Annotated in this window: 82 protein-coding genes, 1 pseudogene and 1 other annotated feature; of the genes and pseudogenes, 70 read left to right on the top strand and 13 right to left on the bottom strand. The window is 40.8% G+C overall.

The window, feature by feature from the left end; translation table 11 throughout:
* Positions 1-312: pseudogene (locus BMX34_RS07760) on the bottom strand (IS3 family transposase); the annotation flags it as partial.
* Positions 313-501: 189 nt separating this feature from the next.
* On the opposite strand from BMX34_RS07760, the gene fba reads away from it, so the two are divergent.
* Together fba and BMX34_RS07750 are read left to right on the top strand one after the other, a co-directional pair.
* Positions 502-1,359, top strand: coding sequence for a class II fructose-1,6-bisphosphate aldolase (gene fba, locus BMX34_RS07755; RefSeq protein ID WP_092572464.1), 858 nt, complete (start codon positions 502-504; stop codon positions 1,357-1,359).
* Positions 1,360-1,701: 342 nt separating this feature from the next.
* Positions 1,702-2,154, top strand: a complete 453-nt coding sequence (locus BMX34_RS07750) for a GAF domain-containing protein (RefSeq protein ID WP_092572463.1) — start codon at positions 1,702-1,704, stop codon at positions 2,152-2,154.
* Here the strand turns inward: BMX34_RS07750 and BMX34_RS07745 are convergent, their stop codons facing one another.
* Positions 2,155-2,712 (bottom strand): hypothetical protein, encoded by a 558-nt coding sequence (locus tag BMX34_RS07745; RefSeq protein ID WP_092572461.1) that lies wholly within the window; start codon positions 2,710-2,712, stop codon positions 2,155-2,157.
* A 123-nt stretch (positions 2,713-2,835) separates the two neighbouring features.
* On the opposite strand from BMX34_RS07745, the gene BMX34_RS07740 reads away from it, so the two are divergent.
* The 12 genes from BMX34_RS07740 to BMX34_RS07690 all read left to right on the top strand — a co-directional run bounded on the left by BMX34_RS07740 (position 2,836) and on the right by BMX34_RS07690 (position 12,431).
* The gene (locus tag BMX34_RS07740) at positions 2,836-3,663 is read left to right on the top strand and encodes a hypothetical protein (protein ID WP_159428897.1); all 828 of its coding nucleotides are present in this window, start codon (positions 2,836-2,838) and stop codon (positions 3,661-3,663) included.
* The gene (locus BMX34_RS07735) at positions 3,660-4,937 is read left to right on the top strand and encodes a UDP-N-acetylglucosamine 1-carboxyvinyltransferase (RefSeq protein WP_092572457.1); all 1,278 of its coding nucleotides are present in this window, start codon (positions 3,660-3,662) and stop codon (positions 4,935-4,937) included. Before BMX34_RS07740 ends, BMX34_RS07735 begins: the two co-directional genes overlap by 4 nt.
* On the top strand, positions 4,930-6,198 hold the full coding sequence (gene rho, locus BMX34_RS07730) for a transcription termination factor Rho (RefSeq protein ID WP_092572455.1): 1,269 nt from the start codon (positions 4,930-4,932) through the stop codon (positions 6,196-6,198). Before BMX34_RS07735 ends, rho begins: the two co-directional genes overlap by 8 nt.
* A 40-nt stretch (positions 6,199-6,238) precedes the next feature.
* Positions 6,239-6,685 carry an aminoacyl-tRNA deacylase gene (locus tag BMX34_RS07725; RefSeq protein WP_092572453.1) on the top strand — a complete coding sequence of 149 codons (447 nt, stop codon included), beginning with the start codon at positions 6,239-6,241 and terminating at the stop codon, positions 6,683-6,685.
* Between the two features lie 73 nt (positions 6,686-6,758).
* Positions 6,759-7,019 (top strand): nitroreductase family protein, encoded by a 261-nt coding sequence (locus BMX34_RS10005; RefSeq protein ID WP_412457638.1) that lies wholly within the window; start codon positions 6,759-6,761, stop codon positions 7,017-7,019.
* A gap of 42 nt (positions 7,020-7,061) precedes the next feature.
* Positions 7,062-7,532, top strand: a complete 471-nt coding sequence (locus BMX34_RS10000) for a nitroreductase family protein (RefSeq protein WP_412457637.1) — start codon at positions 7,062-7,064, stop codon at positions 7,530-7,532.
* 114 nt (positions 7,533-7,646) lie between these two features.
* Positions 7,647-7,907 (top strand): type B 50S ribosomal protein L31, encoded by a 261-nt coding sequence (locus BMX34_RS07715; RefSeq protein ID WP_092572451.1) that lies wholly within the window; start codon positions 7,647-7,649, stop codon positions 7,905-7,907.
* 150 nt (positions 7,908-8,057) lie between these two features.
* Entirely contained in the window at positions 8,058-8,510 is a 453-nt protein-coding gene (locus BMX34_RS07710; RefSeq protein ID WP_092572449.1) for a YSIRK-type signal peptide-containing protein, read from the top strand.
* A 156-nt stretch (positions 8,511-8,666) separates the two neighbouring features.
* Positions 8,667-10,163, top strand: coding sequence for a hypothetical protein (locus tag BMX34_RS07705; protein ID WP_143440746.1), 1,497 nt, complete (start codon positions 8,667-8,669; stop codon positions 10,161-10,163).
* Between the two features lie 37 nt (positions 10,164-10,200).
* On the top strand, positions 10,201-10,779 hold the full coding sequence (locus BMX34_RS09755) for an LPXTG cell wall anchor domain-containing protein (protein ID WP_092572445.1): 579 nt from the start codon (positions 10,201-10,203) through the stop codon (positions 10,777-10,779).
* A 307-nt stretch (positions 10,780-11,086) separates the two neighbouring features.
* Positions 11,087-11,743, top strand: coding sequence for a phosphate signaling complex protein PhoU (gene phoU / locus BMX34_RS07695; RefSeq protein WP_092572443.1), 657 nt, complete (start codon positions 11,087-11,089; stop codon positions 11,741-11,743).
* 46 nt (positions 11,744-11,789) lie between these two features.
* Positions 11,790-12,431 (top strand): endonuclease III domain-containing protein, encoded by a 642-nt coding sequence (locus BMX34_RS07690; RefSeq protein ID WP_234971700.1) that lies wholly within the window; start codon positions 11,790-11,792, stop codon positions 12,429-12,431.
* Between the two features lie 348 nt (positions 12,432-12,779).
* Here BMX34_RS07690 and BMX34_RS07685 read toward each other — a convergent pair whose 3' ends face one another.
* On the bottom strand, positions 12,780-13,718 hold the full coding sequence (locus tag BMX34_RS07685) for a magnesium transporter CorA family protein (protein WP_092572441.1): 939 nt from the start codon (positions 13,716-13,718) through the stop codon (positions 12,780-12,782).
* Between the two features lie 109 nt (positions 13,719-13,827).
* Positions 13,828-14,226, bottom strand: a complete 399-nt coding sequence (locus tag BMX34_RS07680) for a PaaI family thioesterase (protein WP_159428896.1) — start codon at positions 14,224-14,226, stop codon at positions 13,828-13,830.
* 402 nt (positions 14,227-14,628) lie between these two features.
* Positions 14,629-14,887 (top strand) — a binding site (T-box leader).
* Positions 14,888-14,999: 112 nt separating this feature from the next.
* Here BMX34_RS07680 and BMX34_RS07675 point away from each other — a divergent pair.
* A complete protein-coding gene (locus BMX34_RS07675; protein WP_092572437.1) occupies positions 15,000-15,827 on the top strand; it encodes a MetQ/NlpA family ABC transporter substrate-binding protein in 828 nt (275 codons plus the stop codon).
* A 292-nt stretch (positions 15,828-16,119) separates the two neighbouring features.
* Complete coding sequence (locus tag BMX34_RS07670) at positions 16,120-16,893, top strand: alpha/beta hydrolase (RefSeq protein WP_092572435.1); 774 nt, start codon at positions 16,120-16,122, stop codon at positions 16,891-16,893.
* Here the strand turns inward: BMX34_RS07670 and BMX34_RS07665 are convergent.
* Entirely contained in the window at positions 16,870-17,514 is a 645-nt protein-coding gene (locus tag BMX34_RS07665; protein ID WP_092572433.1) for an NUDIX hydrolase, read from the bottom strand. The genes BMX34_RS07670 and BMX34_RS07665 overlap by 24 nt on opposite strands.
* A 76-nt stretch (positions 17,515-17,590) precedes the next feature.
* Here BMX34_RS07665 and pgeF point away from each other — a divergent pair, with 76 nt between their 5' ends.
* Positions 17,591-18,319, top strand: coding sequence for a peptidoglycan editing factor PgeF (pgeF, locus tag BMX34_RS07660; protein WP_092572431.1), 729 nt, complete (start codon positions 17,591-17,593; stop codon positions 18,317-18,319).
* On the opposite strand, the gene BMX34_RS07655 is transcribed toward pgeF, so the two are convergent.
* Entirely contained in the window at positions 18,300-18,983 is a 684-nt protein-coding gene (locus BMX34_RS07655; protein ID WP_092572429.1) for a YdeI/OmpD-associated family protein, read from the bottom strand. The genes pgeF and BMX34_RS07655 overlap by 20 nt on opposite strands.
* A gap of 162 nt (positions 18,984-19,145) precedes the next feature.
* Between BMX34_RS07655 and efp the strand changes: the two genes are divergently transcribed.
* From efp to BMX34_RS07640, 3 genes are all read left to right on the top strand, one after another.
* Positions 19,146-19,709, top strand: coding sequence for an elongation factor P (gene efp / locus BMX34_RS07650; protein ID WP_092572427.1), 564 nt, complete (start codon positions 19,146-19,148; stop codon positions 19,707-19,709).
* 306 nt (positions 19,710-20,015) lie between these two features.
* Positions 20,016-21,248, top strand: a complete 1,233-nt coding sequence (locus BMX34_RS07645) for a sodium/glutamate symporter (protein ID WP_092572425.1) — start codon at positions 20,016-20,018, stop codon at positions 21,246-21,248.
* Positions 21,249-21,385: 137 nt separating this feature from the next.
* On the top strand, positions 21,386-21,625 hold the full coding sequence (locus BMX34_RS07640) for a hypothetical protein (RefSeq protein ID WP_092572423.1): 240 nt from the start codon (positions 21,386-21,388) through the stop codon (positions 21,623-21,625).
* 250 nt (positions 21,626-21,875) lie between these two features.
* Here BMX34_RS07640 and BMX34_RS07635 read toward each other — a convergent pair whose 3' ends face one another.
* Both BMX34_RS07635 and BMX34_RS07630 read right to left on the bottom strand, forming a co-directional pair.
* Positions 21,876-22,403 (bottom strand): LOG family protein, encoded by a 528-nt coding sequence (locus BMX34_RS07635; RefSeq protein ID WP_092572421.1) that lies wholly within the window; start codon positions 22,401-22,403, stop codon positions 21,876-21,878.
* Positions 22,404-22,424: 21 nt separating this feature from the next.
* Positions 22,425-23,966, bottom strand: a complete 1,542-nt coding sequence (locus BMX34_RS07630) for a glycosyltransferase family protein (RefSeq protein WP_092572419.1) — start codon at positions 23,964-23,966, stop codon at positions 22,425-22,427.
* 152 nt (positions 23,967-24,118) lie between these two features.
* Between BMX34_RS07630 and BMX34_RS07625 the strand changes: the two genes are divergently transcribed.
* The 20 genes from BMX34_RS07625 (at position 24,119) to BMX34_RS07530 (ending at position 48,487) form a co-directional block, all read left to right on the top strand.
* On the top strand, positions 24,119-24,679 hold the full coding sequence (locus tag BMX34_RS07625; RefSeq protein ID WP_092572417.1) for a LemA family protein: 561 nt from the start codon (positions 24,119-24,121) through the stop codon (positions 24,677-24,679).
* Positions 24,680-25,185: 506 nt separating this feature from the next.
* Positions 25,186-25,947, top strand: a complete 762-nt coding sequence (locus BMX34_RS07620) for a hypothetical protein (protein WP_092572415.1) — start codon at positions 25,186-25,188, stop codon at positions 25,945-25,947.
* 18 nt (positions 25,948-25,965) lie between these two features.
* Positions 25,966-27,048, top strand: coding sequence for a D-alanine--D-alanine ligase (locus tag BMX34_RS07615; protein ID WP_092572413.1), 1,083 nt, complete (start codon positions 25,966-25,968; stop codon positions 27,046-27,048).
* 14 nt (positions 27,049-27,062) lie between these two features.
* On the top strand, positions 27,063-28,466 hold the full coding sequence (locus BMX34_RS07610; protein WP_092572411.1) for a UDP-N-acetylmuramoyl-tripeptide--D-alanyl-D-alanine ligase: 1,404 nt from the start codon (positions 27,063-27,065) through the stop codon (positions 28,464-28,466).
* Between the two features lie 188 nt (positions 28,467-28,654).
* Entirely contained in the window at positions 28,655-30,160 is a 1,506-nt protein-coding gene (locus BMX34_RS07605) for a degradosome RNA helicase CshA (protein WP_092572409.1), read from the top strand.
* Positions 30,161-30,180: 20 nt separating this feature from the next.
* Complete coding sequence (acpS, locus tag BMX34_RS07600) at positions 30,181-30,579, top strand: holo-ACP synthase (protein WP_092572407.1); 399 nt, start codon at positions 30,181-30,183, stop codon at positions 30,577-30,579.
* Positions 30,576-31,733, top strand: a complete 1,158-nt coding sequence (gene alr, locus BMX34_RS07595) for an alanine racemase (RefSeq protein WP_092572405.1) — start codon at positions 30,576-30,578, stop codon at positions 31,731-31,733. Before acpS ends, alr begins: the two co-directional genes overlap by 4 nt.
* Positions 31,730-32,362, top strand: coding sequence for an MBL fold metallo-hydrolase (locus tag BMX34_RS07590; protein WP_092572403.1), 633 nt, complete (start codon positions 31,730-31,732; stop codon positions 32,360-32,362). The genes alr and BMX34_RS07590 overlap by 4 nt, the downstream gene beginning before the upstream one ends.
* Before the next feature lie 81 nt (positions 32,363-32,443).
* Complete coding sequence (gene cbpA, locus BMX34_RS07585) at positions 32,444-33,076, top strand: cyclic di-AMP binding protein CbpA (RefSeq protein ID WP_092572401.1); 633 nt, start codon at positions 32,444-32,446, stop codon at positions 33,074-33,076.
* A 124-nt stretch (positions 33,077-33,200) separates the two neighbouring features.
* A complete protein-coding gene (locus BMX34_RS07580; RefSeq protein ID WP_092572399.1) occupies positions 33,201-34,622 on the top strand; it encodes a hemolysin family protein in 1,422 nt (473 codons plus the stop codon).
* 71 nt (positions 34,623-34,693) lie between these two features.
* The gene (locus BMX34_RS07575) at positions 34,694-35,365 is read left to right on the top strand and encodes an O-methyltransferase (protein WP_092572398.1); all 672 of its coding nucleotides are present in this window, start codon (positions 34,694-34,696) and stop codon (positions 35,363-35,365) included.
* A 75-nt stretch (positions 35,366-35,440) separates the two neighbouring features.
* Positions 35,441-36,820 carry a L,D-transpeptidase family protein gene (locus tag BMX34_RS07570; protein WP_092572396.1) on the top strand — a complete coding sequence of 460 codons (1,380 nt, stop codon included), beginning with the start codon at positions 35,441-35,443 and terminating at the stop codon, positions 36,818-36,820.
* Positions 36,821-37,077: 257 nt separating this feature from the next.
* Entirely contained in the window at positions 37,078-37,782 is a 705-nt protein-coding gene (gene yycF / locus BMX34_RS07565; protein WP_092572394.1) for a response regulator YycF, read from the top strand.
* 6 nt (positions 37,783-37,788) lie between these two features.
* Positions 37,789-39,642, top strand: a complete 1,854-nt coding sequence (gene walK, locus BMX34_RS07560; RefSeq protein ID WP_092572392.1) for a cell wall metabolism sensor histidine kinase WalK — start codon at positions 37,789-37,791, stop codon at positions 39,640-39,642.
* Positions 39,642-41,030: a YycH family regulatory protein gene (locus tag BMX34_RS07555; RefSeq protein WP_092572390.1), complete on the top strand. Its 1,389-nt coding sequence runs from the start codon at positions 39,642-39,644 to the stop codon at positions 41,028-41,030. The genes walK and BMX34_RS07555 overlap by 1 nt, the downstream gene beginning before the upstream one ends.
* A 3-nt stretch (positions 41,031-41,033) precedes the next feature.
* On the top strand, positions 41,034-41,864 hold the full coding sequence (gene yycI / locus BMX34_RS07550; RefSeq protein WP_092572388.1) for a two-component system regulatory protein YycI: 831 nt from the start codon (positions 41,034-41,036) through the stop codon (positions 41,862-41,864).
* Between the two features lie 428 nt (positions 41,865-42,292).
* Positions 42,293-44,215, top strand: a complete 1,923-nt coding sequence (locus BMX34_RS07545; RefSeq protein WP_159428895.1) for a DUF2207 domain-containing protein — start codon at positions 42,293-42,295, stop codon at positions 44,213-44,215.
* Positions 44,216-44,240: 25 nt separating this feature from the next.
* Complete coding sequence (locus BMX34_RS07540) at positions 44,241-46,106, top strand: DUF2207 domain-containing protein (RefSeq protein ID WP_092572384.1); 1,866 nt, start codon at positions 44,241-44,243, stop codon at positions 46,104-46,106.
* A gap of 90 nt (positions 46,107-46,196) precedes the next feature.
* A complete protein-coding gene (locus tag BMX34_RS07535) occupies positions 46,197-47,039 on the top strand; it encodes an MBL fold metallo-hydrolase (RefSeq protein WP_234971699.1) in 843 nt (280 codons plus the stop codon).
* Between the two features lie 224 nt (positions 47,040-47,263).
* Positions 47,264-48,487, top strand: a complete 1,224-nt coding sequence (locus BMX34_RS07530) for a S1C family serine protease (RefSeq protein WP_092572380.1) — start codon at positions 47,264-47,266, stop codon at positions 48,485-48,487.
* Between the two features lie 249 nt (positions 48,488-48,736).
* On the opposite strand, the gene BMX34_RS07525 is transcribed toward BMX34_RS07530, so the two are convergent.
* A complete protein-coding gene (locus tag BMX34_RS07525) occupies positions 48,737-49,405 on the bottom strand; it encodes a potassium channel family protein (protein ID WP_092572378.1) in 669 nt (222 codons plus the stop codon).
* Positions 49,406-49,556: 151 nt separating this feature from the next.
* Between BMX34_RS07525 and rlmH the strand changes: the two genes are divergently transcribed.
* The 7 genes from rlmH to tsaD all read left to right on the top strand — a co-directional run bounded on the left by rlmH (position 49,557) and on the right by tsaD (position 55,249).
* A complete protein-coding gene (rlmH, locus tag BMX34_RS07520) occupies positions 49,557-50,036 on the top strand; it encodes a 23S rRNA (pseudouridine(1915)-N(3))-methyltransferase RlmH (RefSeq protein WP_092572377.1) in 480 nt (159 codons plus the stop codon).
* Between the two features lie 94 nt (positions 50,037-50,130).
* Complete coding sequence (gene lepB / locus BMX34_RS07515) at positions 50,131-50,724, top strand: signal peptidase I (RefSeq protein ID WP_200793430.1); 594 nt, start codon at positions 50,131-50,133, stop codon at positions 50,722-50,724.
* A gap of 290 nt (positions 50,725-51,014) precedes the next feature.
* Positions 51,015-52,454 (top strand): proline--tRNA ligase, encoded by a 1,440-nt coding sequence (gene proS, locus BMX34_RS07510; RefSeq protein WP_092572375.1) that lies wholly within the window; start codon positions 51,015-51,017, stop codon positions 52,452-52,454.
* A gap of 22 nt (positions 52,455-52,476) precedes the next feature.
* On the top strand, positions 52,477-53,250 hold the full coding sequence (gene tsaB / locus BMX34_RS07505) for a tRNA (adenosine(37)-N6)-threonylcarbamoyltransferase complex dimerization subunit type 1 TsaB (RefSeq protein ID WP_092572373.1): 774 nt from the start codon (positions 52,477-52,479) through the stop codon (positions 53,248-53,250).
* The gene (gene rimI, locus BMX34_RS07500) at positions 53,222-53,803 is read left to right on the top strand and encodes a ribosomal protein S18-alanine N-acetyltransferase (RefSeq protein WP_159428893.1); all 582 of its coding nucleotides are present in this window, start codon (positions 53,222-53,224) and stop codon (positions 53,801-53,803) included. Before tsaB ends, rimI (BMX34_RS07500) begins: the two co-directional genes overlap by 29 nt.
* The gene (gene rimI / locus BMX34_RS07495) at positions 53,791-54,237 is read left to right on the top strand and encodes a ribosomal protein S18-alanine N-acetyltransferase (protein ID WP_092572369.1); all 447 of its coding nucleotides are present in this window, start codon (positions 53,791-53,793) and stop codon (positions 54,235-54,237) included. Before rimI (BMX34_RS07500) ends, rimI (BMX34_RS07495) begins: the two co-directional genes overlap by 13 nt.
* Positions 54,238-54,241: 4 nt before the next feature.
* On the top strand, positions 54,242-55,249 hold the full coding sequence (gene tsaD, locus BMX34_RS07490) for a tRNA (adenosine(37)-N6)-threonylcarbamoyltransferase complex transferase subunit TsaD (RefSeq protein ID WP_092572367.1): 1,008 nt from the start codon (positions 54,242-54,244) through the stop codon (positions 55,247-55,249).
* Positions 55,250-55,566: 317 nt separating this feature from the next.
* Here the strand turns inward: tsaD and BMX34_RS07485 are convergent, their stop codons facing one another.
* On the bottom strand, positions 55,567-57,540 hold the full coding sequence (locus tag BMX34_RS07485) for an ABC-F family ATP-binding cassette domain-containing protein (RefSeq protein ID WP_092572365.1): 1,974 nt from the start codon (positions 57,538-57,540) through the stop codon (positions 55,567-55,569).
* A gap of 232 nt (positions 57,541-57,772) precedes the next feature.
* Here BMX34_RS07485 and BMX34_RS07480 point away from each other — a divergent pair, with 232 nt between their 5' ends.
* The 16 genes from BMX34_RS07480 (at position 57,773) to BMX34_RS07405 (ending at position 75,629) form a co-directional block, all read left to right on the top strand.
* Entirely contained in the window at positions 57,773-58,405 is a 633-nt protein-coding gene (locus tag BMX34_RS07480; RefSeq protein ID WP_092572363.1) for a redox-sensing transcriptional repressor Rex, read from the top strand.
* Positions 58,406-58,557: 152 nt separating this feature from the next.
* Entirely contained in the window at positions 58,558-58,824 is a 267-nt protein-coding gene (locus BMX34_RS07475; RefSeq protein ID WP_092572361.1) for a co-chaperone GroES, read from the top strand.
* A gap of 47 nt (positions 58,825-58,871) precedes the next feature.
* Entirely contained in the window at positions 58,872-60,485 is a 1,614-nt protein-coding gene (gene groL, locus BMX34_RS07470) for a chaperonin GroEL (protein WP_092572359.1), read from the top strand.
* Between the two features lie 374 nt (positions 60,486-60,859).
* Entirely contained in the window at positions 60,860-62,014 is a 1,155-nt protein-coding gene (locus BMX34_RS07465) for an ABC transporter ATP-binding protein (protein ID WP_092572357.1), read from the top strand.
* The gene (locus tag BMX34_RS07460; protein WP_092572355.1) at positions 62,004-63,014 is read left to right on the top strand and encodes an ABC transporter permease; all 1,011 of its coding nucleotides are present in this window, start codon (positions 62,004-62,006) and stop codon (positions 63,012-63,014) included. The genes BMX34_RS07465 and BMX34_RS07460 overlap by 11 nt, the downstream gene beginning before the upstream one ends.
* A 29-nt stretch (positions 63,015-63,043) precedes the next feature.
* Positions 63,044-64,732, top strand: coding sequence for an extracellular solute-binding protein (locus BMX34_RS07455; RefSeq protein ID WP_092572353.1), 1,689 nt, complete (start codon positions 63,044-63,046; stop codon positions 64,730-64,732).
* 66 nt (positions 64,733-64,798) lie between these two features.
* Positions 64,799-65,701, top strand: coding sequence for a carbohydrate ABC transporter permease (locus BMX34_RS07450; protein ID WP_092572351.1), 903 nt, complete (start codon positions 64,799-64,801; stop codon positions 65,699-65,701).
* Between the two features lie 38 nt (positions 65,702-65,739).
* A complete protein-coding gene (locus BMX34_RS07445; protein WP_092572349.1) occupies positions 65,740-66,636 on the top strand; it encodes a metallophosphoesterase family protein in 897 nt (298 codons plus the stop codon).
* Positions 66,620-67,951 carry an MATE family efflux transporter gene (locus BMX34_RS07440; protein ID WP_092572347.1) on the top strand — a complete coding sequence of 444 codons (1,332 nt, stop codon included), beginning with the start codon at positions 66,620-66,622 and terminating at the stop codon, positions 67,949-67,951. Before BMX34_RS07445 ends, BMX34_RS07440 begins: the two co-directional genes overlap by 17 nt.
* 20 nt (positions 67,952-67,971) lie before the next feature.
* Positions 67,972-68,622, top strand: a complete 651-nt coding sequence (locus tag BMX34_RS07435; protein ID WP_092572345.1) for a hypothetical protein — start codon at positions 67,972-67,974, stop codon at positions 68,620-68,622.
* 26 nt (positions 68,623-68,648) lie between these two features.
* Positions 68,649-69,410 carry a DeoR/GlpR family DNA-binding transcription regulator gene (locus BMX34_RS07430; protein ID WP_092572343.1) on the top strand — a complete coding sequence of 254 codons (762 nt, stop codon included), beginning with the start codon at positions 68,649-68,651 and terminating at the stop codon, positions 69,408-69,410.
* Positions 69,411-69,420: 10 nt separating this feature from the next.
* Positions 69,421-70,908: a CehA/McbA family metallohydrolase gene (locus tag BMX34_RS07425; RefSeq protein ID WP_092572341.1), complete on the top strand. Its 1,488-nt coding sequence runs from the start codon at positions 69,421-69,423 to the stop codon at positions 70,906-70,908.
* Between the two features lie 124 nt (positions 70,909-71,032).
* A complete protein-coding gene (locus BMX34_RS07420) occupies positions 71,033-72,025 on the top strand; it encodes an acyltransferase family protein (protein ID WP_159428892.1) in 993 nt (330 codons plus the stop codon).
* A 55-nt stretch (positions 72,026-72,080) separates the two neighbouring features.
* Complete coding sequence (gene galU, locus BMX34_RS07415; RefSeq protein WP_092572337.1) at positions 72,081-72,962, top strand: UTP--glucose-1-phosphate uridylyltransferase GalU; 882 nt, start codon at positions 72,081-72,083, stop codon at positions 72,960-72,962.
* Positions 72,963-73,440: 478 nt separating this feature from the next.
* Positions 73,441-73,995, top strand: a complete 555-nt coding sequence (locus BMX34_RS07410; RefSeq protein WP_159428891.1) for a peptidoglycan amidohydrolase family protein — start codon at positions 73,441-73,443, stop codon at positions 73,993-73,995.
* Between the two features lie 80 nt (positions 73,996-74,075).
* Positions 74,076-75,629 (top strand): LysM peptidoglycan-binding domain-containing protein, encoded by a 1,554-nt coding sequence (locus tag BMX34_RS07405; RefSeq protein WP_092572333.1) that lies wholly within the window; start codon positions 74,076-74,078, stop codon positions 75,627-75,629.
* A 71-nt stretch (positions 75,630-75,700) separates the two neighbouring features.
* On the opposite strand, the gene BMX34_RS07400 is transcribed toward BMX34_RS07405, so the two are convergent.
* The gene (locus BMX34_RS07400) at positions 75,701-76,978 is read right to left on the bottom strand and encodes a BaiN/RdsA family NAD(P)/FAD-dependent oxidoreductase (RefSeq protein WP_092572331.1); all 1,278 of its coding nucleotides are present in this window, start codon (positions 76,976-76,978) and stop codon (positions 75,701-75,703) included.
* A 127-nt stretch (positions 76,979-77,105) separates the two neighbouring features.
* Here BMX34_RS07400 and BMX34_RS07395 point away from each other — a divergent pair, with 127 nt between their 5' ends.
* Positions 77,106-77,873 carry a helix-turn-helix domain-containing protein gene (locus tag BMX34_RS07395; RefSeq protein WP_092572329.1) on the top strand — a complete coding sequence of 256 codons (768 nt, stop codon included), beginning with the start codon at positions 77,106-77,108 and terminating at the stop codon, positions 77,871-77,873.
* Positions 77,874-77,984: 111 nt separating this feature from the next.
* On the opposite strand, the gene BMX34_RS07390 is transcribed toward BMX34_RS07395, so the two are convergent.
* Both BMX34_RS07390 and BMX34_RS07385 read right to left on the bottom strand, forming a co-directional pair.
* Positions 77,985-78,542, bottom strand: a complete 558-nt coding sequence (locus BMX34_RS07390; RefSeq protein WP_092572327.1) for a hypothetical protein — start codon at positions 78,540-78,542, stop codon at positions 77,985-77,987.
* Between the two features lie 60 nt (positions 78,543-78,602).
* A complete protein-coding gene (locus BMX34_RS07385; protein WP_092572325.1) occupies positions 78,603-79,130 on the bottom strand; it encodes a transcription repressor NadR in 528 nt (175 codons plus the stop codon).
* A 335-nt stretch (positions 79,131-79,465) separates the two neighbouring features.
* Between BMX34_RS07385 and rplM the strand changes: the two genes are divergently transcribed.
* The 6 genes from rplM to BMX34_RS07355 all read left to right on the top strand — a co-directional run.
* Positions 79,466-79,909 carry a 50S ribosomal protein L13 gene (gene rplM / locus BMX34_RS07380; RefSeq protein ID WP_310795409.1) on the top strand — a complete coding sequence of 148 codons (444 nt, stop codon included), beginning with the start codon at positions 79,466-79,468 and terminating at the stop codon, positions 79,907-79,909.
* Positions 79,910-79,925: 16 nt separating this feature from the next.
* Positions 79,926-80,318: a 30S ribosomal protein S9 gene (rpsI, locus tag BMX34_RS07375; RefSeq protein ID WP_092572323.1), complete on the top strand. Its 393-nt coding sequence runs from the start codon at positions 79,926-79,928 to the stop codon at positions 80,316-80,318.
* 365 nt (positions 80,319-80,683) lie between these two features.
* Entirely contained in the window at positions 80,684-81,667 is a 984-nt protein-coding gene (locus BMX34_RS07370; RefSeq protein WP_092572321.1) for a DNA cytosine methyltransferase, read from the top strand.
* Entirely contained in the window at positions 81,667-82,668 is a 1,002-nt protein-coding gene (locus BMX34_RS07365; protein ID WP_200793429.1) for a DNA adenine methylase, read from the top strand. Before BMX34_RS07370 ends, BMX34_RS07365 begins: the two co-directional genes overlap by 1 nt.
* A gap of 16 nt (positions 82,669-82,684) precedes the next feature.
* Positions 82,685-83,866 (top strand): hypothetical protein, encoded by a 1,182-nt coding sequence (locus BMX34_RS07360; protein WP_092572317.1) that lies wholly within the window; start codon positions 82,685-82,687, stop codon positions 83,864-83,866.
* 132 nt (positions 83,867-83,998) lie between these two features.
* The coding region (locus BMX34_RS07355; protein ID WP_143440744.1) for a helix-turn-helix domain-containing protein at positions 83,999-84,257 on the top strand (259 nt) is incomplete at its 3' end.

Genomic DNA, 84,257 nt, shown 5'->3' with positions numbered 1-84,257 from the left:
ATGATACTCTTGACGCCATCTAGGAATCAGTGAAGGATTATTCAATCCCAATTCATTCGCCACATCTTGATAGGATTTCTCACTGGCTTCATACAAAGTGATTGCTTTTAACTTAAAGTTTACACTGTATGTCTTATTTTTTCGAGAGCGCATTAACCCTTTTATTCCTAAAGTTTTATAAGCGTTCACCCAGGTTCTTAATTCTTGGGAGGATTTAATCTTATATTTCTTCGTCAACGTCTTCATCCCGATGGTTCCAGAAAGATATTCGGATACAATTTTCATTTTAAATTCTAAACTATATTTAGCCATACAAATACCCCCTAAAGTTGGATCATTCGGTCCAACTTTAGGGGGTCAGTACACTATGGGGGCTTTTTATTTAATCAATTTTCATTCATAAACATAAGTCTAGATTGCTTAATGAATCTATTGGCCTTTAAGGGTGGGGTAGAGTATAATTAAACCATACTAGATGAATTCAATATAGGAGGACAAAGAATGACTCGTTTAATTAATAGCGTCGAAATGTTACGTAAAGCTAAAGAAGGCCAATATGCGGTCGGTCAATTTAATATTAATAACTTAGAATGGACCCAAGCCGTACTTCAAGCAGCTCAAGAAAATAATTCTCCAATCATCTTAGGTGTGTCTGAAGGAGCCGGAAAATATATGGGTGGCCCTAAAGTGGTTGCAGCCATGGTAAATGCTTTAATGGAAACAATGGATATTACCGTTCCCGTCGCTTTGCATCTAGACCATGGATCCTCATTTGAAAGTTGTAAAGCAGCGATTGATGCGGGCTATACTTCAGTGATGATTGATGGCTCACATCATCCCATTGATGAAAATATTGAAATGACCAAACAAGTGGTCGATTATGCTCACCAACGCAATGTCTCTGTAGAAGGAGAAGTAGGTACGGTCGGTGGCCAAGAAGACGGAGTCATCGGTGGCATTAAATATGCTGACTTAGATGAATGTGTGCGGATGGTCAAAGAGGCCGGTATCGATTCATTAGCAGCGGCTCTTGGATCTGTTCATGGAACTTATGATGGCGAACCTGTCTTAGGTTTCAAAGAAATGGAAGAAATTTCTCAAGCAACCGATACGCCATTGGTTCTTCATGGGGGTTCTGGTATTCCTGAACATCAAGTCAAGAAAGCCATTGAATTAGGTCATGCCAAGATTAATGTCAATACAGAATTACAACAGCAATGGACCAAAGCGGTTCGTGAGAAATTAAACTCAGATGCAAAAGTTTATGATCCACGTAAAATAATTGCACCAGGGAAAGAAGCCATTGTTAAAACAACCAAAGAAACCATGGATATGTTTGGTTCAAGTCAAAAAGCTTAATCCAGCTTTACACCCTATAGCAACTACACTTCCATAAAATATTATCATCCAAAGGGGCAAGAAAAGGGCAACTTAAACAAGTTGTTCCTTTCTTACCCCTGTTTTAATGGATACAAAAAACTCGTGATCTCTTCTATGATGTAAGTACCACCAAACACATAGAAAGAGTAATCACGAGCTATATTACTATTATAAGGGTAAGAGGCTTAAATTAAAAGGGTTATCCTAATATAAAACGGGTCTTGACGATTTCTCATGTCTTGAGTCCTGACAATCATCGATTATTGACAAGTCAAAGTGGCTTAGTTAAGCTTAAGTAATCAAAAACAAAGAGGTGGAAGTATGGATTCAAGTTTAATTCAACAGGTCGAAGCAATGATTGCCGGTGAGGGAAACTATATTGCCAACCTGGCCAACGTCTCGGCCTTAATCAATCAACTCGCTAGTAATATTAACTGGGTTGGTTTTTATTTCTATGAAGCGGAATCGGATCAATTGGTGCTCGGCCCCTTTCAAGGGAAACCGGCTTGTATTCGAATCAATGCGAATCAAGGAGTCTGTGGCATCGCCTTTGCTCACAATGAAAGCCAGCGGGTTGCCGATGTCCATCAATTTCCCGGACATATTGCCTGTGATGCCGCTTCGCAATCTGAGTTGGTGATCCCTTTCCGCTTAAACAATGGGGTTCGTGGGGTCTTTGACTTAGATGCACCGATTCCGAATCGCTTTAGCCAACAAGATCAAGCGGTTCTCCAAGAATGTGTTCGTGTTCTTGAACACCATAACCATTATTAATTAGAGCTTCTTTTTTGGATGACGATCGACCACGTCTTGATTGTTAGCTAGCGCACTGGCCCCTTTGTCAGTCAATTCATAGGATCGAAGAGGGATTGCTTGATCGAGTTCTTCTTCGCTATAGTGTTCGAGTATGGCCTCTTTTAAAGAGGCTTTATTCATTTTACTTAAACCTTTGACTCCTTTTGATTTAAGTAAGGCCTTGAGGATGGGGGCGGCGATATGATCTAGGGATTGGGCGGCGGATAGTTCACGAGCGTAAGCTTCAGCTAAGAGCATCTTTAAACTGGCTGAGCAATCAATCCCATAATCATATTCGAAATATTTGGGTGTCCAGGAATCGCTGGTATAAGTTCCTAAACTAATCCGCCAGAGTAGGATAATGTCGCCCGGTAAGAGGCCTTCGGCAGTTCGAGTCATATTGCGTTTGCTTACCAGAGAGGCTGTGCCAATCTTCACTTGGCTTAGCCAATCTTCTAGGGGTCTATCTGGGGAAATATAAGGAATTTCTGGATAATCTTGGTACAATATTTGTATTTCTTGAGGATATTTAGACATGATTTAAGGCTCCTTTCTTTTATTGTATTATAAACTTCTCTGCTTTTAACTACTAGGGGAGTATGTTAGAATTAGAGATATTAAATTAGTTTATTAATGGGTAAAAAGTATGAGGTGAATTCATTGACACAAGCTATTGACCCTAAATACCAGCTCCTAGTGGATCATCTCTTGGAGCAGAAAGACTATCCCTCGCTCCAACGAATATTACCTTCTTTGACAGAAAATCCTGAAAAACTTACTCCCTTCATTGAATTAGCTTGGGCTATATTGACCATTGACTTGGATCAAGTAGAACTTCTAGCTGCCAAGCTCAATTATCCTTTCCTCAACAAACCAAAACGTATCCAACGTAAGGTCTATTTTTATAGTCATTACTTGGAACTTCAATATCAACGCCAAGAATTTGCTGATTATTTTCGCGCCTTAACGCCAGTAATGGTTGATATTCTGCGTTTAATCATCGAACAAGATTTCATGCCTGATTTAAATCATTATTTAATTCCAGTCATCAAGAATACAAGTCAAGGTGTTCCGCTTTATCGCGGTTTACAATGGTTTGAACAGAAGGTTGAAGCGGATAATAATTACATCCATCAAACCTTTAAGAAACATTATGGCGATCACTTTAATTATGATTATTATGTCTCATCCAGTCATTTACTTAAATTAATTGAAGATCATTCTTCCAATGCACTGATTAAAGAGAAGGTCGGTCAGATGCGTCTTATTGAGAAATACTTGCGTAACATTATTGCTCATGAGGTCGTCTGTGTGGATCAGGCCTGGGTCAAGCAACGGATGAATTTAGAGATTAGCCAAGTGCATGAATTATATCAAGAACTCATTGCTTTAGCTGGTTTAGCCAATCAACAAATCTGGCAAGTCTTTGATCAAATTAACCAAGACATTCAACAAACATTTATTGTAAATCAAGGAGTTAAGAAATGAAAAAATTAATTATTCATGGTGGTAGAAAATTAAGTGGTGAGATTGCGATTAATGGGGCTAAGAATTCAACCGTAGCCTTAATTCCTGCAGCAATTTTAGCCGATGCGCCCGTCATTCTTGAAGGGGTTCCTGAAATTCAAGATGTTTATTCTTTAATTGAAATTCTTGAAGATTTTAATGTCAAAACCTCTTTTGAGAACAATACATTGATGATTGATCCGTCAAATATGCAGTCAGTGCCGATGCCTCACGGTAAGATCCAAAGTCTAAGAGCCTCTTATTATTTCATGGGTGCCCTTCTGTCCAAGTTCGGCGAAGGCGTCATCGGACTACCAGGTGGTTGTTTCTTAGGTCCTCGGCCCATTGACCTGCATATTAAAGCTTTTCGCTCTTTAGGGGCCGAAGTGACCGATGACTTCGGTGTCATTACCTTAAAAACACCCAAAGGATTAACCGGCAATCGAATTTATATGGACGTGGTGTCAGTCGGCGCCACTATTAATGCGATTCTAGCTTCTGTCCGCGCTAGTGGGAAGACGGTAATTGAGAACGCAGCCCGAGAACCAGAAATCATTGATGTCGTGACCCTTTTAAATAAGATGGGAGCGAATATTCGTGGAGCGGGAACTTCGGTCATTCGAATTGTTGGCGTAGATCAATTACATGGGGTTAATCATACCATCATTCCTGACCGGATTGAGGCCGGGACTTACATCTCAGCGGCAGTGGCACTCGCGGGTCCACAAGGTGTAAGAATCAACAATGTAATCTATGAACATATCGAATCTTACGTCGCCAAACTGGATGAGATGGGTGCCAAGATGGAGATTGGTGAAGATTACGTTCATGTGTATCCAGCCGAGGATCTAAAGATGGTCTCGATTAAGACTCAACCCTATCCAGGCTTTGCAACTGACTTACAACAACCGATGACTCCACTTCTCTTGACCGCCCAAGGCGAAGGAACCATTATGGATACCATCTACCCGCAACGGGTCAACCATATTCCCGAACTCAATCGGATGGGTGCCAATATTAAAGTCGATGGCAGTATCATTCGGATTGAAGGACCTTGCAAACTATCAGGTGCCCCGGTCCGGGCGAGTGACCTGCGGGCTGGCGCTTGTTTAGTAATTGCCGGCTTGATTGCCCAAGGCAAGACTGTGGTAACCGGAGTAGAGAATATTCTACGTGGCTATACCAATATTGTCGGTAAGTTTAGCCAATTAAGTGCGGTTATCGAATTGGTTGAGGATGATACAGCCGATGAATGATTTTTCATTAGAGGTCTTAATCAATAAAGAAGTCAAAGAACTCTACGCTTATGCGCGTGAATTGGAGATACCCAACTTTTCGTCGTTAAGTAAGAAAGAATTAGCCTTAGCTGTGATGCGCACCCAAGAAGAAAAGCAAGGCTTCTTTAAAGTTGAAGGTGTGTTGGATATTCCCGAGGCCGGGGGTTATGGCTTTCTACGACCCATTAATTATTCACCCAGTCAAGAAGATATCTATATCTCTCAATCTCAGATCAGCCGTTTCGACCTTAGAGATGGAGATAAGATTGCTGGACCAGCTCGGCCACCAAAGGCTTCAGAACGCTACTATAGTTTGATGCAGATTACTACCGTCAATGGGATGAAGCCCGAGTTAGCCAAAGAACGTGACCATTTCCCGTCTCTAACTCCCTTATATCCTAATCAACAGATTAGCTTAGAAACAGATCGACATCATATCGCCTCACGAATGATTGATATCGTTGCCCCGATCGGCTTTGGCCAAAGAGGTTTGATTGTCTCTCCTCCGAAAGCGGGAAAGACGACCATCTTAAAAGAGTTAGCCAAGGGCATCGCTCAGAATCATCCACAAACCGAATTGATTATTCTATTGATTGATGAACGGCCAGAAGAAGTGACTGATATCGAACGGAGTGTCAAAGGCGATGTGGTTTACTCAACCTTCGATCAACGACCAGAAAATCATGTCCGTATTGCCGAATTAGTGATGCAAAGAGCCATGCGTCTGGTTGAAGCTAAGAAAGATGTGGTCGTACTACTTGATTCGATTACCCGGTTAGCGCGTGCCTATAATTTAGTGGTCAAACCTTCGGGGCGTACCTTAAGTGGTGGACTTGATCCGGCTTCCTTTTATTTTCCTAAACGTTTCTTTGGCGCCGCGCGAAATATTGAAGAAGGGGGCTCACTGACCATTCTAGCCACAGCCTTGGTGGATACTGGTAGTCGGATGGATGAATTAATTTATGAAGAGTTCAAGGGCACTGGCAATATGGAACTGCATCTTTCTCGTCAATTAGCTGAACGGCGAATCTTCCCAGCCATTGATATTAAGCGCTCAGGAACCCGGAAAGAAGAGCTACTAATTCCAGCCGATCAATTAGATCAAATTTGGCGCTTGCGTAAGATGATGGGGTCTGCCAGTCTTCAATATACCGATCAATTTATTCAGCTCATGGAGCACAGCGAAGATAACTCAGCTTTCTTTGATCAGTTAGCCAAGATGAATATTAAAGAAGTCTAACCGATTCTTTGGGATCGGTTTTTGCGATTGGAGGGATAAGGTGGCTAAACATAAGAAGACCAACGTACTGCGAATATTAGATCAACAAAAGATTCCCTATAAAGCTCGGCCCTGGGATGAGTTACCCGACCAACATGCCCCCATGTATAAAACCCTAGTAACGGTGGGCAAGAGTCAAGAACACTATGTGTTTATTGTACCCACCGAGGCGGAACTGGACCTGAAGAAAGCAGCCGAAGCCGTAGATGAGAAAAATATACACATGATTAAAGAAAAAGAATTATTACCACTGACCGGCTATGTTCATGGGGGTTGTTCACCCTTAGCCATGAAGAAGACTTTCCGGACGATTATCGATCAATCGGCGAGGGGTTTTGCCCATATTTTAGTCAGTGCAGGTCAAGTGGGGCTTTCTGTCGAAGTTAATCCAGAGCAGATTATGGCGGTCATTGACGGCGAATTCGCAGATATTAAAACAGAAGCCTAAATGTATAACAAAAAAATCGTTTAATTAGAATAGAACTTAGCATGCTGTGTGAATGAACGAAGGAGAATTGCCTATGAATCCAACCCTTGAACATCAACTCAACCATCGGACCATTCGATTCTTTGAAGATAGGCCTGTGCCAGCAAATATTCGCCAAGAAATATTTCAAGTCATTAATCGAACGGCAACAAGTGTGGGCTTGCAAGCTTTCTCAGTAATCCGCATAACTGATTCAGACATTAAAGCTCAGATTGCTCAACTGGCTGGCCAAGATTATATCCGTAAAATGCCAGAATTAATGATATTTATTGTCGATTGCTATCGCAATGATTAAGTAGCTCGTGCTCTAGGCCACCCAGATCCTAAGGCCGTCAATATGGACCGCTTCTTTCAAGGCGTGGCCGATAGTTATTTAGCAGCGCAAAATGCGATGAATGCGATTGAATCAATGGGTCTAGGGGGAGCCTTCCTCGGGTCCATCCTTGACAATCCACAAGCGTTAGTCGATCTGCTACAACTACCTCCACTGACTTTCCCATTACTGGGGCTAGGTTTTGGTTATCCTGATGATCAACCTGACTTGAAACCTCGGATGCCTTTCTCGCTAAAACTTGGTGAGAATACTTACCCTTATCAGAAAAATTACCTCTTAGCCCTAGCAGATTATGATCAAGAGATGACCCATTATTATGATACGCGCTTTAAGAATCGACGCTCTGATAGTTTCACGAATCAGGTGGTCAAGCAAATTGAGCGTAACAAACCCTTGCGGGCACGCTTATTGCAAGTAGTGGAAAGCCAAGGATTTGATTTAGGGCTAGACAAAGCAAATAATCCAGAGAATTAATTCAGAAAGTCTTTGCATTTGCTAGGTAAACATGCTATTATTTTCTTGTTGCACTCGCTGCATTGAATTAACTGTAGATTAGTAAATAATTTACGGCAGAAAGGAAGTTATAATATGAAACAAGGAATTCATCCAGAATACCGGACTGTTGTATTCCGTGATACGACAACAGGTTACCAATTCTTGTCTGGCTCAACTAAAACTTCTAGCGAAACAGTAGAATGGGAAGATGGTAATACTTATCCATTGATTCGTGTTGAAATCTCAGCCGACTCTCATCCATTCTATACTGGACGTCAAAAGTTTACCCAAGCCGACGGTCGTGTGGATCGTTTCAACAAGAAATACGGTTTTACCGACAAGAACGCCAAATAATCGAATCCATAAGATTTTTTACACTTTCTACCAATCAAGGTGGGAAGTGTTTTTTTGTAAACTTTATCTTGTAAATATAGAATCATTCCGATAAAATATTTTTAGGGAAGTTATGAAAGCGCATTTATAGAAAAGAAAGGGGATTATTCTATGTTTAATTTTGACAAAAAGAGGGTCTATTCTCTGAGGAAGACAAGCTTAGGTTTGATCAGTTTGGCGGTAGGTTTACTTTTGTTCTCACCTAAGCAAGTGGCGGCCTTTAGTGATATTGTTGATGTCAGTAATGAGGCTGAGTTCATTGAAGCCTTTCAAATGAAAGAAGATACGACGTTAAACCGTGAAGTCGTCGCTGAACCAGACACTCACGTTGAAATAGGCGTAACCGATGAAATGGCCGAAGAAGCTGATGAATCGGTAGAAACGGTGAGCGAGGACGCTCAAGTCAGTGAAAGTTCGATGGTTGGAGATGAGGCCCAGAACAATAGTGAAAAGTCAAACCCACAGGGTATTGACTTTACAACAAAAGAATACAGTGAACAAAAGTCCGAAGAGATTCAAGCACCAGAGCAAAAGAAACAGTTTGAGAATTATCGAACGATATGATTACTCAAAGATATTGTATTAAATTCGCCGATTGCTTTAGAAGCTCATAATTTTGTGAAGTTAATTCCTTACCTGAATGACAATCAGACCTCTGTCCGGGTTACTTCAAACCTATTTAATGATGACGCTTATAGCTTAGGAGAATCTTTAATCACGGTGAATAAGGACAGTAAGCTTGTGATTGAAGGGAAAGACAATCAAAATTTAGTCTTTGATGGGGGCTATCAAACAGATAAGGAAACAACTGAGACTAATGTGACTCGTAAAGGACAGTTGTTAACAATTTATGGTGATGCGGAAATTAACGGGGCCACTTTTACTAATACTTACAACAAAGGGATGTCAACTGCACCGATTTATGTTGAAGGTGGCAATTTAATCGTTCATAATGTCTTAATTCAGAATAATATTAATTCTCATCAGCCAACCATAGCCAATAATCAAGAAACTTACCGGAAAAATTGGGATAAATCTGGTGCAAAAAGTGCTGGGATTGCCGTTACCGGACAAGGTTATGTTACTATGAATGACGGAATGATTACTAATAACCAACATCAAACGGGGGCTTATGGCTCAGGGGCCGTTGCTATAAATCAAGGAACATTTATTTTGAATGGTGGAAGCATCAGCCAGAATGAAGCAGAACAAGCTGGCGGTGTGGCAGTAAACTACCGAGGACAATTTGTGATGAACGGCGGTTCGATTGAAGGGAACCGATCCCGGAGTGCTGGGGGCGGAATTTTCGCTTATATGGGTTCCAAGATGCAGATGAACGGTGGGAAAATTCATAACAATCGCGCCGGTAATTTGGGTGGTGGTATTGCAATCTATGATGAATTTTCTGAAGGAACGAGTGGTACCCGTCAACTTTCAGAGCTTGCTAGAAAGAATGGCTTCAGTTGGGAGGATCACGCTCGTTGGCGCCAATTATTTGATGCAAAGTTTGAAATGAACAATGGTGAAATTACCGAAAATTTTGCTCAAAATGGTGGTGGTGGTGGTATTTATGTAGCTTCCTCTGGCGTGCAAATAAATGCTGGAAACATTAGTCATAATAGCAGTAAGACATACGGTGGTGGCATTTATGTTTCTTCAGTTCCTTATGTACTTCACTTGAAGAATGTGTATTTTGAGAATAATCGAGCGATTCCTCAAGGTGGAACATTTATTCTTACGAATGAAATGCTAGAAGGTCATGGTGGGGCAATTTGGTTCTGCCCAACCGGTAAATCTCAGATTTTTGAATCCAACGGCGCTTCATTTAATGAAAATATGGGCGAATTTAGTGGTGACGACTTTACCTTGACTCGCGGAGGAGAATATCGATTAGTTTCCTATTTTGGTCAGCGTTTATTAGGTGGTGGTAAAGTCACTTGGTACGTAGATGGCCATCCAACTGACAAATCGATTGCCCGCTACTTAGCTGATAATGGTCAGGTCTATGATGATAAAGTGCCTGAGAAGATCAGTGATCCGATTAGTTTGAAAGCAGTAGCTAATCAAGCAGCGGCCTTAGATTTAGCTAAGAAATTATCTAAAGTTACCATGATTGGCAACCTGTCTTCCCGTGGTGGTGCTATAGGTTCCAATGGTAGTGTCATTATTGGTGATAAAGATAAAACCTTTAACCTAAAAGAACCTAAAAGTCGATAAAAAATGGGCGGAAGCTTTACAAGATAAAGTCAAGGATGTGGAATTAATCATCGATCTATATAATATGACGGATCCTGACCATCCAGTTCTGATAGATACCATAATATTAAATCAGGCAAATGATTTTTCAGCTTATTTTGAAGACTTACTGCTAGAAGCAGGGAATCAAAAGATAAATTACCAATTGCGCGAACGCAATCATCAAGACTATCAGACTAGTTATGACTTTAGGAATATTGAGACCAATACTTCAGGAGTTTATGAAATTGATCAACAGCAGGATGCCCATTTAGAAATTTATAATGAGCCAAAACCTGATGAGCCAATTCCCGAGGATCCGACACCAGAAGATCCAACGCCAGAGAATCCGATGCCAGAAGATCCAACACCGGAAAATCCAACGCCGGAAGATCCAATGCCTGAGAAACCATTTGAACCCAATCTACCAGAAATTCCTGAAACCGAAGAGCCGATTAAAGTGGAACAAATGCAGGTGATTGGTCAACTTCCTGAAACGGGTGAGCAAGACTCAACAATTTGGCTAGGAGTAGCGGGCTTATCTATCCTTGCCGGGACTGCCATCTTAATTATAAATAAAGAGGATGAATCCATTTAATCAAATAGATTGTTCTATTATCTCAGTAGTCTAATGTTGTCACCCATGTTTTAATAAATTATAGAACGATTTTTAGCCAGTTTGGGTTATTCGGCCCTGAACTGGCTTCTTTGATTTTATCTTCATTAATAAATGCTTTATCAAACCGATTGTCAAAGATTGTTTTTTAAACTTTGGGTGTCTCCAAAGAGAGGTCTACAAAGTAAATTAGCAGAAATTTAGATCTTTTAGATTGAAAGGGTTTACATTTCGGCGAATTTTTAGTAAAGTATAGTTTATTATATTAAGTTAAAGGAAGGTGAAGAAGATGAGAACATACTATGATGATATCTTAAGTCAGTATACAGCCAAGTTAAGTCGGATGGGGGTGCTAGTGAGTCAATCTCTAGGTAAGGCAATGAATGCTTTTCAAGATAAGCAAGTTGAGCTTGCCCATGAGATTATTGCCATGGACAGTCAAATTAATCAACAACATCAGGCGATTGAACAAGAAGCATTTAGTATCATTGCTCTTCAACAACCTGTGGCCGATGACCTACGTTTGATTATTGCGGTTATGCAAGCGAGCAATGATTTAGAACGGATCGCTGATCATGCGACCAATATTGCTCAAGGAGTCATTCGTTTGGAAGGTAATTTCCAAACCATTCCTGAACTAGATGGAATGATTTCTCAGTTATTTACTATTGTTGAAGCCATGATTACCGGAGCGATTGATGCCTTCATTATTGATGATGAAGATTTAGCTCGGCAAATTGCCCAGCGCGATGATGAAGTCGATGCCTGCCTCGCTGAAATTCATGAGCATACCATCCAATATATGAAATCAGACCGTCAATTGGTGCGTAGTGGGGCAGACTATCTCTACATTGCCAACAGTTTAGAAAGAATTGGCGATTATATGACCAATATCTGTGAACGTGTTTTATTTAAAGCTTCAAGTTCTCAAGAGAGTCTAAATTAATCGCTAGGTAAAAAGTCTAACGACATTGAGCTCGAATGGATTGGAGGTGGATGGCATCGCATCAGATCAAGAAATTATACGAATCCTAAACCGACTAGTTAGCTTCTATGGCCAACAAGATTGGTGGGAAGATCCTAACCGAATTGCAGATTGGGTTGCCATGATTCTGATTCAACAGACCAATCAGACCAATGCCGAATTAGCCTTGGCCAACCTTAAGGGCCAATTAAGTCTTGAAGCTCTGTTAGCGATTGATTTGACTGAACTGGAACAGCTGGTTTATCCGGCAGGATTTTACCGGCAGAAGGCGAGATATATTAAAGCCTTGATGCAATGGTTTGCTGACCAAGGTGGCGAGATTGCTAAATTTACCCAAGTGCCGACAGCAGACTTGCGCCAGGAATTATTAAAGATTAAAGGGGTCGGCCAAGAGACAGCAGATGTGATGCTCTTATATATTTTTGAGCGGAATGTCTTTATTTGTGACCAATATGCGATGCGTTTGTTCCGCCGGCTCGGCTTGGGCGATTATCGAACTTATAGTCAGATGCGCTTGGCAGTAAATCATTTAGTTGAAGGCATTCCTCATAAATTGTGTAAGGAATGGCATGCTTGTATCGATGTCCATGGCAAGCATTTCCGTCGCCACAAAGATATGGACGAATCTTGGCTCTTTCCAGAAAATTAAATACAGACCAAATAAACTCCCTATGAACAGTAGGCACGAACGCCGACTTGTCCATAGGGAGTTTTTCGATTTAGTCTTCTGGGAAGAAAAGGTCCAAATAGTATTTAAGCTGTTTTAAAATAAATTGACAAGCGGGAATGATACAAATATTTAATAATAAAATTGCAGCTATCATATCATCAATTAAATAATTTAGTCCGATAGTAATTAGACAGGAAATAATAATAGATAAAATGATTATTTTCTTTTTCGAAAAATAATATATTAAATGACAAAGTGAGAAATAATTATCTGGGGGCATTATTAAATAGTGTTAAAGCCTCACTAAGATAATATATTAATGATATATTATTTAGTAAAATCTTTATGTTTGAGGTATAAAGCGAAGAGAAAGGTTAATAGGGCACCGAATATAATTACGAGATAGAAGCCTGTCTGGCTTCCTTCACCGGGTACTTGTGAGTTCATTCCCCAAATACCAGAGACTAAGGTAGGAACAGATAAGATTAAGGCGGCGGAGTTCAAGAATTTCATTAATAAATTCAAGCGATGGCTCATCATATCGGAGAAGAGGCCGCCAATTGTGGTCAACAAATCACGGTAGATATTTATCAGTTTCTCAGCATGACGCTGAGCCAATTTAACATCATAAATTAAGGCCGGATTATTGACCTGTTGAATGATATCTGTGTCTTGCCATAAAGTTTGAACGGCGGTGGCCTGGTCTTTCAGCGTATGATCGAGGAAAACGAGCTCACGTTCAGTATCGGCTAATAAGAAGAGTTCATCAGCAGACATGGTTTGGCGGGCATCACGATCCAATTTATCGATGGTTTCCTTCATCACATCGAGTTCACGAATATACTGGCGATAAATGCACAAGATGGCATAGACAATAAAAGTAGGAATAGAATTAATCTTTTGCGCATAGTTGGATAAGAGATTCTGGGAAATGGTCGTTTGATGATAAGAACAAGTAATGACCAGGTCCTCGGAGAAGATAAAGGATAGGGGCTGCAATTGTTGTTCCATCGGAAGAGCACTGTGTGGATCTAGACTAAACACGACAAATTCATATAAACTTTCGGCTCGATCGTCAGGAATCTTCTCTAGGCGGGCGACAATATCCGGCCGATCAGTAGCGATAAAGATATCTTGGGGTAAATGAAAGCATTCGATCACGACTTGAACTTCCTCAGAAGTCGGCTGTTCAAGATGAATCCAATTACTTTGAGAAAGTTCACTCTCTTGGATTTTATTCTTATCGATGGAATAATATGAAATCATCGTTCTACTCCTTTATTCTTCAAGTGATTACTTTGATTATTCAGCTTTAATCACGGCTTGTCAACGAAATACATTCAAAAGAAAAAGAAGCCTAACATTTGGCTTCTGATTAACTCTTATAAAAGGTAAATTGTCCACTGAGCAGAACCTTGTCTTCTTGGTTACGGATGACAATGTCAACTACGGAAATTGTTCGTCCATCTTTAATAATTTCTGAATCGGCAATAATCTCATCTGTAATTAATCCTGGGGCCGTATAATTAACACTAGCAGTCACGGTTGAGATTTGTTTGTCAACATACATCAGCGTAGCCCCGGCAACTGTATCGGCCAAACTAAACATAGCGCCTCCGTGAATAATTCCGTAAGGATTAAGATGGAAATCTTCCGCGCGCATAATTCCACGGGCTTTGCCTGCTCCAACTTGAGTAACTTCAATATTGTTGTGTATTTGGAAATTACTTAGACTATTTAATTTGCTCAAGCGCTCTTCGATATTATGAATCAAGCTAAAATCCTCCATTTTATCATAATTTTATAATTTAACGTAAAAATCATAGCATATCCAATTGAGTTTTTCAAAGTTTATACTCACTGGCTATAATCTGATGCAAATTTGAAACAAATTTCTATAAAGCAAGTATTAAATGGAAAGAATAGAATATGAACCCTATATTAATAGTGGAAGCCCCTAAAATTATTGACCTGAACAATTCACTTTTGCCTGAGTATGAACGACGATGTGTCTGTCATGGTGTTGGTTGACTAGAGACCTCCCTCTTGCGCATAATAAAAGATATGTTGCTTGTATGACCCAGCATTCTATTCGCCTGAAAAAGAAGATTAATTATTTATGAGGATTTCCTTGACAAATTCTCATTGACCCGATACAATGGCATTAATTTAATCGAGAAACACTTTGAGATGGAAAGTAGTCAGGGCGACTTTAGCAGAGAGTCTACATTTGGTGAAAGTAGATAAAGTTTAAGTGATGAAAATGGCCATTGAGTGGTCCTTATGAATGCTAGTCAATAATAAGGAACGGAGGCTCCCGTTAGCAAAGCTGAAGTATAATAGATTGAAGTCTACGTACTTGCAGAGGTTAAGTCAGTGATGGCTTAGCGAATTAAGGTGGTACCACGAAAGTTATTGAAACTCTCGTCCTTTGCGGATGAGAGTTTTTTTGTGTTTTGATAAGGGGGAAAGTCACCAGAGTTTACTTAGTTTGAGCTAACTTTGTTGGGATGAAGATTTAAAAAATATAGAAAGAAGGAAAAAATAATGAAGAAAATTGTTAAAGTGTTTGCGGCTGTATTGGTATTGTTGGCGACTGTGTTTCAGCTAGATCAAGTTGCCTTGGCTGAGGGCGAATTTGAAGGAGAACAAGCTAAAGTTGGGGTCGTTTCTGATAATGAATTGGCTGTCTGGGAATTTGTAGCCGACAAGGCCAAAGAAGAAGGCATCGATTTAGAAATTGTTCAATTTACGGATTATGTCCAACCTAACGAGGCCTTAGCCAATGGTTCACTTGATTTGAATGCTTTCCAACATACAGCTTTCCTAAATGATTGGAATAAAGCTAACGATGGTGAGTTGGAACCGATTGGCTTTACCTATGTGTCACCGATGGGAGCCTATTCACAAAAGATTAAGAAATTAGAAGAACTCCCTGAAGGGGCCAAGATTGCGATTCCTAACGATCCAACCAATGGGGGTCGGGCACTCCTGTTATTGCAATCAGCGGGTCTAATTAAAGTCGACGAAGCTGCCGGAGTCTTAGCGACGGTCGATGATGTGACTGAAAATCCGAAGAATTTAGAGTTTGAAGAATTGGATGCAGCTCAAGTTGCCATTTCGCTGGCTGATGTGGATTTAGCGGTAATTAATACCAATTTTGCCATTGACAATGATTTATCGTTGAAAGATGCTTTATTTGTCGACTCCGATAATCCGGCCGAATTAAATGAAGAATATAAGAATACCATTACAGTCCGTGGTGAAGACAAAGATAATAAGTTGTATCAACATATTGTTGAGCTCTATCAAAGTAAAGATGTCGCTGATAAAATTGTAGAAACTTCGAACGAAGCCGATGTAGCTGCTTGGTAAGTAACTAGAAAAATGTTTTGCCATTTAGCAATCGCTTGAGCTACGGCAAAAGATTCAACTTACAAACATTGTACAAGTTCGTCTAGCCTAGAACTCACCATTTTTAAATCACCCCCCTATCGTTGGACCAAAGAATCCAACGATAGGGGGTCAATATACGCTTGGCATCGGTGATTTTTTGTATGTTTGGCCGAGTTGGCTTTCGCTGATTTGGCGAATCGTTGGCAATCAAGAGTCACGGGCTAAGCATTTTTCCTTTGGATTCGTTATAATGAGCTAAAGGAGTGATCGAATGACCTTAGCAAGATTAACTTTCTACAGTGATGTTCTTCGAAGAGATACCCATGTCAATGTAATTTATCCCCAAGTCAATGAGCGAACACCGGACGAATTAAAAGATCAGATTAAACCGCCTTATCCCGTCCTCTATCTACTTCATGGTTTATCAGGCAATGAGGATTCTTTTATTCGTTTCACTTCCCTCGAACGCTATGCCCGCGATTTGCCTTTGGTGATTGTGATGCCAACTACGGACCGCTTATTTTATGTCAATAATGAAGCCGGGTATAACTATGGCGATTATATTACCCAAGAATTGCCAGCTTTAATGGCCGATACCTTTAATATTAAACAAGATCGCGAATCGACCTTTATTGCTGGAGCTTCAATGGGAGGCTATGGTGCTTTAAATGCCGCCTTTAAATATCCAGAGAAATATGGTTATGTCGCTGGACTCTCCAGTCTGATTGATATTCAAGCCCGCTATCAAATGGGACCAGACCCCCAATCGCCGGCCGATTTTCATTTATTGTTTGGCCAGGAATCACCTGCGGGAACCGATAAGGATATAACTCATTTGATTGACCAAGCCATTCAAAAAGGCCAAAAACTTCCCCAAGTTTGGCTAGCATGTGGTCTTCAAGATGGGCTGATTAGCCAGAACCGTGCATTCAAACACCAATATCAAGACCAACTTACTCTTCAACTTATTGAAGCCGAAGGGGGCCATGACTGGCTCTTCTGGGACCAATATGTGCAAGAATTATTGACTTGGCTTCCCCTTTAGTAAATCTTGTTGTTCTAATAAAATTTGAGCAAAGCGATGGGTCAAATTGGCTGTGACTCCCCATAGCTGTTCTTCAGGCTCCAGGCCTAGATTATAGAAAGGTACTTGGGAAGCGTTACGGTGAAATTTATAATCCTTACCACGGTGGATTCGTTCGAAAGGAAAATCCTTGCTCATCCGTTCTTCAATATTAATATTGTAATAAATTGGTTCGTTGGCTAAGATAAAGTCTAAGGGAACGGTAAAGAGATGATCGACTTCATCATTGGCTTCAAATTCTTCCGGATTAAAGTGCAGAATTTCACCGACAAAACAATAGATAATAGCCCAATCTCGCACAATGTAATCAATGGCGCCAAAGATATTAATTTGGTCGGCATTGACATGGAGTTCTTCCATGGTTTCCCGACGGGCAGCATCAATGGGGCGCTCACCGGCTTCAATCCGTCCACCGGGGAAAGAAGTATCTCCCGGTTGAGAAATAGATTGGCCCCGCACTTCGTATAGGATATGAGTTGCATCTCGAAGCTTAATTAGAGGCAGTAGAACCGCATATTCATGTTGCTGGCCCAAGGGCCGGGCTGGATATGCTTTAATAATTTGTTCAATTTTTGAAATCATAGCCGTCCTTCTTTCTACTAGACTTGACTCTATTATAACGATGATGTCGTCATTTCGATAAGGATAAGGAGAATTTATGCAAGCAAAATCATTGATGGAGGCTGGTTTATACAATCAAGTGAGTCAGCTTCCCGATAACTTCAAAGATAATCAAGGTCTTGAATCGCTACAGGCAGCTTTTATCGAGTTTGCCAATCGATTAAATCAGCAAAATCGTGGCATCATCTATGCCCAACAAGTCCATCAAGACCAGGTGACGAATGTTAGTGATTTAAAACTAAGACCCAATCAAGTCATGAGAGTCGCTGAAAGTGATGGCTTAATGAGTCAACAAGCTTATCAAGCCTTAATGATTAAATTCGCTGATTGTACGCCAATAGTTTTGTTTGATCCTGTTCGTCGGGTACAAGCGACGATTCATTCAGGATGGCGTTCCACTCAGAAGAAAATCAGTCTGAAAGCAATTCAACAACTTCAGGCTCAATTTCAGTGCCAGTTAGCTGATCTACTAGCTTATATTGGGCCGACCATCGATCAAGCTCATTATGAAGTGGGGCAAGAAGTTTATCAAGCCTTTGAAGCTTTTCCCTATCGTGATGACTTCTTTATCGAAGGGGAAAAAGAGGGTAAATATCTCTTATCCATGCAGGATGCCAATCGTCTGATTCTAGAAGAAGCTGGTATAAATCCAAGCCAAATTGAAATTGCGAATATCTCTACCTATACGCATCCTGAGTTACATTCGGCTCGGCGCCAAGGCAGTCAATATGGCTTAAATGCGATGGTTACAATGTTGGTGGATTAATATTTGATTGGAGCTCAATAACCAGTTTTTGCAATCGTTTTTCTCTAGTGGCTTGGGTCTGGGCTGAATAAATTTCCCGGGCCCATTGACGCTGTGTTCCTGGGGTTAAGTTTTTGAAGGCTTTTTGGAGCTCTGGCTGAATCTGCAAAAGTTCTTTTTCTAATTGAGGCAAATAAGAAATATAATCAGCAACCCGACTTGAAACAGCCGGCTGACTACTGGTTTGTCTGATTTTGTTTAATTCTTGGGTATTTAAATATTTAAGGCCAATGATGGTGAATATATCATTTAATTTGACCATGCGATTGAATTTAAGCTGAGTCGCTGGTAGGATACCCAGTGCATCATCAACTCCCAGGGCGGGAAAGATGCTGTCACGGTGAATTCCGGGATAGTGAGGATTATTTAATTTCGGATAAACTAAATAAAGCAAGCCATTCTCGGCGAGTTTATTCGTTTGCCAGATTCGATAAATTTCTTGTTTCATTTGCTCCAAACTATAGATATGTACAAAGAGGACTTGATAGGCAGGAACGTCAACTTGATTACTTATGGGTCGAGCAATTTCAAGCAGTTCAGGGCTGTAAGGATCTTGATTTACCAGACCAATATGGTCTAATTGATCGATTTTGAGTTTTCTGCTTAAATCAGCAATTTGCTCCATGCGGAGGACCTCCTTTTTTTATCATGACTGATTTGCTTGAATTATATCACGGCCACTCCAGACTGATAAGCAAAGACAATTGTCAAAAAAACGTTTTGTAGTTGCAGAATGCCTATGTTATAATGCTTGAGTATGAATAGACAGACAAAGGAGACATGATTTATGATATCTGCAGTGGATTTAAGAGCCGGGATGACATTTTTACAAGATGACAAGCTCATTCGTGTATTAGAAGCTAGTCACCACAAGCCAGGTAAAGGGAATACGGTTATGCGGATGAAATTACGTGACGTCCGCACCGGGGCAACTTATGATACCACTTTCCGTCCTGATGAGAAGTTTGAGAAAGCCTATTTAGAAACCAAAGAAGTCCAATATTTATATAATAATGGCGGTTCAGAAGTCTTCATGGATATGGAAACTTATGAACAATATGAAATTCCTACTGAAAATATCGAAGAAGAAATGCTTTTCTTAAAAGAAAATATGAACGCTAAAATTCAATTCTTTGGTTCAGAAGTCATTGGGGTTGAAGTACCTTCAACGGTTGAATTGGTCGTTAGTGAAACTCAACCATCGATTAAAGGGGCGACCGTCACTGGTTCAGGTAAACCTGCCACGATGGAGACGGGTTTAGTTGTCAATGTCCCTGACTTTATCGAAGCTGGTGAAACACTGATTATTACCACCGCTGATGGTGGCGCCTATAAATCACGGGCAAAATAATAGAACAGATAAATATTTATTTAAGCTCTCGACATGGGTCGAGAGCTTTTTTATATACTAAATGAGTCAGGTTGATCAGCCCAAGCAATAAATTTAGCGATACACTTGTTATGACTTACTTCATAAAGACTCAGTAAAAAATATTAAAGAAATCTATTAGAAAATGATTGAAAATAGATTAAAAGGCGAGTAAAATCATTGGTGTAAGCGCTACCTTTTGTGCTTATTAGGATTGATTAGAAAGGAGTTTGACATTGAGTTATATGGGGGAAAGGGAGTCACTATAAAGAAGAGGAAGTGAATCTGATGGATTTGGTACAAGTTGATGGAATGAATGTATTGCAAATCGATTTAATTATGACGGCTGCTATTGCTGGTTTGCTATTGGTCTTAGGTTACTGGGTTCGTAAAAAAGTACCAATTTTCGAACGCTTGTGTATTCCGCCGGCTGTGATTGGTGGGTTTTTATGTGCTTTCATGATTACTCTCTTAAAATTAACCAAGGTCTTAGAGGTAGAGATGGACACTACCTTACAATTACCCTTCATGCTAGCTTTCTTTACCTGTGTTGGTTTTGGCGGCAGCTTCCGTTTGTTGAAAGCAGGTGGCTGGTTACTAATTATCTATTTGGTCGCTACCTGGATTTTATCGGTAGTCCAGGCAGGAGTTGGAATTAGTTTGGCCAAATTTTTAGGAATTAATCCGGTCTTAGGTTTAATGGCTGGAACAGTTTCTTTAGTCGGTGGGCATGGAAATGCAGCTGCCTTTGGTCCAGTTGCTGAAAAAGCCGGCGTAGTTGGCGCGACCACAGTCGCAGTGGCCTCGGCAACCTATGGCTTAGTCGTAGGCTCATTTCTAGGTGGGCCGGTCGGTGACTGGTTAATTAAACGCAATCATGTTCAAATCGAGACCGACGAAGTGGGGATCAATCCTACGGAGACCGAGAAAAATCAATCCCATCCGATAACATCAGCTTCATTTCTTCATCACTTAGCTTTGATTTTCTTATTTATGGCTTGCGGCACTCTGTTTTCTAAATTTATTGGTCTATTAAATCTACCCAATTTCGCTGTGCCCGCTTATGTTGGAGCCATGTTCTTAGCGATTATCTTCCGCAATGTCAACGACCACTATTTATTCTTTACTTTTGATAGTCGAATTATTGATTTAGTCACTGATATTGGTCTAGGTTTCTTCTTGACCATGGCAATTATGACCTTAAAAGTTTGGGAACTGATTGATTTAGCTGGACCGCTAATTATTATTCTATTGGTCCAAACCGTCGTTCTATTCTTCTTTGTCATTCTATTACTCTTCCCAATGCTTAAGAAAAACTATGATGCCGGCGTCTTATCCGGTGGCTTCATGGGTTGGGGACTGGGTATTGCCGCTACTGCAGTGGTCTGTATGAGTGCGATTTGTGAGAAATACCAAGTGCGATCAACCAAGGCCTTCTTAATTGCTCCTTTATGTGGAGCAGTGTTTGTCGATGTCTTTGCCATTCCGACCATTATTTTCTGTATTGCCACCTTCTCTTAAGCCAAGCTTCTGATTGACAAAGTGAAGATTTTCCCGTTACGGTCATCAATAATTATGAATCTGTTCAAAATCATGGTACAATATTAAAAATTAATGAAAAGAATTATAAAACCATGATATTAAAAGGGGGCGGGTTTATGGTACGGCGTCTTAAACATTTGATTGACTTGCACAAAGATGGTGGTTTGTTAGGTAAGAAGATCCGTGATATGCGAATGCATTCAAAGAATCCGATTGGTGGCATTGGTGTGGCAAGAGACGACCTTTATCGGAATGAAGAAATCAATAAAGCTGGCATGAATGAACCTGATACGACAATTGTAGCTAAGGCGGAGAAATCTTCTTGGTGGGAGAATTTGTTGTCGTTTTTCAAATAGATCGTTTAAGTATTTTTAATCCTATTCATCTTTATAAACAATAAAAACAACCGAATAGTTACCCTTCAACAAGCTTTGTCATTAAGCTTGTTTACTGGAGCAGATCCCAGAAGTGAAATGAATTATTAGATCTGCTTGGTTAATGAGTGGGTAATTATTCGGTTTGTTTAATGTGATGTGAGGAAATAAAGTATCCTCTCACTGGGTGGTCGATTTATCAAAGAGCAGCCAAAGGGGTCCCTGATCCAACTTAAATATATTCATCTAAATCAGCAATCGTGTTGACAAGATGCACTAATTGTAAATTACTGGCTAGGATAAATTCTTGTTCAACCATACTGGTCAATAACTTTTGTAAAGCATCATAATAATGATCAATGTTCAGAATCAAGCAGGGTTTGTGATGGAGTTGGACCCGGGCCCAAGAAATCATCTCGACAATTTCTTCCAAGGTTCCTGGCCCACCGGGTAGAGCGATATAAGCATCAGCTTGCTCAGACATCACTCCCTTACGTTGGCTTAAAGTATCCACAGTAATTAATTGATTGAGTCCTTGGTGCCAATGTTCCATATTATGAATTTCATAGGTGGCGACGCCAATTACATTGCCACCGGCTTGTAAACAGGCATCCGCTACTAAGCCCATTAAGCCATGGCTGGCCCCTCCATAGATTAAGGTGTGTTTATTTTGGGCTAGCCAAGAACCTAAATCTTTGGCTGCTTGACTAAATTTGGGGTTCAATCCTATTTTTGATCCACAGTAAACCGCAATGTTCATTGATATCCTCTTTTCTAAAGATTATTCTAAGTGAATTAGGGTCAGCGTTTGATCTTGGTAAGTAATCTTGCTTTGAAAGTCTGGATACACTTGTTTAAGTGTACCCTTAATCTGACTGAGTGGGAAGGCCTGATCTAGGATGTAAATGTCTAAACTTTGCTGATGGTCGGCTAATTGAGGAAATGAGTCAATCGACCATTCTTTGGCCGACCAGGGATAGACATGTTGATAATCTTGTAAATAAGTTGTCAAACGAATCAATTTCCATTTTTGGTCGGTCAGGACGATGGCATTGACTGGCGACCGACTGTTGATGGTTTGATTCAACTGGTATTGCTGTGGATAGGTATAGGTCAAGGTCGGCTGGTATAAATTAAAGATTAGCATCAAAGCAAAGACAGCCCCGGTAAGGTACTTGCGCCAATCTTTGAAGCTTGACCAAGCGGCTAGGGGATAATAGGCAAAATATAGAATCAGTTGCGGATAGATGAGATAAATATATCTTGGGGTCAAATAATGAGAAATCACTTGAACTAAGGCAAAGAAAGCCAAAGCGGGTCCAATAATAAGAAGCTTCTGCGTCAGGTTTGAACGAGTATGTTTTAAGTAGGGTCGCTTTTGATAATAAACGATTACAGAAATTATGAAAATCGCTAGAAAGAGTCCCCAGGGCATCTTGCCTAAGAGTTCCCAATTGATAAAACGTAAATAGGTCAATAGATTTTGGCCAAGTCCAACTTGTCTTAAGTTAGTAAGTGTCTCACTGCCCCGATTACTTTGGGTCAGATGGCTGATCATAGCCGGAAAGAAGAGATAGGCTAAGCCAAGACCGATCAGTCCCGCAGATCCTACTTTTATGAGGAATTTCCACTGGCTACGACGGAGTTGAATAACTAGCCAAAAGATAAATAGCAAGCCAGCGTAGATAATAAAGTAATAATGGGTCAAACTCCCAAGCATCACTGTTAAGCTAAGGCCGATCCAGCTTCTAAGATGATAATGACCTTGATCCAACAAACAGATTATTTGATATAAAAGAATCAGCCCCATACAGGTCAACAGACTGTACATGCGAATAAATAAAAAAGTATTCAATCCACCGACACTGAGTCCCCATAATAGGGCTAGGGCATAGGGGATATAGGATTGAGTGCTCATTTTACGGCCGATCAGAATGATCATCGTTAAACTGAGCAGATGAGACACTAAATTCAGACCGAGGCCCAGCCATTTGGAGAAGATACCTGGTACACAAGAAGAAATGGTATGTAATAGGAAATAATAGAGTGGTGGATGGACATCTTGGACTTGATTTTGATAGACGGCAAGGTAATTAAACCGATGAGCCCAGTCGGCACTCAGGTAGTCATGGTAATAACTTCCGCTAAGCCATTGATTAATCGCATTGGGGAAAGGATGACTATATGAATTTGCCAAGCCATAACTATAAAGTTCATCAATATGATAACCGACTTTCTGATTAGCAAAATAAAGGCAGATGATTAAAGATAGGCTCAGGGTCATCCAATATAATACCCGGTCTTTAGTATAAATACGTTTCATAGTTTTCCTCTTTTCCGCTACATATTATAAGATAAAAGTTGTCAAGAAGATAGCTAACTCTGATGGGTGACGAATTGAAGTTAGCCAATCAATTCTCTTCGACAAGGTTGCAGGGATTGAGTATAATGGATTTAATTAAAGGAGGAATGATCATGTTAGCATTATTTATTGTTCTCGGTATTGTCGCCCTAATTGCTTTATTTTGGGTAGGAATTTATAATAATTTGATCAAAAAACGAAACTGGGTTAAAGAAGCTTTTGGTCAAGTCGATGTGCAATTACAAAAGCGGAATGATTTAATTCCAAATCTGGTAAATACGGTAAAAGGATATGCTCAACACGAGTCTTCAACGCTTGAGGCGGTAGTTAAAGCACGGCAACAATTAATTAATTTGCCGAATGATGCTGATCCCGCAGAAATCAATGTTAAATCGAATGCGCTAACAGGTGCCTTATCGCGATTATTGGTTGTGGCTGAGCAGTACCCTGAATTAAAAGCCAATACGAACTTCTTACAATTACAAAACAGCTTGGAGACAATTGAAAAAGAAATTGCCATTGCTCGTCAACTTTATAATTCAAGTGTGACGGAGTATAATAACTTGGTTGAGACGGTTCCCAATAATATTGTAGCAGGAGTTCACGGATTCCAAACTCAGAAAGTGTTGGAAACACCGGCAGAAGATCGTGCGGTTCCAGAAGTTCAGTTCTAACAACTTAATTGAATATCTTAGTCATTCAAAAACAAAAAATAAAACGAATCAGTCGACTGGCAAGCGACCGTGCTTCAAAGCATTGCTTTTGCGGACTAGATCCACTAGACAAGCTCTAAGCGACAAGTCGCTAAGCACTTGTAAGCTACGTGGATCTTCGAGTGCTGGCGAGTCGAACTGATTCGTCTTTTTGTTTTTTAAAGTTGATTGAGATGTTCAATCTGTTTAAACAAATAAGTGAAGTTAGAAAATCTATTGGGAATCCTGTTTCGATTTAATCTATATTTTATTAGCAGCTTGTATTTCAATTTCCTGATCGTTTGAAGATAAAAACTCCGAAAGAGATCTGGGTATTTAATCGAATGTAAGAATTTCAAGGCGTAATTTTTGAATGATGGCTTTCTTTTAGCTTAAGCAGTGCTATAATATAGTTTCTAGAGTCTTTTCAAGTTGGGTTAAACACGGTAAAATATAGACAGTCTAAGTTTAAGGAAAGGGGGCCAGAGATGAAACGCAAGAATTTATATATACATTATGACTCGGTAACGAATCATGTGATGACTCGGGGTATAAATTTTGTGGCCAATGATTTTCTGGATCGCTACTTTCCGGATAATATGATTTTAGCTGAGGCCCCGCAAGATTATGGGCGTTATGATAGCTTAACGAATTTTAAAATATTGCGAGGGAAAATAGAAATTCAAGATTATCTTTCTTCTGTCGTTAAGGCTGGCTTGCGAATTTCGAATTGGATTGATTTCGAAAGTGTCGAAGCTATACACCAACTCGCACCGAGTGAGATTGCCGAAATTCTGTATTTATTCCATGCTAATAAATCTCTGCGATCGGCGTTTTTTTATAAGCTACAGAATAATTATGTGTATTTGACACTGCCCAATGGACTCAACAAGGTCTATTATCGGTACGTCAGCCACTTTTATCCTCGTTTCCAACGAGCCATGAAAGAACAGATGGTTGAGTTAATTAACGAGGGAAACCCACTGGCTTTTCTACGCAAAACCCATGTTCAATCTATGGTCGAAGATAGGGTCGAGGAAATTGCCCCCATCTTTGCCACCGGCCTGAAAGTTAATTTTAACCAGGCTTATCAGAAAGGAACGCGTTGGTATGTTCCTTTAAATATTATCGAAGATCAATTAACCTTACTGAGTCGTGACCAAAGGCCGAGTGATCACATAGGTTTTATCATCTATGATACCAATGGCGAGCAGTGGGATGTTGAACTAAAATTATCTGACACCGATTAGTTATGGAGGAGTATTCTAATGAAAATAGTGTTGCTTTATGGAGGACAGAGTGCAGAGCACGATATTTCGATCATTTCTGCCTTTAATATTAGTCAAGAAATTATGCTGGATGTTTATTCAGTCCTACCTGTATATATTACGCGCAAAGGTGTATGGCTAAAGGGGCCTTTGATGGAAAAGCCTTTAGAAGATGCCTCACAGTTGAAATTCGAACAGGCTTTTGTAGAATCATGGGCTGAGCAGCCCGGTGACATCTCAACCGGTGTGGTGATCAATCCAGGTGATATTAAGGACAAGGATACGGTTGTCTTTCCAGTTCTTCATGGACCTAATGGTGAGGATGGAACGGTTCAAGGTTTGCTTGAAGTATTAAACTTGCCTTATGTAGGAGCGGGGGTGACTGCTTCAGCGACTGGGATGGATAAGATTATCAGTAAGCAACTCTTTGATAAAGCGGGGCTTCCTCAAGTGCCTTATATCGCTTTTGTTAAACGAGAATGGCTGGAAGATCAAGAAGCCTTAATTCAAAAAATAGAAGGCAGTCTCTTATATCCGCTTTTTGTTAAACCAGCCAATATGGGTTCTTCAGTCGGCATCAGTCGGGTCGAAAGCAGTGAAGATTTAAAAGAAGCGATTCAAACCGCTCTGAAATTTGACCGCCGAATTGTGATTGAACAAGGAATTACTGCCTATGAATGTGAAGTGGCCATCTTGGGCAATGAAGATCCTCATGCCTCTGTGGTCGGGATGTTAGTTAAGGATAGTGATTTCTATGACTATGACGAGAAATATATCAACAATACAGTGAAAATGCAGATTCCTGCCGAGCTTGATCCAAGTGTTTCCTTGACCATTCAGGACTACGCCCTCAAAGCCTATCAAGCCATCGACGGAAGCGGTCTATCTCGCGCCGATTTCTTTGTGACTGCCAATAACGATGTCTATATTAATGAATTAAACACCATGCCTGGGTTCACCCCTTATAGTATGTATCCATGTCTTTGGAATGAAACGGGCCTCAGCACCCGCGACCTCATCGAGGAGCTGATTCAACTGGCACTGAAACGTTATGAAATGCGTCAAGCATTAAAAAATCAGTAAAGGAGCATTGTTTCTTGAAAAATATCAAACTTGAGCAGGCCTTGGCTAATATTCAAACCTTGGACTGCCAGCTTCGCCAACCAGATATTTATATTAGTAATGTAGAGTTTGATTCTCGTAAAGTCAGTCAAGGGACCCTCTTCGTTCCTTTAACCGGGGGTAAGACGGATGGCCATCAATACATAGAACAGGCGATTGAACAAGGAGCGGTAGCAACTTTCTGGTCGCGTAAAGATTTACCTGCGCCTACGGATAAGATATCCGTCATTTATGTTGAGGATACTTTATTAGCAATGCAAGAACTCGCTCAGTATTATCGTCGATTGATTAATCCGATCGTGATTGCCATTACCGGAAGCAATGGTAAAACAACCACCAAAGATATGACCGCTCAGGTATTGATTGTTAAATATCGCGTCCATAAGACCCAGGGAAACTACAACAATGAAATCGGGGTTCCTTATACCATTCTACAGATGCCAGAGGATACCGAAGTGGTGGTCACTGAATTAGGGATGAGTAACTTTGGCGAAATTGAAACACTGAGCAAGATTGTTCAACCCGATATCGCTGCGATTACCTTGATTGGTGAAAGTCATCTTGAATTTCTTAAGACGCGGGCAGGGATTGCTCGAGCTAAATTAGAGATTCTATATGGTTTGAAAGATGGCGGCACCTTCTTCTATCCAGGCGAAGAAGTCTTGATTGAACAGGAAATGCCTGAGCTGAATAAGACCATTAACACGGTGCGTTTCGGTTTAGCCCAAACGAACGATGTTTATGCCTATGATATAGAAGAAACACAAGATAAAACGTTCTTCAGAACCAATCTCGATGAGAATGTAAGATGCATGATTCCAGTGATTGGCTCTTATAATGTGTCCAATGCCCTGATCGCGTTAAGTATCGCCCGCTCCTTGCACGTTCCAATCGAACAAGCCATCTTCCAATTGGCTCAATTCAAACTAACGGCTAATCGTTTGGAATGGTTGCAGATGCCGAATGGCGCACAAGTCCTTAATGATGCTTATAATGCTAGTCCGACCTCAATGAAGGCCATTCTTAATACCTTATCTACAGCTCAACTTGCTGTTAAAGGAAGAAAGATTGCGGTTTTAGGCGATATTCGCGAATTGGGTGAGAATTCCGAAGCCTACCACCGTGATTTAGCCCAAGCACTCGATCCGGAAAAGATTGACACCGTTTATTTATTTGGGGAACAGATGGCCTACCTTTACCAAGAACTGTTGCACAAATACGACCCTCAAAAACTTTTCTACGAAGCTCGTGACCATCAAACTTTAATTCGAGCTTTACAGGCAGATGTTCAAGCGGATGACTTAGTCTTAGTGAAGTCAAGCTGGGGTGTGGATTTATTACAAGTCGTGACAGCTTTAACGGGTCACGCTACCCATTAAGGGATTTGGTAAAGATTTTCTTGTGACTCGTCTTCATCCATGTTAGACTGTTACTGTAAGTGTGGACCTTTAAGCAGTCGGTAGATATACCGCACGACCTGCTCGCAAGGCGTTTCTGCTTTGTCGAACAGGATGTGCGGTTTTTATTTGTTTATGAAATATTCATTGAAAGAAAAAGAGGAGATTTATTGAAATTTAACGAACTACATTTAAGAAAAGAATTAATTGAAACCCTAGAAGAGATGGGTTTTGAAGAACCCACTCCCATCCAGCAAGAAGCGATTCCGATTGCCTTACAAGGACAAGATTTGATTGGTCAAGCTCAGACCGGAACTGGAAAGACGGCCGCTTTTGGCTTGCCAATGCTAAACAAATTAGTAGATTCCCTATCCTCGATTCAAGGCTTGGTTGTAGCGCCGACCCGCGAATTAGCTATCCAAGTTCAAGAGGAAATTTTCCGTTTAGGGAAAGGGCAACGTGCCCGGGTTTATGTGGTCTATGGCGGATCACCGATTGGCAAACAGATTGATCGGATTCAGCGCTTGAAACCTGATATTGTTGTGGGAACGCCTGGACGGATTTTAGATTTAATCCGGCGCAAGGTGCTGAAACTCGACCAACTCCAAACTCTGGTACTGGACGAAGCCGATGAAATGTTGAATATGGGGTTTATTGATGATATTAAAGCCATTATTGCTGAAACGCCTACCAGTCGGCAGACACTCTTATTCTCGGCGACCATGCCCCCTGCGATTCAAGCATTGGGAAGCCAATTTCTAATCGACGCCCAAATCGTTAAGATTAAAGCCGCCCAAATGACTGCCGATTTAATCGAACAGTTCTTTGTGAAATGTCGTGACGATGAGAAGTTTGACATCTTAACCCGTTTCTTGGAAGTGCAGAATCCTAGCCAGGCTATTGTCTTTTGTCGGACGAAGAAACGGGTCGATGAAGTGGGCCGTGGCTTAAGTTTAAGAGGTTTTAATGCAGAATTAATTCATGGCGATATCACCCAGCAAAAACGAACCAGTGTGATCCATGAATTTCGTAAGGGAAGTGTTGAGTTACTAGTGGCTACCGATGTGGCTGCTCGTGGCTTAGATATTTCGGGGGTAACCCATGTCTATAATTATGATATTCCACAAGATCCTGAATCCTATGTCCATCGTATTGGGCGAACTGGGCGAGCCGGTCAAGACGGGATGTCGATTACTTTTGTCCAAAATAGCGAAATGGCCTACTTAAGAACGATTGAGAAGTTAACTCGCAAGGATATGAAACCATTAAGTCCTCCAACTGATAAAGAAGCCCTCCATGGACAGGTTCTTCAATTAATCGAACGGATGGATGATGAGATTGCTCATGATAACTTAGATCGATACCGTAATGTGGCTAAGCAACTTTTAGAACACTATGTAGCTAATGACGTGATTGCTGCTTTACTAAGTGAGATTATATCCTCATCGACTGATATTGAAGTGGAGATTTCTCCGCAGAAACCTTTACCACACAGCCAGCACGACAAGAAATCAGCTAAATCCAGACGGTCACATCGTTCAAGACATAAAGGGGACAAAGCGAAACACGGAGATCATCATCAGGAACGTTCATCTCGTCAACGGGATCGTAAAGGACATCCGCGAAAGAAAACCAAGAAAAAAGGTCAATTTAAAATTCGTCAACATCGTGATTAGGTTTAATTTGAGGTGGGATCATGCGGTTAGGAACAGATATTATTGAGATAGAAAGAATCAAACAGGCATATGCTCGTAATCCACAAATCATTCGAAAAATTCTCTCACCGAAAGAACTAGAGTTTTTCGAATTGCTGCAAAATGAGCAGCGTCAGATTGAATTCTTAGCTGGGCGCTTTTGTGTCAAAGAGGCTTATAGCAAAGCTTTGGGGACCGGATTGATTCATCCTCTTAAGATGGCTGGGATTAGTGTCTTAAATGATAAGACAGGCCGTCCAGTCCTCAGTCAAGGCCCGATTCTAGATTCAGTCTTATTATCAATCAGCCATTCCCATAGTGTGGCTATGGCAACTTGCCTAATTGATTTAAGTGAGAACGAGATTAAACAGAGTTTGCTAGAGAAAGGATTTAAATTATGAAGAACGCTTATGAACATCGGCCAACCGAAGCAATTGTTGATCTAGATGCTTTGAATCATAATATCGAAGTCATTCAACAACGAATGAAAGAAGACCAAAAGTTGTATGCAGTCGTTAAAGCGGATGCCTATGGTCACGGAGCAGTTCCGATTGCCAAGGCTGCTATTCGTGCGGGTGCCCAAGGTTTAGCTGTGGCTACCGTTGATGAAGCCATTCATTTAAGAAAGAACGGAATTGATCAGCTGCCGATTTTGGTCTTGGGATTAACGGATCCGCGGGGAGTGGCAGAGATTTTACTTTATCAAATTTCTATCACCGTTTCTCATTTAGACTTCTTTGAGCAAGCTTATCAACAATTGCAGGCCACCGATCATTTAGATTTATTGGATCAGTCGAAACTAAACTTCCACTTAGCCCTAGATACGGGAATGACCCGAATCGGTTTAAGATCGAAAGCTGAGATTCAAGAATTTGCTGAAGGAATTTCAGCCTATCCTTGGGCTGAATGGGAAGGGGTCTTTACCCATTTCTCTACGATTGGTGGTGGACCTGCTGAATATGTTGAGCATCAGTGGGAGCACTGGCAAGATTTACTGACCGCGGTCCCTGAAAGTGTCAGCCTACGTCATTATGCTAATTCAGCCATGGGGCTTTGGCAGAAGCGACAACCTCAGTCAGACATTATCCGCTATGGGATTAGTATGTATGGCTTGGATCCCAAAGACCAATATCCGGCGCCAGATCCACTTCAACCTATTTTGTCTTTAGTCTCAGAAATCGTTTATGTCAAAGAAGTTGAAGCAGGAACAAGGATTTCTTACGGGGCGACCTATACCAGTTCAGACACTGAATGGATTGCTACTATTCCAATTGGCTATGCTGATGGTTGGCTCCGCCATTATCATAAACTTCCTATCTTAGTCGATGGTCAAGCTTGCCCGGTTGTGGGTGTGATTAATATGGATCAATTAATGATTCGCCTGCCTAAATATTATCCTGTTGGCACCACCGTGACTTTAATTGGTCGTGATGGCCAACTTGAGAATCATGCTTCCCAAATGGCTAAAGAAATTAACACGATCGGTTATGAGATATTGACTAGTATTTCCAAACGGGTACCGCGAGTTTATATTCAGGAAGGTGATCAATCATGATTCAGGTCCATAGTATCGAATTACCCCGGGTTGGAGAAAATACCTATGCCTTAGTTAATGAGCACAAGGAAGCCCTCTTAGTCGATCCCGGCGACCAAGCTGAACAGATTATTGCCTGGATTAGTGACCAAGGTTGGCTACCACAAGCTGTTTTATTAACCCACGGTCATCTCGATCATATTGGGGCCTTAGATGCGATTCGCGATCATTATCAGATTGAGGCTTATATTCATCATACGGAGGCTGAATTCCTGACCGATCCCCAATTGAATCTATCAGCCTATATGGGACCTAAGGTAATTCAGCGACCTGCAGAGCATCTTTGGCAAACCACAGGAGCCAAGCAAGTTGCTGGCTTTGAATTTGAAATTCGCCATGTTCCAGGGCATAGTCCAGGGTCAGTCATCTATATTTTTGCCGAAGATCGCTTTGTGATTTCGGGAGATACCGTCTTTCGGTCCAGCATTGGGCGGACAGATTTCCCAGGGGGAAGTTTAGACCAATTATTGAGTCATATTCGTCAAGAAATTCTGACATTACCTGGCGATTTCCGTTTGTACCCAGGTCATGGACCAGCAACAGATGTTCAAAGCGAGCAAGTGGGCAATCCATTTTTGCATAATAATTAAAATAAGATGAGAGAATATTGTTTATTCTTAGATAATTTGTTAGAATATGAATGCTAAGAAAAAATGTAGGAGCGGTATGCTATGCTAAAAAACCTCATGATTCCTAAAGAAAAGATGATTTGCATATCAGAAACTATGAATTGCTTGGACGCTATCGAAATTCTTGAAGATAATAGCCTAAGGAATGCTCCTGTGGTTGATGCGACAGGCAATATGTATCGGGGCAATATTTATCGCTATCATATTTATAAATATAAATTTCATCATCCAGAAGCAGACTTGAGTCAGCTGGCAGTAACTTTCTTCTTAAAGAATACGACCAAGACAATTATTGAGAATGATTCGATCCTCCACCTCGTCTTTTTATTAAAGGATTTGCCTTTTATCGCTGTTTTAAGTGAACAGAATAGTTTTATGGGTGTGATTTACCATGAAACTTTCTTAGATTATTTACAACAGGCTTGGGTGATGGGGCGACTATCTTGTGTCTTAGCCATCAAGTCTAAAGGGTTCAAGGGAGATTTGCGTAAGGTAAGTCAGATGATTAATCGCTTTTGTGATATCGGCTCAGCAATGACGCTTGAGGCTTCAGATTATAATACGAGTGCCTATATCTTATATGGCCTACCCTATTCTTTGGATCAGTTACGCTTGAAGTCTCTACTCCAGTATCTACGAGCCAAAAATTATGAATTTGAAGTGTATCCCTTATAGGAAATTTCGGGGTAAAGCAAACCTAAATCAAGCAAAAGTGTCTGCTAAAAAGGTTGCTTTTCCCCTTTGTTTTTTTTATATTATAAGTAATATAAATTTTTAACCAATAAAAGGAGTACAAAAAATGGATGAACCAGGTTCCTTGTGGCCTCAAATATTCGTCATTATCTTATTAACCGTTATTAATGCCATCTTTGCTGCCAGTGAAATGGCCTTTGTTTCTTTGAATCAGACAAAGATGACCAATCTTGCCGAAGAGGGTAATAAGAAGGCGAAAAGGGTCTTGGACCTTTTACAGGATTCAGATGATTTTCTAGCGACCATCCAAGTCGCCATTACCTTAGCCGGTTTCCTATCTTCTGCTTCTGCGGCAACTAGTTTTGCCAATCGTTTGTCGGGGGTTTTGAAAGATATTCCAGCAGCTTCAACGGTTGCTATTGTGTTAGTGACAATGATTCTATCTTATCTTTCTTTAGTTTTAGGTGAACTTTATCCTAAACAAATCGCTTTACAGATGCCGGAAGAGGTAGCGATGTTTACCTCTGGTTTTGTGGCGGTGGTTAAGACGATTTTTAAACCATTTGTTTGGTTATTATCAACTTCAACTGATCTTTTGCAAAAAATTACCCCGATCGAATTTTCTGAAATTCGTGAGAAATTTACCCGAGATGAGATGAAGGCAATTCTGCAAGAAAGTCGAAAAGAAGGATCAATCGACTTAGCAGAGTTTACCATGCTACAAGGCGTGCTCTCGTTAGATACCAAATTAGCTCGAGAAGTTATGGTACCGCGGACAGATACGGAAATGTTGGATATTGAAGATGACTATCAAGATATACTGAATGAGATTTTAGATAGTCCTTTTTCACGTTTGCCTATTTATGAAGAAGATAAAGATAATGTGATTGGCGTCATCCATGTTAAGAATGTCTTGAAACAATTAAGCCGTCAAGATTTCAGCGACGTCGATTTTCGTCAGATCATGTCAGATCCCTTATTTGTTCCTTCAACAATTTTTATCGATGACTTACTGGTCGAATTTAAACGAGAACAGACTCACTTGGCCATCCTACGAGATGAATATGGTGGGGTCGAAGGGATAGTAACCCTTGAAGATATCTTGGAAGAAATTGTTGGTGAAATTGAAGACGAATCGGATATTCACGATAGCTCGGATATCCGCAAGATTGATAAAGATAATTATTATTTAAATGGCGTTCTGCCTCTCGATAAATTTAACCAATACTTCGATGAGAAGTTAGAATCGGATGAAGTCGATACGATTGCCGGTTTAATTATTTATCATTTAGGCTATGTCCCAGACGATGATGAACGGATTATGTTACGTTGTAATCAGTGGGTTCTGACCACGAGCCATATTGAGAATGGTCGAATTCGGGGAATCCATGTTCAACGAGATCCAGATTATCATCTTGATTCGGCCTATGACCTGACTCAAAATATCGATGAAATCTATTATGAACGAGACAATGTGGTTGAACATAAGGCAGAGATTGAAGAAGAAAATGAAGCAGACGAAGGATAAGAGAAAGCAAACGAGCGAAAAAGATGTCTTAATGGATATCTTTCGTTCGTTTTTCAATTGGAGGAAAATATATGCAGAATGAAATGATGTATCGGCCGATTGTCAATCAGCAGGTGCTAGACTTTATGCGGACCCGTCAAGGAGAATTCCCTGGCTCCCTGGGTGTCTTAGAAGCGGAAGCTCATCAGGCCGGAGTCCCAATTATTCCCCATGAAACCGCCAAGTTTATTGATTTATTGTGTATGATCTACCAACCCCAACAAATTCTTGAGATTGGTACGGCAGTTGGCTTCTCAGCCAGTTTGTTGGCCCAGCATATCGGATCTGAGGGTCTCGTTACCACGATTGATCGCTATGACTTAATGGCAAAAAAAGCAAAAGAAAACTTTGACAAATTGGGACTGACTGATAAAATAAAGCTCATTGAGGGCGATGCTGTCGATATCTTACCGACACTATCGGGACCTTATGACTTAATCTTTATGGATTCAGCGAAGGCCAAGTATGTTGAGTTCTTACCTGAATGCCTACGATTATTAAAACGTGGCGGTCTATTGTTGATTGACGATGTCTTTCAAGCGGGAACCGTCTTCGATGCTGAAGAGCAGATTCCCAAGCGGGTTCGCAAGATTCATCGTAAACTCAATGAACTCTTAGATGTGGTTGAGGCGAATCCAGCTTTAAGGGAATCCTACTTGCCGCTAGGGGATGGCCTTTTAATAGTTCGAAAAGAAAATAATTAGTAGCAAAAAAGTAGCAAAATATTCACAATTGCATGATAGGATACAGTAGAAAAATCTAAGATGGGAGTATCATATATGAAGAAAGTTATTATTAGTGCCCTTTCAATTGTACTAATTCTTTTGCTGGGCTATGGCTTTGGCATTTATCATTATGCTGAAAAATTCCAACCCAATACCAAAATTGGTCAAGTCGATGTTAGCAACATGACTTTGGCCGAAGCTAAGGAAGCCGTAGAGCAAAATCTGGTCAATCAAGAAGTAGAAATTACCGAAAATGGGAAAAGTTTAGGCAAATTTGCTATGAAAGATTTAAACCCAAAATTAGATACTATCGATCAACTCCAAAAAATATATAATGCCCAAAATCCAAATTTATGGTTGTTCTCTTATTTCAAGGGCCAACACTTTGATGGAGATACGCTAAAAAACATCGATATTGATGATAAGGTCCTTAATCAAGCCCTATTGAAAGCAGGCCTAGATAATAGTGAAAGAACTCCTGCCAGTGATGCGACCATTGATTATAATGAAAGCAAGGGTTACTACGTGGTCGATGCCAAAGAAGGCAATCAAGTGGATTTAACCCAATTGAAGGAAGCCATTGCGAGTCAACTTCAAGATGGGCAACAAAAGATTGAAGTCAATCAGTATTATATGCAACCAACCCTGACAGCTGATGATGAAAGCATTCAAAATACAATGAAACAAATTGATGAGGCTACTTCTACCAAGATTACCTTAACCATCGATGGACATGATGAAGTGATCCCTCAGAAAGAAATTGAGAAATGGATTTACTTTGATGGATCCAATCAGATTGTCTATGACGAAGCTCTGATCCAAGAATTCTTAAAGACCTATAATGATCAGTATGCTACTTTCTTAAAAGAAAGAACCTTTAAATCAACGCTTAGAGGCGAAGTCACTGTCCAACCAGGGACCCTAGGCTGGTCGATTGACCGTGAAGCAGAAGCCGCTCAGATTGCTCAAGACCTATACAAAGGTGAAGATGTCAAACGAGATCCAGCGATTGCTGGCACCGGTTATGGCAATAACGGTAATGATATTGGTGACACTTACGTAGAAATTGATGTTCTCAACCAAACTATGTTTATTTATAAAGATGGCCAAGAAGTTCTGCAAACACCGATTGTTACAGGACAAATTGGTACAGACACCGTTCCGGGTGCATATTCTGTCTGGGACAAAGAAGAGAACGCTGAATTAAAGGGTTATAATCCACGGACCCAACGAGATTATGTTCAACCTGTGGCTTATTGGATGCCTTTTGACGATACCGGCCAGGGAATTCATGATGCGAACTGGCAGTCCAATTTCGGTGGTAACACTTACCAAGTTTCTGGATCTCTAGGTTGTATCAATACGCCACCAGATATTATGCCAGAAGTTTTTGCTGCTGTTGAATTAGGTACGCCAGTGATTGTCTTTGAATAAAGTCTGAGGGATTACCTCTCTCCCGATTCCTATCTACATAACTACCGCCCCCCATTTTAATTGAATTGGGGGGTCTCCTTCTATCTGCCGGGAAATTTTAGAAAAATGAATGGACTTGTGAAAAGCTAGCAAGGTTTGTTATTATAGGTAAAAAGAGTATAATGAGTTTATATTGTGAAAGATTCAGTCCAAGTAGAATTTTCTAAAAATACATAAAGACAACAAGTATAACAATTAGAGTCAAAGGAGTGATTGGCATGAAGAAAATATTAGTCGTAGATGATGAAAAGCCAATTTCGGATATTATTTCATTTAATTTAGTGAATGAAGGATATCAAGTTGAGAAAGCTTATGATGGCGAAGAAGCTTTAAGTGTCTTCGAAGCCAGTAAGCCTGATCTTGTTGTCTTGGATTTGATGTTGCCGAAGAAAGATGGGTTGGAAGTCTGCCGAGAAATCCGCAAGACCAGTGCCGTCCCAATTATTATGTTAACGGCTAAAGATTCAGAGATAGATAAGGTTCTTGGTTTAGAATTAGGAGCCGATGACTATGTGACCAAACCTTTCTCAAATCGTGAGCTGATAGCTCGGGTGAAAGCAAACTTGAGGCGGAACGCTTTGCAAGGTGCCGATCAAGAAACCGAACAAAACCGCGATATTCAGATTGGTGACCTTGTGGTCCATCAGGATGCCTATATTGCTTCCAAGAATGGTCAAGAAATTGAATTAACTCACCGTGAATTCGAACTCTTACATTATCTGGCCAAACATATCGGTCAAGTCATGACCCGGGAACATTTATTGGAAACCGTATGGGGTTATGATTATTTTGGTGATGTTCGGACCGTGGATGTGACCATTCGCCGTTTACGTGAGAAGATTGAAACTCAACCTAGCCGACCTGAATTTCTAATGACCCGTCGGGGTGTAGGCTACTTCTTGAAGAATCCAGAACAGGAGTAATTTTTAATGAACCGACGGCCCTTTAATTTTTTTCAATCGATATATTTTAAAATCCCCCTTTTATTTGTTTTCATTCTTTTGATCGTCTTTCAATTTATTGGGGTGTATTTTATCAATGAGCTTGAGATGCAATCCTTGGGTCAATTCAAGACCCAGATTAATTCGCAAGCTGATTTTTTGACGAATAATTTATCGCCAATCCTTTCAGAAGACTTGAATGCGATCGAACAGAATGACCGGTTGAATCAAGTGTTAAGTACCTTTACCACCGCGAATCCAACCAAGCTGTTGGTCGTCAATCCCCAGGAAACCATCATTGCGACGAATCAAGATTTGGGGGAAACGGGTGTCGGAGCGCAAACCTCAATGCCTAAGTTAAGGGAAGTGCTCTTATCGCAGACGACTATCGCCAGTGAAATGACCGATGGCAATACGCAAGACCGTCTGTACCAACTGATTAAACCCATCATGAATAACGACTTAAGCCAGGTTTTAGGTGCTGTTGTTATTGAAACGAATATGGAATCCGTCTATACGCAGACGGATAATATTATTGATCTCTTTATTCAATCGGCTTTGTTTGCGGCCGTCTTAGCCCTTATTTTATCGGTGATTGTCTCGCAAGGGATTACTCGACCGATTGAGAACATGCGTCAGCAGGCTATCCGAATTTCAGAAGGGGTCTATAATTATCCAGCAGAACTCATGGGCTATGATGAGCTAGGAGAGCTGGCCTTAACCATTAATGAATTAGCCGAGAAAGTTAAAGATGCCCAAGAATCAACGGAGTCCGAACGGCAAAGATTGGACGGGATTTTGCGTCATATGACTGACGGGGTTATCGGAACCGATCAACGGGGGAATGTCTTGCTAGTCAACGACCGAGCCCTATACTTACTCGATATGCCTCACGAACGGGCCATTGGCAAGTCGATTCTCCGTCTTCTAGATGTTCATCAGAATTATTCGATGCGTGATTTACTTAAGGGCGACCAAGATATCTTAATTGAACGGCCGGATCGTCATGGTAATAATTCGATTCTCAAAGGTGAATTCTCGGTCATCCGACGGGAGACAGGTTTTGCTACCGGCTTAGTTTGTGTCTTAACGGACATTACCGAACAAGAAAAGACCGAACGAGAACGACGAGATTTCGTTTCTAATGTTTCTCATGAATTGCGAACCCCACTAACGAGCTTGAAATCTTACAGTGAAGCTTTGAGTGATGGAGCTTGGAAGGATCCTGATTTGGCTCCTCAATTCTTGGAAGTCATCCAATCTGAAAGTAATCGAATGATTCGAATGATTGCCAACCTGTTAAACCTGTCCAAAATGGACGGGGGTCAAATTGTCTTAGAGAAGGAATATGTAGATTTTAAACGGATTGTAGACCATATCTTAGACCGGATACAATTTACGTTAGAATCTGAGGGTCAATCTGATTGTTACCAGATTGTTCGTGAATATACTTCGCGCGATATATATGTTGATATCGATCAAGATCGGATGACCCAAGTGATTGATAATTTATTAAATAATGCCCTGAAATATTCCCCAGATGGTGGGCAAATAACGGTTCGAATTGAGGATAATCTGGACAGTGTTATCTTCACGGTCATAGACCAAGGTCTAGGGATTTCTAAGGCAGATCAGGAACACCTCTTTAAACGTTTCTACCGGGTCGATAAAGCGAGATCGCGGGCTCAAGGAGGTAGTGGTCTGGGCTTGGCCATCTCTAAAGAAGTTATTGAGCTTCATGGGGGAACGATTTGGGTCAATAGTGTTGAAGGCCAAGGCTCTCAATTCTCTTTTGAGTTGCCCTATTCCAACTATGATGATATTGATGAGGAGTGGGAATAATGCGTAGAAATCGAATCCTATCCTTTGTATTAACTTTCTGTGTCTTGTTGAATGTGCTGCTAACCTATTATCTTTTGTATGATATGACTTCGCTCAAACAACTTCTTCAACCAGGTAAGACTGAGGGGAACCAGGAAGTGGTGATGCAAGGTGAACGCGATATTCCCAATTTTTATCAAACCAGTGCGTTAGAATTTAAAGACACATACAAACCTTTTAAATATATTTATCGCTCAGAAGAAGCTACTGAATGGATCATTGATCCTACTTTAATTGAAAGTTTGGCAAGCACTCTGGCAGAGAATCAGATTAATTTAAGTCGTGATGACTTTCAAGAGGATCAAAAATTTATTGAGAATCTTTATGCCTTAAATCATCTTCAAGTTCAATTTGCCGATGAAATCCCCTTAAGTTTTCTGACAGATTATGTCCAAATTCATCAAGAAGATCAGGCAGAATCTTACATCAACCAAATTATTTATCCCTTAGATGGCGAACGGACTGTATATTTATTAAATACCCGAACGAACCAATATTATTTAGGTCATTTGAATAAAGCGGTGGATCGAAAGAGTCTACATCAAGAAGTCAGCCAAAGCAAGGTACAAGCCATCGAAGTCCAAGGCTACATTGGGAAAGCAGGGATGATTTATTTGCCAAATGATCCTGTTCATCTCGATGATCAGGTATATACTTTAGAGAGTATTCCTGAGCACCTTTTTTTAAGTGCCTTTTCAGAAAATGCGGCGCTTAAAAATACTGAGACCTCGAACACAAAAGTTACGTATTTTAATTATCAATATACGCTAGATTTCACTGAGGATAAACAAATGTTATCGGTACGGGTCAACCGGCCTGGAGATACGAATCAACGGAGTTTCGCAGAGAAGATTGAGAATACCTTTAAATATATTAAGCGTTATGACTATTGGCCAGGCGATTTACGCTTGATGGGGGCTAAGCATAACCTGGCCCAATATCGACGATATCTAAATAACTTGCCTATATTTAGTCTGGGTCGGACCAATGATTATGGTTCTAGTAAAATGTATATACGAAACAATAATAGTGGCGATATCTATCGTTATCAGTTTCCTTTATTAATATTCCATGCTCACATCCCTGATCAAAGTCAGTCGATTCAATTGGCTTCAGCGGCCGAGATTTTCGAAAAGGTTAAAGATCATGGTTATAGCTTGAGCCAGTTTGATGATGTCTTTATCGGTTATCAATGGCAGGACGATATGGAAGCAGGGAAGAAAGCCCACCTAATTCCAAAATGGTATATTAAAATCGATGATAATTTTTATAGTTTGGATCAGATGGACTCAGCCGCTTTTGAGGCTGAATTTCAAGATGATACTGAAATTTTACCAGGAGGTGAGTAAGCAATGGACTTTAAACGCATACAGGTCTTGCTTTTAGCTTTCTTCCTGATCTTTGACCTCTATTTACTGTTTATCCTGTATAATCGCGTCAGTGGGGCAGAACCCGATAAAGCGGTGATGCAGTATACCATTGAAGAAGAATTGAAGAACCGTGGGGTGGTTTTCGATGATATTGCTGAGGAAGCCACTTCTCTACCCTTGGTTAAGGCAGACAATTCAACTTATTTAGCAGATCATATTGAACAGTTAGCTAATCAAGAGGTTGAGATTGATGAGAATAATCGGGTCAAGGCGACCTTTATCGAACCAATTGATTTGGGCTTGAATTTAAATAATCAAACCGCTCGCTTATCGGATGATCAGGTAAAAAAGTTAGAACAAAATTTCTTTGCCGATGAGACGTATTTCGTAGCGGGCAATCAATATAAATTTTCTCGCTATTCGCTTTTGGAACGGGCAATTTATATGCAAATGACCGCTTATGAAGACCATAAGATTGTAGATGGGACCGCTGAAATTAAATTGATGCTCAATGAAGACTATCAAGCTGTTTCCTACACCCAGACCTACCAAGATCAACTCAAACTTCTGGATACCAATACCCAAACTATTTCAGAGCGTGATGCTTTTCAGATTATTGATGGCCGGGTCGAAACTTTTATTCCTGATAACTCACGGATCGATTATTCACGTTTAAGTTATTATCGAATCGATAAGTTAAAAGATTTTTCCGTGTTTTCGCCAGTCTGGGAAATTATGTATACTCAACCGGATGGCACAGTTCGTACCGTGTATATTGAAGCCAAACGCGGCACTATTTTGGGTCCACGCTAAGATAGAATGCTGCTGAGGTGTCGGATTCTCCAAAGTCGATTACAAGTTGACAATGGCTAACAGCATCAATCTTTATATGTAGAATTATAAAGTTTGGAACAGCTACAAAACTGTTTAATTCAGTCTTTGTAGTTGTTTTTTTGTGCCATGAAATTTAGCCACTATAAACTGGGCAATCGGCTTACTCGCTAATTCTCTGGTAGGATAAAAGAAACACTTTAACTGAATTAACAAAAAAGCTTGCTATCCAAATCAACTGCCGACAAGCTAAGATCACTGACCACATTTAAATATTTTTGCGATCAGTCTTTCCTTCGTCCTCTCTAGCTTAAATAACTTGAGTAAATTCTTGAAAGCTTTTTAACTTACTGTAGAAAAGGAAACAAACATGTTAGAATAAAACTATGAAAAATAAGGGAGCGAATGCCATGAAGAAATTATCAAGAGGGCTCTTTATTATAATATTATCCATAATGGCTTTAGGGATGGGATACTTGCCCGTATCTGCTCAAGATAATCAAGTAAATTATGATATTACCCATGTTGAATTAATTGGCGATATTACCGCTGAGGGAGATGTCTTATTTACGGAAACTCAGACTTATGATATTAAACAATTGAATGGGGTTATCTACCAGGTTGATTTACAAGAGGTTAACCTTGGTCCTTATCGAGTAGGGGTCAAAGATCCAGAAACAGGAAAGACTCGCTACTTGGAAGAATCGACCAGCCGTCAAGCTGGCACCTTCCAAACCCAGGTTGAAGATGACCTACTGAAGTTTACTGTCTTTTATCCGAGTCAAAATGAAAAAGTCGACTTCGTCTTTGAGTATCGTCTGGAAAATTTAATCACGAATTATCAGGACACCGCCGAATTAAATCGCAAACTACTCGGAACAGGGACTGATGAAAATTTCGATGTGGATGCGGAGATTATTTTACCCGGAAAAGTTGAACAAAAGAATGATTTCCGTGCATGGTTATATGGGGATCCTCAAGGGCAAATCCAGTTGGATCAAAGCCAGAATCAAAGTCGAATTCTAGTCAGCGTTTTGAACCAATCGGCGAATCAATTTCTCGAAGTTCAGGCAATCTTTCCCACCGCTTTGACGCCTAACAATCAGAATCGGGTGGATCAAGCCAAGAAAGAAGCGATTATTAATCAGGCCAATGCTCAAGTTGAACAAGACCGGGCTGATTACCAAAAACGTCAAGGATTAGAACTCTTGAAACTGGTTGCCTTGTTAGCTTTTGCTCCTTTATTGACGCTTTATAGTTTCTATTTATATTTCCACCATAAAAAACGGCTCAATCCGAATCCTAAACATGTTCCTGACCATGTATTTAACTTGCCGGCAGAAATCAGTCCTGCCATTATGGCTGCTTCCTATCTAAATCGGCCACTCAATGCGGATGATTTCTCGGCAACCATCGTTGATTTAGCCCGTAAAGGCTATTTAGACTTGGGCGAAGAAGCCAAACATCAACGGACGGGATTCTTCAATCGTGGCGATAGTAAAACAATCCGCATACGATTGTTAAAGGAACCGAGCCAACAAGATCAACTCCAGAAACATGAACTCTATGTCTTAGAATATTTATTTACTGAGGACCAAGATGAGGTCAAATTATCCGAGATTGAAACGGCGATTCATCAACACAGTCAATTTGCTAAACGACAAAACCGTCTCTGGACTCGCTTTAAGAATTTCTGCCAAGTAATGGGGCAACAAGCTGTCGGTGAATCTCTTCCATACCGTCGCAAAGTGAATTCCTGGATTGCCCTGAGTCTCTTAGCGAGTATACTGGTTTGGCCGCTATTGTTCTTCTTCCTAGGCTTTGACCAAATTGAGAAACATATCGTCTTAATCGTCCTCTTGTTATCGTTAAATTTTATCTTCATTCTGATTCTGTTCTTTATGAATCGGAAAGCCCCCTTATATTCTCAAGAAGAAGATTATCAACGACGGATGTGGCGTGCTTTTGCTAAGATGTTGGAGGATATTGGTCAATTTAATATGCGCGAGATCGCCAGTCTACCTCTCTGGGATGAATATTTAGTCTATGCTATCTCGCTTGGTGTGGCCGATAAGGTTATTGAAGCGATGAATAAACAGTATGGTATGGATGAGTTAAATGAATTAGCTCTGCCGACACCGTTCTATAATAACCCTTATTTATTACATCGAGCCTTACGTACGACCATGTCTTCATCCATAGCTGCAGCTCACCCTAAAACCGCTGCGAATTGGGGCAAGTATCAAGGAAGCAATATCGGTGGTTTTGGTGGCGGTGCATCGAGTGGATCTTCGGGTGGATCCGGAGGTCGCGGCGGCATGGGTGGTTTTTAACAGTTTTGAAGGGAGTAAGTATTCAATGAAGAAATTCCTATGTTTACTTTTCTTGCTGATGAATCTTATGTTGCCCCTAGACCAAGTTCAAGCGGCAAGTTTTGATATCCAATCTACCAAGATAGAAGCTCAGATTTTAGACAATGGCGATGTCCATTTCAAGCAGGAATATCTATATAGAATTGATGAAGTCAATGGTGTTTGGATTGATGTTGATGGCTCAGGTCATGAATTATTGGATTTACATATTGGTGTTGTGGACGATAATGGACAAGTTCAGTATTTTGAAGAAAATAATAGTGAAGCCCCGGGAACCTATCAACGCAGTGAAGAAGGAACGGTCTCTCGTTTTAAAATTTTCTATCCAAGTGAGAATGATACTAAGACTTTTGTCTTGGATTATCGGCTAGCTTCCATTGTTGACAATTATCAAGATACAGCAGAATTTAATTGGCGAATTGTGGGGAGTGGTATTAGTGAGAATTTAGCTGTTGAAGCTCGTATTTATTTACCTGACCGCCTAGATGAAGATGAACACTTCAATGTATGGGGACATGGTTCTCCTTTCGGTAAGGTTTATCCAGTCAGAGAGACTGATTCAGCTTATATTGATGTTCAAGTAGCGGATAATCCGTCTCACACTTTTGTTGAGGTTCACGCTTTATTCCCACCGCGCCTAACGGCTAAGAATCCAAAGCAAAGTCCTGACAAAGTATACCAACAGAAAGTTAAAGAAGAAGAAGCTCGAGTTGAACAGGATCGTATTAACTTTGAACGCCAACAATCTCTAGGTCAATTGGCAATGACCATTTTAACAAGTATCGGCATTTTAGGCTTAATCATGGGTATTTTTCGGCATCGGTCCTTAGTCAAGAAAGCTAATCCGCAGCCAGCTCATGTACCTGAACATCTCTTCCAACCGCCTTCAGCTCTGCAACCAGCGTTAGCGTCCCAAGCCTTTGTACGGTCCCAAAATGTGGCCGATCCGAATGATTTCTCCAGCACTTTGTTGGACTTGGCCCGGCGTGGTTACCTACAGATTGAAGAGATTAGCCAGGTTGATGGCGAAGATACGGTAGATATTCTACCGCTGAAAGCGGCAGATGACGCCCTCACAGAATATGAGAAGGACGCCTTGGCCTTGGTTACCCTTGAGGATGGTCAAGCTCTACGTTTAAGTGACTTAGGCGATTTAATGGAAGCGGATGAGGATTATAAAGAACGTCAGCAAGATTTGATGGATGATTTTAGTGACCATTTGGCTGACCAAGTTGACGAGATTCGCCCCGATAAATCTCCTTATGAAAGGAAGGGAGGCCTTAACTTTACTTTAGTTTTCCTTGTCGCTATCTTTAGCATCGTTGGATCTGGATTGATTGGCGGCTTTACCCATATCGTTAGTGCAAAAGTTTGGACTTATTTTATAATGGGTGTCGCCTGTGCGATTATCTTATTAGTAATCTTCCTGGTCCTCTTTATACGTCAGCCATTCAGGACCTATGAAGCTGACAAGCAATATCGGTCTTGGCGGGCTTTTGGCCAGATGCTGAAAGATATTGGCCAGATGGATTTACGCAAAATTGGTTCCTTAGCGCTGTGGGAAGAATATCTGGTCTATGCAGTGGCTTTTGGTTACGGAAAGAAAGTTATTAAGGCGATGACCCATAGCTTTAGTCAAGAAGAATTGATGAATGCCAGCTTACCATTCAGTTTCTATGCCAATGAAGGAGTATTCTTGAGTCACTTCAATGATTCAGTTTCTGAGAGTGTGAATCATTCAAGCTTTGGCTCAAGTAGCTACAGCGGCTCCAATAGTGGCGGTCTAGGAGGTGGCTTCTCCAGTGGTAGTTCTGGTGGCGGTGGCGGGGGAAGCGGTGCAGGTGGTTTCTAAGCTGATTATTTGGCTTTCAAGAAGCTAACTTGCATTGGCCGTGTCATCGTGATAAGCTAGCACAATAGCAAGCATTAGAAAGTGATGTCCATGTTAAATATTAGTCAAGAAAAGATAAAATATAAGGAAACAGATTGTGATAGTCTGCAATTCTCGATTCTAGCCTCTGGTTCAAGTGGGAATTGCACCTATATAGAATCAGACCATCAACGACTACTGGTTGATGCGGGTCTTTCTGGTAAGAAGGTTGAAGCTTTACTCAAACAAATCGGTCGCAATCTAGCAGATATTGATGCCATCTTGGTTACCCACGAACATAAGGATCATATTCATGGGGTCGGCGTCCTATCGCGTAAGTATAACCTACCGATTTATGCCAATGCCAGAACTTGGTCCCTGATGGATCAAATGATTGGTAAGATTGATCCAGACAATCGACGTCTATTCGAAGCTGAGCAAATGTTAACCTTCGGTGATTTAGATGTCTTAAGTTATGAAGTGAGCCATGATGCGATTCAACCACAATTTTATGCCTTTCAAAAAGCCGATAAACAATTTGTGATGTTGACCGATACTGGCTACGTCTCTGAGAAATTACGTTCGGATTTGAAGAACGCTTCAGCTTATCTGATCGAAAGCAATCATGAAATTGAAATGCTGCGGTCGGGGCGTTATCCTTGGTCTTTGAAGCAACGGATTCTTAGCGACAAAGGCCACCTTTCCAATGTAGATGGGGCTTTAGCGATGGTTGATTTAATTGGCGATAAGACCAAGAGTATTTATCTAGGCCATCTAAGCCGAGACAATAATACCAAAGAACTCGCGATGGAAGCCATGCGACAAACCTTGAGTCAAGAAGATTTTGCCGTCGATGAGGCCTTCCATGTCTATATGACGGATCCTATTAAGGCAACGGCTTTAAATCGTTTATAAGAAGATGAAGCCATTCGTGGGACCGCTACGCATTTGTTTTAGAAATTAGATGATGAAAGTTGGGGGAGCAAGTTTTAGACTGCTCTCCTTTTTTCAAACTTGGTTATTTCTGTATATTTTGACAATTAATTCATAATTACTATTTTGCTTTTCATAATCTATTCATAATTTGATGCTAAGATAAAATCATAAATTAAAGATGTTCATGAAAGGACTGAAATAAAATGTCAAAAAACGCCCCTCAACATACTAACACTAGCAAAGAACCTTCTATTTTTTGGAAAGGCATTTTTGGCGGGGTGTTAGGAAGTGCAATTTTATTACTTACCATGCTATTACTCGGAGTAAACCTAAATATGGATGATAGTCAAAAAACAGCCGGAGCACGCCAGAATTTATCCGACTTTGAATCGGTCATCGTGGATACCGTTTCTAAGACCAGTGATGCGGTCGTTTCTGTTGAAAATTATCAATTGGCTGGCACCAGTGGAACCATGTATGGTGATTTCTTTGGCAGCGATGGTGGCATTAATTTGGATAAATTTGATGCTGAACCCCAATTGGCCGGTTCTGGTTCAGGTGTAGTTTACAAGATTGATGGCGACAAAGCCTATATCGTAACCAATAACCATGTGATTGAAAATAATGATTCCTTAGAAGTTCAAATGGCCGATGGCCAAAAGACGGAAGCAAGCTTGGTCGGAACCGATAAACTCAGCGATATTGCTGTCTTAACCATTCCAGCTAAATATGCTAAAACAACTTTGGAATTTGCTAACTCAGATGACCTTCAAGTAGGTTCCCTAGCCATTGCCATTGGTTCTCCTGTTGGCGAAGATTTTGCGACTTCAGTGACCCAAGGGATTATTTCAGGACTTAATCGGAAAGTATCAGTCGATACTGATGGTGATCAAAATCCAGATTGGGATATGACCTTAATTCAAACAGATGCCGCCATTAATCCAGGCAACTCTGGTGGGGCCCTAGTCAATACTCAAGGCCAATTAATCGGTATTAATTCAAGTAAGTTCGCCTCCACTGCCATTGAAGGAATGGGCTTTGCCATTCCAATCAATGACGTGAAGAATATAGTGTCTCAACTTGAAGAGAAGGGTGAAGTGGAACGACCAGCCCTAGGTATTCAAATGTGGGATTTGGCTCAAGTTTCGATTGAATCTCGAACCAATATCCTCAAATTAGCTGAAGATCAAGTTGATGGCGTCATCGTGATGCGTATTCAATCTCAATCTGCCGCTGAGACTGCTGGACTTCAACAATATGACGTCATTACTGGTATTAACGATGAAACCGTCACTGATGCGATGAACTTGAAAGAAGTGCTCTACCAATACAAAGTGGGGGACACAATTAAACTTAAGATTATTCGTGAAGGCAAAGAGCAAACCATAGATGTGAAGTTAACCGACACTGTTCAAAACAATAATTAATATGTTTCTCAGAATGAGGAGGGAGCCTTTTTTAACCGAAGGGACCTCCTCTTTTTAGCCTAAAAATGGAAAAACTTGTGGATAAGTCCTGATAAAATCAGCTCAAATTCATAGATTACTCTGAATTAATGCAGTAAAACACAGAGATATCAACCTTTTTAGCGGTTGTTCACAATGGACTGTGGATAAGTTTGGGTAAAGAGGGTAAAAAATAGACTTATACACAAAACTTGTGCATAAGTCCATTTCTTAGTCTAATTCATTTAAATAATCGAAGCGTTCGAATTTGCGTGAGCTAGCAATGGCCACAATAATAATTTCGTCAGGAAGTTTAAGATCTGTTGGAATGGTCTTCAACGGTTCGCCTCGTTCTTCACGCATACCAATCAAGTTAAGGTCATATTTTACCCGTAAGTCTAGGTCAACCACACTCTTTCCTACCCAACGTTGGGGAACTTCGAATTCAATTAATGAGACATTCTCGTCAAGGCGTAAGACCTCGTCAATACTATTGCGGAGAATCTTTGAAGCTAAGCGATAACCAGAATCACGTTCTGGTGAGACCACGGAGGTCACGCCAACTTCATATAAGACTTCTTCGAAAGTCGTTGAGCGCGCTTTGGCAATAATTTGGGGAACGCGCATTTTTTTGCAATGCATGACCGCGAGGACAGCAGACTCCAGGTTAGAGCCTGTGGCCACGACGACAAGATCACAATTTTCTAATCCAGTACTCTTTAACAAGTCTATGTCAGTGAAGTCACCGACTACCGGATTAGTGACCGTATCAGCAACCATTTGAACCCGATCAGGATTACTGTCAATGGCAATAACCTCGGTGCCAAAGTTCCCCAATTCTTTGGCTACCGTTCGACCAAATACACCCAGACCTAGGACACCAACAATTTTTGATTTCATAGGGCATTCCTCATTCTTTATCTAATTTGGGCCAACAAGTTAATTGATGGCTCGACTCTGTTTTACTATAACGGTCGTTGGCCCTTTATGCAAGACTATTCTCTCTTCCATGATTGAAATATTATGATAAGATAGGTTGGAGGTGGTGCAAGTGAATATTGAAATTATTGTAGTCGGTAAATTAAAAGAGAAATATTTAAAAATGGGCATCGCAGAATACCTTAAACGTCTGCAATCCTATGCTAAATGTAAAATTATCGAAGTCGCAGATGAAGCTACCGAAGGGAATTTGACTGAGACCCAAGAAGCGCTCATCTTACAAAAAGAGGCCGATCGCATTCAAGCCCACCTGAAAGCTGATCGGAAATTATGGATTCTGGCGATTGAAGGGAAGCTCATGTCCTCAGAGGAGATTGCCCAAACCATGGAAGACTATGCGACTTATGGTCAGAGCAAATTAACCATTGTGATTGGTGGCTCTTTAGGCATCGCCCAATCGATCAAAGATCAGGCCGATTTGCTCTTAAGTTTTGGTCGCATTACTTATCCCCATCAACTCATGCGGCTGGTACTTGTTGAACAAATTTATCGGGCATTTCGGATTATCCACCACCAACCATATCACAAATAATCGCTTATTTATTGAAAGTGGGTCAGAGGACTTTTAGCTGTTGGCCGTCTTGTGATAAAATAGGCGAAGAATATATCATAGATAGGACGATATTATGTCAAAAATTACTGCCTTTCTTAAAGAAATAGTCTCTTTATTACTGACCTTAGCAGTCATGTTATTGGCGATTAAATTAGTATTTTTTTATGTTGCTGAACCTTTTATCGTGAATGGCCGTTCAATGGACAATACCTTACAAAGTGGTGAACGTCTATTGATGTTAAAACAAAATAAGATTGAACGCTTTGATGTCGTGGTGTTTCCCTCACCCATTGAGGCAGATAAATTATATATCAAACGCGTGATTGGTCTACCTGGGGATACAATCGAATATAAGAATGACCAGTTAATACTGAATGGCCATGCTTTGACCGAACCTTACTTACAGGATTTATCCCAACAAACTTCTGGACCGTTTACTTATGATTTCCGTTTACAAGATGTGACCGGTGAACAAAAGGTTCCCCAAGGTAAGTTATTTGTAATGGGCGATAACCGGCGGAATTCTTTAGATGGTCGGTCTTTTGGTTTTATTAATCTTGAGGATATTGTCGGAGAAGCAGATCTAGTTCACTGGCCTCTGGATAAAATCCATCTCTTAGACCAATATAATTTGTCGGCCGATGGTCAGGAGATTGTCAAAGAATAGTTTCACTTCATTGAGATGACTAAGGATTGAAAGATAAAGTCAAAGGCTATATAATGATTAGGACTAGAATAGATTAGTAAATACGTGCAGGCCTTTAGAGAGTTATTCCTCGGCTGAAAGAATAATGGTACTGGCGGATTGAACCTACTATTCCTTAAGGATGGTCTGGACTCCCTTATCGGTCCCTAAGTCGGTTATGATCACATAACAAATAAGGTGGTACCGCGGAGCAGGCTGTCTTCGTCCTTAATTAGGATGGACAGCCTATTTATTTTTTAGGAGGAAAGTAAATGGTAACAAGACGAGAAGATTTTTCGAAGTGGTACTTACAAACGATACAACAAGCAGATTTAATGGATTATGCCCCTGTGCGTGGCTGTATGATTTTTAAGCCCAACGGTTATGAAATCTGGGAACATATCCAAGACGAAGCGAATCGTCGATTCAAAGCGGAAGGTATCCGAAATGCGTATTTCCCAATGTTGATTCCTGAATCCTTCTTCTCACGGGAGAAAGATCATATTGAAGGTTTTAGTCCTGAGTTACCTTTTGTGACCGAAGCAGCAGGTGAGGTGCTTGAAGAGAAATTGGCGCTTCGCCCAACTTCTGAAACGATTATTGGCGATTCTTTTGCCAAGTGGATTCAATCTTATCGTGATTTGCCTTTGGAAATTAACCAGTGGGCCAATGTCTTCCGTTGGGAGAAACGAACCCTGCCATTTCTAAGAACCTCAGAATTTCTTTGGCAAGAAGGACACACAGCCCACGCTACGGCTGAAGAAGCGCAAGAGCGGACTATGCGGATGTTAGATGTCTATGTAGAACTTATCGAAGATGTCTTAGCGATCCCGGTCTTTAAAGGTGAGAAAACGCCAAGTGAACGCTTTGCCGGTGCTGAACGTACCTTCTCGGTTGAAGCCATGATGCAAGATGGTAAGGCAGTCCAAGCAGGAACCTCCCATTATATGGGGACTAAATTTGCCGAAGCTTTCAATATCCGCTATTTGAATCAAGATAACGAGCACGTCCTTACTTATACTACCTCCTGGGGAATTTCTACCCGGTTAATTGGGGCGATGATTATGACCCATGGTGATGATCAAGGGCTGGTCCTACCACCAAAGATTGCTCCCCAACAAGTGGTATTTATTCCAGTTGGCCCATGGCAAAAGAACCCTGCCATTATGGAAACCATTGAACAATTGCAAAATGACTTGAAGAAAGAGGGCATTCGCACTATCGTTGATGATAGTGATAATCGTCCAGGTTATAAGTTTAATGAGTGGGAACTTAGAGGAGTGCCATTACGCGTGGAAATTGGTCCTCGTGACTTGGCTAATCAACAAGCGATTCTTAAGGCCCGTGATTTAGCCGATAAGGAGAGCATCGATTTGGCAAATTTCGTTAAAGAAATCCAAACTGCTTTAAGCGAAATGCAAGTTCGATTATTAGAATCAGCCCGTCAACGGGTTAAAGAATTATCTTACACTCATATTAATACGATTGAAGAATTGGAAGCACATATCGAAGCTAAACAAGCCGCTGGCGAGCCGCTCGGTTTCGTCTTAGCTGGTTGGAATGGTAAAGCTGAGACGGAAGCTGAGATTAAAGAGCGGACTGGCTTTACTACCCGTAATATTCCTTTCGCGGGTACCGTCGAAGCCAAACATAAAGACATTATTACCGGCGAACCTGCCACAACCACAGTTTGGTTGGCACGGGCATATTAAGTTATATTTAGGAGGAAATTTTATGAAATGGTTAGCCCTGGATACCTCATCAGCAGCCTTGTCGCTAGCCCTTGGCCAGGGGAGTCTGGGCAATATAGTTCCGGTGGCTTCTTTTCATCAACATTTGAGCCAACAACATGGGGCCAGCTTGTTGCCCGAAATTCAACGCTTGTTGCAAAGTGTGGATTGGCAAGTGGAAGATGTGGCTGGATTGATTGTGGGCGTCGGTCCAGGATCTTATACTGGACTGCGAATTGGGGTGAGCCTAGCTAAGATGTGGGGCTTGTCCAGGCAAGTTCCTGTCTATCAGGTTTCTAGTCTAGCCTTATTAGCTCAACAAGCACAGGCCCAGCCAGACGATTTAATTTTACCAATTGTAGACGCTCGTCGCCTATCCGCTTATTGCAATCTTTTCGCTCAAGCAGAGGGTGAGTTGACGGCCTTAGGTCAAGATGGACACGTAGATTGGCAAAGCTTTATCCCTGAATTGACGACGCGTTTACGAGATATGTCTTATGGAGACCTGATTCTGATCGGTTATCAAATTGAAGCCTTTGCTGACTTTCTGCATCAAGAATACCCGCAACTTTCTTTTAAACTTCAATCCAGTGCCGAATATTATCCTCGGGCCGATCTTGCTTTTACTGGCATAAAGATAGACCCAGTCACAGATATTCATACTTTAAATCCTAATTATGTTCATGCCACCTTAGCTGAACGACAGTGGGCCGATCAACATCAGCGACCCGTAGCAAATGAGGAAGAAAATGAAAGATATATTGAACATTTTTCGTAGTGGTTCACCTAAACGTAAGGTGGTCAAACACACGATCATGAATCAGCTACAAAACGAGTTGAGTTTGGTCACTAAAGACCAGGATTTAAGATTTCGTTTGGGTGGCGAAGCCGATTTAGCAGAGTTTGTTCATTTAGAAGATCAAGCTTATCAGGGATATTTAGCTTGGCGTTTGAAAGATTTTCAGGGGGACTGGGAGCGAAATCCATTTGCCGTTTATTTAATCTTAGAGCAAATCCAGGTCGATGGTCAGAGTCAAATTTTAGGGGCGGTGACCGGTCGCTTTAAACCTCAAGGAGCCCATATTAGCCATCTGATGGTCCATCCTGATTATCAAGGTCTAGGCTATGGTCAACTGCTCTTAGATAAATGGATTGAAGCTGTTAAGTTAATCGGCCTACCAAAGATTACCTTAGAGGTTCGTCAGTCCAATTATCGGGCTCAGAATCTTTATATCGGTGCCGGTTTTGTTAAAGGGCATGTTAAGCATTTTTATTATTCAGATAATCATGAAGATGCCTTCGAGATGGTGTTGTCCTTATGTCAGAAATAAAATTATTACATCTTTCAAGTCAAGATCTTAGTCGTCGTCAAAGACGGCAATTGGCAAAATTAATTGAAGAAGGATTTGCTTGGTCTCCTGCCTTAATTATCACCGAATTAGCTTCAGAACAGACCCAATTCATCGTCATTGAAAAAGAAAGAAAGATGATAGCCTATCTAAGCTATCGTCAAATCTTCGACCAAGCCGATTTAATTCAGATTTATGTTCGTCCTGAATGGCGGAAGCAAGGGTATGGTCAGCGACTGATTGCAGCCTTGCAAAGGATTGACAGTATTCAAGTGATCTATCTGGAAGTTCGGGTATCAAATCGCTCGGCCATTAATTTATATCAACAATCGGCATTTGAATTAAGGGGAAGTCGGCTAGATTATTATCAGCAGCCTCGAGAAGATGCTTTTATAATGATTTGGGAAAGGAGGTAAGTGAGTGACTTTAATCTTAGCTTTTGAATCATCTTGTGATGAAACCAGTGTCGCCGTCGTGGAAGACGGTCGATTCATTCGGTCCAATGTTATCGCTTCGCAAGTGAAGAGTCATATGCGCTTTGGCGGTGTGGTGCCGGAAGTTGCCAGTCGTCATCATGTGGAACAGATCAGTCAAGTCTATCAAATGGCCCTCGACCAAGCTGGGGTTGAAATGGATCAGATTGATGCGATTGCTGTGACCTACGGACCTGGTTTAGTCGGCGCCCTCTTGGTAGGAGTCACAGCTGCCAAAACTTTGGCATTTGTTTACCATAAACCTTTAATTGCAGTGAATCATTTGGCGGGCCATATCTATGCCAATCAACTCTCTCAAGCGCTTGAATTTCCTTTGTTGGCCTTAATAGTTTCTGGTGGACACACCGAATTAGTTTATATGGCTGATGATGGCGATTTTCAAGTTGTCGGCGAGACCCAAGACGATGCCGTAGGTGAAGCCTATGACAAGGTGGGGCGGATTTTGGATTTGCCCTATCCAGCAGGAAAGTATTTAGATCAATTGGCCCACCAAGGTCAGGACACCTATGCGATTCCACGAGCCATGCTTCAAGAGGATAATCTTGATTTCTCATTTTCGGGCATGAAATCGGCAGTGATGAACCTAGTGCATAATGCACAGCAACGTGGCGAAAAGATTGACACAGCCAACTTGGCCTGCTCTTTTCAACAAGCCGCGGTTGAAATCTTAGTGGACAAATCAATGCGGGCTCTGGATCGTTACCCACAAGTTCGTCAATTCATATTGGCGGGCGGAGTCGCTGCTAATTCAGCCTTGCGTCAACAACTTGCTCAGACTTTAGCCCAGAAGCATCCTGACTTAGCCCTACTCATTCCTGATTTTAGTCTCTGCGGTGATAATGCCGCGATGATCGGAGCAGCGGCCTATAGCTTGTATCAACAAGGCAGATTTGTTGAATTAGATTTGAACGCTCAACCTGGCTTAGATCTGTAGCTAGTTAAACTTAAGTAAAATATGGCTCAGTCATAATCCTAGCGGTTTATTTTACTCGCTGAATCAGACTGAAATCATTCGTTAATCGTTATTCTTGATGGCAAAGAAATTTAAAAAACCGAATATTACCCAATTGAAGTCAAGCATGAATAGCTGACTTTCAGAATAGGACCCTCTAGAGATTACTTGGCGAACAATTACCAAGTTGTAATGCTCGTGGGTCCTTTTTGCTGGGTAAATATTCGGTTTATTGTGATTAGCCAGGGATCTGGATAGTAAATCAATCAAGAAGATCTCTACACTTTATTGATTAAGGATTAAAGCTCATGCTCTTCTTTAAAAGCTTCTAGGTTCAGGGCAGCTTCTTCCCAGGCTTGCACAGCTTGGTCAATGGCAGCTTGGACCCGCAGTTGTTCTTTATGTTGTTGAGCTAAGGCTTGACTATCGTTAGTCTGTGCCAACTCAGCCATCTTGGCTTCAATTTGTTCTAATTCAAGCTCGAGTGCTTCATTGCTTTGCCAGCTATCTTCGACTTGTTTTTCTAATTTGCGTAATTGTTGGCGGAGTAACTTGGAATCTTCATAACTACGCTGGTTTTGACTCATCGGTGCAGCTTTCGTCTGCATTAAATCTTCTTGATTAGCCTCTTGGGCGGCAGCAATTTGTAAGAGTTCAGCTTTCTTGGCTTGGTAATAATCGTAATCACCCAAGTAGAGGTCCGCGCCTTCTGGGTGAATTTCTAGGACCTTGTTAGCAATCCGATTGATAAAATAGCGGTCATGGGAGACAAAGAGCAAGCTACCATCATAGTTGATTAAAGCATCTTCCAAGACTTCTTTGCTATCGATATCTAAGTGGTTGGTCGGTTCGTCCAATAAGAGGGTATTATCATGGTTGGTGGCTAATAGGGCTAAACTTAGACGCGCCTTCTCCCCTCCGGAAAGTAAACCGACTTTCTTTTCTACCGTTTCCCCTGAGAATAAGAAGGAACCTAATATCGAGCGAATTTGCCATTCATCGGTTAAGTCATGAGCCTGCCACAAGGTTTCCAATACGGTGAGATTAGGGTCGAGCTGGTTGACATTTTGGTCATAATAGCCTATTTGCACGTTGCTGCCTAAGCGAATATCACCCGCTAGGGCAGGCAATTGTCCCAAGATCGTCTTTAACAAGGTGGTTTTACCGACGCCGTTAGGACCGACAATGGCAATGGCTTCTTGACGTCCTAATTCTAGGTTAAGGTAGCGGGCTAAGGGGGCCTCGCTCGCCGAATAACCGATGGCTAGATTATTGACACCAATTACTCGCTGGCCACTTTCTTTGGCAGCTGAGAATTGAATTCTTGGCGCTTGTTGATCTTGTAAGGGTTTTTCAATTCGTTCCATCTTTTCGAGGCGTTTGCGCCGACTTTGAGCACGCTTGGTGGTCGATGCCCGGGTGATATTTTTTTGGATAAAATCTTCTAATTTGGCGATTTCCTCTTGTTGCTTATCATAGGCTTGTTGTTCTTGTTGTTGGCGTAAGGCTTTTTCTTTTAAATAATAATCATAATTTCCCGCATAGGTATGGAGGGTTTGATGCCGCAGTTCAACGACTTGCTGAGCCACTTTATTCAGGAAATAGCGGTCATGGGAGACAAGTAACAAGGCTCCCCGATAAGACATCAAATAATTCTCTAGCCAAGCTAAGGTCTCCATATCCAAATGGTTGGTAGGTTCATCTAAGATGAGCAAGTCATAATCCGTCAATAAAGTCCGGGCCAAAGCTAGACGAGTTTTCTGGCCACCGGACAACGAATTAACCGGTCTTTTATAGTCTTCTTCATAGAATTTAAAACCATGTAAGACCGTACGGATATCAGATTCAATCGCGTAGACATTATTTTGAATCATCTGTTCTTGGATCTGATCATAGTGGGCTAAAGTTTGCTGATATTCTGGACTGTGGGTTCGGTCTGCTAAATCAGCCAGTTGATTCGCCAGTGTTTCGGCCTCGTCTCTTAAAGCTAACCGGTCTTTGAAGACCGACATCATCTCATCCCAAATGGTCCGATCAGAATTGATCGCCACATGTTGTTCCAAATAGCCAATCCGTAAATTCTTAGCGGTGGTAATCTCACCTTCTGAGAGGGGTTCTTGTCCCATAATCTGTTCAATTAATGTAGACTTACCTGTTCCATTACGACCGACCAAGGCCACCCGGTCGCCACTTTGAATATTAAAATTTACCTGCTCATATAAGGTCACATCAGCGAAACGACGTGCCACATTATTCGCTTGCAATAGAATCATGATTTTCTCCTACTTCCCAATGGTTGTCGCTTCATTATAGCATGAGCGATTTAAGCTCGCAAAAAAGCTTAGAGCCTTTATATTTCTCGGTTAAAAAGCTACAATAGCTAATATGTTAAAAGCGAACGACTTTGAGAAGAATTCACAAACTTAGGGAGCAACTGTCGCAATCCAAGAAATTATCTGCTATACTATGGAAGTTAAAAGGATAATAGAGATTGGAGTGTCGCAAATGCAACAGAACATACCGAGAGCTACCGCATTGCGTCTACCTATTTATCGTCGTTATTTACAGTATTTGCATGATGCAGATATTGATCGAGTATCATCCACAGAATTAAGTGCGGCGGTTAAAGTAGATAGTGCGACCATTCGGCGTGATTTTTCATACTTTGGTGCTTTAGGTAAACGAGGCTATGGCTATGATGTGGAATACTTGTTACAGTTTTTCACGAAGATTCTGAGTCAAGACCGCTTGACCAATGTCGGCCTGATTGGCGTGGGGAATCTAGGTCATGCTTTATTGAATTATAATTTTAGGAAGAGTTCTAATATTCGGATTGGTGCGGCCTTTGATGTTCGTGAGGAGATTGTCGGAACGATTCAATCTGGGGTACCAGTGTATTCGATGGATGATATTGAATATCAAATGGAACAACAACAACTTGATGTGATGATTATAACCGTTCCGGAGGAGTCCGCTCATGATGTGGTTGATCGCTTAATTAAAAGTGGCATCAAAGGAATTCTGAATTTTACTCCTTTGCGCTTTGAAGTTCCAGCCGGTGTTCATGTGCAGAATGTGGACTTAACCAATGAGTTGCAAACCTTGATTTATTTTATCGAAAGTGATTTATCTCAATAATGTTAACCGACGGGCTTAGGCCCGTTTTTTTATTTATTTAGAGGTTATGGCTTGCAATCTTGACCTAATTAGACTATTATAGAAGCATAGATTTAGCACTCAATGTCAAAGAGTGCTAAAGAAAAATTATCAATCATTGGAGGTTATTGTAAATGTTAAAACCCTTAGGAAAACGTGTAATCATTAAAGTGGCTGAAACAGAAGAAACCACAGCTAGCGGCTTCGTCCTACCTGCTTCATCTAAAGAAAAAGAACAATATGGCGAAGTAATCGCCGTTGGTCCAGAAGTAGAAGCTGAAGACGGGGTTAAAGTAGGGGACCAAGTTTACTTTAAATCTTATGCTGGATCAGAAATTGAATACCAAGAAGAAAAATACTTAATCGCAGAATTAAAAGATTTACTTGCTGTGATTGACTAATCAAACAGATTATCAACAGAATACTGAATTAAAGGAGAGATTTATACATGGCAAAAGAATTAAAATTCTCAGAAGATGCACGCGCAGCCTTACTACGTGGGGTTGATATCTTAGCTGATACCGTCAAAACAACCATTGGACCTAAGGGTAGAAACGTGGTCCTTGATCAACAATTTGGTTCACCCATGATTACTAATGATGGGGTGACTATTGCTCGTGAAATCGAATTAGAAGATCGTTTTGAAAATATGGGAGCTCAATTGGTTCAAGAAGTAGCTTCTAAAACCAACGATGTTGCTGGGGACGGAACTACTACTGCGACCTTGCTGACACAAGCCATTGTCCGTGAAGGGATGAAGAATGTTACCTCTGGCGCAAATCCAGTGGGAATCCGTCGTGGTATTGAAAAAGCGACCCAAGTAGCTGTCGAAGCTTTAAGCAAGGCCTCTAAGAAAGTAGAATCTAAAGAAGCGATTGCTCAAGTCGCTGCCATCTCTTCTGGAGACCAAAAGATTGGTGAATTGATTGCCGATGCGATGGAAAAAGTAGGTCAAGATGGGGTTATTACCATCGAAGAATCTCAAACCATTGAAACAGAATTATCAGTGGTTGAAGGAATGCAATTTGACCGTGGCTACCTATCTCAATATATGGTTACTGATAATGAAAAAATGGTGGCTGATTTAGAAAATCCACTGATCTTCATTACCGACCGTAAAATTAACAATATCCAAGACATCTTGCCATTATTAGAGAACGTGATGCAACAATCTCGTCCACTCTTAATTATTGCTGAAGATGTTGAAGGGGAAGCTCTACCAACCTTAGTGTTGAACAAATTACGTGGTACACTTAATGTAGTTGCCGTGAAAGCTCCTGGTTTTGGTGACCGTCGTAAAGCGATGTTAGAAGATATTGCCATCTTAACGGGTGCTACGGTGATTTCTGAAGAACTTGGTTTCGAATTGAAAGATGCAACCGTAGAACATCTAGGTTCTGCTTCTAAAGTCAATGTAACCAAAGATAATACCACGATTGTTGAAGGTGGCGGTCAATCCGAACAAATTCAACAACGTATTGATCTCATTCGCGCTCAAACTGCAGAAACCAGTTCAGAGTATGACCGTGAGAAATTGCAAGAACGTCTAGCGAAATTAGCAGGCGGGGTGGCTGTGGTTAAAGTCGGGGCAGCTACCGAAACTGAACAAAAAGAACGTAAGCTTCGAATTGAAGATGCTTTAAATGCAACTCGCGCCGCCGTTGAAGAAGGTATTGTTGCCGGTGGAGGTACCGCGCTAGTCAATGCCCAAAAAGAAGTAGAAGCGCTAGAAGCTGAAGGTGATGAAGCAACGGGTATTAAGATTGTTGCTCGTGCTTTAGAAGAACCTGTCCGTCAAATTGCAACCAATGCTGGTCAAGATGGTTCTGTAGTAGTCAATGAAGTTAAGAAAGCCGAAGCTGGTGTAGGTTATAATGCTGCCGACGATCGTTATGAAGATATGATTGCCGCTGGTATTGTTGACCCAACTAAAGTAGCCCGGACTGCTTTACAAAATGCAGCCTCTGTGGCCGCATTACTTCTAACTACCGAAGCAGTAGTAGCGGATATCCCTTCCGACAAACCTGAAATGCCAATGAACCCTGGTATGGGTATGATGTAATAAAATAAATAAGTTTTATCTTGATGATTTAAGCAAGATAGACACTTAGTGCCAAAGACTAAGCAGATTGATTCTGTTTAGTCTTTTTTTTGCGAGCAAAAGTAAGAACGGATAGCAAGTTTCCAACCGAGAAAATTTGCAGAAGACTGAATTATAGAACCATTAAAAGGCACGTTTTACCACGATGGGTCGTGCTAGGTTATTTTGAAGTAAGACGCCTTTACATAAAATTTACAAAGTTAATAAAACTTTTTGAAAATTTACAATAGATTTACGTTTATTTAATATTTGTTTTGTATACTCTTTGTGTAAACAAAAAAGAAATAAAGGTCAAACAAAGAAAAAATACAGAATTTGGCCGACGGAGGGTTAGCTTGGCAAAGATAAGTATTGAACATTTGTATAAAGATTATAGTGAAGCGGTACGAGCGGTAACAGATTTTAATTTAGAAATTGAAGATCAAGAATTTATCGTCTTGGTCGGGCCTTCAGGTTGTGGAAAGTCAACCACTTTACGGATGATTGCCGGCCTAGAAGATATTACGGCGGGGACCATTACCATGGATGGCCAAGTTCAAAATGATCTCCATCCAAAAGATCGCGATATTGCGATGGTGTTCCAGAATTATGCCCTCTATCCTCATATGACTGTCCGTGAGAATATGGCTTTTGGTTTAAAAATGAAAAAGATTAAAAACGAGACCATTCATCAACGGGTTAAAGAAGTCGCTGAAATTATCGGGTTGACTGATTTACTTGATCGTCTACCGAAAGAACTCTCAGGGGGTCAACGTCAGCGGGTCGCCTTAGGTCGAGCGATTGTACGCCAGCCCAAAGTCTTCTTAATGGATGAACCGCTCTCTAACTTAGACGCTAAATTACGGGGGCAAACCCGAGCTGAAATTATTCAGTTAACCCGTAAATTAGGAATTACCACCGTCTATGTAACCCACGATCAAGTTGAAGCGATGACCATGGCGGATCGGATTGTGATTATGAATCAAGGTTTCATTCAACAAGTGGGCACGCCTCGTCAGGTGTATTTACATCCCAATAATTTATTTGTAGCTGGATTTATGGGATCGCCGGCGATGAATTTCATTCCGTTGACAGTCTGCGCCGAAGGATTAGTCAAAGATGACCAAGTCCTAGCCATTGATCATGACCTATTGGATGCATTGATTGAGGTGGGATATCTTAATAAGGAGGTTATTTTGGGAGTGCGACCAGAGAATATTCTCTTAGCAGACCAGGCAGCTCCGAGCGATCAAGCCAATAAATTTAAGATCGAGGTCGATTTAGCTGAGATGTTAGGCAGTGAGACTTTAATTCACTTCCATTTATTAGATCAGCCGCTGATTTGTAAATTATTTACCATGGATCCTTTCCAAGCGGGTCAACAGCTAGAATTATGTTTTGATCGCCAGTATATCCATTTCTTTGATCCGCAGAGCCAAGAGCGAATTGAACTTCATCGAAATACAGATTCGCAATTAACAGAGGAAGGGAGCATGAGTGATGCAACGTGAGAAGAATCAATGGCTGTCACTAGGCAATTTGCTCCCTAAGCAAAAAGTGGAAAGTAGCCAGACCCCAGATCCAAATTTCAAGCCACATCGTCGCAGCTTTAAACAAGTATGGCGTAAGTATCGCGTTTTTTATTTGATGCTCTTGCCTGCTTTGATTTTCTTCTTGGTGTTCTCATATTGGCCAATGACCGGGATTCTAATCGCTTTTCGAAAGTTTACCTTTACCTCAGGGATGTATGGTAAAGATTGGGTCGGTCTAAAATATTTCCAAGCCTTCTTCAAGAATCGGGAAGCTTGGATGTATGTCCGTAACACTTTAGTGATTTCAGCCATCAAACTGTTTATCTATTTACCTTTCCCGATTGCTTTAGCTTTAATTTTCAATGAAACGCGTCGACCTAAATTAAGAAGCTTCTACCAAAGCATTTCTTATCTGCCTTATTTTATTTCATGGGTCGTGGTCATTGGGATTTTGAATCGCTTATTCGCGCCCAATACAGGTTTGATTAATCTAGCACTGAAGGCCCTCAAGATTAATGATGGTTCTACTTTCTGGATGATGGAGAATGCCTTCTTCTATCCCGCAGTCTTCTTCTCCTATCTATGGAAGAATATCGGTTGGGATTCCATTATATATTTCGCCGCAATCATGGGCATTTCCCCTTCGCTTTATGAAGCGGCGGCTATCGATGGGGCGAGTCGGTGGAAACAAACATTGAATATTACTCTACCAAGTATCCGCGGTACGATTATGATTCTCTTTATTCTGTCTTTAGGGGGAATCTTAACCGCCGGCTTCGATCAAATTTATCTGATGCAGAATCCGGGGAACTTTACCGTTTCGGAAACAATTGATACCTATATCGTTAAGACAGGTTTAGAGCAGGCCAAATATGGACCTGCTGCAGCAGTAGGTTTAATGCAGGGTGTGGTTGGATTGGTCTTGACCCTGATAGTTAATAAACTTGCTGATAAATATGGAGACAATGCCGTATGGTAAATCTCAATCAATTAATAAGGAGTGGAAACATGTCAATCAAACAAATATTGAAGAAAAGTTTTATGGTTTTAACAGCTATGACGAGTATGGCAAGTGGCAGTAGTGTAGTAGGTCAAGCGGAAGAACAATCAGATGCTTTTATTGCCGATCGTGAAATTACTGGCCTAATCTTCCAATCAGCGGGAGATGCTGGAGTTGACACGATGTCACCAGAAATCGCCGAATATATTAAACAAAGAACTGGAATTACCTTGAAATTAGAGACAGTCACTTCTGAGGATTCAACCCAAGCTTTAGCAGCGGGTCTTGCTGCCGGTGATATGCCTGATTTTATCGCTTTCTATTTGAATCATTCTGGTCGTCCTGAGTTTCCTTTACTCTTACAAGCAGCTAATGAAGGCATGTTCCATGATATCGCTCCGTATTTAAAAGAAAGTAAGACTTACAGCAAATATTTTGAAGAAGGTTATTTACCTCGTGACACTAAAGAGAACATTATGATGCGGGAAGATCAAGATGGGGCGACCTATCTGGTCCATATGGCCATTGATCAAAATCCTGCTGACCCTGGTACCAAACAAATTGGTGGACCTTATATTCGCCGTGATATCGCTGAGCAATTAGGTATTAATCCTCAAGAAATTAATACTACCGAACAATTGAAAGATTTATTAATCAAAATCAAAGAAGGCGACTTCAAAGATGATAATGGGAGTCCAGTGGTACCTTTAGGACCTACTGTATGGGGCGGTTCTGAACGTCCGTTCATCTACAATGACTTAGTTTGGGAAGGTGCTGGCGGTGAGAAGTTCTGGAAAGATGGCGACCAAGTTAAGCATGAATCAATGACTGACTATGCTGAAAAGCGAGTAGCCTATGTCCGAAATTTATTAGCTGAAGGCTTGATGCATCCAGAATTCTACACGATGGAAGAAACACGGGCAGCAGAAGGGGTCATGAATGGATCCTTTGCGATTACTTCGGATATCCATTCATATCGTCCTGAAATTGGCGATTTGAAATACGTTCCCTTAGGCCCAATTAACCGAGTGGATGGTAGCAATCATATGGTGATGTCCTATAAATCTGGCTATGCTGGCTGGGCAGTCCCTGCCACGACTGAAAATCCTGAAGAGGTCGTTAAATTCGCTGATTGGTTGGCTGGACCTGAAGGTAAGTTGCTTTATTTCTATGGACTTGAAGGTAAACATTATGAATTAGGAGAAGATGGGAAACCAATTCCAAATGCAGATTTAGTCAAATTACAAGATGAGAATCCTGAAGAAGCAAGTAAAGAAGGCTTCCGTGGTGTCCGTGCTTTCTGGGGTGAACACTTAGCCTTCACCGATATGAATAATCTAGAACAATTTGGTGAAGCTGCTTGGGGTGATAAGGTTCGCGAAGCAGAATCTGGTAACAATGCCGCCCAAGAAATTATTAAACTTTACGATTATGACAAACGTTATGAGGAGAAAGAAGTCATCGATGGCCTGTATGCCCGTGCCTACCTCAACGAGTTTGAAGGTAAAGAAGGGGACTTGAATGCAGCCTTGGATGCTTGGGAAGAAAGTGTCGTCAAAGCCTACTATGCCAACTCAGACGAAGAAGCTCAAGCAATTCTGGATGCTGCGCGTCAAGATTTATTAGATGCTGGCATTGAAGACTATTGTCAATTCTTACAAGAGAAAGAAAAGAATGGAGACGTTATATTCTATTAAGCAAAGTAAATTTTTGCGACGGCGAGGCTAGCGCAAGCTAGTCTCGACTTATTTAGGAGGAAATCCATGTCAGAAACAATGAAAACCAGCAAATGGACCCGATTCTTATTCCATTTGATTTTATTGGTTCTATGTTTATTAATTATTTTACCTTTTTTACATATTTTAGCTTTGGCCTTTAATTCGGGTAAAGATGCGGCCGTGGGCGGAATTTGGTTCTGGCCTCGAGCTTGGTCCTTTGAGAACTTCGCCGAAGTATTTAAGCAGGATAATTTGTTAACCGGTCTAGGAATTTCAATTTTCAGGACGGTGGTCGGCACGGTCATTGGTGTGTTTCTGATGGCTATGTGTGCTTGGGCTTTGACGATTCCTGGTCTACCCTTTTCCAGTCAGATTACCTTCTTTATCTTCTTTACCATGCTCTTTTCGGGTGGAACAGTGCCTTACTATCTGGTCTTAAGCGAACTAGGTCTAACAAATTCGATCTGGGTCTATATTCTACCAAGTCTATATTCAGTGACTAATATTCTCTTATTGAGATCATCGTTCAAGCAACTGCCCATGTCGATCATGGAGGCAGCACGGATCGATGGGATGGGAGAATTTAAGATCTTTACCAACATTGTCTTGCCGATGTCCAAACCCACAGTGGCGACGGTCGCCTTATTTACCGCGGTAGGCCATTGGAACGATTGGTTCTCTGGTTCTTTCTATGTGCGAAAAGCAGAATTGAAACCACTTGCTACCATCTTACAAGAGATGCTGACCCGCCAAGCGAGCTTAGCCGATGTCTTATTGAAAGCTGGCTCCAGTTCAGCCGCCTATCAACAATTAGATGCGATTGAAATTACCGGCCAATCCTTGCAAATGGCAACAATTATTGTCGTCATTCTACCGATTATTGTTATGTATCCCTTTATTCAAAAATATTTCGTCCAAGGGATTACGATTGGTTCGGTGAAAGAATAGCATCTAATATGAAACGATTCTAAGGAAGGGATGATATAATGGAATTACGTTATCGGCCGGATGGAAGCTTTCGGATTATACAATTTACCGATACGCATATTGGCAATATGCCATTTCATGAAGACGATCATAAAACATTTCAATTGATTGAAGCGGCTCAGAAAGCCTTTGATGTGGACTTAATTATGCATACGGGCGATGTGATTTGGTCCGAGGGCGTTAAGGATGCTGACCAAGTCTTTGTCCAAACGCTAGAATATTTTGACCGCTTCAAGAAACCAATGGCTTTGACCTTTGGCAATCATGATAGTGAGGAAATCATTACTCGGTCAGACTTGCGCCAGCTATTCAGTGATACGGTCGAATGTGTTGCCGATAAACATCATAGTTATCTTAAAGACGACCGCGAATCCTATGTATTAGAGATTAAAGCGGCTGATAGTGAAGAAGTGGTAAATGCGCTATTTGTCTTAGATTCAGGAGCTCAGGCGCCCTTGGATATTGGTATCTATGATTGGATTCTGCCAGAACAAGTTGATTGGTTCCGCCAAACCAGCCAGGATTACCGGCATGGGGATGGGGTTCGTCGCCATTTAGTCTTCCAACATATTCCACTTCCAGAATACTGGCAAGCAGCCGAACATATTATTTCTGGTTTACATTTGGAGACGAATGAGGCGATTTCGGCTCCTCATATCAATACTGGATTATTCGCCAATATGGTCTTGCATGGCGAAATTTGGGGGATGTTTGTCGGGCATGATCACGATAATAATTTCGACGGCCTCTATCAAGATCTTCACTTGGTGTATGGGAATGTATCAGGCTATCAGACTTACGGTGAATTGGAACGGGGAGTCCGTTTGATAGAGTTGAACCAACACGATCATTCCATTAAAACATATACGGTAACGGTCAATGATTTCCAAAGCTAAAGCCTTGAATGCCGATTACCGCCATTTAGTCTGGCCGCTCATGGTTGAGCAACTTTTTATGATTCTGATTGGCAATGTGAATGTCCTTATTTTTTCTTATTATTCGGATCAAGTTGTTGCCGCCATTGGTCTCGCTGAACAAGTGATTGTCATTGGGACGATGTTTATGGGAATTGTGGGCCTCGGCTCTACGATTCTCTTTCTGCAAAATGCTGCCGATGACCGACTGGCTTATTTCCAAGGAGTAGCCCGTCAGACACTGATGTTAAATTTGGCGCTCGGCTTAATCATTATTATCATTACCAGTCTATGGGGTCCAGTCATTATGGGCTGGATGCAGACCCCTTGGGAAATTCGTCCGCTCTCGGTCAGCTACTTACGAGTGATTGCTTGTAGTTTAATCTTCCAAGCCTTGTCAGGGGCGGTTAGCGCCATTCTCCGTTCTTATGGTCTAGCTAAGATGGCCATGCGCTTGTCGGTCGCCTATACTTTATTAACTATTTCTGGCAATGTCTTGGTAATCTTCCTGCCGCTAGCTAATTTACAGCAGCGCATATTGGCTATCGGCCTGATGACCATTGTTAGCCGCGCTATCGGGGCCGGGATTTCTTTGAAATTTCTGCAGCAACACTTGCCCCAAGTCTGGCAAGGACTTTGGGATCATTTTCGCTTTAATCGGCAAATTAGTCAGCAGATCTTGGTCTTAGGCATTCCCTCAGGAATGGAAAATGTCTCTTATAATTTCTCCCAAACAATTATTACCGCCCTAATTTCATCATTGGGAACGATTCAAGTCAGTGCCAGAATTTACTGTCAGACCATTACCGCCGTTGTCTTTGCCTTAGCAGTTGCCGTAGGCCAAGCCAGTCAAGTGGTAATTGGTCGCTTGCATCGACAAGATAAAATTCCTGAACTCATTCAATTTGGTTGGCAGAATACCTTGTTAGCCATGGTTGGGGGCATGGGAATCAATCTATTGATTGCCTTGATGGGGAGTCAATTGTTGATGATCTTCACTGACGATCCTCAGATTATCCAAATTGGCCAGATTCTACTATGGCTGAATGTACTCTATGATCCAGGCCGGGTAGGGAATGAAGTGATGATAGCTAATTTAAATGTGATGGGTCAGGTGCGCTATCCGGTAATTTTAGCCATTTTGGTAACCTATCTGTTCACGGTACCGGCGGTCTTTCTCATTACGCGAATGTCAACGTTTGGTTTACCAGCCATCTGGGGTATTTTTATCATTGATGAAGTATTTCGTTTAAGTCTGTTTGTTCGTCGTTGGCGCCAGGCAGATTGGCTCAATTAAGGATGAAGAAGGGGAAAGCAATGTCAGAGCATCGTCGCTTATTTAGTAAATTCTTACAAATCATCTACCAAGTCCTAGTAGGGCAATGGATCTATATTTTGGTCTTCATCTCAGCGGGAGGAGTCCTATCCAGTCTATCAGCGTTCATCACCGTCTTTGAATTTTATCATTTGACTCAGGACTCGGTTGGGATTTCACGTTTTAAAGTAGGAGATTTTGTTCGGGAATCCGCTCTTAAAAATTTGAGAAGCTATCTTATCCCTAGTCTGATTTGGTCACTGGTGTTGGGTATTTTAACCTGCAATCTTTTATTTTTATCGCGCGGTCATTGGCTGGGTTTGGCGATTTTTTTGATCAATTTATTCCTTTGGGCTCTTGTGATAGCCATGGGGATCGCTTTTGCATATTTAAGCGCCCATTATCCAAAGACTTCAACCAAGGAACGCATACAGAATGCTTGGGCTTATGTCTTGGCTTATTTGGCCGAATGGTTACTGACCACCGTCTTATTGCTGGCTTCACTGTTGGCCTGTTGGCAAGGGATTCCTGCTTTATTCTACTTGTTGGGTCTAGGTTGGCTGATTAAAGGCTATCAATATTTATTGAAACAATTATCTTCTGGCCACCATTTTGGTCGTTGGCGTGAATATTGGCGTCGTGAAGATATCTAAGAAATGAATGATTGGAGGGATTAGCAATGAATAAAGACCAGCGACATGCAGAAATTAATCAATTAGTCGGCCAAGCTGGGAAAATGTCAGTAAACGATCTAGCTGATATTTTGGCAGTAACCCCAGAAACTATCCGCCGCGATTTAGATGAATTAGAAAGTAATCAATTGATTACACGTATTCATGGGGCAGCCATTCCTTATGCACCTGAAGAAGTGGAAATGATGTTTACCAAGAAGATGGCAGTGAATAAGAAGGCCAAGCAACGGGTTGCCCAAGCTTGTTGTAATCTGATTCGATCTGGGGATACGATTGCCGTAGATATTGGCACGTCTACCCTGTTCATCGGCGAATTGATTAGCGGTTTAGAAGATATTACGGTGATTACCAATTCTTTAGCCGCTGCTCAAAGCTTCAATAATGCTATTGAAGATGGGCGAATGACGGGGCAGGTCATTGTCTTACCGGGATTTACTAATCCGGCTCAGGCCTCGATAAAAGGTAGTTATACGGTCGATTTTCTAAAGAAATTTCATGTCGATAAAGCGTTTATTTCTTGTGGCGGCTTATTACAAGATGCGGTCTATGATTTTGATATGGAAGAATCTCTAGTTTCTAAGACGATGATTGATTGTTGTGATCAAGCAATTTTGTTAGTTGATAAAAGTAAGTTAGGAGTCCGTACGCTCTTTGAAGTCACCCCTTTAGCAGCTATTGATTTAGTAGTTTGTGATGGTCCTGCCCCTGAAACTTGGCAGGCCCCCCTACCAGAATGGCTAGAAGTATAAGGAGAGAAGCATGAATAAAGAAGCATTCACTGAATATAGTCCGCAGATTCTCTTTCAGCAAGCATTTAAAGTAAGTTACCAGGCTCATCAGAGTCATTTAAGTTATCGTTTTAATGTGCCGGCTAATTGTGCAATCTTAAAGATTTATTTTGAGTATGACCCTTTATGGGAGAAGAATCCAAAGACAATGCGTCGCGCCTTAGATTTAGCGGGCTTATATCAGGATAAGGTTGAGGAAAATGCAGGCTTCCGAAATTTAATCACCGTTTCTCTCAATGATCCGGAAAATTTCCGGGGGGCGCACCATTACTTTAATACCCAACAAGAAATGATCCTGAGTGCGAGTGAAGCATCTTTGGGTTTCATTGCCGGTGAGATCCAGGCTGGACAATGGGAGCTTATTTTATCTTGTCACGGCATCTTTTCAGATGAAATTCAGGCCACCTTGAAGATTGAAGCTTGGCTGAGCAAGCCAGCAGAGCCATTTCTCTGTCCTTTTGCTCAGGCTCGGCCTGATCTCAAAGTTAAAGACCGGCCCTTTATCGGTAGTCAAGATCTCGTGGATTATCGACTTGAGCTCCATGCCCATACCACTCATAGTGATGCCCAGCAATCGACGCAGGAATTATTGCAGGCAGCGGACCAACTATCACTTGATTGGTTAGCCATCACCGACCATAATACAATCAGTGCTTTGCAGGAAGCTAAGCATTTACCGCAAGATAGCTATCGAGTTAAATTACTGGTTGGTATGGAGCTGACGACTTTCTATGGCCATTTCTTAATCTATGGTCCGCAAGCCAAGGTATGTCGGGACTGGACCCGGGTGACATGGGATAACTTTAATCATTATTTGCAAACCTTGGTTGAGGAAGGGCTGATGGTCACGATTGCTCATCCATTTGACGTGGGCAATCCTTATTGTACCGGCTGCCGTTTCGACTATCCGCTCGCAGATTATCGCTATGTGGATAATATTGAAGTTTGGAATGAAGCCAATCCAGTTGGCCGGGCAAAGAACGAGCAAGCCTATCAACATTGGCTACAACTGCTTAAAGCAGGCCTTGAAATTAATGCAACCGCTGGTCGTGATTGGCATCGAAGCGATCCAACTGACCAAGTGGCCATAACGCATGTGATGGCTCCTAAAGAAGCTCAAGCCGCACAGATTTTGCAGGCATTATCATTGGGTCGTTCTTACATCAGTCTGCAGCCAGAGCTAAGCTTTACGGTCAACCAACACTATCAGCTTGGCGATCGGGTGCCGCAGATTTTTGATCAATGGCAGGTAGATATAGTCTTGTCCGATTTGCCTGAGCAAGTTCAGCGGATAGAACTCTGGAGCGAAGATCAATGTTTGCTTACCGAATCGATAGCGGGTTCAAACGGGTATCACGGCCAGTTCACTTTACCAATGGCAGACCACCGACTCTTACGCTTAGAAGTCTTAGATTCAGCTAACCAACTGTTACTCTTTACCAATCCGATTTACCGTTAATTGTATTTATCAATAGTAAGTATAGCCCTTCCTCGCCAGTGTTTAACTTGGGGGAAGGGTTTTTTCTAGGTCTGGCTGAGGCTTCATGCTATCATACAAGAGTATTTATAAAGGAGCGATGTCCATGAAATATAATTATAAGCTAGACCAAGTACGAATTTGGGCTTCCATTGCTGTGGTTCTAATTCATGTGACCTCATATCTACCTAATTTGGGGCGCGAAACTTTGGAGAATTATTACTGGTATCGGCCCATATTGAATCTGGGCGTTCCTTTCTTTTTTGGCGTGTCAGGCTATTTGCTCAATGCCAAAGAAGATGCCTTTGTTCGCCGCTATTGTCGGAATATTAGTTTTCGTTTTATAATTTATTCGTTATTCTATGTTCTGGTCGATGGCCTCATCTTGCTGTCCTTACATCAGAATTTGCTTCAAGCAGCCTCAGCTTGGCTCAATGAGCGGAATCTGTATTCATTCTTCAATGGGACTTGGGGACAATATCATTTATGGTTCTTGTTCGCTCTAATCTTTGCCAGCTATGGTGTGGGTAAGCTCTTGCAATGGCGCTGGGATATTCGTTATATATTCTTCCTATGTTTATCGCTAAACGCGGTGATTTGGTTGACCCCGCGATCTGAATTTCTAGATATGCTATTTCGTTATGGTGGCATTCCCAAAGCCATGCTATATATTTCTTTAGGGGCGATGGCGGTCCAGCATCCGCCAAAGATACGGATTCAGCGTTGGCATATCCTGCTGAGTGGCGTGGTTTATGGCTTGCTCTTCAACTTTAGTCAGTTTAATCTGTTTAATGAAGTCGCCTTAGTGGCGTTAACTTATTTGTTATTAGCCTATGTGATTCAACGTCCAGGAGAATATTCTTGGTTAAATCGCTGGTCCAGCATGTCCTTGGATATTTATGTCCTTCATGTCCTCTTTCTAAAAATTGTTAAGCTCTATGGAGAAGCTAAATTATGGAATTGGTTTAACTCGGATTTATTATATATTTTGGTGTTGATGCTAGTCTGTGTCTTAGGCTCTATTCTGATCTATCCTTTAGTCAATCGATTCTTCTTCGATCCACTGGAACAATTATTGAAATTAAACTTAGAAGAGTAGAGACTCCACATCAATTAGGTTATAATGATAAACATAAGTATAAAAGGAGGCATGCATGGTGAAGGTGCGTAAAGCAGTTATTCCAGCAGCAGGATATGGGACTGGATTTCTTCCAGCAACCAAAGCCCAACCCAAAGAATTACTACCGATCGTTGATAAACCTATCATTCAATTTATTATTGAAGAAGCCATTCAGTCCGGGATTGAAGAAATTTTAATCATTACAGGTAAACATAAGCGAGCGATTGAAGATCATTTCGACTCGAATATTGAATTAGAAGACAATTTAGAGAAGAAAGGCAAGACTGAACTTCTAGAGATTGTTCGCTCGACTACGCGGACCAACTTATATTTTGTCCGTCAATCTTATCCAAAGGGTTTGGGTGATGCCATTTATCATGCTAAGGCCTTTGTCAATGATGAGCCTTTTGTGGTCATGTTAGGGGACAATATTATGGTTGGTGACCAACCCGCAACCAAGCAACTAATCGATTTATATGAAGAGATTGAAGCCCCATTGATTGCCGTCTTACCGACCGATAAGGCGGAAATTTCGAATTATGGCGTAATTCAATTGAATCAAGAACTAGCAGATCATCCAGGTGTCTATGAAGTTTCGCATTTTATTGAGAAACCAGCTGCTGAGCAAGCGCCGTCTAACTTGGCAATTGCGGGCCGTTATATCTTGCCAGCAACCATCTTTGATGTCCTTGAGGACCTTGATCCAGGTGTTGACGATGAAATTCAGTTGACCGATGCGATTGAACGATTGAATCAACAGACACGCGTCTTTGCCAAAGAAATCGATAGTCAGCGCTATGATGTCGGCAATAAATTTGGTTATATGCAGATGAGTTTAGCTTATGGTTTGCAGCATCCCGAAACGGCGAGTGGTCTAAAGACCTATCTGCAAGATTTGGCTCAGAAATTGCGCTAAACCATAGATTAGGCAAAACTGGGATTTTAGAACAAACCTATTAATCATAAGAACTACCGAATACTTAGCTAGAGAGATTATCCTAAAATATTCTGCAAGAGTTGGACTGAGATTGCATAAACAAGATCTAAACTCCACTCGTTAAAGCAAGCTGGATTTTCGCTCTGATCTAGGAAAGTATTCGGTGTTTTTTAGTTTGAAAGTTGAATTAGAGGATTCATAATATTTGAAAAAGTACTCTACGTGTGTTGCTTGAAAGACTGTGTCAAATGATTTTCAATCTTTTTAAGCCCAAAGTAAATGGATTCGAAGATTCACCATCTGGACAGACATTGTAGGCATTTATCGCTGAGCATCTAAGAGTATTCGAGTCGCTTTCTCATACGGTATAAAAGAGGGGAAGGGCCAATCATGAAATTCTGGCCCACTTGTACTATAATAGAATCACTGACAAGAGAATAATAAGGGAGGGATTCAGTTGGCAAGTAAACATCGTTTAATCAAATGGTATAAAGATAAGCAAGGCTTAGTTTCTTATTCCAAAGAAAATCGTGGAGGACCGCATAGTTATGATAGTGCAGGAGCTATGTTCTCTGCCTTAATCTATGCCGATTACCTTCCTCAACATTCTTGGATTGGTGACCTGTCGCTCTTATTACATCTAGAAGGTTCCTTACTCCATTGTATTGATTACCGGGAAGTCCGGCGAGGTGATATTTTTATTTCGACTGATCCAGATCAGCCACAAATTGGTTATACCGGCGTGGTCATCGACCGCCACCGGATGATTTATTGTAGCGAAGAATATGATGGGATTGTCATTTCAAAGTTTAGGAGCTGGCCGGAACAAGAATTATATTGGTATCGTTTAGCCGAACCCGTCCGTAAGCAAGAGTCTTTCTTGGAGAAATTGGAACAATGGCTTAATCGCTACAATCGACGTCGAGCACTTCAGGCAGTAAATACTTTGGACTTGAGTCGACGGCTTAATCAGCTTTATCGTGACATAAATCACAGAAAAGTTACGGATTGATAACAGATTTGAAATAACTTTCATCTAGCTATCCATGATGATACAATAATTGTGAAGAACTAATATAAGGAGGACCTACCTTGAAGAAGAATTTAAAACACTTAATGGTTGGCTTACTAGCTTCAACCATGGCTTTGGGAACCGTTCAATCGATTCATGCCCAAGCCACTTATACTGTAAAATCAGGCGAATGGTTATTGAAGATTGCTAATGATCACGGCGTTTCTTTAGCTGATTTACAAGCATGGAATGGATTAACCAGTGATTGGCTAGACGAAGGCCAAGTATTATATATCGAAAATCCAGGCAGCGCTTCTGAATCAAGCTCAGCCACTCCAGTAATCAGTGGATCCACCTATGTGGTTCAACCCGGTGATACCTTATACACCATCGCGATTGCAACCGGGACAACTGTGGATGCTTTAATGGCCAATAATGGCCTTAGCTCATCTTGGCTCAATGTTGGAGATGTCCTCTATCTAACAGCCGGAGGCGGTCAAGCTAGTCAACCTGCTCCAATTACTTCCACACCTTCAGCCAGTGGCTATCATGTGGTTCAACCAGGCGATACCTTATCCTATATTGCAATCGCCAATGGTACAACCGTTGAGAATATCATGGCCATTAATGGTTTGACTAGTACTTGGCTCAATGTCGGTGATAAATTAGCCTTGACCGGATCCGGCGCAAGTTCAGTAGATTCAGGAATTACTTATACCGATGATTGGTCAGGTTATCATACAGTCCAAGCGGGGGAAACTCTCTGGGATATCGCCAACGCCTATGGCACAACTTATGAAGCGTTAATGGCAGCAAATGGTTTGAGTTCTTCTTACCTCAATGTCGGTGATCAAATCGCTGTTCCTGGTTATATTGAAACAGTAGTCGCGAATGATTCAGCTGCTGAGTCAAGTCAGCCATCAACGAGCCCAGCAAGTTCGACCAGCAATAGCAACAAGAAAGATAAAGAGAAAGAAAATGACAAAGAGAAAGATACCGAACAAGATTTGCGAGAGCTTTCTAAAGAAGAGTTAGAGAAACTTTATAAAGAACTACCAGAAGCAGCCCGTCCACGAAAACATAAGGTTGCCGAAGGTGAAAGTTTAGAATCGATTGCTCAGACTTACAATTTCTCCGTTAATTCCATTAAAGAATGGAACGAATTGAGCGACGATCAAGTTCCAGTTGGCGAAGAAATTTATGTCTCTAATCCGCGCTATATCCCTGAAGTGTATGAAGTAGCTGCTGGCGACTCCTTAGACTCCATTGCCAGTCAATTTGAAATCTCGACCCAAGATATCGATGAATGGAACAAGTTGAATGGGGCTGCCGCTAAGGAAGGCGACAAATTAGTCGTTTCAGATCCGACGCCACGTCAACATAAGGTTCAACCGAAAGAAAGTTTAGAAGCGATTGCCAAGAAATATGGCATCAGCAAGGAACAGTTAATTCAATGGAACAATTTACCTGAAACTGTACAATTCTTTAACGGTACCTTGGCCGTGGTCGATCCTGAAGGGGTAGAATTTGACCAAGAAGCAGCTAATACTGATGAACAAAGTTCTGCAGACAATGGCCAAACAGAAGCCAGTCAAGAATCAAGTGAAGAAGAAACAACGGTTAGTGAATCATAATTTCTCAATGAATCGTAAAGAATCCCTCACTGGCGAGCTCATGATAGGGCTCTGTCAGGAGGGATTTTCTATTATTGACTGAGAGCAGCCCAAGTTGCATATTGACCGGCAATAGAACCGGTGACGAATGCGGCAGTGATATTATAGCCACCTGTGTAGCCATTAATATCTAAGAGTTCACCGCAGAAATAGAGTCCATCCACCAATTTTGAGGCCATCGATTTAGGCTCAACTTCTTTAACGGAGATGCCACCGCCCGTTACAAAACCTTTTTCAATCGGTTGTGATCCAGTAGCACTGATCGAATAATGTTTGACAGTTTGCCAAAGATCGTTTACCGCTTGATGTTCAAGTTGTTTATAGGCCTGGTCGGGAAGTATTTGACAGCGATGTAGAATAGCTTGGGCCATTCGTTCTGGCATCCAATTTTTTAATAGGGTTAAGACGTGTTTGTCACGCTGATCTTCTGCATGCTGGCAGAGATCCTCAATACTCTGTTCTGGAACTAAGTCGATGGAAAGTCGGGCAACTTGAGCCTCAGGATGGTCTGCTAACCAAAGGTTGACATGGCCTGAACATCGTAAGATGGCGGGGCCCGAATAACCAAAGTGAGTGAAGATCATATCCATCTGATGGTGGATGATTTCTTTGCTTTCAGCAGCATCATCCCACAGACTGACACGCACATTGCGTATGGAAATGCCCTTTAATTCATTCGATGTAACTTCTCGATCGGTTGATATCAGACTAGCTTCCGTAGGATAAAGGGGGCGAATGCTATGACCAACTGACCGCGCTAATGCATAGCCATCTCCGGTCGAACCGGTTTTGGGGTAGGCTCGCCCGCCCATCGCCAGAACTAGACTAGTACAGGCGAAAAATTGCCCATCTTGGGTTTCGACACCGACAATCTTTGGTCGATCAGCGGATAATTTCAAGGACTGAACCGTATTTTGGTAATAGATTGTAACACCGAGTTGATCTAATTCGGCGAGCAAGGTATCGAGAATGGTTCGTGACCGATCGCTAACCGGGAACATACGTCCATGATCTTCCTCTTTCAATGGAACACCTCGCGTTTCAAAAAAGGCTATGATATCTTCTTGGTCAAATTGATTCAAGGCAGAATACAGAAACTTACCATTGCCCGGAATGTGACGAATAAGTTCTTCTCGCTGAGTACGATTGGTGACATTACAGCGACCTCCGCCAGAGAGTAAGAGTTTGCGACCGGGAACTTTGTTCTTCTCTAAGATGAGAACCTTGGCTCCTTGCTGAGCTGCCTGGATGGCAGCCATCAGCCCACTCGTCCCAGCCCCAACTACAATTACATCATAATGATTTGTCATAAGGACTCCTTTAATGTTAATTAGGCGCAAGTCGACGAAGCGTCGACCCATATTGCCTCAGGATTGATTGTCTTTCATTCAGTTTAACATATACTTAAATTAAAGAACAAAGAAAGAAGGAGATAATATGGAGCAAATAGATCCGAAGAAAGTAGGCACCTTAATTCGCCAGTGTCGTCTTGATAAACAACTTACCCAGAAACAATTGGCTGATAAATTTTTCCTTTCGGATAGTACGGTCAGTAAATGGGAACGAGGCTTAGGTTTACCAGATGTGGAGCTATTATTACCGCTAGCTGATGAACTCGAACTCACGGTTAGTCAACTCTTATTAGGCAGTAAAGACCATGTCGACCAATATGAAGTACAAACGGTCGACCAATTATTAGGCCAAACCATCGAACTGAAAGTCAATCAACAAGCCAGAGCGCAAGAACGACTCGCCCGACGTCGTCAATATCAAGGCTATTTGGTATTGGCTTTAGGAATCTGGCTGTTGGAGAACCTATATCTCTATCTGAAACAAGTTCCCTTGTGGCAAGAAGATTATTGGATACCATCGGTACTCTTATTAATCTTTGCGATTGGCTTCTTCTTTATTATTCATGAAAGCTTACCTACTTATTACGATGAACATGCAATTTCCTTCTATACGGATGGGATCTTGCGAATGAATTTGCGCGGGATCTCCTTTAATAATCAGAATTGGCCCTATATCTTACTTCGTAGTCGGCAAACAATCTTAGGCTTACTGATAGTGAGTCCGCTCTTTTATTACTTTTTTGGACAATCTGCTGGTAAATGGAACTGGTTGCTCACAGCTATAGTCGTTATTGCCTTATCAGTCAGCCTGTATTTAGGGGCCTATCAAGCTAAGAAAGCCCATCAAGAATAGAGCAACATTTTATGTTGGTTTTGATAAAAAAGTGACCCCCTAAAGTTAGATCAAAAGCATCTAACTTTAGGGGGTCATTGTAGTAAGGGGGGCGATTTACTGAAATCATCCTTAAGCAAAATTTACAAAAGTCCGTCCGGTGCGTTTTTGTAATAGGCCGGTAAATTGATAACTTAATTCGAAATCGACCATGCCATGAATGAGTGTACCCAGACCCACCAGAACAACTAGGACATAAAAGAAATTATCGCTCATAGGACTCAATCCAAAACTGGTGAAGAGATAGACGACTAGAACCTCACCTAGGGCGTGGACTAAGTTCAGTCCTAAATTTAGTAGAAAACGTGAACTCACCCGAGTGAGAATCTGTTTCTGTTCTTGAATTATCCGAGCGCCGATACTGGCATAAATCAGATGGGTAAAAGCTCGGGCGACAATCACGACAGGAAAGCCGGCGACTTGAAAGCCCAAGGTGGTCCCTAAGGCGACGACTGCAGTGACGAGGGGAGAGACGAACATGGCCATGTTGATAGGTACATGACTGGCTAAGGTATAAGACGCAGGACCGATAATTACTTTGATTGGCATAATCATCGGGATAATAATGCCCACTGCCGTTAAGACAGCCGCAATCGTCATCGATCTGGTTTTACTTAATGGTGCTTGCATAATTTCCTCCTAAAGTTTATGGAGTTAGTGTAGCAATTAACTTTACACCTGTCAAGACACCTAACGAGTATATAGAATGCCAGCGGCTTTCAAATCGGCTTTAATCTGCTTAAATTCTTCGACGGTTGGCGTCGTTAAACTATGAATATGGATGCCATCGGTCAAAGAACTTAACATTTCGCCTTGATAATCAGACATTTGCTGAATAAAGTATTCAATATCCGCTAAACTGCTAATTTTTAAGGAGGCTTTCAAGATACCATAGACCGGATGATCCACCTGGACATCTTCAATTTGGCCGCCATCTTGAATAATAATACGTAACTCCTCTTCCGTTTGTTCAGGACCATGTTGACAGACAATCTTACCTTGGTAAGCGGTCGAACTTTTGGGTCCGGCTAATTCGGCCAAGACATATCCCTGGTTGGTCGCTAAGATATCGGCATAACCTGCTCGTAAGAGGGCAATGTCCCCGACAATCACTTGGCGACTGACTTGATATTTATCAGCAAATTGATTCGCGGTAATCGGGCTTTGACTCAGTCGCAAATCAGTCAAAATCTGCTGCCGACGTTCTTTGGCTTTCATATAAACACACTCCTTATCGAACTTATTATAGCATGGGCAGCATAGCTCTGCGATAAGTTATAAATTAATAGAGGTTAACTGTATAGTGAAAGTAAATTTTTAGAAGTAGAGCACTTAGTGAAAGCCTGCTATCGAATATTTAAGCCCAAGGTTTCGGACGATATTTCGAACATAAAGACCAACAATGAGGAAAAAATATAAATACTTTAGCCCAACTCCTTGACAGGCAGAGACTTGCCCAAGTATAATACTAGACGGTATTGTTTACCCCACTATAGAGCCCCGGAAACTCAATAGTTACCGTAAACAAGAAGAAGAAATTGGAGGAAAACATCGTGCGTCAAACATATATGGCTAAAAAGAACGAAGTTGAACGCAAATGGGTTATGCTAGATGCGACTGATATTCCATTAGGTCGTTTATCTACTGTAGCTGCATCAATCCTACGTGGTAAGAACAAACCAAGCTTTACTCCCCATGTAGATACCGGAGATTTCGTAATTATTATTAATGCAGACAAAGTAGCTCTAACAGGAGACAAAGCTACTGATAAAATGTACCACCGTCACTCAGGACATCCAGGCGGATTAACTTCCATTCCAGCAGGTGAAATGCGTGCTAAGAACTCACCACGCCTTGTTGAATTATCTGTTAAAGGAATGCTTCCAGACACCCGCTTAGGACGCAAACAATTCCATAAGCTATTTGTCTATGCTGGTGCTGATCACAAACATGCAGCTCAAAAACCAGAATTACTAGACATCAACACATTAATTTAAGGAGGGAAATAAATAAATGGCTAAAGTTCAATATTTAGGTACAGGTCGTCGTAAAAACGCCACAGCCCGTGTTCGTTTAGTTCCAGGAACTGGAAAATATACGATCAACGGTAAATCATTAGAAGAATATGTTCCCTTCGCTCACTTACACGTGGTTATGAACCAACCATTCGCAGTTACCGAAACTATGGGAACTTATGACATCTTGGTTAACGTCCAAGGTGGCGGTGTCTCAGGACAAGCCGGCGCAATCCGTCACGGAATCGCTCGTGCCCTACTTAATGTAGATCCAGACTTCCGTTCAGCCCTTAAGACAGCTGGTTTACTTACCCGTGACCCACGTATGGTTGAACGTAAGAAACCAGGCCGTAAGAAAGCCCGTAAGAGCTCACAATTCTCAAAACGTTAATTGCAGGAGCCGTTGCGAACTTGTTCGCTTACGGATACAGTATGGGACGGAGATTCTCTCGGAATCGAGTACCAATCATATTATTTACAGGACCAGTCCAAGCGGCTGGTCTTTTTTTTATGAAAATTAATTTGTTAAATAATTGAAGATTAGTTATTTTATTCGAGGAGAAAGATTTAGGGTTGTAAATCGAAGTGGAAAATATATCAGCTTTGATTACCAATCTTTTCAAAAAAACAATTTGTTTTTAAGATTTGACTGGTTACACCAGAAATTTTACACTATAGATATTTTTGATATAATATGAAGGTTAAGGTATTAGGATAAATTTTTTGTTATTATCATATATAGTGAGGAGGCAAATTATGAACTATATTGATTTGTTTGCTGGAGCTGGAGGATTTACTCTTGGGTTAGAAAGATTAGGCTTTAATAATTTATTTTCAGTTGAGTATGATGAGCAAGCTGCTTTAACGTATAAACAAAATTTTCCTTCCCATAATTTAATACAAAAAGATATAAGAGATTTAACAGATGAGGAGATAAAATCATTAATTTCAAATAATAATGTAGATATAGTTATTGGTGGTCCACCTTGTCAAGGTTTTAGTATTGCTGGAAATATAGGTAGAAAATTTATTGATGATGATAGAAACAAGCTTTTTAAAGAATTTGTAAGAGTGGTTAAAGTTACACAACCTGAACTTTTCATTATGGAAAATGTTGCTCATTTGGCTACTCATAATAAAGGAAGAACAATTAACGAAATAACGTCCGAATTTGAAAAACTTGGTTATAAAACACAGTATAAAGTTTTGAATTCTGTAAATTTCGAGGTTCCACAAAATAGAAGAAGAATATTTGTTGTAGGGACAAAAAATGTGACGTTTGAATTTCCTAAAGAGTCAACAAAAAATATCCCTATTGAAGAAGTAATTTCAGACTTACCTTCTTTACAAAGTGGAGAAACATCAGCTATCCCTAATCATAATGCAATGAATCATACTAAACAAATGCTATTAAAAATGTCATATGTTGAAGAGGGAGGAGACAGAATGACCATTCCAGAGGAAATTAGACCAAAAAGTGGTGATGTACGAAAATATATACGATACTCTAGAAATAAACCTTCAATTACCATAACAGGAGATATGAGAAAGGTATTTCATTATGAACAAAATAGGGCACTTACACCGAGAGAGTTAGCTAGGATACAGACTTTTCCAGATAGTTTTATATTTTATGGAAATAGTATTTCAATTCAACAACAGATAGGAAATGCCGTTCCGCCTAAATTAGCAATTGCTATTGCAAGAAGTATAATAAATTCAATTAAAGGAACAGATTGATGGGTAAATATCCAAAAGTAAATTATATAGGAAACAAACAAAAGTTAGCTGATTGGGTTATTGATAAATTACCTTTAGATAATGGTACTGTTTTAGATATATTTTCAGGTGGAAATTCGATATCTTATTTTTTAAAAGAAAGAGGATTTAAAGTTATTTCAAATGACGCATTATATGCTTCCTTTGTTTTAAGTAAAGCATTTATAGAAAACAACAGCATAACACTATCTTTAAATGAATTGAATGAAGCCAGAGAAATATCAATTCCATTTAATATAAGAAAAAGATATGACTGGCTTGAAAACGATTTATTTTTTCCTGAAGAGGTAGATGAATTAGTAAAATTTGTTGTTTATTCTGAAAAAATGGAAGAATATAAAAAGTATTTATTTCAGGCATTAATTAGAAGAGCAATGATAAGAAAATTACCCTATTCTAGAATGAATATAAATTGGGATAATATTATTAAGCTAAGAGATGAAGATTATTCTTATAAGAAGTATGGGAGGAAAAGGGCCTACCATAATAAAAGTTTTTATCATCTTATGATCGATGATTTTAATAGTTATAATTCTGCAGTATTTGATAATGGGAAGAAGAACCAATCTTTTCAAGAAGATGGGATTAAAATTGTACGTAAAATTAAGGAAGTAGATATTATTTATGTAGATCCACCATACCCAGGTACTATGAATAATTACGAGGGTTTTTACGGAAAATTTGATAGAATATTTAATAAAAATATTGATTATTTGGATTGGACAAAAAAAAATTCATTCATGAAAATGCTGAATCTACTTTTGTCTGAAGCCAAAAATAAGACAAGATATTTAATATTAAGTATTAATAGTAATACCGTTCCATCCTATTTAGAAGTTATTAAAATTTTTGAGAGTTATGGAAATGTGTTAGTTTATGAAAAAAAACATAATTATCAAGTTAGTGGGAAAATTAATAAAAACGATAATTATGAAATTTTAATAGTGCTGGAATATAATTAATTATTAGAGGTAAAAAATGAATAGAATCAACGCAAGGAAAAAAATTATAAAAAATCAAAAATATGAGGAATATTGGAAAATTACACTGGCCTTTACAGATTTTTATAGTGATCAATTCGTAAACACGTTAAGATTAATTATTGATCATATCGATAAATATAACTTAAGTAACCAAACTATTTCCCAATTAAAGGATAAACAGAGTTCTCGTGTAAATGAATCAGTAGTCCACTATAAGGAATTGGTCAAAACTATTTCAAAAGTATACCAGGTGGATGATAAATCAGGAGCTACAACAAGAAAGCAAATAAATACATATATTAAACTTGGTTTTATAAAACCATATCTACGGGGATACGTTGATGCTGCAAAAGAATATATAAAACCTAATCAAACGCGTGATAATAGACAGAGACTATTTTCTGATACAGTTTATGAATATTCCTCTTTTAATTGTTCAGTTACTAATGATGATTCTGATGTAAGGAATGTAAAATTTTTGGTTAATACTTTATTGAACAGTGATAGTAAAGTATTAGAGATGAACGATTTAATCGGGATGATGTTTATTAATATACGATCTTTAAAAAGAAATTATGCTAAAAAAAAAGAAATAGTGGCTGGCTTTAGAATGACAAAACAAATTGATTTTAAAGAGAGAAAATATAATCAAATGAGTCATTTTAGATCAGTCTTACGAAATTTAACTTTTATTAAATGTATAGGAAAAAAGGAAGATTTTAAGATTGCGTTATTAGAAGATGCAAAAACTTATCTGCCAAATGAAGGATCTACCTCTAGAGATGCCTATAGATTTATGTTAATGAAGAAAGCAGTTTACGAAGAAAGCATAAAAATTTATGGGCATCCTATCTCATGGCTTTCAAAAAGCAAGCAAGAGGGGTTAGTAGTTTCTCACATATATCCTTCTGCAATTGCATTGAAAAACTGGGAGATTGATAAAGCGTATGATCCAAATAATGCATTGTTATTACTTCCTGGGGATGAGGACCAATACTTTGATAAAAATAAAATGACATTTGATCAAAGTGGAAGACCAATTTTTTCTGATTTTGTTCGAGAGGATTTCAGGGAATATGTAATTGAAAATAATATACGATTGGACCAAGAGATTTATAATTCCAAAAGAAAAGAATATATGCTAAAACATAATGCGATTTTTAATAATAAAACTTAGTACTATGTTAAAGTAAATATATAAAAGGCGGATTTTATAATCAACTTAGCCATCGCTAAAAAATAATAAAAGCCATGTAAATTCATGTTATATTTAAGTCACGACACAAAAATATAAGAAGGATGAATTTACATGACGCAAACTCACTTTACCACATCTGATCGTAAATCAAAACACTTATCTTTCAAAGAACGGAGCCAAATTGAATTGTTGAAAAAACAAGGCTATTCTAACCGAGCCATTGCGCGAATACTGGGACGGGCGCCCCAAACAATTCATAACGAAATCAAACGGGGTTCGGTGGAACAAGTCCGTCAACAAAAGCAACATGGGAAGGTTTATACCTATCAATATTCCAAGTATATCGCGGAAGTCGGCCAAGAAGATTATG

Source organism: Ignavigranum ruoffiae (assembly GCF_900110675.1).
Classification (GTDB): Bacteria; Bacillota; Bacilli; order Lactobacillales; family Aerococcaceae; genus Ignavigranum; species Ignavigranum ruoffiae.
The sequence above is the reverse complement of the archived record's forward strand: the minus strand, read 5'-3'. Positions and strand labels throughout refer to the sequence as shown.

Excerpts from the sequence above, each read along its gene's own strand:
- BMX34_RS07390 (WP_092572327.1), bottom strand. The coding sequence starts at position 78,542 with ATGCAAGCACCATTAAGTAAAACCAGATCGATGACGATTGCGGCTGTC.
- alr (WP_092572405.1), top strand. The coding sequence starts at position 30,576 with ATGAAGAACGCTTATGAACATCGGCCAACCGAAGCAATTGTTGATCTA.
- BMX34_RS07525 (WP_092572378.1), bottom strand. The coding sequence starts at position 49,405 with ATGAAATCAAAAATTGTTGGTGTCCTAGGTCTGGGTGTATTTGGTCGA.
- proS (WP_092572375.1), top strand. The coding sequence starts at position 51,015 with ATGGTAACAAGACGAGAAGATTTTTCGAAGTGGTACTTACAAACGATA.
- BMX34_RS07645 (WP_092572425.1), top strand. The coding sequence starts at position 20,016 with ATGGATTTGGTACAAGTTGATGGAATGAATGTATTGCAAATCGATTTA.
- acpS (WP_092572407.1), top strand. The coding sequence starts at position 30,181 with ATGCGGTTAGGAACAGATATTATTGAGATAGAAAGAATCAAACAGGCA.
- BMX34_RS07685 (WP_092572441.1), bottom strand. The coding sequence starts at position 13,718 with ATGATTTCATATTATTCCATCGATAAGAATAAAATCCAAGAGAGTGAA.
- galU (WP_092572337.1), top strand. The coding sequence starts at position 72,081 with ATGGTGAAGGTGCGTAAAGCAGTTATTCCAGCAGCAGGATATGGGACT.
- BMX34_RS07590 (WP_092572403.1), top strand. The coding sequence starts at position 31,730 with ATGATTCAGGTCCATAGTATCGAATTACCCCGGGTTGGAGAAAATACC.
- BMX34_RS10005 (WP_412457638.1), top strand. The coding sequence starts at position 6,759 with ATGAATCCAACCCTTGAACATCAACTCAACCATCGGACCATTCGATTC.
- BMX34_RS07395 (WP_092572329.1), top strand. The coding sequence starts at position 77,106 with ATGGAGCAAATAGATCCGAAGAAAGTAGGCACCTTAATTCGCCAGTGT.
- BMX34_RS07575 (WP_092572398.1), top strand. The coding sequence starts at position 34,694 with ATGCAGAATGAAATGATGTATCGGCCGATTGTCAATCAGCAGGTGCTA.
- BMX34_RS07360 (WP_092572317.1), top strand. The coding sequence starts at position 82,685 with ATGAATAGAATCAACGCAAGGAAAAAAATTATAAAAAATCAAAAATAT.
- rpsI (WP_092572323.1), top strand. The coding sequence starts at position 79,926 with ATGGCTAAAGTTCAATATTTAGGTACAGGTCGTCGTAAAAACGCCACA.
- BMX34_RS07545 (WP_159428895.1), top strand. The coding sequence starts at position 42,293 with ATGAAGAAATTATCAAGAGGGCTCTTTATTATAATATTATCCATAATG.
- BMX34_RS07635 (WP_092572421.1), bottom strand. The coding sequence starts at position 22,403 with ATGAACATTGCGGTTTACTGTGGATCAAAAATAGGATTGAACCCCAAA.
- BMX34_RS07710 (WP_092572449.1), top strand. The coding sequence starts at position 8,058 with ATGTTTAATTTTGACAAAAAGAGGGTCTATTCTCTGAGGAAGACAAGC.
- BMX34_RS07675 (WP_092572437.1), top strand. The coding sequence starts at position 15,000 with ATGAAGAAAATTGTTAAAGTGTTTGCGGCTGTATTGGTATTGTTGGCG.
- BMX34_RS07475 (WP_092572361.1), top strand. The coding sequence starts at position 58,558 with ATGTTAAAACCCTTAGGAAAACGTGTAATCATTAAAGTGGCTGAAACA.
- BMX34_RS07580 (WP_092572399.1), top strand. The coding sequence starts at position 33,201 with ATGGATGAACCAGGTTCCTTGTGGCCTCAAATATTCGTCATTATCTTA.
- BMX34_RS07420 (WP_159428892.1), top strand. The coding sequence starts at position 71,033 with ATGAAATATAATTATAAGCTAGACCAAGTACGAATTTGGGCTTCCATT.
- BMX34_RS07535 (WP_234971699.1), top strand. The coding sequence starts at position 46,197 with ATGTTAAATATTAGTCAAGAAAAGATAAAATATAAGGAAACAGATTGT.
- BMX34_RS07750 (WP_092572463.1), top strand. The coding sequence starts at position 1,702 with ATGGATTCAAGTTTAATTCAACAGGTCGAAGCAATGATTGCCGGTGAG.
- BMX34_RS07425 (WP_092572341.1), top strand. The coding sequence starts at position 69,421 with ATGAATAAAGAAGCATTCACTGAATATAGTCCGCAGATTCTCTTTCAG.
- BMX34_RS07715 (WP_092572451.1), top strand. The coding sequence starts at position 7,647 with ATGAAACAAGGAATTCATCCAGAATACCGGACTGTTGTATTCCGTGAT.
- BMX34_RS07460 (WP_092572355.1), top strand. The coding sequence starts at position 62,004 with ATGCAACGTGAGAAGAATCAATGGCTGTCACTAGGCAATTTGCTCCCT.
- phoU (WP_092572443.1), top strand. The coding sequence starts at position 11,087 with ATGAGAACATACTATGATGATATCTTAAGTCAGTATACAGCCAAGTTA.
- walK (WP_092572392.1), top strand. The coding sequence starts at position 37,789 with ATGAACCGACGGCCCTTTAATTTTTTTCAATCGATATATTTTAAAATC.
- BMX34_RS07365 (WP_200793429.1), top strand. The coding sequence starts at position 81,667 with ATGGGTAAATATCCAAAAGTAAATTATATAGGAAACAAACAAAAGTTA.
- BMX34_RS07745 (WP_092572461.1), bottom strand. The coding sequence starts at position 2,712 with ATGTCTAAATATCCTCAAGAAATACAAATATTGTACCAAGATTATCCA.
- BMX34_RS07385 (WP_092572325.1), bottom strand. The coding sequence starts at position 79,130 with ATGAAAGCCAAAGAACGTCGGCAGCAGATTTTGACTGATTTGCGACTG.
- BMX34_RS07655 (WP_092572429.1), bottom strand. The coding sequence starts at position 18,983 with ATGGAGCAAATTGCTGATTTAAGCAGAAAACTCAAAATCGATCAATTA.
- groL (WP_092572359.1), top strand. The coding sequence starts at position 58,872 with ATGGCAAAAGAATTAAAATTCTCAGAAGATGCACGCGCAGCCTTACTA.
- BMX34_RS07400 (WP_092572331.1), bottom strand. The coding sequence starts at position 76,978 with ATGACAAATCATTATGATGTAATTGTAGTTGGGGCTGGGACGAGTGGG.
- fba (WP_092572464.1), top strand. The coding sequence starts at position 502 with ATGACTCGTTTAATTAATAGCGTCGAAATGTTACGTAAAGCTAAAGAA.
- BMX34_RS07625 (WP_092572417.1), top strand. The coding sequence starts at position 24,119 with ATGTTAGCATTATTTATTGTTCTCGGTATTGTCGCCCTAATTGCTTTA.
- yycF (WP_092572394.1), top strand. The coding sequence starts at position 37,078 with ATGAAGAAAATATTAGTCGTAGATGATGAAAAGCCAATTTCGGATATT.
- BMX34_RS07670 (WP_092572435.1), top strand. The coding sequence starts at position 16,120 with ATGACCTTAGCAAGATTAACTTTCTACAGTGATGTTCTTCGAAGAGAT.
- tsaB (WP_092572373.1), top strand. The coding sequence starts at position 52,477 with ATGAAATGGTTAGCCCTGGATACCTCATCAGCAGCCTTGTCGCTAGCC.
- yycI (WP_092572388.1), top strand. The coding sequence starts at position 41,034 with ATGGACTTTAAACGCATACAGGTCTTGCTTTTAGCTTTCTTCCTGATC.
- BMX34_RS07435 (WP_092572345.1), top strand. The coding sequence starts at position 67,972 with ATGTCAGAGCATCGTCGCTTATTTAGTAAATTCTTACAAATCATCTAC.
- BMX34_RS07370 (WP_092572321.1), top strand. The coding sequence starts at position 80,684 with ATGAACTATATTGATTTGTTTGCTGGAGCTGGAGGATTTACTCTTGGG.
- BMX34_RS07630 (WP_092572419.1), bottom strand. The coding sequence starts at position 23,966 with ATGAAACGTATTTATACTAAAGACCGGGTATTATATTGGATGACCCTG.
- cbpA (WP_092572401.1), top strand. The coding sequence starts at position 32,444 with ATGCTAAAAAACCTCATGATTCCTAAAGAAAAGATGATTTGCATATCA.
- BMX34_RS07445 (WP_092572349.1), top strand. The coding sequence starts at position 65,740 with ATGGAATTACGTTATCGGCCGGATGGAAGCTTTCGGATTATACAATTT.
- BMX34_RS07615 (WP_092572413.1), top strand. The coding sequence starts at position 25,966 with ATGAAAATAGTGTTGCTTTATGGAGGACAGAGTGCAGAGCACGATATT.
- BMX34_RS07665 (WP_092572433.1), bottom strand. The coding sequence starts at position 17,514 with ATGATTTCAAAAATTGAACAAATTATTAAAGCATATCCAGCCCGGCCC.
- BMX34_RS07455 (WP_092572353.1), top strand. The coding sequence starts at position 63,044 with ATGTCAATCAAACAAATATTGAAGAAAAGTTTTATGGTTTTAACAGCT.
- BMX34_RS07450 (WP_092572351.1), top strand. The coding sequence starts at position 64,799 with ATGTCAGAAACAATGAAAACCAGCAAATGGACCCGATTCTTATTCCAT.
- BMX34_RS07640 (WP_092572423.1), top strand. The coding sequence starts at position 21,386 with ATGGTACGGCGTCTTAAACATTTGATTGACTTGCACAAAGATGGTGGT.
- BMX34_RS07555 (WP_092572390.1), top strand. The coding sequence starts at position 39,642 with ATGCGTAGAAATCGAATCCTATCCTTTGTATTAACTTTCTGTGTCTTG.
- BMX34_RS07530 (WP_092572380.1), top strand. The coding sequence starts at position 47,264 with ATGTCAAAAAACGCCCCTCAACATACTAACACTAGCAAAGAACCTTCT.
- rimI (WP_159428893.1), top strand. The coding sequence starts at position 53,222 with ATGAAAGATATATTGAACATTTTTCGTAGTGGTTCACCTAAACGTAAG.
- BMX34_RS07735 (WP_092572457.1), top strand. The coding sequence starts at position 3,660 with ATGAAAAAATTAATTATTCATGGTGGTAGAAAATTAAGTGGTGAGATT.
- rho (WP_092572455.1), top strand. The coding sequence starts at position 4,930 with ATGAATGATTTTTCATTAGAGGTCTTAATCAATAAAGAAGTCAAAGAA.
- BMX34_RS10000 (WP_412457637.1), top strand. The coding sequence starts at position 7,062 with ATGGACCGCTTCTTTCAAGGCGTGGCCGATAGTTATTTAGCAGCGCAA.
- BMX34_RS07620 (WP_092572415.1), top strand. The coding sequence starts at position 25,186 with ATGAAACGCAAGAATTTATATATACATTATGACTCGGTAACGAATCAT.
- pgeF (WP_092572431.1), top strand. The coding sequence starts at position 17,591 with ATGCAAGCAAAATCATTGATGGAGGCTGGTTTATACAATCAAGTGAGT.
- BMX34_RS07540 (WP_092572384.1), top strand. The coding sequence starts at position 44,241 with ATGAAGAAATTCCTATGTTTACTTTTCTTGCTGATGAATCTTATGTTG.
- BMX34_RS07485 (WP_092572365.1), bottom strand. The coding sequence starts at position 57,540 with ATGATTCTATTGCAAGCGAATAATGTGGCACGTCGTTTCGCTGATGTG.
- lepB (WP_200793430.1), top strand. The coding sequence starts at position 50,131 with ATGTCAAAAATTACTGCCTTTCTTAAAGAAATAGTCTCTTTATTACTG.
- BMX34_RS07570 (WP_092572396.1), top strand. The coding sequence starts at position 35,441 with ATGAAGAAAGTTATTATTAGTGCCCTTTCAATTGTACTAATTCTTTTG.
- rimI (WP_092572369.1), top strand. The coding sequence starts at position 53,791 with ATGTCAGAAATAAAATTATTACATCTTTCAAGTCAAGATCTTAGTCGT.
- BMX34_RS07430 (WP_092572343.1), top strand. The coding sequence starts at position 68,649 with ATGAATAAAGACCAGCGACATGCAGAAATTAATCAATTAGTCGGCCAA.
- efp (WP_092572427.1), top strand. The coding sequence starts at position 19,146 with ATGATATCTGCAGTGGATTTAAGAGCCGGGATGACATTTTTACAAGAT.
- BMX34_RS07480 (WP_092572363.1), top strand. The coding sequence starts at position 57,773 with ATGCAACAGAACATACCGAGAGCTACCGCATTGCGTCTACCTATTTAT.
- BMX34_RS07440 (WP_092572347.1), top strand. The coding sequence starts at position 66,620 with ATGATTTCCAAAGCTAAAGCCTTGAATGCCGATTACCGCCATTTAGTC.